General features: G+C 70.2%; 103 protein-coding genes, 2 tRNA genes and 1 riboswitch (1 of these 106 running past the window's edge). Of the genes, 56 read left to right on the forward strand and 49 right to left on the reverse strand.

The window, feature by feature from the left end; all coding sequences use genetic code 11:
- Positions 1–124: 124 nt before the first annotated feature.
- The 3 genes from H563_RS17070 (at position 125) to H563_RS0104560 (ending at position 3,360) form a co-directional block, all read left to right on the forward strand.
- On the forward strand, positions 125–1,477 hold the full coding sequence (locus H563_RS17070) for an ISL3 family transposase (RefSeq protein ID WP_027479097.1): 1,353 nt from the start codon (positions 125–127) through the stop codon (positions 1,475–1,477).
- A gap of 207 nt (positions 1,478–1,684) precedes the next feature.
- Positions 1,685–2,221, forward strand: coding sequence for a hypothetical protein (locus H563_RS0104555; protein WP_022881421.1), 537 nt, complete (start codon positions 1,685–1,687; stop codon positions 2,219–2,221).
- A 548-nt stretch (positions 2,222–2,769) separates the two neighbouring features.
- The gene (locus tag H563_RS0104560) at positions 2,770–3,360 is read left to right on the forward strand and encodes a hypothetical protein (RefSeq protein WP_022881422.1); all 591 of its coding nucleotides are present in this window, start codon (positions 2,770–2,772) and stop codon (positions 3,358–3,360) included.
- 166 nt (positions 3,361–3,526) lie between these two features.
- On the opposite strand, the gene H563_RS0104565 is transcribed toward H563_RS0104560, so the two are convergent.
- A complete protein-coding gene (locus H563_RS0104565; protein WP_081416139.1) occupies positions 3,527–4,480 on the reverse strand; it encodes a LysR family transcriptional regulator in 954 nt (317 codons plus the stop codon).
- A gap of 193 nt (positions 4,481–4,673) precedes the next feature.
- Between H563_RS0104565 and H563_RS0104570 the strand changes: the two genes are divergently transcribed.
- The 6 genes from H563_RS0104570 to H563_RS14980 are packed head-to-tail and all read left to right on the forward strand — an operon-like array spanning position 4,674 to position 10,173.
- Complete coding sequence (locus tag H563_RS0104570) at positions 4,674–5,495, forward strand: substrate-binding periplasmic protein (protein WP_245556818.1); 822 nt, start codon at positions 4,674–4,676, stop codon at positions 5,493–5,495.
- Between the two features lie 32 nt (positions 5,496–5,527).
- Positions 5,528–6,313, forward strand: coding sequence for an amino acid ABC transporter permease (locus tag H563_RS14965; RefSeq protein ID WP_081416166.1), 786 nt, complete (start codon positions 5,528–5,530; stop codon positions 6,311–6,313).
- A 4-nt stretch (positions 6,314–6,317) separates the two neighbouring features.
- Complete coding sequence (locus tag H563_RS0104580; RefSeq protein ID WP_051142642.1) at positions 6,318–7,091, forward strand: amino acid ABC transporter ATP-binding protein; 774 nt, start codon at positions 6,318–6,320, stop codon at positions 7,089–7,091.
- Positions 7,092–7,093: 2 nt separating this feature from the next.
- The gene (solA, locus tag H563_RS14970; RefSeq protein ID WP_022881425.1) at positions 7,094–8,275 is read left to right on the forward strand and encodes an N-methyl-L-tryptophan oxidase; all 1,182 of its coding nucleotides are present in this window, start codon (positions 7,094–7,096) and stop codon (positions 8,273–8,275) included.
- 18 nt (positions 8,276–8,293) lie between these two features.
- Positions 8,294–9,484 (forward strand): N-methyl-L-tryptophan oxidase, encoded by a 1,191-nt coding sequence (gene solA / locus H563_RS14975; protein WP_022881426.1) that lies wholly within the window; start codon positions 8,294–8,296, stop codon positions 9,482–9,484.
- Positions 9,481–10,173, forward strand: coding sequence for an SDR family oxidoreductase (locus H563_RS14980; RefSeq protein WP_022881427.1), 693 nt, complete (start codon positions 9,481–9,483; stop codon positions 10,171–10,173). Before solA (H563_RS14975) ends, H563_RS14980 begins: the two co-directional genes overlap by 4 nt.
- Positions 10,174–10,238: 65 nt before the next feature.
- On the opposite strand, the gene H563_RS0104600 is transcribed toward H563_RS14980, so the two are convergent.
- From H563_RS0104600 to H563_RS14990, 3 genes are all read right to left on the reverse strand, one after another.
- Positions 10,239–11,672 carry an HNH endonuclease signature motif containing protein gene (locus H563_RS0104600; RefSeq protein WP_162138921.1) on the reverse strand — a complete coding sequence of 478 codons (1,434 nt, stop codon included), beginning with the start codon at positions 11,670–11,672 and terminating at the stop codon, positions 10,239–10,241.
- 81 nt (positions 11,673–11,753) lie between these two features.
- Positions 11,754–12,518, reverse strand: a complete 765-nt coding sequence (locus H563_RS17235; RefSeq protein ID WP_022881429.1) for a GNAT family N-acetyltransferase — start codon at positions 12,516–12,518, stop codon at positions 11,754–11,756.
- The gene (locus tag H563_RS14990) at positions 12,511–13,200 is read right to left on the reverse strand and encodes a TetR/AcrR family transcriptional regulator (RefSeq protein ID WP_022881430.1); all 690 of its coding nucleotides are present in this window, start codon (positions 13,198–13,200) and stop codon (positions 12,511–12,513) included. The genes H563_RS17235 and H563_RS14990 overlap by 8 nt, the downstream gene beginning before the upstream one ends.
- 60 nt (positions 13,201–13,260) lie before the next feature.
- On the opposite strand from H563_RS14990, the gene H563_RS14995 reads away from it, so the two are divergent.
- Both H563_RS14995 and H563_RS0104620 read left to right on the forward strand, forming a co-directional pair.
- The gene (locus H563_RS14995) at positions 13,261–14,580 is read left to right on the forward strand and encodes a glycosyltransferase (protein WP_022881431.1); all 1,320 of its coding nucleotides are present in this window, start codon (positions 13,261–13,263) and stop codon (positions 14,578–14,580) included.
- Between the two features lie 254 nt (positions 14,581–14,834).
- On the forward strand, positions 14,835–15,887 hold the full coding sequence (locus H563_RS0104620; RefSeq protein ID WP_022881432.1) for an LLM class flavin-dependent oxidoreductase: 1,053 nt from the start codon (positions 14,835–14,837) through the stop codon (positions 15,885–15,887).
- Between the two features lie 242 nt (positions 15,888–16,129).
- On the opposite strand, the gene H563_RS0104625 is transcribed toward H563_RS0104620, so the two are convergent.
- Complete coding sequence (locus H563_RS0104625) at positions 16,130–16,597, reverse strand: MarR family winged helix-turn-helix transcriptional regulator (protein WP_022881433.1); 468 nt, start codon at positions 16,595–16,597, stop codon at positions 16,130–16,132.
- A gap of 100 nt (positions 16,598–16,697) precedes the next feature.
- Here H563_RS0104625 and H563_RS15000 point away from each other — a divergent pair, with 100 nt between their 5' ends.
- The gene (locus H563_RS15000) at positions 16,698–17,825 is read left to right on the forward strand and encodes an ABC-2 transporter permease (protein WP_022881434.1); all 1,128 of its coding nucleotides are present in this window, start codon (positions 16,698–16,700) and stop codon (positions 17,823–17,825) included.
- 106 nt (positions 17,826–17,931) lie between these two features.
- On the opposite strand, the gene H563_RS0104635 is transcribed toward H563_RS15000, so the two are convergent.
- The gene (locus H563_RS0104635) at positions 17,932–18,801 is read right to left on the reverse strand and encodes a helix-turn-helix domain-containing protein (RefSeq protein WP_022881435.1); all 870 of its coding nucleotides are present in this window, start codon (positions 18,799–18,801) and stop codon (positions 17,932–17,934) included.
- 89 nt (positions 18,802–18,890) lie between these two features.
- Here H563_RS0104635 and melA point away from each other — a divergent pair, with 89 nt between their 5' ends.
- The 4 genes from melA to H563_RS0104655 all read left to right on the forward strand — a co-directional run bounded on the left by melA (position 18,891) and on the right by H563_RS0104655 (position 23,620).
- Positions 18,891–20,342, forward strand: coding sequence for an alpha-glucosidase/alpha-galactosidase (melA, locus tag H563_RS15005; RefSeq protein ID WP_022881436.1), 1,452 nt, complete (start codon positions 18,891–18,893; stop codon positions 20,340–20,342).
- A 64-nt stretch (positions 20,343–20,406) separates the two neighbouring features.
- The gene (locus H563_RS0104645) at positions 20,407–21,756 is read left to right on the forward strand and encodes an ABC transporter substrate-binding protein (protein ID WP_081416141.1); all 1,350 of its coding nucleotides are present in this window, start codon (positions 20,407–20,409) and stop codon (positions 21,754–21,756) included.
- Positions 21,753–22,730 carry a carbohydrate ABC transporter permease gene (locus H563_RS15010; RefSeq protein WP_022881438.1) on the forward strand — a complete coding sequence of 326 codons (978 nt, stop codon included), beginning with the start codon at positions 21,753–21,755 and terminating at the stop codon, positions 22,728–22,730. The genes H563_RS0104645 and H563_RS15010 overlap by 4 nt, the downstream gene beginning before the upstream one ends.
- Positions 22,727–23,620, forward strand: coding sequence for a carbohydrate ABC transporter permease (locus tag H563_RS0104655; protein ID WP_081416142.1), 894 nt, complete (start codon positions 22,727–22,729; stop codon positions 23,618–23,620). The genes H563_RS15010 and H563_RS0104655 overlap by 4 nt, the downstream gene beginning before the upstream one ends.
- A gap of 113 nt (positions 23,621–23,733) precedes the next feature.
- Here the strand turns inward: H563_RS0104655 and H563_RS0104660 are convergent, their stop codons facing one another.
- Together H563_RS0104660 and H563_RS0104665 are read right to left on the reverse strand one after the other, a co-directional pair.
- Positions 23,734–24,147 (reverse strand): VOC family protein, encoded by a 414-nt coding sequence (locus H563_RS0104660; RefSeq protein WP_033209798.1) that lies wholly within the window; start codon positions 24,145–24,147, stop codon positions 23,734–23,736.
- A gap of 97 nt (positions 24,148–24,244) precedes the next feature.
- A complete protein-coding gene (locus tag H563_RS0104665) occupies positions 24,245–24,553 on the reverse strand; it encodes a hypothetical protein (protein WP_155865016.1) in 309 nt (102 codons plus the stop codon).
- A 55-nt stretch (positions 24,554–24,608) separates the two neighbouring features.
- On the opposite strand from H563_RS0104665, the gene H563_RS15015 reads away from it, so the two are divergent.
- Entirely contained in the window at positions 24,609–25,277 is a 669-nt protein-coding gene (locus H563_RS15015; protein ID WP_022881442.1) for an MSMEG_4193 family putative phosphomutase, read from the forward strand.
- Positions 25,274–26,044: an SCO1664 family protein gene (locus H563_RS0104675; protein WP_022881443.1), complete on the forward strand. Its 771-nt coding sequence runs from the start codon at positions 25,274–25,276 to the stop codon at positions 26,042–26,044. The genes H563_RS15015 and H563_RS0104675 overlap by 4 nt, the downstream gene beginning before the upstream one ends.
- 156 nt (positions 26,045–26,200) lie before the next feature.
- On the opposite strand, the gene H563_RS0104680 is transcribed toward H563_RS0104675, so the two are convergent.
- The 4 genes from H563_RS0104680 to H563_RS0104695 form a co-directional block, all read right to left on the reverse strand.
- Positions 26,201–26,274, reverse strand: a tRNA-Pro gene (locus tag H563_RS0104680).
- A gap of 74 nt (positions 26,275–26,348) precedes the next feature.
- Positions 26,349–28,817, reverse strand: a complete 2,469-nt coding sequence (locus tag H563_RS15020) for a transglycosylase domain-containing protein (RefSeq protein WP_022881444.1) — start codon at positions 28,815–28,817, stop codon at positions 26,349–26,351.
- 87 nt (positions 28,818–28,904) lie between these two features.
- Positions 28,905–29,951, reverse strand: coding sequence for a metallophosphoesterase (locus H563_RS0104690; RefSeq protein ID WP_022881445.1), 1,047 nt, complete (start codon positions 29,949–29,951; stop codon positions 28,905–28,907).
- Positions 29,938–32,658, reverse strand: coding sequence for a transglycosylase domain-containing protein (locus H563_RS0104695; RefSeq protein ID WP_027479102.1), 2,721 nt, complete (start codon positions 32,656–32,658; stop codon positions 29,938–29,940). The genes H563_RS0104690 and H563_RS0104695 overlap by 14 nt, the downstream gene beginning before the upstream one ends.
- Positions 32,659–32,764: 106 nt before the next feature.
- Between H563_RS0104695 and H563_RS18070 the strand changes: the two genes are divergently transcribed.
- On the forward strand, positions 32,765–32,905 hold the full coding sequence (locus H563_RS18070; RefSeq protein ID WP_162138920.1) for a hypothetical protein: 141 nt from the start codon (positions 32,765–32,767) through the stop codon (positions 32,903–32,905).
- Complete coding sequence (locus H563_RS0104705) at positions 32,905–33,384, forward strand: RidA family protein (RefSeq protein WP_022881448.1); 480 nt, start codon at positions 32,905–32,907, stop codon at positions 33,382–33,384. Before H563_RS18070 ends, H563_RS0104705 begins: the two co-directional genes overlap by 1 nt.
- An 86-nt stretch (positions 33,385–33,470) precedes the next feature.
- Here the strand turns inward: H563_RS0104705 and H563_RS18075 are convergent, their stop codons facing one another.
- The 3 genes from H563_RS18075 to acs form a co-directional block, all read right to left on the reverse strand.
- Positions 33,471–33,764 (reverse strand): DUF559 domain-containing protein, encoded by a 294-nt coding sequence (locus H563_RS18075; RefSeq protein WP_022881449.1) that lies wholly within the window; start codon positions 33,762–33,764, stop codon positions 33,471–33,473.
- 38 nt (positions 33,765–33,802) lie between these two features.
- A complete protein-coding gene (locus H563_RS18080; protein WP_022881450.1) occupies positions 33,803–34,192 on the reverse strand; it encodes a type IV toxin-antitoxin system AbiEi family antitoxin domain-containing protein in 390 nt (129 codons plus the stop codon).
- Between the two features lie 142 nt (positions 34,193–34,334).
- On the reverse strand, positions 34,335–36,305 hold the full coding sequence (gene acs, locus H563_RS0104715) for an acetate--CoA ligase (protein WP_022881451.1): 1,971 nt from the start codon (positions 36,303–36,305) through the stop codon (positions 34,335–34,337).
- A 502-nt stretch (positions 36,306–36,807) separates the two neighbouring features.
- Between acs and H563_RS15030 the strand changes: the two genes are divergently transcribed.
- The 5 genes from H563_RS15030 (at position 36,808) to H563_RS0104740 (ending at position 39,995) form a co-directional block, all read left to right on the forward strand.
- Positions 36,808–37,923, forward strand: a complete 1,116-nt coding sequence (locus tag H563_RS15030; RefSeq protein ID WP_022881452.1) for a TadA family conjugal transfer-associated ATPase — start codon at positions 36,808–36,810, stop codon at positions 37,921–37,923.
- Positions 37,920–39,017, forward strand: a complete 1,098-nt coding sequence (locus H563_RS0104725; RefSeq protein WP_022881453.1) for a type II secretion system F family protein — start codon at positions 37,920–37,922, stop codon at positions 39,015–39,017. The genes H563_RS15030 and H563_RS0104725 overlap by 4 nt, the downstream gene beginning before the upstream one ends.
- Before the next feature lie 90 nt (positions 39,018–39,107).
- On the forward strand, positions 39,108–39,302 hold the full coding sequence (locus tag H563_RS15035; protein WP_022881454.1) for a DUF4244 domain-containing protein: 195 nt from the start codon (positions 39,108–39,110) through the stop codon (positions 39,300–39,302).
- Between the two features lie 34 nt (positions 39,303–39,336).
- The gene (locus H563_RS15040) at positions 39,337–39,675 is read left to right on the forward strand and encodes a TadE family type IV pilus minor pilin (protein WP_155865018.1); all 339 of its coding nucleotides are present in this window, start codon (positions 39,337–39,339) and stop codon (positions 39,673–39,675) included.
- Positions 39,672–39,995 carry an Rv3654c family TadE-like protein gene (locus tag H563_RS0104740; RefSeq protein ID WP_022881456.1) on the forward strand — a complete coding sequence of 108 codons (324 nt, stop codon included), beginning with the start codon at positions 39,672–39,674 and terminating at the stop codon, positions 39,993–39,995. Before H563_RS15040 ends, H563_RS0104740 begins: the two co-directional genes overlap by 4 nt.
- Before the next feature lie 16 nt (positions 39,996–40,011).
- Here the strand turns inward: H563_RS0104740 and H563_RS17610 are convergent, their stop codons facing one another.
- Positions 40,012–40,254 carry a hypothetical protein gene (locus H563_RS17610; RefSeq protein WP_081416169.1) on the reverse strand — a complete coding sequence of 81 codons (243 nt, stop codon included), beginning with the start codon at positions 40,252–40,254 and terminating at the stop codon, positions 40,012–40,014.
- Positions 40,255–40,439: 185 nt separating this feature from the next.
- Between H563_RS17610 and topA the strand changes: the two genes are divergently transcribed.
- The 8 genes from topA to H563_RS15045 all read left to right on the forward strand — a co-directional run bounded on the left by topA (position 40,440) and on the right by H563_RS15045 (position 52,022).
- Entirely contained in the window at positions 40,440–43,154 is a 2,715-nt protein-coding gene (gene topA, locus H563_RS17075; protein WP_022881458.1) for a type I DNA topoisomerase, read from the forward strand.
- Entirely contained in the window at positions 43,151–43,801 is a 651-nt protein-coding gene (gene tmk, locus H563_RS0104755; RefSeq protein ID WP_022881459.1) for a dTMP kinase, read from the forward strand. The genes topA and tmk overlap by 4 nt, the downstream gene beginning before the upstream one ends.
- Positions 43,802–43,811: 10 nt before the next feature.
- The gene (locus H563_RS0104760; protein ID WP_022881460.1) at positions 43,812–44,981 is read left to right on the forward strand and encodes a DNA polymerase III subunit delta'; all 1,170 of its coding nucleotides are present in this window, start codon (positions 43,812–43,814) and stop codon (positions 44,979–44,981) included.
- Positions 44,978–46,603, forward strand: a complete 1,626-nt coding sequence (locus tag H563_RS0104765) for an alpha/beta hydrolase (RefSeq protein WP_022881461.1) — start codon at positions 44,978–44,980, stop codon at positions 46,601–46,603. The genes H563_RS0104760 and H563_RS0104765 overlap by 4 nt, the downstream gene beginning before the upstream one ends.
- Positions 46,604–46,682: 79 nt before the next feature.
- Positions 46,683–47,333, forward strand: coding sequence for a TetR family transcriptional regulator (locus H563_RS0104770; protein WP_022881462.1), 651 nt, complete (start codon positions 46,683–46,685; stop codon positions 47,331–47,333).
- A gap of 51 nt (positions 47,334–47,384) precedes the next feature.
- Positions 47,385–47,460 (forward strand) — tRNA-Thr (locus H563_RS0104775).
- A gap of 52 nt (positions 47,461–47,512) precedes the next feature.
- Positions 47,513–47,764 (forward strand): addiction module protein, encoded by a 252-nt coding sequence (locus H563_RS0104780; protein ID WP_081416145.1) that lies wholly within the window; start codon positions 47,513–47,515, stop codon positions 47,762–47,764.
- Between the two features lie 328 nt (positions 47,765–48,092).
- Positions 48,093–52,022 carry a family 16 glycoside hydrolase gene (locus H563_RS15045; protein ID WP_022881464.1) on the forward strand — a complete coding sequence of 1,310 codons (3,930 nt, stop codon included), beginning with the start codon at positions 48,093–48,095 and terminating at the stop codon, positions 52,020–52,022.
- A 119-nt stretch (positions 52,023–52,141) separates the two neighbouring features.
- On the opposite strand, the gene H563_RS15050 is transcribed toward H563_RS15045, so the two are convergent.
- Positions 52,142–53,878, reverse strand: a complete 1,737-nt coding sequence (locus tag H563_RS15050; RefSeq protein WP_022881465.1) for a DEAD/DEAH box helicase — start codon at positions 53,876–53,878, stop codon at positions 52,142–52,144.
- Entirely contained in the window at positions 53,875–55,752 is a 1,878-nt protein-coding gene (locus H563_RS0104800; protein WP_022881466.1) for a transketolase, read from the reverse strand. Before H563_RS0104800 ends, H563_RS15050 begins: the two co-directional genes overlap by 4 nt.
- Positions 55,753–55,815: 63 nt before the next feature.
- Here H563_RS0104800 and H563_RS17245 point away from each other — a divergent pair, with 63 nt between their 5' ends.
- The 7 genes from H563_RS17245 to H563_RS15075 all read left to right on the forward strand — a co-directional run bounded on the left by H563_RS17245 (position 55,816) and on the right by H563_RS15075 (position 65,346).
- Positions 55,816–57,294 (forward strand): serine/threonine-protein kinase, encoded by a 1,479-nt coding sequence (locus H563_RS17245; RefSeq protein WP_022881467.1) that lies wholly within the window; start codon positions 55,816–55,818, stop codon positions 57,292–57,294.
- A gap of 62 nt (positions 57,295–57,356) precedes the next feature.
- Positions 57,357–58,223: an alpha/beta fold hydrolase gene (locus tag H563_RS15060; RefSeq protein WP_022881468.1), complete on the forward strand. Its 867-nt coding sequence runs from the start codon at positions 57,357–57,359 to the stop codon at positions 58,221–58,223.
- A gap of 47 nt (positions 58,224–58,270) precedes the next feature.
- A complete protein-coding gene (locus H563_RS15065) occupies positions 58,271–60,097 on the forward strand; it encodes a cation:proton antiporter (RefSeq protein ID WP_022881469.1) in 1,827 nt (608 codons plus the stop codon).
- 7 nt (positions 60,098–60,104) lie between these two features.
- Positions 60,105–61,712, forward strand: a complete 1,608-nt coding sequence (locus H563_RS15070; RefSeq protein ID WP_022881470.1) for a D-alanyl-D-alanine carboxypeptidase/D-alanyl-D-alanine-endopeptidase — start codon at positions 60,105–60,107, stop codon at positions 61,710–61,712.
- An 18-nt stretch (positions 61,713–61,730) separates the two neighbouring features.
- The gene (locus H563_RS0104825; protein ID WP_022881471.1) at positions 61,731–62,318 is read left to right on the forward strand and encodes an isochorismatase family protein; all 588 of its coding nucleotides are present in this window, start codon (positions 61,731–61,733) and stop codon (positions 62,316–62,318) included.
- 3 nt (positions 62,319–62,321) lie between these two features.
- Entirely contained in the window at positions 62,322–63,809 is a 1,488-nt protein-coding gene (locus tag H563_RS0104830) for an NAD-dependent succinate-semialdehyde dehydrogenase (protein WP_022881472.1), read from the forward strand.
- Positions 63,810–63,822: 13 nt separating this feature from the next.
- Complete coding sequence (locus H563_RS15075; protein ID WP_022881473.1) at positions 63,823–65,346, forward strand: aldehyde dehydrogenase family protein; 1,524 nt, start codon at positions 63,823–63,825, stop codon at positions 65,344–65,346.
- Between the two features lie 37 nt (positions 65,347–65,383).
- On the opposite strand, the gene H563_RS0104840 is transcribed toward H563_RS15075, so the two are convergent.
- The 6 genes from H563_RS0104840 to H563_RS0104865 form a co-directional block, all read right to left on the reverse strand.
- Entirely contained in the window at positions 65,384–66,385 is a 1,002-nt protein-coding gene (locus tag H563_RS0104840) for a proline racemase family protein (RefSeq protein WP_022881474.1), read from the reverse strand.
- Between the two features lie 9 nt (positions 66,386–66,394).
- Complete coding sequence (locus tag H563_RS0104845; protein WP_022881475.1) at positions 66,395–67,339, reverse strand: dihydrodipicolinate synthase family protein; 945 nt, start codon at positions 67,337–67,339, stop codon at positions 66,395–66,397.
- Entirely contained in the window at positions 67,336–68,886 is a 1,551-nt protein-coding gene (locus H563_RS15080; RefSeq protein WP_022881476.1) for an FAD/NAD(P)-dependent oxidoreductase, read from the reverse strand. Before H563_RS15080 ends, H563_RS0104845 begins: the two co-directional genes overlap by 4 nt.
- Positions 68,883–69,206 (reverse strand): (2Fe-2S)-binding protein, encoded by a 324-nt coding sequence (locus tag H563_RS0104855; protein ID WP_022881477.1) that lies wholly within the window; start codon positions 69,204–69,206, stop codon positions 68,883–68,885. The genes H563_RS15080 and H563_RS0104855 overlap by 4 nt, the downstream gene beginning before the upstream one ends.
- Positions 69,203–70,372: an NAD(P)/FAD-dependent oxidoreductase gene (locus H563_RS15085; RefSeq protein ID WP_022881478.1), complete on the reverse strand. Its 1,170-nt coding sequence runs from the start codon at positions 70,370–70,372 to the stop codon at positions 69,203–69,205. Before H563_RS15085 ends, H563_RS0104855 begins: the two co-directional genes overlap by 4 nt.
- Before the next feature lie 71 nt (positions 70,373–70,443).
- Positions 70,444–71,133 carry a GntR family transcriptional regulator gene (locus H563_RS0104865; RefSeq protein WP_022881479.1) on the reverse strand — a complete coding sequence of 230 codons (690 nt, stop codon included), beginning with the start codon at positions 71,131–71,133 and terminating at the stop codon, positions 70,444–70,446.
- Positions 71,134–71,312: 179 nt separating this feature from the next.
- On the opposite strand from H563_RS0104865, the gene H563_RS0104870 reads away from it, so the two are divergent.
- From H563_RS0104870 to H563_RS0104895, 6 genes are all read left to right on the forward strand, one after another.
- Positions 71,313–73,244 carry a glycoside hydrolase family 127 protein gene (locus tag H563_RS0104870; protein WP_027479107.1) on the forward strand — a complete coding sequence of 644 codons (1,932 nt, stop codon included), beginning with the start codon at positions 71,313–71,315 and terminating at the stop codon, positions 73,242–73,244.
- A gap of 259 nt (positions 73,245–73,503) precedes the next feature.
- Positions 73,504–75,006: an ABC transporter substrate-binding protein gene (locus H563_RS0104875; RefSeq protein WP_022881481.1), complete on the forward strand. Its 1,503-nt coding sequence runs from the start codon at positions 73,504–73,506 to the stop codon at positions 75,004–75,006.
- Between the two features lie 11 nt (positions 75,007–75,017).
- On the forward strand, positions 75,018–75,971 hold the full coding sequence (locus H563_RS0104880) for an ABC transporter permease (RefSeq protein WP_022881482.1): 954 nt from the start codon (positions 75,018–75,020) through the stop codon (positions 75,969–75,971).
- The gene (locus H563_RS0104885; protein ID WP_022881483.1) at positions 75,971–76,963 is read left to right on the forward strand and encodes an ABC transporter permease; all 993 of its coding nucleotides are present in this window, start codon (positions 75,971–75,973) and stop codon (positions 76,961–76,963) included. Before H563_RS0104880 ends, H563_RS0104885 begins: the two co-directional genes overlap by 1 nt.
- The gene (locus H563_RS0104890) at positions 76,960–78,633 is read left to right on the forward strand and encodes an ABC transporter ATP-binding protein (protein ID WP_022881484.1); all 1,674 of its coding nucleotides are present in this window, start codon (positions 76,960–76,962) and stop codon (positions 78,631–78,633) included. Before H563_RS0104885 ends, H563_RS0104890 begins: the two co-directional genes overlap by 4 nt.
- Positions 78,634–78,667: 34 nt before the next feature.
- Entirely contained in the window at positions 78,668–80,095 is a 1,428-nt protein-coding gene (locus H563_RS0104895) for an aminopeptidase P family protein (protein WP_022881485.1), read from the forward strand.
- On the opposite strand, the gene H563_RS0104900 is transcribed toward H563_RS0104895, so the two are convergent.
- The 8 genes from H563_RS0104900 to H563_RS0104935 all read right to left on the reverse strand — a co-directional run bounded on the left by H563_RS0104900 (position 80,092) and on the right by H563_RS0104935 (position 89,346).
- The gene (locus H563_RS0104900) at positions 80,092–81,243 is read right to left on the reverse strand and encodes an FAD-dependent oxidoreductase (protein WP_022881486.1); all 1,152 of its coding nucleotides are present in this window, start codon (positions 81,241–81,243) and stop codon (positions 80,092–80,094) included. The genes H563_RS0104895 and H563_RS0104900 overlap by 4 nt on opposite strands.
- Positions 81,240–82,217 carry an NAD(P)-dependent oxidoreductase gene (locus tag H563_RS15090; protein WP_022881487.1) on the reverse strand — a complete coding sequence of 326 codons (978 nt, stop codon included), beginning with the start codon at positions 82,215–82,217 and terminating at the stop codon, positions 81,240–81,242. The genes H563_RS0104900 and H563_RS15090 overlap by 4 nt, the downstream gene beginning before the upstream one ends.
- A gap of 7 nt (positions 82,218–82,224) precedes the next feature.
- Positions 82,225–83,376 (reverse strand): NAD(P)/FAD-dependent oxidoreductase, encoded by a 1,152-nt coding sequence (locus H563_RS0104910; RefSeq protein WP_022881488.1) that lies wholly within the window; start codon positions 83,374–83,376, stop codon positions 82,225–82,227.
- Complete coding sequence (locus H563_RS0104915) at positions 83,373–83,969, reverse strand: isochorismatase family protein (protein ID WP_022881489.1); 597 nt, start codon at positions 83,967–83,969, stop codon at positions 83,373–83,375. Before H563_RS0104915 ends, H563_RS0104910 begins: the two co-directional genes overlap by 4 nt.
- Positions 83,970–84,040: 71 nt before the next feature.
- A complete protein-coding gene (locus tag H563_RS0104920; protein ID WP_022881490.1) occupies positions 84,041–85,642 on the reverse strand; it encodes an ABC transporter substrate-binding protein in 1,602 nt (533 codons plus the stop codon).
- A 58-nt stretch (positions 85,643–85,700) separates the two neighbouring features.
- On the reverse strand, positions 85,701–87,617 hold the full coding sequence (locus H563_RS18275) for a dipeptide ABC transporter ATP-binding protein (protein WP_245556826.1): 1,917 nt from the start codon (positions 87,615–87,617) through the stop codon (positions 85,701–85,703).
- Positions 87,512–88,381, reverse strand: a complete 870-nt coding sequence (locus H563_RS0104930; RefSeq protein ID WP_022881492.1) for an ABC transporter permease — start codon at positions 88,379–88,381, stop codon at positions 87,512–87,514. The genes H563_RS18275 and H563_RS0104930 overlap by 106 nt, the downstream gene beginning before the upstream one ends.
- Positions 88,378–89,346, reverse strand: a complete 969-nt coding sequence (locus H563_RS0104935) for an ABC transporter permease (RefSeq protein ID WP_033209700.1) — start codon at positions 89,344–89,346, stop codon at positions 88,378–88,380. Before H563_RS0104935 ends, H563_RS0104930 begins: the two co-directional genes overlap by 4 nt.
- A 260-nt stretch (positions 89,347–89,606) precedes the next feature.
- On the opposite strand from H563_RS0104935, the gene H563_RS0104940 reads away from it, so the two are divergent.
- The 7 genes from H563_RS0104940 (at position 89,607) to H563_RS0104970 (ending at position 95,701) form a co-directional block, all read left to right on the forward strand.
- Positions 89,607–90,689, forward strand: a complete 1,083-nt coding sequence (locus H563_RS0104940) for an alpha-hydroxy acid oxidase (RefSeq protein WP_022881494.1) — start codon at positions 89,607–89,609, stop codon at positions 90,687–90,689.
- Between the two features lie 25 nt (positions 90,690–90,714).
- Complete coding sequence (locus H563_RS17250) at positions 90,715–91,392, forward strand: helix-turn-helix domain-containing protein (protein WP_022881495.1); 678 nt, start codon at positions 90,715–90,717, stop codon at positions 91,390–91,392.
- Entirely contained in the window at positions 91,389–92,504 is a 1,116-nt protein-coding gene (locus H563_RS15105) for an NAD(P)/FAD-dependent oxidoreductase (RefSeq protein WP_022881496.1), read from the forward strand. Before H563_RS17250 ends, H563_RS15105 begins: the two co-directional genes overlap by 4 nt.
- A 10-nt stretch (positions 92,505–92,514) precedes the next feature.
- Complete coding sequence (locus H563_RS0104955; protein ID WP_022881497.1) at positions 92,515–92,997, forward strand: NUDIX hydrolase; 483 nt, start codon at positions 92,515–92,517, stop codon at positions 92,995–92,997.
- 99 nt (positions 92,998–93,096) lie between these two features.
- Positions 93,097–94,023, forward strand: coding sequence for an ABC transporter ATP-binding protein (locus H563_RS0104960; protein ID WP_022881498.1), 927 nt, complete (start codon positions 93,097–93,099; stop codon positions 94,021–94,023).
- Positions 94,020–94,877: an ABC transporter permease gene (locus tag H563_RS0104965; protein ID WP_022881499.1), complete on the forward strand. Its 858-nt coding sequence runs from the start codon at positions 94,020–94,022 to the stop codon at positions 94,875–94,877. The genes H563_RS0104960 and H563_RS0104965 overlap by 4 nt, the downstream gene beginning before the upstream one ends.
- The gene (locus H563_RS0104970; protein WP_022881500.1) at positions 94,874–95,701 is read left to right on the forward strand and encodes an ABC transporter permease; all 828 of its coding nucleotides are present in this window, start codon (positions 94,874–94,876) and stop codon (positions 95,699–95,701) included. Before H563_RS0104965 ends, H563_RS0104970 begins: the two co-directional genes overlap by 4 nt.
- A 98-nt stretch (positions 95,702–95,799) precedes the next feature.
- Here H563_RS0104970 and H563_RS0104975 read toward each other — a convergent pair whose 3' ends face one another.
- The 4 genes from H563_RS0104975 to H563_RS0104990 all read right to left on the reverse strand — a co-directional run bounded on the left by H563_RS0104975 (position 95,800) and on the right by H563_RS0104990 (position 100,629).
- Positions 95,800–96,003, reverse strand: coding sequence for a cold-shock protein (locus tag H563_RS0104975; RefSeq protein WP_022881501.1), 204 nt, complete (start codon positions 96,001–96,003; stop codon positions 95,800–95,802).
- An 87-nt stretch (positions 96,004–96,090) separates the two neighbouring features.
- Positions 96,091–97,218, reverse strand: a complete 1,128-nt coding sequence (locus H563_RS0104980; protein ID WP_022881502.1) for a fatty acid desaturase family protein — start codon at positions 97,216–97,218, stop codon at positions 96,091–96,093.
- A gap of 119 nt (positions 97,219–97,337) precedes the next feature.
- Positions 97,338–99,152 carry an ABC transporter ATP-binding protein gene (locus H563_RS0104985; protein ID WP_022881503.1) on the reverse strand — a complete coding sequence of 605 codons (1,815 nt, stop codon included), beginning with the start codon at positions 99,150–99,152 and terminating at the stop codon, positions 97,338–97,340.
- A gap of 70 nt (positions 99,153–99,222) precedes the next feature.
- A complete protein-coding gene (locus tag H563_RS0104990) occupies positions 99,223–100,629 on the reverse strand; it encodes an MFS transporter (protein WP_022881504.1) in 1,407 nt (468 codons plus the stop codon).
- A 214-nt stretch (positions 100,630–100,843) separates the two neighbouring features.
- On the opposite strand from H563_RS0104990, the gene H563_RS18085 reads away from it, so the two are divergent.
- Together H563_RS18085 and H563_RS0105000 are read left to right on the forward strand one after the other, a co-directional pair.
- The gene (locus H563_RS18085; protein WP_022881505.1) at positions 100,844–101,290 is read left to right on the forward strand and encodes a DUF2269 family protein; all 447 of its coding nucleotides are present in this window, start codon (positions 100,844–100,846) and stop codon (positions 101,288–101,290) included.
- Positions 101,291–101,298: 8 nt separating this feature from the next.
- Positions 101,299–102,300, forward strand: coding sequence for a carotenoid biosynthesis protein (locus H563_RS0105000; RefSeq protein ID WP_022881506.1), 1,002 nt, complete (start codon positions 101,299–101,301; stop codon positions 102,298–102,300).
- On the opposite strand, the gene H563_RS17255 is transcribed toward H563_RS0105000, so the two are convergent.
- The 5 genes from H563_RS17255 to ribD all read right to left on the reverse strand — a co-directional run bounded on the left by H563_RS17255 (position 102,290) and on the right by ribD (position 106,638).
- Positions 102,290–103,024 (reverse strand): SRPBCC domain-containing protein, encoded by a 735-nt coding sequence (locus H563_RS17255; RefSeq protein ID WP_022881507.1) that lies wholly within the window; start codon positions 103,022–103,024, stop codon positions 102,290–102,292. The genes H563_RS0105000 and H563_RS17255 overlap by 11 nt on opposite strands.
- A 65-nt stretch (positions 103,025–103,089) precedes the next feature.
- A complete protein-coding gene (gene ribH / locus H563_RS0105010) occupies positions 103,090–103,566 on the reverse strand; it encodes a 6,7-dimethyl-8-ribityllumazine synthase (RefSeq protein ID WP_022881508.1) in 477 nt (158 codons plus the stop codon).
- 131 nt (positions 103,567–103,697) lie between these two features.
- On the reverse strand, positions 103,698–104,954 hold the full coding sequence (locus tag H563_RS0105015; RefSeq protein WP_022881509.1) for a bifunctional 3,4-dihydroxy-2-butanone-4-phosphate synthase/GTP cyclohydrolase II: 1,257 nt from the start codon (positions 104,952–104,954) through the stop codon (positions 103,698–103,700).
- Positions 104,951–105,610, reverse strand: a complete 660-nt coding sequence (locus H563_RS0105020) for a riboflavin synthase (protein ID WP_022881510.1) — start codon at positions 105,608–105,610, stop codon at positions 104,951–104,953. Before H563_RS0105020 ends, H563_RS0105015 begins: the two co-directional genes overlap by 4 nt.
- Positions 105,611–105,624: 14 nt before the next feature.
- A complete protein-coding gene (gene ribD, locus H563_RS0105025; RefSeq protein WP_022881511.1) occupies positions 105,625–106,638 on the reverse strand; it encodes a bifunctional diaminohydroxyphosphoribosylaminopyrimidine deaminase/5-amino-6-(5-phosphoribosylamino)uracil reductase RibD in 1,014 nt (337 codons plus the stop codon).
- Positions 106,639–106,704: 66 nt separating this feature from the next.
- Positions 106,705–106,829, reverse strand: a riboswitch (FMN riboswitch).
- Between the two features lie 105 nt (positions 106,830–106,934).
- Between ribD and pnuC the strand changes: the two genes are divergently transcribed.
- On the forward strand, positions 106,935–107,621 hold the full coding sequence (gene pnuC / locus H563_RS0105030; protein WP_022881512.1) for a nicotinamide riboside transporter PnuC: 687 nt from the start codon (positions 106,935–106,937) through the stop codon (positions 107,619–107,621).
- On the opposite strand, the gene H563_RS0105035 is transcribed toward pnuC, so the two are convergent.
- The 8 genes from H563_RS0105035 to H563_RS0105070 all read right to left on the reverse strand — a co-directional run.
- Positions 107,593–108,345: an HAD family hydrolase gene (locus tag H563_RS0105035; RefSeq protein ID WP_022881513.1), complete on the reverse strand. Its 753-nt coding sequence runs from the start codon at positions 108,343–108,345 to the stop codon at positions 107,593–107,595. The genes pnuC and H563_RS0105035 overlap by 29 nt on opposite strands.
- Positions 108,342–108,926: a GNAT family N-acetyltransferase gene (locus H563_RS15115; protein WP_022881514.1), complete on the reverse strand. Its 585-nt coding sequence runs from the start codon at positions 108,924–108,926 to the stop codon at positions 108,342–108,344. Before H563_RS15115 ends, H563_RS0105035 begins: the two co-directional genes overlap by 4 nt.
- A 191-nt stretch (positions 108,927–109,117) precedes the next feature.
- Complete coding sequence (trpS, locus tag H563_RS0105045; protein ID WP_022881515.1) at positions 109,118–110,125, reverse strand: tryptophan--tRNA ligase; 1,008 nt, start codon at positions 110,123–110,125, stop codon at positions 109,118–109,120.
- Positions 110,126–110,139: 14 nt separating this feature from the next.
- On the reverse strand, positions 110,140–110,976 hold the full coding sequence (locus H563_RS0105050; protein ID WP_022881516.1) for an exodeoxyribonuclease III: 837 nt from the start codon (positions 110,974–110,976) through the stop codon (positions 110,140–110,142).
- A 79-nt stretch (positions 110,977–111,055) separates the two neighbouring features.
- The gene (locus H563_RS15120; RefSeq protein WP_022881517.1) at positions 111,056–112,237 is read right to left on the reverse strand and encodes a YihY/virulence factor BrkB family protein; all 1,182 of its coding nucleotides are present in this window, start codon (positions 112,235–112,237) and stop codon (positions 111,056–111,058) included.
- A 141-nt stretch (positions 112,238–112,378) separates the two neighbouring features.
- Positions 112,379–113,143: a succinate dehydrogenase iron-sulfur subunit gene (locus H563_RS0105060; protein ID WP_027479114.1), complete on the reverse strand. Its 765-nt coding sequence runs from the start codon at positions 113,141–113,143 to the stop codon at positions 112,379–112,381.
- A gap of 21 nt (positions 113,144–113,164) precedes the next feature.
- Positions 113,165–114,973, reverse strand: a complete 1,809-nt coding sequence (gene sdhA, locus H563_RS0105065; RefSeq protein WP_022881519.1) for a succinate dehydrogenase flavoprotein subunit — start codon at positions 114,971–114,973, stop codon at positions 113,165–113,167.
- A 50-nt stretch (positions 114,974–115,023) separates the two neighbouring features.
- Positions 115,024–115,343 carry the 3' portion of a succinate dehydrogenase hydrophobic membrane anchor subunit gene (locus tag H563_RS0105070; protein ID WP_027479115.1) on the reverse strand. It continues 112 nt past the right edge of the window, so the window shows 320 of its 432 coding nt (coding positions 113–432); the start codon falls outside the window, past its right edge; its stop codon occupies positions 115,024–115,026.

Consider the following 115,343-nt stretch of genomic DNA (forward strand, 5'->3'; position numbering starts at 1 on the left):
TGGCTCTTCGGACTTCGGGTGGGGGCTGGGGGTTGTGCCGGGCCGTGGCGTAGTGGTGTGAGGCGGGTCGAGGGCCCGAGGATCGGTAGCGACCAAGCAACCCTTCCCCGGGAGTCCTCGACCCGTGCCCGATGCTACGGGGTGCGCCGCCGCGTGCCCATCTTCTGTTGTCTACTGTGATCGTTGTGATGTGCTCGTCGGTCTCGGCGGGCTTCACGTCATCGCTGCGCAGCGCCGCGGCGATGGGGTGCTCGTCATCGATGTCGAGTCACCGCCGGGGTCGGTGGGGTGCCCGCGATGCGGGCAGGTCGCCGAGTCCAGGGGCCGTAAGACGCTCGTGTTGATCGACGCGCCGATGGGCGCAGGGCCGGTGCGGGTGCGATGGCGCAAGCGCCGGTGGCGTTGCGTCGATGATGCGTGCGCACAGAAGTCGTTCACCGAGCAGGACACTGCCGTTGCTGCTTCGCGGGCGCAGCTCACGGCCCGGGCCCTCTCGTGGGCGGTCGCTCAGATGCGGCGGGAGAACGCCTCGGTGCAAGGCATCGCCCGGCAGCTCGGGGTGTCCTGGAAAACGGTGTGGCGGCACGTCAAGCCGGTGCTGGAGCGCCGCGCAGCGGACGAGTCCCGCTTCACTGGTGTCACCACCCTTGGCGTCGATGAGCACCTCTGGCACCACGTCTCGACCAAGCCGGTCGAAGACGGCGGGCGGGGTCCGAAGGAACTGACCGGGATGGTCGATCTGACCCGTGACGCCAGCGGACGCGTCCGCGCCAGGCTGCTGGACCTCGTGCCCGGTCGTTCCGCGAAGGCCTACGCCGACTGGCTGCAGGAACGCGGCGAGCAGTTCCGCGACCAGGTGCAGATCGCGACGCTGGACCCGTTCGCCGGATACAAGAAGGCCCTCGATGATGAGCTCGACGACGCGGTCGCCGTGCTCGACGCTTTCCATGTCGTCAAGCTCGGCACCCAGGCCGTGGATGAGGTCCGTCGCCGCGTCCAGCAGGACACCCTCGGCCACCGTGGCCGCAGGGGCGACCCGCTCTACGGGATCCGCAACACCCTCCGCGCCGGACGCGAGAACCTCACCGACCGACAGACTCAGCGCCTCGCCGACGCGTTCGCCGGGCGGGAGGAGCACGTCGAGGTCGAGGTCGCCTACGAATGCGCCCAGAAGCTCCGCGACGCTTACCGCCGCGCTGACCTCGCCGAGGGCAAGAAGATCGCCGAGCAGGTGCTCGACTCGTTCCCGTCCTGCCCGATCCCCGAGATCGCCCGCCTCGGCAAGACCCTCACCCGCTGGCGGGACGCGTTCCTGGCCTACTGGACCACAGGTCGCTCATCCAACGGCGGCACCGAGGCCGTGAACGGACTCATCGAACTCGCCCGCCGCGTCGCCCGCGGCTTCCGCAACTACGACAACTACCGACTCAGAATGCTCCTCATCGCCGGCGGCCTCGACCCCACCACCCCCACCTGAAGTCCGAAGAGCCCGTTTACTCCCCAGTAGGTGGGACAGCCCAAGAATTTTGTTTACATACCGGAAATTCAGGGGTTAGGCTCAGCCTGTGAGCATGCCGTAAAGTCAGCGGCAAGCGAAGCGCGATGACCTTTCTGCCGGTCCCGTCGGGGTGGGGGAGAAGACTGTGATGGCGCATCAATCGACACAAAGGGGAACCCGAGACTCATGAAGAAGCTGACCAAGGCGCTTGTCGCCGCCTCCATCGTCGGTGCCGCCGTTCTCGGCGGACCGATCGCTGCCAACGCCGAGACCTACACGCCCGGTGCGGGTTCGGTCACCACCGTCGTCAACAACCTGACGGTCACGTTCAACATCGTCGCCGGCACCTTCGAGCCGGGTAGCGCTGTCACCGCTGACGTCACCGGCCCCGGCACCGTCACGGTTGGTGCGTTCACCGCCGACGCCGCCGACGTCTCGGTCGGCAACGCGGCTAATGACGGCTCGCTGAGCGCCACGCTGACCTTCTCCGAGGCCGGCACCTACACCGTCGTCTTCACGGATGCCGCGGATAACGCCTCCGACCCGATCACCGTCACGGTGGGCGCGGTCTCCGGCACCACCACGGCCGCCACCGGCAGCCTGGCCTCGACCGGTTCGTACATCTCGCTGGCCACCATCTGGGGCGCGGCGGGTGTCATCGCCCTCGGTGCCGGCTTCGTCACCGTCCGCACGGTCGTCCGTCGCCAGGGCGCGAAGGCCTAAGTCGGAAGCAGTTCCCTAGAAAGGGGCGGGATCCTCGGATCCCGCCCCTTTCTGCGTGTCGGGGTGCGGCAGTTTCGTTGGTTGAGTAGGCCGCAAAGCGGCCGTATCGAAACCCCGCTGGTTGAGTAGCCCGCCCCGCGGCCGTATCGAAACCCGCCCGACGCCAATCTCCCAAGACGCACGCTACGGAGGAGCTTTTCGCAGAAACCTCCTCCCTACGCTGCGTCTTGGGAGTTTCGCGGTGGAGCCCTTTTCGCTAGCGGCACACTTCGACGCGAAGGGCACCGCCGAACGGCGCATCCGATCTGCCCACAGGCGCGAAACGTGCCCCTGGAGAAAAGCCCCCGCCCGCCGCTGGTCGACTCAGCCGCGCAGCGGCGGAATGGAGACCTGCGGCCCCGGGTCTCCATTCACGCGGTGCGTGAGCCGACCCGCGCAACGCACCCCCAACCGGTGCCGCCCATTGGGGGCGCGCCACGTCTGGGGGCATCGCGCCGAGGCATCCGTCTCTAACGTGAGGAATACTCACGCAAGAGAGATGAGATGTCATGCGCACTCTGACGAAGGTGTCGGCCGCCGCGGCCGTCGCAACGATCATCGGTGTCGGGGCTCCGGCCGCCGCATACGCCGACCAGTACACCCCGCCGTTGCCCGACGGGTGGGCGGAAACGGTGTCGGCCTGCACGACGGTTAGCCACCACGCAGCGGCGGCGACCTTCGACCCCGGGGCCGCGCTTCAGCTGACGGTCACGGGCGAGGGTGCCGAGCCCGCGCTGGCGCAGTTCACGGCGGTCGCGATGCGGGCGGAGCAGTTCCAGGTCGTCGCGACGGATGCCGGGGCGGCCGACATCCGGCTGACCTTCCCGCAGGGCGCCGCCGGCACCTACCAGGTGTCGCTGGTCGAGCCCGGCACGCAGCGCAGCTCATCGGGAGTCGTCACCGTCTCCGGGGTGAGCAGTTGCGCAGCCGCCGACCCGCCGGTCAGCACGCTGCCGCTCAACGGCACCTCGATCTCGGCCGCCACCGTGTGGGGCGCCGGCGGAGCCATCATCGCCGGCGCGGTCGCGCTGATCGTCACCTCGGTGCTGCGCTCGCGCCGGGCACGCCGGGCCGCCGCCTCGCCCAAGCCGGTCGAGTAGGCCGCGCAGAAACGGAAAAAGTGGCGACACGCCGGGCGTTGCGGCGCTCGTCCCGGCGCGTCGTGCAAAAGCTCCGTTTCTGCGCGCAGCCGAGGGAGGTAGATGACGGGGGAGGGCCGGCGCGCCGCCTACTCGACCGACAGGAGAGAACCGGCGGGCGGCCCACTCAACCAGCGGAACGCGCGGACTTCGGGAAGCTGATCGCCCGGCGTCCGCGCTGCTTCTCGTCCTTCGCAAGCCGGTGCAGCTCGGCGCGGGTGATCTCGGCGAGCCGGTCGGCGGCATCCAGCTTCTCGCCCGTGCGGCGAAGCAGCGAGAGCGGAGTGCGCGCGTCCTCGTCGCGCACGGGCACATAGGTCACGCCCTCGAAGGCGTGCAGCGACGTCAGGAACGGCACGACCGCAACGACCAGCCCGCTCGCGATCGTGGAGAGCAGTACGACGTCGTCTTCGGCGTACATCCGGATGGTCGGCGAGAACCCCGCGCGCAGGCACGCGCCCGTGATCGAGTCGAACGCCGTGGGAGACGAGTCGCGGTGGAACATGGCGAACGCTTCGCTGCGCAGATCGCTCAGGTCGACCGACGTGCGAGACGCGAGCGGATGCGACGACGGCACGGCGGCCACGAGCGGTTCCATTCCGAGCAGTTCGAAGTCGATTCCGCTCGGGGCGTCGAGGTACCGCTCGAAGGCGACGTCGATGTGCCCGGCGGTGAGCTCGTACGAGACGTCCTGGCGGTCCAGCGCGCGCAGCGTCACCTTCGTCTGCGGGCGATCGGCCCTCAGCTGCGGAATGATGCGCGGCATCAGCCCGGCGAAGACCGACGAGATGCCCGACACGCGCAGCGGGATGAAGGCTGTGGGGTCGTCCGTCACGGCGGCCTCGACGGCGGATGCGTGCACGAGCAGCGCGCGAGCCTCGGCCGCGAGCACCCGCCCGTGCGGGGTCAGCTCCGGCGCTCGGCGAGGGCCGCGATCGAAGAGGGCGACGCCGAGCTCGCGCTCGAGGCGGGAGAGCGTCTGGCTCAGAGCTGACTGGCCCACTCCCAGTCGCGCGGCGGCGGCAGTGAAGCTCCGATCCTGCGCCACGGCGAGGAACGCGCGTAGGTCGCGTAAATCCACTGGTGCCTCCTGTCGAGCGCGGTGCCGGACCGCATGGTCTCATTCCGGTGAATCGTGCTTTGTCCCTGATTCGGGGGAGTAAAAAGCCTGTTTCAGCATTATTTCATCTGCTCTATCGATCCGATACATCACCTACCGTGAAGTTTCAACGCATCACCCGACCACTCCGTCCGCTGTCACAAGGGAGAACAACGTGCACCGCAACGCTGTCCGAGCGACCATGCTGGCCACTGCGGCCTCTGTCGCCCTCACCCTCACCGCCTGCTCGGGCGCCGCGTCGTCAAGCGACGCCACCGACGACCTCGGCACTCTCACCCCCGGGGTCCTGAAGATCGGCACGACCAGCAATCAGAAGCCCTACGCGTACACGGAGAACGGCAAGCTGGTCGGCTTCGAGGTCGACATGGCGCGCGCCGTCGCGAAGGAGGCCGGCCTGAAGCCGGAATTCGTGCAGGAGGACTTCTCGGCGCTGCTCCCGGCCGTCGCCAATCAGCAACTCGACGTCGAGTTCGCCTCGTCGTCGGTCACCGCCGAGCGGAAGAAGATGGTCAATTTCACCCACATCTACTTCATCGGCTACATCTCGGTCATCACCAACGAGTCGTCGATCACGGATGACCCGGCCAGCCTCAAGGGCAAGAAGCTCGGCCTGCTCCAGGGCAGCATCGAGGACGACTACGCGCAGAAGAACTTCCCCGGGGCCACGATCGTGCGCTTCCCCGACGAGCCGTCGATGGACCAGGCACTCAAGGCCCACAGCGTCGACGCGCTGTTCGACGACGCGCCGCCGGCGCAGGCCCTCGCGAAGGCCAACCCTTCGATGTCGATCCCGATCAACATCGAGGTCAGCGACATGCCGGTCGCCGCCGCCGTCAGCAAGAAGAACCCGAAGCTGCTCGCCGCGCTGAACAAGGCGATCGACAAGGTCATCTCCTCCGGCAAGTGGCTGAAGATCGACAAGAAGTACTACCCGGACCAGCCGGTGCCGAAGCAGTTCGAGCCGACTGACGGCTGAGCCGCGGCGACGGAACGCGGAGCGTGACCATCGTGGAAACCATCCAGAACCTCATCTCGACCTTCCTCAATCCGCAGTACCTTGTCGTGGCGCTGCCCGACATCCTCAAGTACGGGCTCTGGAACACCCTGTTCATCGCCATCATCGCGACGGCAATCGGCATCGTCATCGGCCTCGTGCTCGCCGCGCTCGGGGTGTCGAACAGCCGGGTGCTGAGGTGGTTGGCCGGCATCTACACCGACATCTTCCGCGGGCTGCCGGCCGCGCTGACGATCCTCGCCATCGGGGGAGGGTTCGCCCCGATCGTGAACCCGATCACCCACGGCAACCCGTACCCGCTCGGCATCATGGCGCTCGCCCTGATCGGAGGCGCGTATATCGGGGAGATCTTCCGGGCCGGCATCCTCGCCATCGACAAGGGGCAGCTGGAGGCGTGCCGCGCGCTCGGCATGAGCTACAACGCCGCCATGTGGAAGGTCGTGATCCCCCAGGGCATCCGCAGTGTGCTGCCCTCGCTCGTGAACCAGTTCATCGCGATCGTCAAGGACTCGAGCCTGGTCTACTTCCTCGGCTTCGCCACGGCACAGCGCGAACTGTTCCGCGTCGGCGAGGACGCATCCGTGACCTACGCGAACCTGTCGCCGCTGTTCACAGCCGGAGTCTTCTACCTGATCATCACCGTGCCGCTGACGCACCTCGTCAACGTGATCGACCGGCGGCTGCGGCACGGGCGTGCGGTCTCCGACGCCACCACGCTCGACGAGGACCTCGTCGCCGAGGTGCCTCTGCCGGCCCGCGCGGCCGTGGGAAGGGAGTGAAGCGATGACCGCACCGACCACGAACGGCGTCGCCCATCTGATCGACGGGACGACGGGGGCGAGCCTCGAGCTCAAGGGGATCTCCAAGACCTTCGGCAAGAACCAGGTGCTGCACGGCGTGGACCTCTCGGTGCGCACCGGTCACACGGTGTGCATCATCGGCCCCTCCGGGTCGGGGAAGTCGACACTGCTGCGCTGCGTGAATCGCCTGGAGGAGCCGACGAGCGGCACGATCCTGCTCGGCGGTGAAGACGTGACCCGGGCGAACCCCGACCTGCTGCGCAGGCGCGTCGGTATGGTGTTCCAGCACTTCAACCTGTTCCCGCACCGCACGGTGATCGACAACATCGTGTTGCCGCTGCGGGACGTGCGGAAGCTGCCGGTGGCGGAGGCGCGCGAGCTCGCGATGCGCAGCCTGGACGATGTCGGGCTCGCCCATAAACGGGATTTCCGTCCGTCCAGCTTGTCGGGCGGCCAGCAGCAGCGCGTGGCCATCGCCCGCGCGCTCGCGATGAAGCCCGAGATCATGCTGTTCGACGAGGCCACGAGCGCTCTCGATCCGGAGCTGGTGAAGGACGTGCTCGACCTGATGTCCGGGCTAGCGCAAGCCGGCATGACGATGCTCGTCGTCACGCACGAGATGGGCTTCGCTCGGCAGGCCGCCGACCACGTCGTCTTCATGGATCGCGGCCGGCTCGTCGAGCAGGGCAAGCCCGACGAGCTGTTCGACAACCCGACCTCGCCGCGCTTGGCCGGCTTCCTCTCGAAGGTCCTCTGAGCGTGGGCTTCGATGCAGAGGTCGGCGTCGTCGGCGTCGGAACCATGGGCTCGCAGGCCCTCTGGCAGTTGGCACAACGTGGAGTGTCCGCGATCGGCTTCGAGCAGTTCGCGCCCGGCCATGACCGGGCCGGCGCCGGGGGAGAGAGCCGGCTGTTCCGCACTGCGTACTTCGAGAGCAGCCGCTACGTGCCGCTGCTGCGCCTCTCGAAACTGCTCTGGCGCCGGCTCGAGGCGGCAACCGAGACGAGCCTGCTGCACGTGAACGGCGCGCTCATGATCGGCGAGGAGGGCGGCGACTTCCTCGCCCGCGTGCAGCGCTCGATCGACGAGCACGGCATCGACCACGAGGTGCTCGACGCGCAGGAGATGCAGCGGCGGTACCCGCAGCACCGCATAAGCGCCGGCCAGGCGGCGATCCTTGACCGGGAGTCGGGCTTCCTCCGGCCCGAGCTCGCGGTCGCCTCGGCCGCGCGGGCCGGGGAGAGCCTCGGCGCGCGCATCCGTCGCCGTTCACGCGTCGACGAGATCCGCTTCGAAGACGACGCCGTCACCGTGCTCGCCGACGGAGAGCTCTTCCGGTTCCGCCGCCTCATCGTCGCGGCCGGCGCCTGGACGTCGCAACTGCTGCTCGGCCTCGCGCCGCTGACGGAGGTCGTGCGCATCGCGATGACCTGGTGGCAGGCGAAGCAGCCCGCCGCGTACACCGAGGATGTATTCCCCGTCTTCGCGCGCGTCACCGACGGATACGACATCTCGGGGTGGCCGTCGCTCGATGCCGCGACCGTGAAGGTCGGGCTGAACAACGGATGGGACCGTGTCGGCGATCCCGACGCGCTCGACCGCACCGTTCCCGACGCGCTGTTCGAGGAAATCCGGAACGCCGTGGGCGAGCTGATGCCCGGGCTCATCCCCGAGCCGGTGCGCATCGGCGTCTACATGGACGGCTACACGGCCGACCATGACCCCTACGTCGGCCCGCTGCAGTGGGACCCGCGGGTCACCGTGCTCGGCGGGTTCAGCGGGCACGGCTTCAAGATGGCGCCCGCCATAGGCCTCGCGGCGGCGGATTACGCGACCGAGAACGGCACCGAGTTGCCGATCGGATTCCTGCACCCGAACCGCTTCGTCACGAATGTCACCGCAGCCGACCGCATGCGCTTCCGGCGCACGGCCGCTGCTTGAAAGAAGGAGAGAGAACACGTGGAAACCATCACGACAGATGTCGCAGTCGTCGGCCTCGGCGCATTCGGATCGGCCGCGTTCTGGCGGCTGGCGGCCCGGGGCGTCGACGTCGTCGGCATCGAGCGTTTCGGGCTGGGGCATCCGCTCGGGTCCTCGCACGGGGTGACCCGGCTCTTCCGCGTCGCGTGCCAGGAGCACCCCGGCCTGTCGGCCGTCGCGCGCAAATCCCTCGAGCTGTGGACGGCGCTGGGCGCCGCGAACGACGAGGTGTACGTGAACCAGGTGGGCTGCGTCTCCTCCGGGGCGCCGACGTCGCGGCCTGTCGCCGGCGCGGCCCTCGCCGCGAAGACGGCGGGCCTGCCGGTGACCCACCTGGACCACGAGCAGTTCACCGCCGCCTACCCGATGTATGCCGAACCCGGCATCGATGAGAACACGGTCGCCGTCTTCGACCCGGAAGCAGGGATCTGCTACCCCGAGCGTGCAGTGCGTGCTCAGGGCGAGGCGGGCATCGCGGCAGGAGGGCGCGCCCTGCTCGACACCCGAGTCACGTCGATCGAGTTCACGGATGCCGGCGTGCGGGTGCTCACCCCCACCGTGATCATCGAAGCGAAGCAAGTGATCGTGTCGACCGGGGCCTGGAACAAGAAGCTGCTTCCCGAACTTCCGCTGGGGCCGCGGCGCACGCCGCTGTTCTGGTGGAAGCCGAAGGACGACGCCACGAGCTCGTTCGACCTCTCGAGCTTCCCCGCGTTCATCCACGAGCTGCCCGACGGCCGCCATCTCTGGGGTCACGGCTCGAGCGAAGACCACCTGATCAAGATCGGCATGGAGGACAGCGAGGCTCCCTTCACCGCCATCGACGCCGACACGGTCGACCGGTACGTCCATCCGCACGAGGACATCGACCAGCTCTCCTCGTGGATCGCCGACACTTTCCCCGAGATCGACCCCACTCCCGTGAAGGTGATCCCGTGCATGGTGACCAACTCGCCCGACGGCCAGTTCCTGGTCGGCCGACCTGGAGACGACCCGCGGCTGATCATCGCCGGCGGTGACCACGGCCACGGCTTCAAGCACGCCGCCGGTGTCGGCGAACTGCTGGCGCAGCTGGCGACCGGCGAGGAGTTGTACGCCGACATCGAGTTCATGAACCCCAACCGGTTCGAGGAAGTCGCGGCGGCGCGGCGGGTTGCGACGGCGGTGTGAGCGGCGGCGTCGCACTCGTAACCGGAGCGTCGCGCGGCATCGGCAAGGCCATCGCGCTCGAGCTGTCGTCGACGCACACGATCATTGCCGGCGCCCGCACGGCCGAGGCACTCGCGCCGCTGCGCTCGCAGCTTCCGGATCTAGTTCCGTTCGTGTGCGACCTTGGGTCGGAGGCGCAGACCGCGGCGGCCGTGGCCGAGCTGGGCCTCACCGAGCTGGACGTGCTGGTCAACTCCGCCGGCGTCGCGGACGAGAGGCCGTTCGACACGTTCACGCGCGAGGACTGGCGGAAGCAGTTCGAGGTCAACGTGTTCGCCGTGGCGGACCTGACGGCCCGCCTGCTGCCGGCCCTGCGCGCGGCGCGCGGAACGATCGTGATGCTGAATTCCGGTTCGGGGCTGTTCTCCTACGCAGGCGGCTCCGTCTACACGGGCACGAAGTTCGCCCTGCGCACGATGGCCGATTGCCTGCGGGAAGAAGAGCGCACGAACGGGGTTCGCGTCACCTCCGTCCATCCGGGCTATGTCGATACCGACATGGGGCGGGGCGTCATCGAGCGCAAAGGGCCCGGGCAGACGTTCGTGCAGCCGCGGACCATTGCGAGCGCGGTGCGACTCGCCGTCGATGCGCCACCCGAAGCGCAGGTGGAGATGCTGTCCATCCGGCCGTCGAGAGGAACAGTTCTATAAGGGTGGGGCGAAATGTGGGCACGCCGGAAGCACAGTATTCGAGCGGCATACCTATCGCGGCACTCCTAGAACGGCGCGTCGTCGTCAACGGCGTCGTCGTCTGCGGCGCGGGCGGAGTGCGGGGGCGACGGGGCGATCGGGATCTCGGGCTCGGTGCGGTAGTGACGACCGGTCGGTGAGATCCACTCGAGGATTCCACCGGCGTACTGCATGAGGCCCCACCCTGCCTCATGCTTGACATGGTGATGGTTCGCGCACAGGCAGGCCAAGTTGCCGAGCCGGGTGGGGCCGCCGCGGGCGTAGGCGATGGTGTGGTCGACCTCGCACTGCTCGGCCGGAACATTGCACCCGGGCGCGCGGCAGTGGCGGTCGCGCAGTTGCACGATGCGTTTCAGCTCGGCGGGCACCCGGTAGGTCTTGCGGTCGAAGTCGACGATCGCGCCGGTGATCGGATCGGTGAGGATTCGACGCAGGCTCGGAGCCCGGGCGACCAACTCGCGCGCCTTGACCGGGTCGATCATGCCGATGCCGGAAATGCTCGCCGGCGCGTCACCGCCCGCGAGCGTTGCGGCGGGAATGAGCACGCTCACAGAGATCGGCGCGCGGGCGGCGATCGTGGCACAGGTCGCGCTGCCCCCAGCCGCGATGACAGGGGCGGCGCCCTCGTCGGCGTTCTCAGCAGTGCCCGCGCCCGCCCCACCTGTCACTGCGCCGATGGTCACTGTGCCGTGGGCGAGCACTTCGACGAGCACGTCGGCTTCCAGCTGCCGCAGCGTCCGAGTGTCGCCGTGCGCTTGCGCCTCGTGAGCGGCATTGCGCATGCCGGTAGCGATCACCGCGGCATCCGTCGCATCAAGATACGCCGTCAACCACGCCATGCCGTCGCGGGCGCCCTCGACCCGCACGTGGCGCGCGGCCACCGCGCGCTCGTGACGGTCGGGGAGGGGCTGTGACTGCACCGTGTCGGCGATCAGCCGAAGCCGATGCTGAAACTGCCCGACGGACAGTTTTCGCGCCCACGGCATCGCCTCGCGCTGCACCGCCTCGCGCGCCGCATCATCGAGATCGGACGTCTCGCGCACGATTGCCTGCGCATGACCCAGCGAGATCTCGCCCGACTGCAGTGCCGCCAGCGCGACCTCGCAGTGCTCGATGAGCTCCCACGCGCCGCCGAGCTGGGCCGCCGCCGTGCGCGGACTGACGCGGGTCGCGGCTGCTACCTCCATCGCAGCAGCACGCCACCGCAACTCGCGGCAGCGCTGCTCGCTCACGTCGGCGCCGGTCGCCAGGGCATCCTCAGCATCGATACGCGCCTTCTCGAGGGCGTCGTCGCCCACGTGCCAAAGCTCGATCTGGCGCTGTGCCTGCAGCTGCGCGATCTGCGCATCGAGCGCCTGCACTCGTCGCAGCCGATCGGCGCAGAGGTCTTTCAGAACGAAATCGAGCTCGATCATGTCTGACGCGTCGACGGCGGAATCAAACACATGTTCTGAACTCATAGAGTCAAGGGTAGAGGGCGCCCCTGACATTGGCCGCTCCCGGCGGCGTGGTTGTGAAAAAGTATTCGATACTCGTCCCACTCACGCCCCGACCCAACACTCCCACAGCGCGACGTCGACGAAGCCGAGTCGCTCGTACACGCCGTGCCCGGCACCGCTGGACTGCAGCCAGGCCCACGACGCGCCGGAGTTGCGGGCATCCGCCACGATCGCGGCGGTCAGCGCAGCGCCGTACCCGCGTCGCCGCGCGTCGGGAACCGTCGCGACGTTGAAGACGCCCACGCTGACGCCGCGGCGCAGGCCGAGCCCCGTCACCACCGGTTCGCCGGCCACCGAGCCGACGTAGTAACCGAGGTCGCGGTCGCCGGCAAGCGGCGGCGAGACGAGAGGCGCGAAGACGCTCTCGGGCGCACCGAAGCCGGCGGCCGCGACCCGCGCGTGCAGGTCCGCCTCCTCGGCCCGCAGCCGGCGCACCTCGAGCTCGGGCACCTCCGGAGCGTTCGGGGTCGCGTCGAGACGCATCAGCGGAAGATCCGCATCGCGGGTCAAACCGCGCGCCCGCGCGAGCTCGGCGAGGGCGCCGGCCCCGACGGGGAACTGCACGCAGTGCGGCAGTCCCGCCGCGGCGACGCGCTCGAGCATTCCCATGACCAGGCCGGCGTCCCCACGCCCGGTGCCCTCACCGGCGGCACGACACCACACCCCGTTGAGCGTCGGAGCCGGCAGCCCGGTCACGGCCGCCAGCATGCCCGGCCCCGGCTCCGCCCACCCGCCGGGCAGACGCTCGGCGAGCCACGCCCACGCATCGCAGAGCGCAGTCTCCGTGGCGGTGGGCAGGTCATTCACGATCTCTCCTTCGCTTGACGGATGCCCCGTGCCCGTCGAGCACCAGCCGCTGAATGCCCGCGCGCACCCAGTCGCGGTAGGCGCGCTGCGACCAGCCGAACTGGCCGACCAGGTGCTCATAAGTCTCGTGTGCGACCAGCAGTGAGAGCGTGGCCGCCGTCTCGTCGAGAGCGGATGCCTCGACGACACCGCGCTCGACCAACCAGCCTGCAGCCAGACGGATGTCGTCGCGCCGCCGCTCCAGCATCCCGTGGAACATCTGCGCGATCTCGGGGTCGGCGTCGGCAGCCGAACGCACCGCACGCCAGATCGCCGACGACCGGGCGATGCCTTCGGTCACGGTGTGCACGTAGTCGTCCATCACCCGGCCCACGTCGGCCTGCGCGAAGATGCGCTGGAACGCCTCGCGCTCGCCTAGCGAGTGCTCGCCCTCCTCCCCGGCGAAGGTCACCTCGAACGCGGCGGCCAGCAGCGCCCGTTTGGGGCCGGCCAGGTTCACAGACTCGACCGACACCCCGGCGCGCTCGGCGATCCCGCGCATCGTGGTGCGCTGGTAGCCGAGCTCGGTGAACAGTTGCGCGGCGGCGCCGACGATCGCCGCGCGGGTGCGGCGCGCCTGCTCGGCCCGGCGCGGGAACGAGCGCGCCCGGCCCCCGGGTGCGGGGCTTGTCGTCGTCGGCATAGTGAATACACTAGCGCTGTAATCAATGGAGCGGCGGCGCCGCCTGAGAGGGGAAAACCCGTGTCATCCGTTCTGCTGTGCGCCACCCCGAACTACGGCCATGTGACGCCGATGCTCGCCATCGGCCGCAACCTCGTCGACCACGGCCACGACGTCGCCGTGGTCACCGGCTCGCGCTTCGGCGACGCCGTGCGTGCCGGCGGCATGACCCACGTGCCGCTGACCGGCCCCGCCGACTACGACGACCGCGACCAGGCGTCCTTCCTGCCCGACCGCGAGAAGTACCGCGGCATCGCGCAGGCGCAGTACGACATCCAGACGATGTTCATCCGCACCATCCCGAGCCAGTACGCGACCGTGCAGCAGGCGATCGCCGAGCGCAGCTCCGACGTGGTGATGGGCGACATCGCCTTCCTCGGCGTCGCCCCACTGCTCACCGCCGGCCCGAGCGGGCGGCCGCCCGTGATCGGCATCGGCGTGCTGCCGCTCAGTTACAGCACTCCCGAGGTCGCGCCGTACGGCATGGGGCTGCAGCCGGGGCGGTCGGCGGCGACGCGGCTGCGCAATCGGATGCTTCAACTGCTGCTCAGCAAGGTCGTCTTCCGCCGCACCCAGCAACTCGCGCAGCAGATGATGGCCGAGGTCGGTGCTGCGCCTCTGACCGGCTGGGTGATGGACTTCACCGGATCCTTCGACCGCTTCCTGCAGCTGACCGTGCCCGAGTTCGAGTATCCGCGGGCGCTGCCGCCGTCGGTCGAGTTCGTCGGGCCGGTGCTGCCCGCGTCGGCGGGCGGCGGCGCGGCGCTGCCCCCGTGGTGGGGCGACCTCGCCGCGGCGGGCTCGGTCGTGCACGTCAGCCAGGGCACCATGGACAACCGCGACCTCACCCGCCTGATCATTCCGACGATTCGCGCGGCGGCCGACAAGCGCGACCTACTGCTCGTGGTCAGCACCGGCCGGGCCGACGGCGAAGCCGAGCTCGTCGCCGCCCTCGGAGAGCTGCCCGCCAACGTTCGCGTCGCCGCCTACTTGCCTTACGACCGGCTGCTGCCGCAGGTCGACGTGATGATCACCAACGGCGGCTACGGGGGAGTGCAGCAGGCCCTGGCCCACGGCATCCCGCTCATCGCCGCCGGAGACACCGAAGACAAGCCCGAGGTCTGCGCCCGCATCGCCTACAGCGGAGCCGGCGTCGACCTCAAGACCGGCACCCCGACGGTCGAGGCCGTGTCGGCAGCGATCGACCGGGTGCGGGCCGGCGCCGGGTACCGCGCCGCGGCCCGCCGCATTGCCGAGTCGATGGCCCGCTACGACGCGCTCGCCGCGATCGAGCGCCACGTGGTGGCCGCCAACCCGGTGGTCGACTCACGCGAAGCGTGAATGGAGACCAAAGGTCCGCGGGTCTCCATTCACCCGCTTGCGCGGATGAGTCGACCAGCGGGCGATGGCTGCCGAAACGACGCAAACGGATGCTTCGCCCCAGCCATAACCGCATCTACTGTCGTCTCAGCGAAACCCCTTCCGCCGAAATCGCACTCGTTGCGGGTATGTGCGGCGTGAAGCATCCGTTGGTGCTGTTTCGGTGAGACGCCGGGGGCGGAATCACCGCACCCGCCCCCGCGTTGGCACGAGAGATGACCGCGCTCGCCGATGTTCCCCTGAACGTGCTCGACCTCGCGTGGCGGGGCTATGGCCAGACGAATGCGGATGCGGTCGCCGCATCCGTCGCCATAGCCCGCCGTGCCGAAGAGCTCGGCTATCACCGCTACTGGTTCGCCGAGCACCACGGCATGCCGGGCATCGCGTCGAGCTCGCCGGCGGTGCTGATCGGAGCCGTCGCCGCGGTGACCGAGCGCATGCGCGTCGGCTCGGGCGGGGTGATGCTGCCCAACCACGCTCCGCTCGTCGTCGCCGAGCAGTTCGGCACGCTCAAGGCGCTCTACGGCGACCGCATCGACCTCGGCCTCGGCCGCGCGCCCGGCACCGACGGCGCCACTGCGCTCGCGCTGCGCCGCACCAAGGAGGGCCTCGACGCCTCCACCTTCCCGCAGGAGCTGCTCGACCTCATCGGCTTCTTCCACGGGGGCATGTCGCCCGAGAATCCGATGTCGAAGCTGCTCGCCGTGCCCGGTCTCGGCGACGCCCCCGAGATCTGGCTGCTCGGATCGTCGGGCTTCTCGGCCCAGGTCGCCGGCGCGCTCGGGCTGCCCTTCGCGTTCGCGCACCACTTCTCGAGCGACCACACCGAGCAGGCGCTCGGGCTGTATCGCGAGGCGTTCCGCCCCTCCGAATTCCTCGAGGCGCCGCACGCGATGATCGCGGTGACCTTGATCACGGATGAGTCGCCCGACGTCGTGCGTCGCGAGATGCTGCCCGGCGCGATTTCCTTCATCCGGATGCGTCAGGGCCACAAGCCCGAGCCCGTGTCGGTCGATGAGGCGCTGGCCTACGAGTTCAGCCCGCTCGAGCTGGAGTTCATCGCGCACCGCAACGCCCGCCAGGCCATCGGGACGCCTGCGGAGGTGAAGCGTCAGCTGCTGGCGCTGCTCGACTCCACCGGAGTCGACGAGTTGATGCTGCAGCCGGCCGGCGCCACCGCCGCCGGCCGCGTGCACTCGCTGGAGCTCGCGAAATCGCTCGCCTCTCCCTCGGCCTCTTCCGCCTCTTCCGCCTCCTCCGCTGGTTGAGTAGGCCGCGACGCGGCCGTATCGAAACCCCGTCCCCACCTCGCCGGCTGAGGAGCCCGCGGAGCGGGCGTCTCGAAGCCCGCCGCCCGGGTCTCCCCGCTGGTCGACTCGCCGCCGGAGGCGGCGAATGGAGACCTGCGGCCCTCGGTCTCCATTCACGCTGCGCGTGAGTCGACCGGCGGGGCCGCTGCGCGTGAGTCGACCGGCGGGGCCGCTGCGCGTGAGTCGACCGGCGGGGGCCGCTACCGCACCTCGGGCTCGTTCTTGTTGTAGCGGGCGAGCAGTTCTGCGAACTCGGCGACCTCCGCGTCGCTCCAGTCCGCGAGCCGGTCGAACATCGCGGTGCGCTGCGCTTCCTGCGCCGCGTTCAGCTGAGCCTTGCCGTGCTCGGTGAGCCGCAGCTCCCGGCCGCGCTGCCGCACATCCTCGGTGTGCGGGGCGTACTCGACGAGCCCGAGCTCGAACAGCCCGGCCACCTGCCGCGACACCGTCGACCGGTTGAGGTGGAAGCTTGCGGCGATGTCGGTCGCGCGGCAGCCGGGGGTCGAGCCGATGAACTGCAACAGCGAGTGCTCGACGAACGTCAGGGGAGCCGCGAGGCGCCGGGCCCGCGCCGTGCTGCGACGCGTGATGACGCTGATCTCTTCGAAGATCTGCCCGAGCAGCTCTGACCGGGCGGCCTTCGGTTTCGGGTTCTTGGTGCTGGCCACACCGTGAACCTAGTGCACCGCTGACCGGGGCGCACCATGCAATAGTGCCCGCTGCGCAATCAGTTGTGAAATGCAACTGAAGTGTAGACTGGCGCCCCTGATGACCAGTTCTGAGATCGCGCTGACGGCGCAGCATCCGTCGACCACGTCGCCCGGCACCGAGCCCGAACCGACTCGCCACGCCCAACCCGCCACGCACTCGGCGCCGCGCCGCCCGATCTGGCCGCACCACTCGATGTGGAAGCACCTCGGGCTGCACATCCTGGTGCCGGTGCTGCTCGGCATCGGCATGACGCTGGCGTACCTCGGAGCGTTCCACGAGCCGACCCCGCACCACCTGCCGGTGGCGATCGTGGGGCAGGGGGCGCAGGCGCAGGTGTTCGCCGAGAAGCTGAACGACCAGGCGCCCGACCAGCTCGACGTGCGCACCGTGGCCACCGCCGCCGAGGCGCGCAAGCTGGTGCACGACCGCACCCTCGCCGGCGCCTTCGAGACGACGTCGACCCAGGCGAACCTCTACATCGCGACCGCCGCCTCGGCCACGACGGCCGAGGTCGTGCAGAAGGCGTTCCAGCCGATCGCGTTCCAGTTGAAGCTGCCGTACAACGTGGTCGACGTGGCACCGGTCGGCAAGCACGACGCCACCGGCCAGGGCATCTTCTTCCTGCTGGTCGGTCTGTCGGTCGGCGGCTACGCGGTCGCCGCCGCGGTCGCCGCCGTGACGGGCAAGCACGGGCTGCTCGCGCGTGTGCTCGTGCCGGTGCTGGCCTCGGCCGTGGTCTCCGCGATCATCGTCGGCATCGCCGCATACGTGTACCACGTGTTCGACCGCAACGTGGTGCAGGTGTGGCTGATCTCGTGGCTCTACGACGCCCTCGTGATGTGGATCGGCGTGGCCCTCATGCCGATCCTGCGCAGCTGGACGGTGCTGGCCATGACCGTGCTCTTCGTGCAGCTGAACTTCACCTCGTCGGGCGGCATCTTCCAGAAGGCGCTCGAGCCCGGCTTCTTCGCCGCGCTCAATGACTTCTGGGCCGGCGCGGGCTGGCTGAACTCGGTGACGGCTCTGGTCTACTTCCCCGGCCAGGCATGGGGCACGGATGCCGCGGTGCTCGGCATCTGGGCCGGAGTCGCCTGCGTCGCCGTGCTCGTCTCGCACCTCGTGGTGCGGCACCACGAGCGCGTCGCCGCCGCGAAGGCCGTCGCCCCGCACATGGCCGCGGCGTAGCGGTCGCGCGGCACAGCCGAAGCGGCGCCTTGGGAACGATGCTTCCGTTCCGACTACTAAGGGTTCCGGAGGAAAACCGGCGGACGTCGAGCCGGCCCGAATCGCATCACCCGAAGGTGTGCCGGTACGCGCTGGGGGACAGCCCGGTGTCGCGCGTGAAGTGCGCATAGAAGTTGCTCTGCGAGCCGAAGCCCGCGGCGTGGGCGATCTCGGCCGTATTCATCGACGTTGTCAGCAGCAGTCGCTGCGCTTCCGCGATCCGGCAGCGCGTCAGGTATTTGCCGAGCGTGGTGCCGACGGTTTCGCGAAAGAGAGTCATGGCGTAATTCGGATTGAGGTGCGTTGCCCGCGCGATGTCGGCGGGTGAGATGTTGGAGCGAAAGTTCGCCACGGTGAACCGCGCCATTTGGACGACGTGCTGCATGCCGTCGTTGTGCAATCGGGAGTCCTCGCCGTCCAGAGTGCGCCTCGCGTCGTGCATCAGGTGGTAATGGAGCAGTCGCCTCACCAGCGCGTGGATCTCAAGTAGCGCGAACTGCTCGGTGTCACTGCCGTCGAGATCGGTCAGCCACGACGTGAACATCGACTCGACGTCCCTCCCGGCGGCCTCGGCGGGAAGCACGATCGGGCGGTCGGTCAGCAAGTCGCTCAAATTCGAGTCGGGCAGGCCCCAGCCGAAGACGGTCGCCAAGGGGATGTGGACCCAGCAGTTGTCGCTATCGGCGGGGATCTCGTCGTCAACCAGCCGGTGCGGCGTCGCTCCCCAGAACACCGCGATCTGGCCTTGTTTCACCTGCAGCGGGCTGCCGCCGAAGAGATAGTCGAGCGAGCCGCTCACCACATAGTTCAATTCGAGGTCGTCGTGGCGGTGAGGCTTCTGCATCAGCGGAGCCTGTCCGCGTCGCACCCAGATCGCCGGGTCCTCGACCACGACGTCGGAAACCAGACCTGTTGTTCGCAGCCGCCTTTGGTGCACGGACTCACGATAACCACACCTGAGGATCCTGGAAGATCTCGTTTCGGAGACGGAAGTGCCGACGGCCGTGCCGCTCCTAGCCTGCCGATATGTCTTCCACTTCGACCAAGCCAAAGATCACCATCATCGGCGCTGGTGGCTTCGTGTTCCCCTTCCGGCTCATCGGCGACCTGCTGAGCTTCCCTGCTCTGCGCTCAGGGCAGCTGTGCCTCATGGACATCAACGCGGACCGCCTCGAGCGCACGGCCACGGCGGCTCGCGAGCTCGCCTCGCACCACGGATTCGAGACCGGCATCATCGAGACGACCGACCGACGTGAGGCGCTTCGCGACGCCGACGTCGTGATCATCACCTTCCAGGTCGGTGGCATCGAGTCGTACCGCCACGACGTCGAGATCCCGCGGCGATACGGCGTCGACCAGACCGTCGGCGACACGGTCGGCCCGGGAGGAGTGTTCCGGTTCCTCCGCTCGGTCACAGCTTATGAGGCCATCGCGGCCGACGCGCTCGAATTGTGCCCCGATGCGCAGTTCATCAACTACGCCAACCCCATGGCGATGGCCACGGCCTTCCTCAACGCCAAAGGCCTCAACACGGTCGGGTTGTGCCACAGCGTGCAGGGCACGACTCGCATGCTCGCCCGCACTCTGGGAGTGCCTTACGAAGAGGTGAACTTCATCTCCGCCGGCATCAACCACCAAGCCTGGATCCTCAAGTTCGAGCGCAACGGCGAAGACCTCTACCCACGACTGCGCGAGACGATGCGCGCGCGTCATCTGCGCGGGCGCGCAGCACAGGGACTGGTCTCCGACCAGGGTGACCACAGCGAGGCTGCTAAGGAAGAGAGCAACTACGAGGGCGGCAACGAGCAGGTCCGCACCTCGATCATGGAGGCATTCGGCTACTTCGAAACCGAGTCGAGCCATCACGCCTCGGAGTACCTGCCGTACTTCCGCAAGAACCCCGACCTCGTCGCGGAGTTCATCCCGGAACGGTGGGACTACTACGAGATCTGCGCTTCTCACGACGAGCAGGGCGACATCGACGAGCAGCTGCAGAAGCTCAAGAAGGAGCTCGCCCCCTCGGTCGAATACGGGGCGACCATCGTGAACTCGCTGGTGACCGGCCAGCCGAGCGTGATCTACGGCAACGTGCCCAATGCCACCTCTCTCATCACCAACCTCCCCTCAGACGCGTGCGTGGAGGTCCCGTGCCTCGTCGACCGCAACGGGGTGCAGCCGACCGAGATCGGCGATCTTCCCCTGCAACTCGCTGCGCTGAACCGCACAAATGTCAACGTGCAGACGCTGGCTGTGCGCGCGGCACTGACCGGCGACCGCGAGAGCGTCTACCACGCTGTGGCGCTGGACCCGCTCACTGCTGCCCTGCTCACCCTCGATGAGATCCACTCGATGACGGATGAGTTGATCGAAGCGCACTCGGCACTTCTGCCCGAGGCGTTGCGGCATTCCTCGAGCCGCCACGACGTAACGGATGCCTCCCCGGCGCCCTCTCAACAGGAGACGGTTCCCGCTCTCTGAATGAAGCGCGGCCGACGCCGTGCGACGTCGATCGCGTCCACCACCTACGAACAAAGGAGTTTGTATGTCTTCCCCCTTTTCGTCCAGCGGCGATAACGCCCTCACTCGGCGCCAGGTCTTCCGCTACGCCGCGGCAGCCGCAGGAACCGTGGCGCTCGGCTCGACTCTCGCAGCGTGCTCCACGGGCGCCGCATCGTCGCAGGCGACCGTCGGCCCCAACACGAAGGCCGACCTCGTACTGACCACGTGGAATATCGCGGCCGACATCGTGACCTACAAGAAGTTCGCCGCCGACTACAAGAAGAAGTATCCCGGCGTCAACATCAAGGTGCAGGTCACGCCGAACGGTGACTTCAATCAGTACCTCAGTACGCAGCTGGCCGGCGGCAACGCTCCCGACATCATCCGCAACACCTGGCAGCAGATCGGACGCTGGGCGGCGAACGGCGGCTTCATCGCGCTCGACGACTACCTTCCCAAGGATTACGGGAAGGACTTCGGTTCGACGTTCTGGAGCGCTGCCCAGCTGGACGGCAAGGTGCACGGCGTCCCGCAGCACACCGACACCTTCGGCACGTACTACCGCACGGATGTGATGGACCAGATCGGGGCGAAGCCCCCGGCCAGCCTCGATGACGCGTGGACCTGGGACGAGCTCGTCTCGCTCGCCCGCGAGGTGAAGAAGGCGACGGGCAAGTCCGCCGTCGCATATGGCTTCGAGGGAGTGAACACCGCCTACCGCTGGCTTCCGATCCTGTACATGCACGGCGGCAAGCTGATGGAAGACGACGGCAAGACGCCGGCGATCAACACGACCGAGGGCGTCGAGGCCATTGCATGGTTCCAGAAGCTGTACTCGGACGGGTTGATTCCGAAGTCCAACACGATCAAGGGCTCGACTACGGCGGCGGTGGAGAACACCTTCACCAGCGGCGAGGTCGGCCTCATGATGTGGGGCGACTGGATCATGGGCGACATCGGCAAGGCGCTTCCGCAGGACAAGTGGAACATCACCTACATGCCGAAGGATCAGTCCGCTGCATCCGATCTCGGCGGCAACCTGCTCTCCGTGTCGAAGGACTCGAAGTACCCGGCGGTCGCGGCCGACTTCATCCAATTCGTGTGCAATCAGCAGAACATGCAGTACTTCTGTGAGAACGACCTGTTCCTGCCGGTTCGCACCCAGCTGATGAACACGCAACTGAACTTCAAGTCGAACAAGGAACAGATGGCCGTGTTCAGCAAGCAGGCGTCGACGGTTCCCGCTGCCATGGCGAAGGTGGAGACGCTGCCCGACTTCGCCGCGATCAACCAGGTTCTCGCTGACCAACTCGACCTCTGCTTCATCGGGCAGCAGACGCCGAAGGCCACCGCGAAGAACATCGCCGACGGAATCAAGAATGCGTCCTCATGACCAACGTGATCTCCCACAGCGTCACCAAGGGCGCGACGGGTCGGGGCGACGGAGGAGAGGCGGCTCCGTTGCCTCAGCGGAACAGCCAGGCGGGGCGGCGCAAGTCGCGGCGCGAAGCCCGCGTGGCGCCCTGGGCCTTCATCAGCCCGAGCCTGGTGCTCTTCGCAGTGTTCGCGTTCGCGCCCATCATCGCGGCCGTGGTGCTGAGCTTCCAGAACGTGCAGGTCTTCGGAGGCGGTACCTGGGTCGGGCTGCAGAACTACCAGCAGATGCTGACTGCTCCGCTGTTCTGGACAAGCGTGTGGAACACCATAGTGTTCACCGTCGGCACTGTGCCCACGAGTACAGCTCTCGGGCTGCTGCTCGCAGTGATGCTGAACCGCAAGCTGCCCGGTCGCGGCATCATCCGCAGCCTCTACTTCCTGCCGATGGTCGTCTCGGGCGTCGCGGTCTCGCTCGTGATGGTGTGGATGTTCAACAGCGATGACGGCATCGTCGACGCGTTCTTGCAGACCATCGGGTTGCCACGGATCGACTGGCTCAGTTCGCCGCATTGGGCGATGGTGACCATCATCCTCGCCGTGGTGTGGGGGCGAATCGGCTTCTGCATGGTGACGTACCTGGCAGCCCTGCAGGGCATCAATCCGTCACTTCTCGAGGCGGCCCAGATCGACGGTGCCGGCAACTGGCGTCGGTTCGCGTCAATCACGTGGCCGCTGCTGAACCCGACGACCTACCTGCTCATCGTGTTGAACATCGTGTTCTCACTTCAGGCCTTCGACGTGATCTACGTGATGACCGGCGGCGGTCCTGGCTTCTCGACAACAGTGCTGATCCAGTACATTTTCCGGTCGGCTTTCACAGACGGGAAGATGGGCTACGCCTCGGCCGTCGGTATCTTCCTCGTGGTCGCGCTGCTCGTTCTCACGTGGCTGCGTAGCCGCCTCTCTCGGAAGTCGGAGGACTTCGCATGACGACGATTACTGCAGCCAACGGTGCGGCGGCTTCGACGGCTCCCGCATCCCCCGCGCCTCGGCCGAAGCGGGAGCGAAACAGCGTCGGCCGGTGGGTGGTCTGGGCGCTGCTCGTTGCCGGCGCGCTGCTGATGTTCTTCCCGGTCTACTGGGTCTTCGTCACGGCCATCAGCCCGGGGGGTCTCGCGCAGAGCGGCGGCTTCGCCCTCTGGCCGTCACGGGTCGACCTCGGCGTCTTCGCTCGCGTTTTCAAGAGCCAGCCGATAGGGCTGTGGATGCTGAACTCGACGATCACCTCGGTGGCGAGTGTCGTGATCTCGGTGGTCATCAGCCTGCTGGCCGGATACGCGTTCGCGAAGTACAGGTTCCGCGGCCGAGACGCGATCTTCGCACTCATGCTTCTCACGATCATGGTGCCGATCCAGGTGATCGTCGTGCCCGAGTTCGTGATCGTGTCGAAGCTCGGACTCGTGAACTCGTATTGGTCGGTGATCCTGCCGAGCGCAGCGCAGGGGATCTGCATCTTCATCGCCCGCCAGTTCCTCGTGGCGCTACCCGATGAGCTGATCGAGGCCGCACGGGTGGACGGGGCGGGCGAGTTCAAGATCTTCCGTAGCGTCGTGCTGCCGATGAGCGGCCCGCTGATCGCGGTACTCACGATTCTCACCTTCGTGTGGCGCTGGAACGACTTCATCTGGCCGCTGATCGCCCTGCAGACACCGGACAAGTTCACGATGTCGGTCGGTCTCAACTCACTCAACGGCGCGTATGCGCACCCCTGGGATCAAATCATGGCGGTGACGCTGCTCTCGATGATTCCGGTGATCGTCGTGTTCCTGGTGTTCCAACGTCAGTTCGTGCAGGGGATCGCTGAGACGGGGCTGAAGTAGCGCGGAAAGCTGGATGCGCGGGCGCGGGCCATGGGCCCACGCGCCGCTTCGGCAGCGACGGCGGTGCTGCGCCGAATCTCTTGCCGACGGAGAGCGGCCAGGACACAGACTCGCTAATCCTCGCCCTCGGCCGGCTGCTCGTACCCGAGCAGCCACTTCACGCCGAAGGCGTCGATGACCTGGCCGTCGCTGGCTCCCCAGGGGCGCTCCTGCAGCGGGTCGATGACCGTGCCGCCCTCAGCCAGGCCGTCGAACCAGGCGTGCAACTGCGCCGGCGTGCCGTCACCGAGCAGCGCGAACATCAGCCCCGTGCTGCTGAACGTCGCCTCGTCGGCGCCCGCGTCGGCCGCGTAGAGCGAGACCGGCCCGGTCAGCACGCCGTGGGCGATGTCGTCAGGGGGGCCGTCATTGCGGCTGAATTCGGCGAACGTGTTCAACTGCAATTGGCCGCCGAACACGCGCTGGTACAGGGTGAGCGCCTCACGTGCCGTGCCGGGGAACAGGAAGTAGGGCCGAGGAGTCGCCATGCCCACAAGGTAGCGGCCCGCCGCGTCGGCGACCACCTCCCGGTAACGATCGAAGCGAGTTTCGCGCCGCCACCGCCCGCTCCCGCGTCACCGCCACCTAGGTCCGGTCGAGGTCGCTGCGCGTGCGGCGGTATTGCCGATACGCGTGCAGGTACCGGCGGAGGATCCACACGCGGAGACCGACCAACAGTGCACCGAGCACGACGCCGAACCATGCCCCGAGATAACCCTGCACGACTCCCACGACGCTCACCCCGATGAGGAAGAGCCAGTTGGCGAGCTGCACGAAGCCGAACACGATGAGCTTGCGGCCCGGCGGCCGCAGGAACACGCGCTCTTGCTCCTTCTTCGGCGCCGTGCCGTCGTCGCTCACCACGGGGGAGTACCCGGCCCTCGGCCGTGTCACGTCGGCCGACGCATCCGATCACCCGCTCGTGCACGCGCCTGCCTAGGCTGGCGGCATGGCCACGGTGATCCTCGTGCGGCACGGGCGCAGCGTCGCGAACGCGCGAGGAGTGCTCGCCGGGCGCGCCGCCGGCGTCGGACTCGACGACACCGGGCGGGAGCAGGCCACCCGCACCGCCGAGCGCCTGGCCGCCGTGCCGCTGGCCGCGGTCGTCTCGAGCCCGCTGCTGCGCTGCCGGCAGACCGCGCGGCTGATCCTCGACCACCAGCAGACAACCCCTGCCCCCGCAGCGCCCATCGACCGCGGACTCATCGAGTGCGACTACGGCGAGTGGCAGGGCCGCGCTCTCGCCGACCTCGCCCGCGAGAGGCTCTGGTCGGTGGTGCAGTCCCGCCCGTCGGCCGCGACCTTCCCCGGCGGAGAATCCATGGCGGGCATGCAGGCCCGCGCCCTCACCGCCATCGCCCGGCACGACCGCCGCATCGAGGACGACCACGGGCCAGGCGCCGTGTGGGCCGCCGTCACGCACGCCGACATCATCAAGGCGGTGCTGGCCGAGGCGTCCGGACTGCCGCTCGACCGGTTCCAGCAGATCACCGTCGCCCCGGCATCCGTCTCGATCGTGCGCTACGACGCCGACGGCGCGACCGTGCTCGCCCGCAACGCGAGCGACGCGACCGCGCTGACGGATGCCGCCCCCGCACGCCCCGGGACCGCGTCATGACCATCGCCGCCGAGCTCGGCGACGGGCAGATCGAGCTCGTCTCGCGCATCCCCTCCGCGTCGAACGCCGCGTTCTTCGGCCGCGTCGGCGACACCGCCGTGATCTACAAGCCGTCGGCGGGGGAGAAGCCGCTGTGGGACTTCCCCGACGGCGATCTCGCCCAGCGCGAGCTCGCCGCGTACCTCGTCTCCGAGGCGCTCGGCTGGAACATCGTGCCGCCCACCTGCGTGCGCGACGGGCCGTTCGGGCCCGGCATGGTGCAGCTGTGGCGAGAGCCCGGCCGCGGCCGACGCGCGGTCGAGCTGGTGCCGCGTCGCGAGCGGATGACGGCGGGGCGGCGGCGCGTCTTCGACGCCGTCGGCGACCCCGAGCTGCCCGTAGCCATCGCCCACGAGGACTCGGCCGAGCTGCGCCGCATCGCCGTCTTCGACGTGGTCGTCAACAACGCCGACCGCAAGGGCGGGCACATCCTCGAGATGCCCGACGGGCACCGGCACGGGGTCGACCACGGGCTGACCTTCCACGAGGACGACAAGCTGCGCACCGTGCTGTGGGGGTGGGCGGGGGATGCCCTGCGGCCGGACGAGCTCGCGGGCGTCGCGCGGCTGCGCGCCGCCCTCACCGGTGCCCTGGGCGCCGAGCTCGCGGGGCTGCTCAGCTCCGCAGAGGTGGAGGTGCTCGACTGGCGGTGCGAGCTGCTGCTCGACGAGGCGCGGTTCCCCGAGCCGCGGATCGGCTGGCACGCGGTGCCCTGGCCCCTCCTCTGACGCGCGCCTCGAAGCCCGTTCCCTGAGGAGCGCGGAGCGCGTCTCGAAGGGCGGGCTTCGAGACGCCGGCTGCGCCGGCTCCTCAGCCATCGGGAACGGGGAGGCGGCGCCGCGGAACGACGAAGCCCCCTCCTTGCGGAGGGGGCTTCACGAATGTCGGGGTAGCGGGATTCGAACCCACGGCCTCTTCGTCCCGAACGAAGCGCGCTACCAAGCTGCGCTATACCCCGGTCGGCCCCGAAGGGCCTCGGCCAGTCTACCCGATCGTGTGAGCGGCGCAGACCATGCGGCCCGGCCCCGGAGGTCAGCCGGTGCCCGGTGTCGGTTCCGTCTGATCACCGCCGCCGAGCAGGCCGCCGGCATCGCCTCCGCTGTCGCCGCTGCCCGCGCCGGTGTCCGTTCCCGTGCTCGGGCTCGGCTGGCTCGTCTGCGAGGCCTGCTGACTCGGCTGGGACGTCTGCGAGGGCTGCGAGGTCGCCGACGCCGACGGCGAGGGCGTCGCCGTCGTGCTGGGCTGCGGCGCGGTCGTGGCCGGCGGCTGGTAGTTCGAGCCGTACAGCAGCTCGCTCGAAGGCGCGGGCCAGTCCCCGCCGCCGTAGACGGCGTTGAGCGCCGCGATGATGGGCTTCGCGACCACGAGCTTGGCGTCGCCGCCGTAGACGTACGCCCCCGTGGTCGCATTCGTGAAGCTCTGTTTTCGGATGTTCACCCACTCGGACTGCGGACCCGTGTTGCCGACCCACGTCGCCTGCGCGACCTTCGTGGTCGAGGTGATGAGCCAGTTCTGCTGCGCCTCGTCACTCGTACCGGTCTTGCCGAACAGCGGGATGCCGTCGCCCGGGTTGGCGAGCGCGCCGGTGCCCGGGGAGACCATGACGGTCTTCAGGGCGTAGATCACGGCGTCGGCGATGTCCTTGGGGATGGCCTGCGTGCACGTCGTCTTCGGCACGGTGATCGACTTGCCCGTATCCATCCGGGTGATCTTGTCGATCGCGATCGGCGTGCAGGTCATGCCGCCGTTGGCGAACCCGGCGTAGGCCTCGGCCATCTGCAGCGGCGAGACCGAGTTCACGCCGATCGCGCTGGTCGGCGCGGTCGACCACTTGTTCGCCGGGTTCGCGCTGTCCACCCCCATCGACTTCGCGAGCTCGTGCACCTCGCACAGGTTCAGCTGCTCGGCCATGGCCATGTAGGCCGTGTTCACCGACAGCTGCGTCGCCGACAGCACCGAGCGGTAGCCGGCCTCCCACGACTCGTCGTTCTGCACCTGGAACAGCGCGTTGCCGCCGTAGGGAGCATCCGACCCGCAGGTCGATTTGAAGTCCTGGTAGTTGAACCAGGTGCTCGACCCGTTCACGGTCTCGTAGAGGGTGTGCCCCTTCTCCAGCCAATCGGCGAGCACGAACGGCTTGAACGACGAGCCCGTCGGGAACCCGCCCGAACTGCCGTACTCGTATGGGGTGGTGTAGTTCACCGCCGTCGCCCCCGGATCGGAGGTCGCCCCCGCGGTGTACGTCTTGTTCTCGGCCATCGTCACGACGCGGCCGGTGCCGACCTCCATCGACACGTTGGCGGCGCCGAGATCGTAGGTCGTCGAGTGCGGGATCACCGCGTCCAGCGAGCTCTGCGCGGTGGACTGCAGGTCGAGGTTCAGCGTCGTGTAGACGTTCAGCCCGCCCTGGCGGAACAGGCGGCGCCGGTCGTCGGCCGTCTTGCCGAAGGCCTTGTCCGACAGCATGATGTCCTGCACGTAGTCGCAGAAGAACCCGGCGTCGTACTGCTGCGCCGTGGAGCAGCCCGACGGCACGTCCTTCAGCTTCGGCGTGATCGGCTGCTTGACCGTCTCCTCGTACTGCTTCTTCGTGATCTTGTCGTTCACGAGCATCCGCTCGAGCACGTAGTCGCGGCGGTCCTTGGTGGCCTTGTAGCCGTTGTCGGGGTTGCTGCCCGGGTTCTCCTTCGCGGTCTGGTCGATGCGCAGGTTGGCCGGGTTGTTCAGGATCGCGACCAGCGTCGCCGCCTGGTTCAGGTCGAGCTTCGCGGCGCTGGTGCTGTAGTAGTGCTGGGCGGCGGCCTCGACGCCGTAGGTCGAGCCGCCGAAGCCGACCAGGTTGAGGTAGCCGAGCAGGATCTCGTTCTTCGAGTAGCTCTTGCTCAGCCCCATCGCGTAGCGGATCTCCTGGATCTTGCGATCCACGCTGACCCCGGCCGCGTCCTGGTAGCAGTCGTTGAGCTTCTTCTCCTGCTGCTTCTGCTGCTTCTTCGTCGCGTTCGCGTCGACCGAGTACTCGCTCTCGCAGCGCTGCACGAGCACGTTCTTCACGTACTGCTGGGTGATCGACGAACCGCCCTGCACGCTGCCGCCGAGGGCGGTGCTGGTCGCGCCGCGCAGCGTGCCGATGATGTCGACGCCGCCCTCCTTGTAGAAGCGCGGATCCTCCGTCGCCACCGCGGCGTCCTTGACGGTCTGCGCGACCTGGTTCCACTTCACGTCGACGCGGTTCTGGTAGTAGAACTGCGCGATCTTCACCCACTGGCCGCCCTTGGTGGCGTAGAACGCCGTGTACTGGTCGGGCGGGTCGATCTTCAGATAGTCGGGCAGGGAGTTGAAGGCATCGGAGCCCTTGTTGACGATGGTCGAACTCGCGAACGCGGCGGGCGACAGCAGTGCCCCGACGAGCACGCCGGCGAGGACGCTCAGCCCCAGAAAGGACGCGATCGCGCCGACCTTGCTACCTGAGCGGGACCCCCGGAACGACGCGAAGACAGACACGGAGGAGAGGGTACCCAGGCAGGGTGGGAGCTTTCTCAGTGGGCGCCGTGATCGACCCATTGTTACGCGCCCGATATGCGCGAGCTGTTAGGCGACGGATGCCTCGGCCGTCGGCACCAGCGTCAGCAGCGACGCCTCGGGCGGGCAGGCGAAGCGCACCGGCGCGTAGATCGATGTGCCGAGTCCCGCGCTCACATTGAGGTAGGAGGAGCGCCGGGCGTGCTGCCACATGCTCAGCCCCTTCACCTGCTGGCGGGGGATGTCGCAGTTGGTCACGAGCGCGCCGAAGCCCGGCACGCAGATCTGGCCCCCGTGCGTGTGGCCGGCGAGGATCAGCTGCGCGCCGTGGTTGACGAAGTCGTTCAGCACCCGCTGGTACGGCGCGTGCGCGACGCCGATGCGCACCACGGAGTTCTGGGGCGATCGAGGAGCGCCGCGGCGCCCCTTCCCCGCCGGCTGAGGAGCGCCTTGGCGCGTCTCGAAGCCCCACTCCTCGTCGAAGCTCTCCTCGAGCTCGTCGATCGCGCCGGCCACGAGGTCGAGCCGGTCGTAGCCGCGGTGCGGGTCGTCGACGCCGAAGAACTCGAACCGGGTGCCCTTGACCGTGATCGCGGCCGCCGTGTTGTTGAGGCCGGTCAGCCCCAGGTCGTCGAAGTAACGCCGGAGCGCGTCGATGTCGAGCCGGGTCGCCTCGCCGTGCAGGCGGGAGGGGCCGGTGAAGTACTTCATCGGATTGCGCGGCTTCGGCGCGAAGTAGTCGTTCGAGCCCCACACGTACACCCCCGGCGTGCCGCGGAACGGCTCGAGCCCGGCCGCCACCCCGATCAGGCCGTCCCGGTGCCCGAGGTTGTCGCCGGTGTCGACGATCAGGTCGGGCTGCAGGCGGGCCAGCGCCGCGATCCAGGCCTGCTTGTCGCGCTGCCACGGCGCCATGTGCAGGTCGCTCAGGTGCAGCATCCGGATCGGCTCGGCGCCGGCCGGCAGCACCGGCACGATGTGCTCGCGCAGGGTGAAGAGGTTGCGCTCGACGAGGGCGCCCCAGGCGAGCGCACCGGCGGCCAGGGCGGCGCCGGTCGTGACGAGGGAGCCCGCGCCGCGCCATCCGTTGGACCGGGATGGGCTAATGGTGGCCATGACCGCCGCCGCCGGGGGCCGGAGACGAGCCGCCGCTGTCGCCGTCGCCGCTGCTCTTGGCCGCCGCCTTGACGGTGATGGTGACCTCGGCGCCCTCCTTCGCTTCCGAGTCGGCGCCGGGGCTCTGCGCGGAGACCGTGCCGGACGTGCTGCCGCTGACCTTCACGTGGAAGCCCGCCGCGAGCAGTGTCTTCGTGGCGTCGGCCACCGACTTGCCCACCACGTTCGGCACCTTCACCAGGTTGCCCTTCGAGGTGTAGACCTGCACGACCGAGCCCTTGCTGGCCTTGCTGCCCGCGCCCGGGTTGGTGCCGGCGACCTTGCCCTTCTCGACGGAGGAGTCCTTTTCGCCGCCGTCCTGGTAGGTGAAGCCGAGGCCGGAGAGGATGGACTTCGCCTCACTGACCGTCTTGCCGCTCAGGTCGGGCACCGGGATCTGCTCGCCGTTGGTCAGCTTGTCGTCCGGTGCGGGGAACTCGCTGCCGCCGTAGACGCGGTTCAGCTCCTGCAGGATCGGTTTCACGACGCTGAACTTGACGTTGCGCCCCTGGTTCGGCCCTGGCCAGGTCAGGCTCTGGAAGCCGACGTTGCCCGACACGTTGCCGACCCAGACCGCGTTGGCGACCTTGGTGGTCGAGGAGACCAGCCAGTTCTCCTCGGAGTTGTCGGAGGTGCCGGTCTTGCCCATGATCGGCACGCCGTCGCCCGGGTTCGCGGCCTGGGCGGTGCCGCCGGCCTGGAACGGGGTCTTCAGCGCGTAGGCCACCGTCGCGGCGATCTTCGGGTCGATCGCCTGCGTGCACGTCGACTTCGGCACCGCGAGCGACTTGTTGTTCGCGTCGACGATCTTGTCGATGTAGATCGGCGAGCAGGTCTTGCCCTTGTTGGCGATGCCGGCGTAGGCGACCGCCATGTCGACCGGCGCGATGTAGTTGGTGCCGAGGATCGACGCCGGCTGGTAGTTGAGCTGGCTCGGAACCGGCTTGCCGTTGTCGTCCTTCACGATGACGAGCTGCCCCGCCGAGTTGTACTCGCGCTCGTACGGGTACGCGGGCTTCACGCCGAGCGACTTCGCGACATCACGGATGCCGCACATGTCGAGCTGCTCGCCCATGACGGCGTACGCGGTGTTGACCGACTCCTTGGTCGCGGTGAGCACGGTCATCCGCCCGCCCTCGCCGGCCGTGTCGTTGCCCAGAGTCCAGGTTCCGGCGAAGGGGCCCGATTGACAGGAGGCGTGATAGTTCGACTGCGGAATGGTGACGGTGCCCGTGGGTGCGTTGACGTAGTCGTTGAGCGCGTGGCCCTCTTTCAGCCATTCGATCAGCGAGAAGGTCTTGTACGACGACCCCGTTTGGAAGCCCGCGGACCCGCCGTGCTGGTAATCGAAGGGGTAGGCGACGGTCGTCGAATCCGATTGCAGCGTATTCGTCGTGTTGTACGGCCGGTTCTGCACCGCCATCACCACGCGGCCGGTGCCCACCTCGACCGACACGTCGGCGGCGCCGAGGTCCATGCCGGCGCGGGTCGCGGGGATGTAGGCGCTGAGATTGGCCTGGGCGCTGGACTGCAGGTCGAGGTTCAACGCGGTGTAGATCTTCAGGCCGCCGTGGTTCAGCAGCTCGTCGCGATCATCCTGCGTCTTGCCGAACACGGTGTTGCTCTGCAGCTCGTTGATCACCGCCTGGCAGTAGAACGCGGCGTCGTACTTCGCGGCCTGCGCGCAGCCGGAGGGCTGCGGGGTGATCTTCGGCTTGATCGGGGTCTTGACGGCCGCCTCGTACTGCGCCTTGGAGATCTTCTTGTTCTTCAGCATCGAGGAGAGCACGTAGTCGCGCCGCTGCTTGGCCAGCTTGTATCCCGACTTCGGGCCGTTGTCGGGGGACTCCTTGTCGGTCAGGTCGATGCGCAGCTTGTTCGGGTTGTTGACGATGCCGACGAGCGTGGCGGCCTGCGCCAGCGTGAGCTTGGCCGCCGTCGTGTCGAAGTAGTAGCGGGCGGCGGACTCGATGCCGTAGATCTGGCCGCCGAAGCCGGCGATATTGAGGTATCCGAGCAGGATCTCGCGCTTGGTGTACTTCTTCTCCAGGCCGATGGCGAGCTTCATCTCCTGCACCTTGCGGGCGGGAGTCTGCTGCGTGTACTCGTCGTAGCAGTCCTGGTACTTCTTGTCCATCTCGGCCTGCGCCTTCTTCTGCGCATCGCCGGTGCCGTCGACCAGCACGTTGTACTTCTCACAGGTCTGCAGGCGCACGTTCTTGACGTACTGCTGCGTGATCGACGAGCCGCCCTGCACGTCGCCGCTGCCGCCGAGGTAGGTCACCGCGATGGCGCGGGCGGTGCCCTCGAGGTCGATGCCGCCGTGCTCGTAGAAGCGCGGGTCCTCGGCGCTCACCGCGGCGTCCTTGACGATCTGGTTGACCTGGTCCCACTTGTCGATGATGCGGTTCTGCGAGTAGAAGGTCGCGATCGCCTGCGGCTTGCCGTTCTTGGTCGCGTACATCGTCGAACGCGTCGCCAAGGGGTCGATCTTGATGTACTCGGGCAGACCCTCGAACACACCGATGCTGTTGTTCGCCGCCATGCCGGTGACCGCCACCGCCGGGGTCACCGCCGCGGCGACCAGCAGGCCTGCGACCACGCTCATCGCGATGAAGCCGATGAGGCCGCCGATCACACCTGTGGCAGTGACATTTCGGGCAGACATAGGATTCAAGATACAGACGGGAACCTGGCAACCGGCTCGGGCGCTCCCGCATTCGCGCGGATTCGTACGCATCGATCGAGGAGAGAATTTGGCTCGCTGGGAGTACGTGACTACCCCGCTTCTGCTGCACCGTGAGACGGCGATCCTGAACAACTGGGGCTCCGAGGGATGGGAGCTGGTTCAGGTCGCGCAGGGCCCGGAGGGCGGCCTGATCGCGTTCTTCAAGCGCCCGGTGGACGAGTCCTGATGGGCGCCCCCGTCTCCGCCGAATCGCGCCTCGCCGAGCTCGGCATCACGCTGCCCGAGGTGCCCGCGCCCGCCGGGGCGTACGTGCCCGCGGTGATCACCGGCTCCCTCGTCTACACCGCCGGCCAGCTGCCGTTCGTCTCGGGCTCGCTGCCCGCGGTCGGCCGGGTCGGCGAGGGGCCGGGGCTCGTGGCATCCGATGACGCGAAGGAGTACGCACGCATCGCCGCCGTCAACGCGCTCGCCGCCGCCCGCTCGGTGCTGGGCTCGCTCGACCGGGTCACCCGGGTGGTCAAGGTCGTCGGCTTCGTGGCATCGGATGCCTCGTTCACCGGTCAACCCGGCGTCATCAACGGCGCCTCCGAGCTGCTCGGGGACGTCTTCGGCGCCGCAGGCGCCCACGCCCGCTCGGCCGTCGGGGTGGCGGCGCTGCCGCTCGGCTCGCCCGTCGAGGTGGAGCTGGTGCTCGAATTCGAGTAGGCGCGGGCGGGGCCCCTCGCTCGACCGGGCGATGCGAGAATCCCAAGACGCAGGCTAGGGAGGAGCTTTTCGGCAGAAGTTCCTCCCTATCGTGCGTCTTGGGAGATTCGGTGCGAGCCGTGGCCGAGGTGGAAGGCGATCTCCGCCCGCACCCTGGCCCAGTCGTGCATCACCTCGGCGTAGCCGTAGCGCAGGACGGTGTATCCCATCCGCCTCAGCCGGCGGTCCTGCCGGCGGTCGCGAGCCAGCTGCCCCGAGTCCTCCAGGTGCTGCTTGCCGTCGAGCTGGATGATCAGCCTGTCGCCGATCAGCAGGTCGACAGGGTGTCCGTCGATGACGACCTGCTCGCGGCACGGCACTCCCTCGAGGATGAGCCTCACGCGCGTGACCGATTCGAGTCCGGAATCCGCGAGGACACTCAGAGCATGTTGAGGCCTGACTCGAGGTAGATCAGGTCGCCGAGGGGATCGAGCGGTGCGCTGTCCCAGTGGGCACGCGGCCGCGGCTCGACACCGTCGTCGACGAAATGGCTGTGGTTGGCGCGGAACGCCACATGCAGCCTGCCGTCGTCGACGACCCAGATGCCGCGCAACCGCGCTGCCGAGACGCACGCGAGCCTGCCGCCGAGCGCGACCGCACGCACGAGGGCCGGGTCGGCCCACGGCCGAGCGACCACGCTGCGACTGACGGGGATCAGCTGGCCGTCCGCGATCCAGCGGCGCAGCTTGTGATCCGTGACGCCTTCGGCACGAAGCATCCGTCTCGTCACGATGCCCAGGTTGTCTCTCAGCAGGGTGCGAACCGTCATGCCGTCGAGGGTGCGGCTTGTCGCCGGACGGTGAGCCCGCCGGGCGGCGGCCTGTGGAGCGAAATGCCCAACACGCAGCGCAGGGAGGAACTTTCTGTGGAAAGTTCCTCCCTGGCGTGCGTTTTGGGAAATCCGCGGCGCGCTAGTGCACCGCGGTCGCGATCACCTGCATCACCGTGGTGTCGGCGAGGGTCGTCGTGTCGCCGATCTCGCGGCCCTCGGCGACGTCGCGCAGCAGCCGGCGCATGATCTTGCCCGAGCGGGTCTTCGGCAGCTCGTTGACCACGTAGACCTGCCGGGGCCGGGCGATGGGGCCGATCTGGGCGGCGACGTGGTTGCGCAGCTCACTGGCGACGTCCTCGGCCGCGGCGGCCGACTTCTGCGAGTCCTTGATGATCACGAAGGCGACCACGGCCTGGCCGGTCGTCTCGTCGGAGGCGCCGACGACCGCCGCCTCCGCGGTGAGCGGATGCGCCACCAGCGCCGACTCGATCTCGGCGGTCGAGAGGCGGTGGCCCGATACGTTCATGACGTCGTCGACGCGGCCGAGCAGCCAGATCTCGCCGTCCTTGTCCTTCCGGGCGCCGTCTCCGGCGAAGTAGTAGCCGCGCTCCTTGAACCGATCCCAGTAGGTCTCCTTGAACCGCTCCGGGTCGCCCCAGATGCCGCGGGCCATGGACGGCCAGGGTTCCGTGACGACCAGCAGGCCGCCCTCGTCGGGGCCCACCGGCTCGCCGGCATCCGTCACCACGTCGATGGAGATGCCCGGCAGCGGCACCTGCGCGCTGCCCGGCTTGAGCGTCGTCACGCCCGGCAGCGCGGAGATCATGATGGCGCCGGTCTCGGTCTGCCACCAGGTGTCGACGATCGGGGTGCGGCCGCCGCCGATGATGTCGCGGTACCAGATCCACGCCTCGGGGTTGATCGGCTCGCCGACCGAGCCGAGCAGGCGCAGCGACGACAGGTCGCGCGCGAGCGGGATCTGCCGGCCCTGCTTCATGAACCCGCGGATCGCCGTGGGCGCCGCATAGAAGAGGGACACCTGGTACTTCTCGACGATGTCCCACCAGCGGCCCGGCTCGGGGTGGTCGGGGGTGCCCTCGTAGATCACCTCGGTCGCGCCGTTCGCGAGCGGGCCGTAGACGACGTACGTGTGCCCGGTGATCCAGCCCACGTCGGCGGTGGACCAGTAGACGTCGGTCTCGGGCTTCAGGTCGAAGACGTTCTTGTGGGTGAAGGCGGCCTGGGTGAGGTATCCGCCGCTCGTGTGCAGGATGCCCTTCGGCTTCCCCGTCGTGCCCGAGGTGTACAGGATGAACAACGGATGCTCCGCACCGAACGGCTTCGCCTCGTGCTCGTCGCTCACCTGCGCGATCTCTTCGTGCCACCACAGGTCGCGGCCGTCGACCCAGTCGATGTCGTTGTCGCCGCGCTTGACCACCAGCACGTGCTCCACCGAGTCGGCCGGGCCGTCGCCGTGGTCGAGGGCGAGCGCCTCGTCGACGGCGGGCTTGAGCGGGCTGACCTTGCCCTTGCGCCAGCCGCCGTCGGCGGTGATGACGAGCTTCGCGTTGGCGTCGTCGATGCGGGCGCGCAGGCTCTCGGCGCTGAAGCCGCCGAACACGACCGAGTGCACGGCGCCGATGCGCGCGACCGCCAGCATCGAGATGATCGCCTCGGGGATCATCGGCAGGTAGATCGCCACCCGGTCGCCCTCGCCGACGCCGAGGGCGGTGAGCAGGTTGGCGGCCTTCTTCACCTCGCTGGTCAGCTCGGCGTAGGTGATGGCGCGGCTGTCGCCCGGCTCGCCCTCCCAGTACAGCGCGACGCGGTCGCCGTTGCCGGCCAGCACGTGCCGGTCGAGGCAGTTGTAGGCGACGTTCAGCTCGCCGTCGGCGAACCACTTGGCGAACGGCGGGTTCGACCAGTCGAGCGTCGTGGTGAACGGGGTGCTCCAGTGCAGCAGCTCGCGTGCCTGCTCGGCCCAGAAGCCCAGCCGGTCGGCTCGCGCGCGCTCGTACAGGTCCGCCTTCGCGACGGCGTTGGCGGCGAACTCCTCACTGGGCGGGAAGCGCCGGGTTTCGTGCAACAGGTTGTCGATCGTATCGGCCATCGAGAGTCGCTCCTTTGCGAGTTGCCTTCAGGTGCCTGCGGTGTGTGGACTGCGTGCTGGGCCGCGCCCGGCGGCCCTGCGAGGCACGGCGCGCTCGTCATTATTTAATGGCGAACCCGCCGACGGAGTCCACCGTATCGCCGGTGCGGTGAACGGGTTCAGAAATGGACGTTGCGTTGCGTTGCGGATGCCGTACACTGAACACGGCCGGATTTCGTATCCAGCCTGCGGCGCGTGAAGTTCCCCCCAACTGGCGCGTCGCTGTGGCGGCACCTGTTCCCCCCAATAGGTGCCGCCCCCTTCTTTTAACGGGTCGGTGTCTCGCCAGCTGAGGAGCCGGCCCCGCCGGCGTCTCGAAGCCCCCGCCGGTCGACTCACGCGCAGCGTGAATGGAGACCCTAGGCTCCCACTTCCCCCGCACACCCCCGCGCCGCGCCCGGTTCTCCACGATTCCGCGCTCACGCCCGCAGGGGCGACGGATGCCGCGGCTACCGTGCCTCGCGTGACCGATCGACCCGCCGCCGCATCCACCCCGCCGGAGCCCTTCGTGCCCCGGCGCGGCGGCGCCGACATGCGGTCGCGCGGCGGCCCGGTCAGCGCCCGGCGCATCAGCCAGGCGCGGGCGGATGCCGGGAGAGAAGCCGGGCCGCCGATCCCTTTCCCGGGCGCCTCGGGGGAGGCATCCGTGCCCGCCCCGGACTGGTCGGAGTTCGGCGCGCTCGCCCCCTATCTCGCGCTGCCTGCGGTGACCGACGTGCTCGTCGCTTCGGACGGCGCGCTGTGGCTCGACGAGGGCGCCGGCCTGCGGCGCGACCCGCTCTGGCGGCTTGCGGAGGACGAGGTGCGCGCCCTCGCGGTGCGGCTCGTGGCGCTCGGCGGGCGCCACGTCGACGAGGCCTCGCCCATCGCGAGCGTGCGGGTGCGCGACGGCGTGCGCGTGCACGTCGTGCTGCCGCCGATCTCGACCGGCGGAACCGTGATCTCGATCCGGGTGCCGCGCGCCGCGCGCCTCACGCTCGACGAGCTGGCCGCCGCCGGCATGATGCCGCCCGCCGTCGCCGAGCGGCTGCGCGAGGCGGTCGCCGCCCGGCAGAACCTGCTCATCGCCGGCGCCACCGGGTCCGGCAAGACGACCCTGCTGTCGGCGCTGCTGTCGCTCGCCGCACCCGACGAGCGCATCGTGGTCGTGGAGGACGTCGCGGAGCTGCGCCCGGCGCATCCGCATGTGGTGTCGCTCGAGGCCCGGCAGCCGAATCTCGAGGGCGCCGGCGGAATCGGGCTCGCGCGCCTCGTGCGCGAGGCGCTGCGCATGCGCCCCGACCGGCTGGTGGTGGGGGAGTGCCGCGGAGCGGAGGTGCGCGAGCTGTTCGGCGCGCTCAACACCGGCCACGACGGCGGCGCTGGCACGCTGCACGCCAATTCGCTGGCCGACGTGCCGGCGCGCATCGAGGCGCTCGGCGCCCTCGCCGGACTCGACGACACGGCGGTCGCGCGGCAGGCCGCCAGCGCCGTCGACCTCGTCGTGCAGCTCGACCGCCGCGGCGGCCGCCGGCGCGTCGCCGCGCTCGGCCGGCTGAAGGTCGGGCCGGGCGGGCGGCTCGAGGCGGTCGCGGCATGAGCCGGGCGACGGATGCTCCGGCGCCGGCGCCGCGCGCTGCGCCCGCCCGCTCGACCGCCGACGCGCTGGAAGAGGTGGCCGCGATCGCGCAGCGCCTCGGGGTGCTGCTGGCCGCCGGAGTGACGCCCGAGCGGGCGTGGGCATACGTGGCCGAGACGGCGGATGACGCCGAGGCCGCGGCGCGCGACCGCTCCGCGGGCGGGCCTCCAGTCGGCGGCGGGCGGGGGATGCCGCGGGCGGGCCCGTCGGCGCTCAACCCCGGCGTGGTGGTTGCGCAGGCGGCGGCCGCCGCGGGGCGCGCCGACGACGTCTCCGAGGCGATTGCCGCGGTGTGTGGCGGCGCCCCGCGCGCCGGCGCCGCCCGGCACCGGTCGATCGCGTGGGGGCTGTTCGCGGCCGCCTGGGCGGTGGCGGTCCGCTCGGGCGCCCCGTTGGCTGCGTGCCTGCAGCGGTTCGCCGCCGAGCTGTCGCATGCGGCGGCGTTGCACCGGGAGCTGGGCGTCGCGTTCGCCGGCCCCCGGTCGACGGCCCGGCTGGTCGGGGCGTTGCCGCTGGTCGCGCTGCTGTTCGGACTCGGCATGGGGTTCGACACCCCGCGGGTGCTGTTCGCCACGCCGGTGGGGTGGGCGTGCCTCGGTGCGGGCCTCGCGCTGATGCTCGCCTCGCAGCGGTGGAGCCGCCGCCTGCTGGCCCGCGCCGAGCCACGGGAGCTCGTGCCCGGTCTCGAACTCGAGCTGATGGCGGTGGCGATGGCGTCGGGCGCCTCAGTGGAGCGGGCGCGCGGGCTCGTGGCATCCGTCGTCGACGCGTACGCGGCGTTCCTGCCCGTGCCGGCCCGCGAGGCCGACGCCCGCGCGCTCGACCGGGTGCTCGCGCTCGCCGCCCGCGCCGGAGTGCCGACCGTCGGGCTGCTGCGCGCCGAGGCCCAGCGGCGACGCGCCGACGCCGACGCCATGGGGCGGACGGCCGCGGCCGCGGTCGCGGTGCGGCTCATGCTGCCGCTCGCGGTGTGCGTGCTGCCGGCGTTCATGTTGCTCGGCGTCGTGCCCGTGCTGGTGGCCCTGTTCTCCTCCACAGGGGTGACCTTCGGCTGACTTTCCACATTCCGCGGGGTCCGCGCGCTGCGACGTCGGCACTCTGCCCCATGATCGATCCGCCCGCGCCAAGAGAAGACAGGAGAACCCATGAACCCGTTCCGCACCCTGACCGCCCGTGCGCGGGCGCTCGCCGACGAGGCCGGCTCGGCCACCGCCGAGTACGTCGTCGCCACGATGGCCGCCGTCGGCTTCGCCGGGCTGCTGGTCGTCATCCTGAAAGGCGACGAGGTGCGCAGCATGCTCACCGACCTGGTGCACCGTGCGCTCACGGTCGGCAGCTGACCGGATCGCCTCGCGCGGCGGCGAACGCGGCACCGTGACCGCCGAGTTCGCCGTCGTGCTGCCGGGAGTGCTGATGGTGCTCGCGCTCTGCCTCGGCGCCGTGCAGGTGGTGGCGCAGCAGGTTGCGCTGGCCTCCGCGGCCTCGAGCGGGGCACGGATGCTGGCGCGCGGCGACGACCCGGGCACGATGCGCTCCCGGGTGGCCGCCGCCGCCTCCGGCGCCTCGATCGCCCAGAGCACCGACGGGGCGTTCGTCTGCGTCGCCCTCACCCAGCAGGCGCACTTCGGCCCGGTCGGCCTCGGCCGGCTCGAACTGCACGCCCGCGGCTGCGCGCTCGGGCCGGCCGACCCGGATGCGGAGGACGGATCATGAGCGGGTCGGTGCTCGCGGTCGGCGTGCTGGGCGCGACGGTGCTGCTCGCGGGCGCCGCACTGCCGGCGGTCGGGGCGGTGGCGGCGCAGCAGAACGTGCAGAACGCCGCCGACGCGGCCGCTCTCGCCGCGGCCGACACGATCTCGGGGCGCTCGGCGGGGTATCCGTGCGACAACGCGCGCCGCGCCGCGACGCTCGACGGTGCCGAACTCGCTTCGTGCGAGACCAGCGGACCGGTGGCGCTCGTCTCGGCCCGGGCCCGCTACCTCTCCTTCGAGGTCTCGGCGCGCGCCCGCGCCGGCCCTCCCGGCACGCCGTGATTCCGCCGCCGCGAGGCTAGGAGAAGTCTGCGCCGAAGTAGCGGTAGTCGACGACGCTCGGGGCGCCGTCGCTCTCGTCGAACTCGCTGATCGCCCCGCTGCGGGAGTAGACGAAGCGCTTGCCCCGGTCGTTCGCCGGGATGCTGATGCGCGGCTGCGGGTCGCCGGATTCGAGGAACGCGGCCCTCATGGTCTTGCCTTCCAGCGGGCCGTCCGTGAGTTTCGCGGTGTACGTCCTGCGCGCTGTTGTGGTACTCATGACGCTCATTGTCCTCATCCGGGCCGCCGCGGCAAGGGGGGCATATTTCGCAGCGGCCGCCCCGTTCACACTGTGTATGGTGTGCCTGCAAGGCCACGCATCCGCACCGGGAGTGCGTCATCCGCAGCGCCGCAATCACATTCAACAGTCACGACGCGTCGAACGCGTCGACCAAAAGGAGTCAGGTGCCAGGCAACAAGAAGCTGGTCATCGTCGAGTCGCCCACGAAGGTGAAGTCGATCGCCCAGTACCTCGGCGACGGGTATGAGGTGATGGCCTCGGTCGGCCACATCCGCGACCTCATCGAGCCGAAAGACCTGCCTGCGGACAAGAAGAAGGGGCCCCTCGGCAAGTTCGGCGTCGACGTCGAGAACGGCTTCAAGCCCTGGTACGTCGTCTCCGACGGCAAGACCAAGGTGGTCACCGAACTCAAGCGCGCGCTGAAGGATGCCGACGAGCTCATCCTCGCCACCGATGAAGACCGCGAGGGCGAGGCCATCGCGTGGCACCTGCGCGAGGTGCTCAACCCGAAGGTGCCGGTCAAGCGCATGGTCTTCCACGAGATCACCCGCGAGGCGATCGAGGCCGCCCGCGACGCCACCCGCGACATCAACATGGAGCTCGTCGACGCGCAGGAGACCCGCCGCGTGCTCGACCGCCTCTACGGCTACGAGGTCAGCCCCGTGCTGTGGCGCAAGGTCGCCCCGGGCCTCTCGGCCGGCCGCGTGCAGTCGCCGGCCACCCGGCTCGTCGTCGACCGCGAGCGGGAGCGCCTGGCCTTCGTGCCCGCCAGCTACTGGGATCTGAGCGCCCGGTTCACGCCCGGCGAGGACACCGCCCCGTTCGGCGCCAGGCTCGTCAGGCTCAACGGCGAGCGGGTGGCGCAGGGGCGCGACTTCGACGACAAGGGGAAGCTGAAGAGCGCGGCATCCGTGCTCACCGACGAGAGCGCACACGCGCTCGCCGACGCGCTCAACGCCGACTCGACGACCGCCGCGGTCAGCAAGGTCGAGTCGAAGCCGTACTCGCGCCGCCCCGCCGCGCCGTTCACCACCTCGACGCTGCAGCAGGAGGCCGCGCGCAAGCTGCGGTTCAGCGCGCGGCAGACGATGAGCGTGGCGCAGTCGCTGTACGAGAACGGCTACATCACCTATATGCGCACGGATTCGCCGTCCCTGTCGCAGCAGGCGACAAAGGCGGCCCGCGCCCAGGCCGCGGCGCTGTACGGCGCCGACACGGTGCCGGAGAAGCCGCGCGTGTACACCGGCAAGTCGAAGAACGCGCAGGAGGCGCACGAGGCGATCCGCCCGGCCGGCGAGGTGTTCCGCAGCCCCGACGAGGTGCGGAAGAGCCTGTCGGCCAACGACTTCAAGCTCTACGACCTGATCTGGAAGCGCACCGTCGCCAGCCAGATGGCCGATGCCAAGGGCCAGACCGCGTCGGTCACCATCGAGGCGAAGGTCGTCGGCGGCGAGCTCGACGGCACCGTCGCCGAGTTCTCCGCGTCGGGCACGGTGATCACCTTCCGCGGCTTCCTGCACGCGTACGAGGAGGGGCGCGACGAGGAGCGTGACGCCGACCGCAGCGACACCGAGGCCAAGCTGCCGCCGCTGACGGAGGGCCAGAGGCTCGAGAACGCGGGCGTCGAGGCCGAAGGTCACCAGACCACCCCGCCGCCGCGCTACACCGAGGCGAGCCTCGTCAAGGCGCTGGAGGAGATGGGCGTCGGCCGCCCGTCGACCTACGCGCAGATCATCTCGACGATCATCGACCGCGGCTACGTGACCCTGCGCGGGCAGGCGCTCGTGCCGAACTGGATCGCGTTCTCGGTCGTGCGGCTGCTGGAGGACCACTTCGGCGACCTCGTCGAGTACGACTTCACCGCCGAGCTCGAGGACGACCTCGACCGCATCGCCGAGGGCGACGAGGAGGGCCGCGACTGGCTGAAGGGCTTCTACTTCGGCACTGAGAACCACCGGGGGCTGCGCGGCGTCGTCGACAACCTCGGCGAGATCGATGCGCGCGAGGTGAACTCGATCCGCATCGCCGACGACATCACCCTGCGCATCGGCCGCTACGGCCCGTACCTCGAGGTCGCCGACCCGGCGAACCCCGACGCCGCGCCGCGCCGGGTGAACATCCCCGACGACCTCGCCCCCGACGAGCTGACGCCCGAGAAGGCCCGCGAGCTCGCCGACGCCCCCGAGGTGGGCGACCGGGTGCTCGGCACGCTCGAGAACGGCACGCAGATCGTCGTGAAGGACGGCCGGTACGGGCCCTACGTGACCGAGGTGCTGCCGGAAGCGGCATCCGATGAGACCGTCGCCGACCCCGAGGCCAAGCCGAAGCGCAAGACCAAGAAGGCCGACGCGCCCAAGCCGCGCACCGCGTCGCTGTTCAAGTCGATGAGCGTCGACACGATCGACTTCGAGACCGCGCTGAAGCTGCTCGAGCTGCCGCGCACCGTGGGGGAGGACCCGGAGACGGGAGAGCCCATCGTGGCGGCCAACGGGCGCTACGGGCCCTACCTGAAGAAGGGCACCGAGACCCGCAGCCTGGAGAGCGAGGACCAGATCTTCGACATCGACCTGCCGCGCGCGCTCGAGCTGCTCGCCCAGCCGAAGTACGGCGCACGCCGCGCCTCCAGCGCGCTCAAGGAGTTCGACCCCGACCCGGTCAGCGGCAAGCCGATCCGGGTGCGCGAGGGCCGCTTCGGGCCGTACGTCACCGACGGCGAGACCAACGCGACGATCCCGCGCGGCGAGGACGTCGAGGCGATCGACTTCGACCGGGCCGTGCAGCTGCTGGCCGAGAAGCGGGCCAAGGGCCCGGCCAAGAAGCCGACCCGCCGCTCGTCGACCGCGAAGAGCACCTCCCGCCGGACGACGGCGAAGAAGTGACCGCGGGCCTCTATCTCACGGTCGAGGGGCTCGACGGCTCCGGCAAGACGACGCAGATCGACCGGCTGGCGGCCTGGTTGACGGATGCCGGGCGCACGGTCACGGCGACCCGGGAGCCCGGCGGCACCGAGGTCGGGCAGCTGATCCGCGACATCGTGCTGCACCACCGCGGCGACATCGCCCCGCGCGCCGAGGCGCTGCTGTTCGCCGCCGACCGCGCCCACCACATCGCCACGAAGGTGCGGCCGGCGCTCGAGCGCGGCGACGTCGTCGTGCAGGACCGCTACATCGACTCGTCGGTGGCGTTCCAGGGCGCGGGCCGCGTGCTCGACCCGGCCGAGGTGCGCCGGCTGTCGGAGTGGGCGACCGGTGGGCTGTACCCGCGGCTGACGATCCTGCTCGACCTCGATCCAGCCGCGGCGCGCGAGCGCCTGGTCAGCGCGCAGAAGGCGTACGACCGCATCGAGGCGGAGGCTCTGGAGTTCTCCGAGCGCATCCGTGCCGCCTATCTCGCGATGGCGCAGGCCGACTCCGAGCGCTGGGCCGTGCTCGATGCGACCGAGCCCGCGGACCGCATCGCCGCGCGCATCCGCGAGCGCGTCGAGCCCCTGTTGACGGGCGGCGAGAGCGTCGGACCGCTTCGGTAGCCTGAGTCAGATGAGTGTGTGGGCCGAGCTGACGGGGCAGCGCGACGCGATCGCCGTGCTGCGCGCGGCGGCGGCCGCGGACCGGCCCGGCCAGCGCGCCGCCGGTTCCGGCAACGCCATGACGCACGCCTGGCTGCTCACCGGCCCGCCGGGCTCGGGCCGCTCCAACCTCGCGTTCGCGTTCGCGAGCGCGTTGCTGAGCACCGCGGGGCCCGACGGCGACCCCGTGACGGATGCGCAGGTGAAGGCCCGCACGCACCCCGACCTCACCGTGCTGTCGACCGAGAAGGTGATCATCTCGATCGACGAGGTGCGCGAGCTCGTGCGCAGCGCCCAGTACTCGCCGTCGGTCGGCCGCTACCGCGTCATGATCATCGAAGACGCCGACCGCATGACCGAGCGCACCAGCAACCTGCTGCTCAAATCGCTCGAGGAGCCGCCCGAGCGCACCGTGTGGGTGCTGTGCGCCCCGAGCGACACCGACCTGCTGCCCACCATCCGGTCCCGCGTGCGCACGGTGCGGCTCACCGTGCCCACCGTGGCCGACGTCGCCCAGCTGCTCACCACCCGCGACGGCGTCGACCCGGCCCTCGCCGAGCAGGCCGCCCGGCACGCGCAGTCGCACATCGGCATGGCCCGCCGGCTCGCGACCAACGCCGACGCCCGCGCCCGCCGCGACGAGACGCTCGACCTGGTGCTCGGCGTGAACACCGTCTCGGCCGCGGTGCTCGCCGCCGCGCGGCTGCTGCAGATCGCGAGCGAGGACGGCAAGGCGATCACCGAGGAGCGCGACGCGCAGGAGCGGGAAGAGGCGCTGCGCTCGCTCGGCGTCGAGCCCGGCGGCACCGTGCCCCCCGCGCTGCGCGGCCAGCTGCGCGCCCTCGAGGAGGACCAGAAGCGGCGCGCCACCCGCAGCCTGCGCGACGGGCTCGACCGCATCCTCGTCGACCTGCTCTCGCTGTACCGCGACGTGCTGATGGTGCAGCTCAGCAGCGACGCCGCCCTCGTCAACGCCGAGCGCGCCGACGAGCTCCGGCGGCACGCCGCCGCCACCACGCCCGCCGCTTCGCTGGCCGCCATGGATTCGATCGCCGAGGCCCGCACCCGCATCGACGCGAACGTGAACCCCACCCTCGCGCTCGAGGCGATGCTCGTCACCGCGATCGGCGTGGGCTCGTGAGCCGCGCCACGGGCACCCGGCACGGCCGTGGCCCGCAACGTGCCCGGCGGCTCCTGCGCGCCGGCGCGGTGGCCGTCGCGGCGGCGCTGCTGCTGGCGGGGTGCTCCCTCGGCCAGCAGAAGCTGCCGACGCAGACGTCGACGCCGCTGCCCGCGGCATCCGCCCCCACGACCTCGACCACGCCGGGCGCCAGCGCGAGCGCGCAGGCGGCGGCCGACGCGGCGGCGACCCGCAAGCTGTACAGCCAGGCGCTGGTCTGGACCGACTGCTCGGGCGGCTTCCAGTGCGCGAAGGCGAAGGCGCCGCTGGACTGGGAGAAGCCGTCGGGCGCCCAGATCACCCTCGCGCTGATCCGCAAGCCGGCGACCGGGAAGCGCCTCGGCTCGCTGTTCGTCAACCCCGGCGGACCGGGGGAGTCGGCGGTCGACTTCGTGCGCAGCAACGTCGGCGACATGGACAAGACGATCCAGGAGCACTACGACGTCGTCGGATTCGACCCGCGCGGGGTCGGCGCCTCGACCGCCGTCAGCTGCTACGACGACACCGAGTTCACCAAGTACCTCTACGACATCCTGCCCGGTCAGCGGGGCAGCACCGAGTGGCTGGCCGCGGCCCGCGCCTCGACCGCCGCATTCGGCAAGGCGTGCCTCAAGAACACGGGGGCGCTGCTCGGCCACATCGACACCTGGAGCACCGCCCACGACCTCGACATGCTGCGCTCGGACGTCGGCGACGCGAAGGTCAACTACTTCGGCTTCAGCTACGGCACGGTGATCGGCTCGGTGTACGCCGACCTGTTCCCGGGCAACGTCGGCCGCATGGCGCTCGACGGTGTCACCGACCCGGCCAAGAGCTACGACGAACTCGTCGAAGAGCAGACCAAGGGGTTCGAGTCGAACCTGCGCTCCTACCTCGAGTGGTGCCTCGGCGGCAGCGACAAGACCTGCCCGTTCTCCGGCTCGGTCGACAGCGCGTTGTCGCGCATCGGGCAGCTGCTGCAGCAGGTCGACCAGAACCCGATCCGCAACAGCGACGGGCGGATGCTCGGCTCGACGACCCTCGTGACCGCGATCATCACCCCGCTGTACTCGCAGTCGGCGTGGCCGAATCTCGACGTGCTGTTCCGCGACGTCGCGAACGGAAGCGCGAAGGTCGCCTTCCTGCTCGCCGACTCGTACAACGACCGCAGCAGCGACGGGAAGTTCTCGAGCAACCTGATCGAGGCGTTCAGCGCCATCGACTGCGTCGACTACACCTTCGACGACGACCTCGCCCACATGCGGGCCGAGGCGGCGAAGCTCGAGCAGATCGCGCCGACCATCGGGAAGTACCAGAGCTACGGCGGCATCGCCTGCGACGGGTGGCCGGTGAGAGCCACGCATCCGCTCGGACCGGTGTCGGCGCCCGGGGCCGCCCCGATCCTCGTGGTGGGCACCACGAACGACCCGGCGACGCCCTACCAGGAGGCCGTCGACGTGTCAAAGGAGCTCGAGAGCGCGCACCTCGTGACCTACCACGGCAATGGGCACACCGCCTACGGCCAGTCAAACTCGTGCGTGACGGGCACCGTCGACGACTACTTCGTGAACGGAACCGTTCCGGCCGAGGATCCGAACTGCTGAGGCATCCGTCTCTCGTCGTTTCTCGTCAAAATGTTGGCCGGTGGTGCAAATTTGCAGGCACTGCAACGATAATAGGAACGTGACCGATCTCAAGGAGCCCGGGCTGCGGGAGCGCAAGCGCGCAGCCACCCGACGGGCCATCGAACGGGAGGCGCTGCGCCTCGCCCTCGACTCCGGACTCGAGAACGTGACGGTCGACGAGATCGCCGAAGCGGCCGACGTCTCGCCCCGCACCTTCTTCAACTACTTCCCTACCAAAGAGGCCGCCGTCATCGGCAGCGACCCGATCGGGCCCGACGAGGCCGAGATCGAGGCGTTCGTGCACGGCGGCCCGGACCAGCCGGTGCTCGACGGCGTGCGGCTGCTGCTCGCGAGCGTCGTCGCCTCGAAGGGCGCCGACGAGGCGCGCGAGATCCGCGAACTGCAGAGCGAGCGGATGAAGCTGATGCTGAAGTACCCGCACCTCTTCCGCCAGCGCATGGAGAACATGGAGGAGCTGACGCAGAAGGTGATCGGCATGGTCGAGCGGCGGCTCGTGACCGATGTCCCCGAGCTCGCGGAGGACCGGTCGGAGCTGCACTCGCAGGCGCGGCTCGTCGTGTTCGTGGCGTTCGCAGGCATGCGGCACGCGTGGGCCAGCTGGGCGGAGAACGACGGCAAGGGGGAGCTGGCGGATTGCCTCAAGCACTCCTTCGACCAGCTGCACGCCCTCGCCCGGGTGAACGTCTGACCCCTTTTCCATCCTGTAAGCTAGGGGCTCGTGTGCGGCCCCGGCCGCCACGCCGCCTTAGCTCAGTCGGCAGAGCGATTCACTCGTAATGAATAGGTCGTGGGTTCGATTCCCACAGGCGGCTCCACTGAAGTCCTTGTCTCACTCGGGCCGGTCAAAGTCCGCCGTACACTCGGTCCATGGCACCGGAAGTCGCAGAGCTTATGAAGAGCGCTCGCGCACTGTCGCGCGAGCAGCGCGCAGACTTGGCATATCAAGTCCTGCTCACACTTGATGAGAGCGACGAGCCGGTGGATCAAGCAGACATCGACGCTGCCTGGAACGCTGAAGCGGCCGAGCGCCTCGGCGAGCACATGCGTGGCAATCGTGACGCGATCAGCGTCGAGGAGTCGCACGCGCAGATCCGAGCAAGTTACTCGCGACCGCGGTGACTCTCGACCGGCGAGAGCTCTCGGATGCGCGGGACGAGTTGCTCGCGCAGTTCACCTACTACGACCCGGCGGAGAAGTGAGCCCGGGGCGCACGTTCTCGCCCGAAAAGTGAGCCGTAGGGCTGAGGCACCGCACTCCGCGACGGATGCCTCAGCCCTACTGCTTCGCGGCCGTGACGCGCCTCGTTCCCGTGGCCGTGATGCGTTGTGATCGATTGTGGTTGAGCTCGTGCGAGTTCTTGTTGCGCCCTTGGGCCCGGCGTAGTTTCAACGGCACGCGGTCCGGCTCAGCCCGTGATCACCGACGATCACCGCGCTCGGCGAGCCGGATGACGCGTGCGTACCAGGAGATCGACATGGCACCATCCGTCTTTCCTCATCGGCGTTCCGGCATCCGTTCACTGCGGTCTCGGGCCGGCATCGTCTGCCTCGCGCTCGTCGCCGCCGTGCTGCCGGGAATCGTCGCAACCGCCGCGCCCAGCCCGGCCGCAGCAGCACCCGAAGACCCGGTGAGCATCACCGTCAACGGGTCCGACGTGGCCGCGGCCGCGCAGAACCGCAACGGTCTCACCTTCAAGGGCTTCGGGGTCCTGAGCGCCAACTCCACCAGCTCCCTGCTGATGGACTACAAGGCCGAGCATCCCGACAAGTACTGGCAGCTCATCGAGACGCTCTTCGGCGGCGACCACCCGATCATGGACACGGTCAAGATCGAGATGGGCAACGACCGCAACACCTCCACCGGGCCGAACCCCGCGACGATGCGCACCCGCGACGAATACCCCAACGTGGAGCGCGAGCCGGGGTTCCAGCTCGCCGCGGACGCGCAGAAGGTCGCGAAGCACGACATCCAGGTCAGCATCCTGCGCTGGGATACCCCGGCCTGGGTGAAGACGGACGCCGACGAGTACATCTGGTTCAAGAACACCGTCCTCGCCGCGTACCGCGAGTACGGGATCATGGTCGGCTCGATCAACCCCGACACGAACGAGACCGGCAGCCCGAACGTCGCCCTCTACAAGGAGTTCTCCTCGTGGCTGCGCAACGACACCAAGGGGTACGAGGGCGCCACGGCCGACGACCCCAACAATGGCTTCAAATCCGCCACGGAGGAGAAGCTCTTCCACAGCATCAAGACAGTCGCCGCCGACACGGTCGGCACGCCGCCGACCAGCTTCGGCGACCAGATGACCGACCCGGACGACTCGTCCCTGCGGGACGCCGTCGACGTCGTCGGATTCCACTACAGCAGCGCCGACGACGCGCACGGAAACCTGAAGAAGATCGCCGACGTGCTCGACAAGGAGGTCTGGAACTCCGAGGGCCAGGCCACCTTCTCGAGCACCGCCGACCGCCCGAACAACACCAACAGCGACGGCCAGGGCGGCACCGGCACCTCGATGGGCGGCACCAACGGCCCCCTGGAGATGGCCAACTGGATCACCACCGGCTTCGCCAACTCGCGCCGCAGCCTGTACATCTTCCAGCCGGCGATCGGATCGTTCTACGACGGGTTCCAGTACTCGTCGAAGGAACTGGTCAGCGCTCGCGACCCGTGGTCGGGCTGGATCTACTACGACGGCGGCCTGGCGGTCCTCGAGCAGTTCACCCAGTTCGCGACCCTCGGCTGGGAGAACCCCACCGGTGACGCCGATGCCAACGGCATCTGGCGGGCGATCCCGCAGGCCTCCGGCAGCGCGCTCGGCACGGGGAATCCGCCTTCAGGAGCCAGCGCGGGCGGCGCGTCCTACACGACCCTCGCCGCCCCTGACGGGTCCGACTTCTCGACCGTCATGATCAACGACAGCAAGTACACGAAGACCTACAAGATCTCCGCGCCGGGCATGAACCTGGGCTCGGACAAGACGATGGAGGTGTGGGAGACCCGTGCGGCCGACGCCGGCGAGGCCTACGACGCCAACTACGTGAAGCCGATCGACGAGATCCAGCCCGACGGCGAGGGCGTCTACACCGTCACGGTGAAGCCGTACTCCGCCGTGACCGCGACGACCCTCGACCACGCCGTGCGGAACGACGACGGCGTGCTGGAAGCCCGGCACGGATACGGCAACACGCTGCCCACCTCGACGGAGTACACCTCCAACCAGGGCGACCGCGACGTGCTCGACACCGACTCGACCGGCCGGACCAACGGGGTGACCGGCGACGACACCCTGTACGCCGACGACTTCGACTACGCCAACGAGCCCGACGTCAAGACGTACGACCCGCGCACCGGCAAGCTCGTCGACTCCGGCGAGTCCTACCTGGATAGCCGCGGCGCGGAAGCGAAACCCGCGGGAACACCCGACGTGCAACCCGAGGACAACGGCGCCACGCCGCGCTACACGGATGATACGAACGGCGCGTTCGAGTCCGTGGCCACCACCGACCCCGGTCACGGCCGCGTGCTGCGCCAGCAGATCGGCACCGGCATGGTGGGCAGCGCCTGGAACAGCGGGGACCCGATGACCACGATCGGCGACAACCGCTGGGCCAACTACCGGGTCTCCGTCGACGTCAAGTTTGACGACGAGAGCGGCAGCTACGCGAGCGTCGGCGCCCGCGAGCAGGGCGGCGACGGCAACGGGCAGGACGTCTCCGCTGCCGAGCTCCAGGTCGACCCGACCGGCGCCTGGACCCTGCAGCGCTACGGCACCGTCGTCGCGCAGGGCGACGCGAGCAGCGAGCCGGCGACCAAGTTCGCCGCAGGAGCGGGCGCGTGGAACAACCTCGCCGTGCAGGTCGCGGGGAACGTGTACACCGCCTACATCAACGGCGCGCAGGTCGCCTCGTACACCGACCCGGACCCGCAGGCCACCGGCCGCATCCAGCTCGGCTCCGGCTTCACCTTCACCGAGTTCGACAACCTGAAGGTGACCACCGTGCCCGGCTACACCCCGTACTACACGCAGATCATCGACGGGATGCACCAGACCAGCTGGGCCGACACCTCGAAGCCGGTGTTGCAGTTCAACGACCAGTGGAACCACCTGAACGGCCAGGGGATGTACGAGTGGCAGCGCACCGCGTCCTTCTCCACCGGCCAGGGAGCGACGATGTCGTACACCTTCCGGGGCACCGGGCTCGACATCATCGGCAGCAACACCGGTGCCACGACACTCAACGTCATCGTCGACGGGGTCGAGGTCGAAGCGGATGCGGCGACCCAGAGCGCCGGCAGCGAGCGGACCACCTTCGAGCTTCGCGGACTGCGCGACGGCAAGCATACGGTCACCTTCGAGACGGCGAACTCCGCCCAGATCGACATCGACGCCGTCGGCGTCGTGACCGCCAACGCCGACTCCGCCGCCGCCGACACGACGGCTCTGAAGGCCGCCGTCGACAAGACCGCCGGGCTCGAGCAGAGCGACTACAACGCGGAGAGCTGGGCGCCGTTCGCCAGCATCCGCTCGGACGCGGAGTGGGCGTTGAAGCATCCGTCGCCGTACGGGCTCGACACCGAAGGCGCGAACGCCCTCGCCGCACGGTTGGAGGCCGCCGCCGGCCGGCTGGTCTCGCCGGACGACAGCGCCGACGTGCGGGACATGGGGGCGGTCGCCGTGCCGTCGGGCGGAGCGCTGCCGACCAGCCTGACCTTCGACGGAACCTCCGTGCCGGTCACCTGGGCGGACACCGCCGCCGGCGCCGTCGCCGCCACACCCGAGCTGGGAACGGTCACGGTCACCGGCAAGACGAGCGTCAAGCTGTCCTCCGGCGTGTACCAGCGGTTCAGCGCGACCGTCCTCGTGACGCCGGACGACCTGAGCTACTTCATCGACTCCGGCTCCTCGAGCTCGGGTGCGGGATCGCTGTACGCCGGCGTGAAGCAGGCGTTCCCCGACCTGCTGAACGACGCGACCGACCAGAAGTGGGACGGGACGACGGCCGGCTCGACCTGGGGGTACTCGACGGCGGCCTCGACCTTGGTGACAGGCGATCCGCTGGACTGGGGCTCGTCCTACATCGGCGCCGACTACAACAAGCCGGTCACCTACCACCTGACGCTGCCGGCCGGCACCTTCAAGATCGTGACCGTGCAGGCGCCCCGCTCGGGCAGCACGACCCAGATCTACAGCACGGTGACTGCGGGCGGCACGGCGACCAAGCAGACGGCGACCTCGACCGGCGCCGCCACACAGATCGCGCAGACGGTGACGCTCGATGCGCCGCAGGTCGTGGACGTCGAGTTCGGGACCAACGGGACCAGCGGATACAACGCGCGGCTCGCGCTGGTGTACGTGCAGCAGGTGCAGTAGGCGGTGAAGTGAGCGACGGGCTCACCGTTTCGCCGAAAAGGTGCGCCGTAGGGCCGAGGTGCCGCGAGCGCGACGGATGCCTCGGCCCTACGGCTCCGTGGCCGTGATGCGCCTCGGCCCTACGCCTCGCGGCGGCGGGGCTTGCGGCCGCGGTCGGGCTTGAGCTCGATCAGCCGGCCGCCGATGCGGGTGCTCTCGAGTTTGCGCAGCGTGTCGCCGCCGAGCTCCGCCGGCAGCTCCACGATTGAGAAGTCGGGGAAGATCTTGATCGCGCCGAAGTCGTCGCGGCTGAGGCCGCCCTCGTTGGCGAGCGCGCCGACGATCTGACGCGGCTCGACCCGCTGCCGCTTGCCGACCTCGATGCGGTAGGGCGCGAGGGCGGTGCCGGAGCGGCGGCCGCGATCCCGGCGACCGGCGCCCAGGGCATCCGTGCGCTCGCGGCGGCCCTCGGTGCCGCGGCGCTCCCCGCGCTCGGCGGGCGGCGCCAGCACGTCGTCGGGGGAGAGCAGCAGCGGCTCGTCGCCCTGCGCCACCACAGCGAGGGCGGCAGCCACGTCGGCCTCGGGCACGTCGTGGTGCTCGACGTAGTGGGCGATGATGTCGCGGAACTTCGAGATGCGCTCGCCGTCCTCCAGCGCCGCGGTGATGGCGTCGTCGAAGCGGGTGAGGCGAGTGGCGTTGATGTCCTCGACCGTGGGCAGCTGCATCTGCGTGATGGGCTGGCGGGTCGCCTTCTCGATGGCGCCGAGCATCCGTCGCTCACGGGGCGTCACGAAGCTGATCGCCGCGCCGCTGCGCCCGGCCCGGCCGGTGCGGCCGATGCGGTGCACGTACGACTCCGTGTCGATGGGCAGGTCGTAGTTGACCACGTGGCTGATCCGGTCGACGTCGAGGCCGCGGGCCGCGACATCCGTCGCCACCAGGATGTCGAGCTTGGCCGACTTGAGCTGCTCGACGGTGCGCTCGCGCTGCGCCTGCGGCACGTCGCCGCTGATCGCCGCCGCCGTGTAGCCGCGGGCGCGCAGCTTCTCAGCGAGCGTCTCGGTCTCGTTCTTGGTGCGGACGAAGACGATCATGCCGTCGAAGTTCTCGACCTCGAGGATGCGGGTGAGCGCATCGACCTTCTGCGGGTAGGAGACCATCAGGTAGCGCTGCGTCGTGTTCGCCGAGGTCGTGGTCTTGGTCTTGACCGCGACCTCCTGCGGGTCGCGCAGGTAGTTCTTGGAGATGCGGCGGATCTGCGCCGGCATCGTCGCCGAGAACAGCGCCACCTGCTTCTCGGCCGGGGTCTCGGCGAGGATCGTCTCGACGTCTTCGGCGAAGCCCATCTTGAGCATCTCGTCGGCCTCGTCGAGCACCAGGTACTTGAGCTGCGAGAGGTCGAGGGTGCCCTTCTCCAGGTGGTCCATGATGCGACCCGGGGTGCCGACGACGACGTGCACGCCGCGCCGCAGCGCCGACAGCTGCACCCCGTAGCCCTGGCCGCCGTACACGGGCAGCACGTGCACGCCGCGCACGTGCGCCGCGTAGCTCTCGAACGCCTCGCACACCTGCAGCGCGAGCTCGCGGGTGGGGGAGAGCACGAGCGCCTGAGGGGTCTTCTGCGACACGTCGAGCCGCGAGACGATCGGCAGCGCGAAGGCGGCCGTCTTACCGGTGCCGGTCTGGGCGAGGCCGACGACGTCGCGGCCCTCGAGCAGCAGCGGGATGGTCGCCGCCTGGATCGCCGACGGGGTCTCGTAGCCGACGTCCTTCAGGCCCTTGAGCACGGCGTCGCTCAGGCCGAGCTCGGAGAACGTCGTCGTCGCTTCGCGGTCTTCGCCGGTCGTCTCGGGCGCCTGGTGCTGGGAGGTCATGCTCCCACGGTAGCGCCGAGCAGCTCCCGCACCGCCGCCGTGATCGCCGCCGCGTCGATGCCGGCCCAGCCGAGCAGCTCGTCGGTGGTGCCCGAGCCGGGCATGCCGGAGACGGCGAGGCGGCGCAGGCGCAGGGGCTGGTCGAGATCGGATGCCGCGAGCGCATCCGCGACCGCGGACCCGAGCCCACCCTCGGGGTGGTGGTCCTCCACGGTCACGACGCGGCCGCCGGTCGCCTCGGCGGCGGCGACCACCCCGGCCTCGTCGAGGGGCTTGACCGAGTAGGCGTCGATCACGCGCACCGCGACCCCGTCCTCGGCCAGCCGGTCGGCGGCGGCGAGGGCCTGGTGCAGGGTGACGCCCGCGGCCACGACCGTGACCCGGTCGGCGTCGCTCGAGCGCAGCGTCTTGGAGCCGCCGAGCGGGAACCGCTCGGACGCGGGGTAGAGCACCGGGTAGCCGCCGCGCGTGGTGCGCAGGTAGCTGATGCCGGGGGTGCGCGACATCTCCTCGACGAGGGCGGCGGCGCTCGTCGCATCCGATGGATACAGCACGGTCGAGCCGTGCACCGCGCGCATCATGGCGAGGTCTTCGAGCGCCATCTGCGACGGCCCGTCGGGGCCGATCTCGACGCCGGCGTGCGAGCCCGCGAGGCGCAGGTCGGCGCCGGAGATCGCGCCCATGCGGATGAAGTCGTAGGCGCGGGTGAGGAACGCGGCGAAGGTCGAGGCGAACACGGTGTAGCCGCGCACGGCGATGCCGGTGGCGGCGGCCACCATCTGCTGCTCGGCGATGAACATCTCGAAGAAGCGCTCGGGCAGCTCCTTGGCGAACTCGTCGGAGTGCGTCGAGTTGCTCACCTCGGCGTCGAGGGCGACCACGAGCGGGTCGCGCCGGCCGAGGGCGAGCAGCGCGTCGCCGTACGCCTTGCGGGTGGGCACCTTGTCGCCGACCTCGTACGTCGGGCCGTCTCCGCCGCTCGCCGCCGCGCGCTGCGGCGAGCCCCCGGGCGGCTTGGGCCCCTCGACGGTCACGTCGCGCTCGCCGCCGAGCTCGGCGATCGCCTCGCTCGCGAGATCCTCGGGCAGAGGCTTGCCGTGCCAGTCGGGGCTGTCCTCGACCTTCGAGAAGCCCTTGCCCTTGACGGTCTTCGCGATGATCACGAGCGGCCGCTCGGGGTCGGCGCCGGCCTGCCCCAGCGCCTCGTCGATCGCGGCGAGGTCGTGGCCGTCGATGACCGCGGTGCGGGCGCCGAACGCCTCGGCGCGGCGGCGGTAGGCCTCGACATCCCAGCCGAGGTCGGTCTCGCCGCGCTGGCCGAGCCGGTTCACGTCGAAGATCGCGGTGAGGTTGCCGAGCTTGTAGTAGGCGGCCTTGTCGAGCGCCTCCCAGATCGACCCCTCGGCCAACTCGCTGTCGCCGCACAGCGCCCAGACGCGGTACGGCAGCTTGTCGAGGTAGCGCCCGGCGAGAGCAACGCCGACGGCGTCGGGCAGGCCCTGCCCGAGCGATCCGGTCGCGACGTCGACCCACGGCAGCGCCGGCGTCGGGTGCCCCTGCAGCCGCGCGCCGAAGCGCCGGTAGGTGCTGATCAGCTCGTCGTCGTCGATGGCCCCGGCCGCCTTGAACACGGCGTACAGCAGCGGCGAGGCGTGGCCTTTCGAGAAGATGAGGTGATCGGATGCCTCGGCGCCCGGGTCCTGCCAGTCGTATCGCAGGTGCCGGCTGATCAGCACGGCGAGCACATCTGCGGCTGACATGCTGGAGGTGGGATGCCCCGAGCCGGCCGCCGTGCTCGAGCGGATCGAGTCGACGCGCAACTGCGCGGCCAGCTCCGAGATGTCGGACAGTGCGGATTCGGGTGTGATCTTCACGTGGCGACAGGTACCCGCACCCGCACCCGGGTACCGGACCCCGAGGCGAAGAGGAGTCAGCGGATGCCTGGAATCGACGAGCCCCCGCGTCAGAGGGCCGGCGGCGACACGGAACTCGCCGGACGCTACCTGCTGCGGGAGGCGCTCGGGCGCGGCGGCATGGCCACCGTGTACCGCGCGTGGGACACGAAGCTCGAGCGCGACGTCGCCGTGAAGGTCTTCGCCGCCGACGACGCCGTCGGAACCGACCAGGACCGCATCGAACGCCGCGAGCGGGAGGTGCGGCTGCTCGCGCAGGCGAGCCACCCGCACCTGGTCACCCTGTTCGACGCCGAGTGGGCCGACGGCAGCGCGGGCACCGGCTTCCTCGTCATGGAGCTGATCCGCGGCGATTCGCTGCGCCGCCGGCTCGACGGCCGCGGGCCCGACGTGGCGCTCGCCGCCCAGCTCGCCGTGGAGCTGGGGGAGGCGCTCGCCTACCTGCACGACGAGGGCATCGTGCACCGCGACCTCAAGCCCGAGAACATCCTCCTCACCGGCCGCGGCGACGGCAGCGTGACCGCGAAGCTCGTCGACTTCGGCATCGCCCAGCTCGTCGGCGACGAGCGGATCACCGCCGACGGGCAGATCATCGGCACCGCGGCGTACCTCGCCCCCGAGCAGGTCGCCGGGCAACAGGCGACCCCCGCCGCCGACGTCTACTCGCTCGGGCTCGTGCTCATCGAATGCCTCACCGGCCGGCGCGTCTTCCCCGGAGCGGCGGTCGAGTCGGCCGTCGCCCGCCTCAGCAGCGACCCCGTGCCGCCGGCGGGGCTGCCCGCCGAGTGGCGGGAGCTGCTCGCGGCGATGACGGCGCGCGACCCGCAGCGGCGGCCCGCCGCCGCGGAGGTGGCGCAGGTCGCGGCGGCGCTGCCCGTCGCCGGGGTGCGGCTCGGCGCCGAGGTCGAGACCGCGGCGCTGACCAAACCGCTCGCGACCGCGACGGAGCCGATGGCCGGCGCGGGGGCCGCGCTCGCGGCGGCCGAAGCTGCGGAGGCCGAGCCTGCGCAGACCGCGCGCATGGCGACGGACCTTGCGGCGGAGGAGACCGCCGCCACGATGCCGCTGCCGGGCCTCGCCGGGGAGGCGCGGGGGCGGGCATCCGATCGCTCGGCGGCGCACGCTGAGGCGAGGCGGCGGGCCGGCGCGCGCCCGCGTCGCCGCATGGTCATCGCGCTCGCGGCCGCCGCCGTGGTGGCCGCCGCGGCCGGCGGGCTCGCGGCGGTGGAGGGGCACAGCGAGACGACGTCGCCGACCGACGGGCCGAGCGCGCCCGCGCCCACCGACGCCGCGAACCCCGACCCGACCCGGTCGGTCGCCCCCGCCGCCGACACGCGGCCGTCCGTCGCGCCCACCCCCTCGGCCCCGGCGAGCGCCGCCCCGGCGCCGGCGCCGGCGCAGACCGCCGAGCCGCACGGTGCGCAGAAGGACTCGGGGTCCTCGGGCGGGGCCGACCCGAGCCCCGGCCAGAAGAAGGGCCAGCAGAAGGGCCACGGCAAGTAGACGTCCGGGCGGGCCGCCCCCGCGGGCGTGATGCCGCGGGGTTCGCGGGTACCCGTCCCTCCATGAGCTCACGCCACCTCCGCCTGCCCTCCGGCCGCGCCCTCGGCATCTCCGTGCTCGGCGATCCGGCCGCGCAGCGCACCGTGCTGCTGTGCCACCCCGCCCCAGGCGCATCCGGATTCGACCCCGACCCGCGCGCCACCCAGGCGGCGGCCGCGCGCATCGTCTCCTACGACCGGCCCGGCTACGGCTCCAGCGACCCGCTGCCGGCGCTGCCGATCCGCCGCGACAGCACGCTCGAGGAGCTTGCGGCCGTCGAGGAGTTGGTGGAGCGCGGCGGCGGCCGCGTCGACGGGATCGTCGGCTGGGGCCTCGGCGGTCTCGCGGCGCTCGAGCTCGCGGCCGCCCGGCCCCGGCGCATCCGTCGCGTCGTGCTCGTGCAGACCCCGAGGCCCCGCAACCGCGACTACGGGGTGCGCGCCCGCCGCGCCCGCGAGTGGTCGCTGCAGCACCGTGACCCGCAGCTCGCCCACGAGGCGATCGTCGCCGGCACGGGCATCAGCGACCTCTCCGTGCTGGGCGCGCGCGACGACGATCCGGCGCTGCGTGTGCCCGGCCTGCGCGAACGGCTCGAACGGATGCTGGACGAGTCGGTGCGCCAGGGCGACGCCGGCATCGCCGGCGACCGCCGCATGCTGCGGCTGCGCGACTGGTCGCGGGTGGCCCGCTCGGTGCGCGCCCGGGTGCTGCTCGTCTACGGCGCGCACGACGAGCGGATGGGGCGGCGCGACGCGCGCTGGTTCGCCCGCCGCCTGCAGCGCCCCCGGGTCGAGCTCGTGCGCGGCGCCGGTCCGCTCGCGATCGCGAGCGAGTGGGGGCGGATCCTGGACTTCGTCGCCGGGCCCGCCGGCCGGGGCCGGGCCGGGTGAGGCGGCGCGGGCGCGTGCGACCGCCCTCGCCTTCATAGGCTTCTCACATGGAACTCGGCGTCTACGTCGTGCTCGGCGTGGCCGTGATCGTCGCGGTCGCGGCGTTCGCGCGCAAGCTCGGCATCGCCGCCCCGATCATCCTGGTCGTCGTCGGCGTCGGCCTGTCGTACCTGCCCGGAATGCCCGACCTGCAGGTCTCGCCGCAGCTGATCCTCGAAGGGGTGCTGCCGCCGGTGCTGTACGCGGCGGCGCTGAACGTGCCGCTGACCGACATCCGCCGCAACCTGGCGCCGATCACGAGCCTGTCGGTGGTGCTCGTCGCGGTCACGGCGTTCGGCTCGGGCCTGCTGCTGTTCGAGCTGCTGCCCGACCTGAACCTCGCGGCGGGGATCGCGCTCGGTGCGATCATCGCCCCGCCCGACGCGGTCGCCGCCACCTCGATCGGCCGCCGGCTCGGCCTGCCGCCCCGGCTGCTCACCCTGCTCGAGGGCGAGGGCCTCGTCAACGACGCGACCGCCCTGGTGCTGCTGCGCTCGGCGACCGCCGCCGCGGCCGGCGCCCTCGCCTCGCCCTGGGCCGGCGTGCTCGACTTCCTCTACGCCGTCGTCGTCGCGCTGGTGATCGGCGTCGCCGCCGGCATCGCCACGGTCTGGGTGCGCGCGAAGCTGACCGAGGCGACCCTCGACACGGCCCTCTCGCTCGTCGTGCCGTTCGTCGCGTTCATGCCCGCCGAGGCGCTGCACGCCTCCGGGGTGCTCGCGGTCGTGGTCGCCGGCCTGTACACCGGCAGCTACGGCCCGCGGCACCTCACCCCGCAGGCGCGCATCAGCGAGCGCATCAACTGGAGCACCGTCCAGTTCCTGCTCGAGAACGCCGTGTTCCTCGTCATCGGGCTCGAGATCCGCCCGCTCATCGCCGACGTCGACGGGCAGCCGCTCGGCGTGTGGGAGTCGGTCGGCATCGGCCTGCTCGCGGTGCTGGCGCTGATGGTCATCCGCTTCGTGTGGATCGGCCCGCTCGTCTACGGCCTGCGCCGCCGCGCCGAGCACGATGAGAGACGGATGCTGCGCCAGTGGCTCTTCATCTCCTATTACCGCACCCACCCGGTCGAGAGCCGGCGGCAGGCGCGGCGCAAGGCGTACCTGGAGCGGCGCTACCCGCGCCGCCGCGCCGACCTCGACGAGGTGCGCGACAACCGGATCGACTGGAGGGGCGGGGTGGCGCTCGGCTGGTCGGGCATGCGCGGGGTGGTGACGCTCGCCGCCGCGCAGTCGCTGCCGCGCGCGGACTACATCTCCTACCGTCCGCAGCTGATCCTGATCGCGTTCACCGTCGCCGTGGTGAGCCTGGTGCTGCAGGGCGGCACGCTGCCGTGGCTGATCCGGGCGCTCAGGCTCACGAGCGGCGACACCGAGACGGAGCGGCGGCAGCTGGCCGAACTGCTCGACACGATCAGCGACGCCGGGCTGAACGCGCTCGACGACCCCGCCCGGGTGCCCGCCGAGGTCGAGGGCGCCGACCCCGAGGTGTTCGAACGGGTGCGCCGCGCCTCCAACCTGCGGGCCGAGGCGGCGTGGGAGCGCGCCGAGACGCGCGACGCCCCGCTCATCGAGCAGCCGCACCGGCTGTTCAACCGGCTGCGGCTGCTCGTCGTGCAGGCCGAGCGCGAGAAGCTCATCGAAGAGCAGCGGCTGGGCAGCTACCCGACGCGCGTGCTCGCTCAGGCGCAGGCGCTGCTCGACCTCGAGGAGACCCGCCTCGACCCGCTGCGTGCGGCGCAATCGCGGCCGCCGGCGCCGCTGGCGAGCGCATCCGACCCGTCCGCTCCGGCCCGCTCCCGCGCCACCCGGCCTCCCAGGCGGCCCCGGTTATAGTTCCAGGGTGCACGACCCGAATGACCCCCGCGACGGCGCCGAGCTGCCGCCCACCGAGCCGTTCACGACCGTTCCCGACGCCGTGGAGGCGGGCCCGGCGCCCGCCCGGGCGGCCGCCGCGCCGGCATCCCTCGCCTCCCGCGCGTGGGGCGGGGTGCTCACCTCGATCCGCACCCACCCGAGCACCTGGCTCGTCGCCGCGGTGGCCTGCGCGTTCGTCGTCATCGGTGCAGGAGCCTTCGCGGCCGGCGCCTCAGCCGCGCCCGAGCAGCCCGCCGCGCTGACGGCGCCCGCCCCCTCCTCCCACTCGGCCTCGGCCACGCCGAGCGCCTCGGCGACGCCGACCCCGTCGGCCACCCCGACCCCGACCGTGACCCCGCGGCCCACCGCGAACCCGGCCGCGCCGGCCGAGGCGCTCAAGACCTGCTCCGTCGCCGCCGAGGCCGCCGACGGCCGCCTCGGCACGCTCGAAGCCCAGGTGATGGACGCCAAGACCGGCGAGGTGCTGTTCGACCGCAACGGCACCACTCCGGCGCCGACCGCGAGCATCATGAAGACGATCACGGCCGCCGGCGCGCTCGCCGCGCTCGGCAGCGAGACCAAGATCGCCACCACCGTGGTCAAGGGCGCCAAGCCCGGCCAGGTCGTGCTCGTCGGCGGCGGCGACCCGACGCTCAGCCGCGGCAACGGCTCCTGGTTCCAGGGCGCCCCCACCCTCACCGACCTCGCCGCCCAGGTGAAGGCGGCGTGGAACGCCGACCCGGCCAACGCCGGCCAGCCGATCACCGAGGTCGTCACGGATGCCTCGCTCTTCGGCGGCCCCATGTGGCAGTCCAGCTGGGACGAGCAGGAGGAGCGCGTCAACCAGGGCTCCACCGCGTACATCGCCGCCCTCATGGTCGACGGCGACAAGCAGGACCCGACGAAGCTGGAGTCGCCCCGCGGCACCGACCCCGTCGGCACCGCCGGGCAGGCGTTCGCGCAGGCCCTCGGCGGCAACGTGACGGTCTCGAGCGGCACCGCCCCCAGCGGCGCGAAGCAGCTCGGCGTCGTCTACTCGCAGCCCGTCTCGACCCTGCTGAACGAGGCGCTGGAGAACTCCGACAACACCGTCATGGAGATGCTCGCCCGCCTCACCGCCATCAAGGAGGGCGCCGGCAACACCTTCACCGCGATCGACGCCGGCGAGAAGGCCGCGCTGAAGACGCTCGGCGTCGACACCACCGGCCTCACCATCGTCGACGGCTCGGGGCTGTCCGCCGACAACCGGGTGCCCCCGTCGTTCTTCACCAAGTTCATGATCAAGGTGCTGAACCGCGAGTCCGGTCTCGGGCTGATCTACGACTCGCTGCCGGTCGCCGGGCAGACCGGCACGCTCGCCGCGCAGTACGGGCGGTTCCAGGGCGACTCGGCCGTCGCCGCCGGGCACGTGCACGCCAAGACCGGGTGGATCGTCGGCGGCTACACCCTCGCCGGCATCATCGACGCCAAGGACGGCACCGAGCTCACCTTCGCCATCTACGCCCTCGGCAACGTCGGCGACAGCGCGAAGTCCGCGATCGACTCCCTCGCGGCCGCGATCTACACCTGCGGCGGCAACCTCTCGAACAGCTAGCGAAATAGACTCGGGCATATGGCCCGGGCGCTGCTGATCGTCGACGTTCAGAACGACTTCACCGAGGGCGGATCCCTCGGCGTGGACGGGGGAGCGGCCGTCGCCGCCGGGATCACGAAGCTGCTCGAGAGCAAGCCGGGCGCCTACGACCTGGTGATCGCGAGCCGCGACTGGCACGACCCCGACAGCGACAACGGCGGCCACATCGCCGCCGACCCCGACTACGTGAACACCTGGCCGGTGCACTGCGTGAGCGGAACCGAGGGGGCCGAGTACCACCCGGCCCTCGCATCCGATCGCATCGACGTGCACATCAAGAAGGGGCAGGGCAAGCCCGCCTACTCGGCGTTCGAGGGTGCGGACGACTTCGGCAAGACGATCGGCGAGGTGCTGCAGGCGCACGGGGTCGACGAGCTCGACGTCGCCGGCATCGCGACCGACTACTGCGTGCGGGCCAGCGCGCTGGACGCGCTGCACGACGGCGAGCGGGTGCGCGTGCTCACCGACCTGGTGGCGGGCGTGGCGGATGCCACGAGCCGCGCCGCCCTCGACGAACTGAAGGCTGCCGGCGCCGTGCTCGCCACGAGCGCCGACGTGGAGGAGTGAGAGATGACGATCGAGACCGCGACCAGCGCCCGTGAGGCGGAGCTGCTGGCGAAGGTGCCCACCGGGCTGTTCATCGGCGGCCAGTGGGTCGACGCGTCGGGCGGCGGCACCTTCGAGGTGCTGGACCCGGCGACCGGACGAGTGATCCACACCGTCGCCGACGCGACGCCGGAGGACGGCATCCGTGCCCTCGACGCGGCGGCCGCCGCGCAGACCGAGTGGGGCCGCACGGCACCGCGCGTGCGCAGCGAGATCCTGCGGAAGGCGTGGGAGCTGCTGCAGGAGCGCCGCGACGAGTTCGCGCTGCTGATGACGCTGGAGATGGGAAAGCCGCTTGCCGAAGCCGACGGCGAGGTGGGCTACGGCGGCGAGTTCCTGCGCTGGTTCGCCGAGGAGGCGGTGCGCATCTCCGGCCGCTACGGCATCAACCCCGAGGGCACCGGCCGCATGATCGTCTCGCACCACCCGGTCGGGCCGTGCTACCTGATCACGCCGTGGAACTTCCCGCTCGCGATGGCGACCCGCAAGATCGCGCCCGCGCTCGCCGCCGGCTGCACGGTCGTGGTGAAGCCGGCCGAGCTGACGCCGCTGACCACCCTGTACTTCGCGCAGCTGCTCGCCGACGCGGGCGTGCCGGCCGGCGTGGTGAACATCGTGCCGACCACCTCGGCGTCGGCGCTGTCGAAGCCGATCATCGCCGACGGGCGGCTGCGCAAGCTGTCGTTCACCGGCTCCACGGAGGTCGGCCGCGTGCTCATCGCGCAGGCGGCGCAGAACGTGCTGCGCACCTCGATGGAGCTCGGCGGCAACGCGCCCTTCGTCGTGTTCGACGACGCCGACCTCGACCAGGCGGTCGACGGGGCGATGGCGGCCAAGTTCCGCAACATCGGCGAGGCGTGCACCGCCGCCAACCGATTCATCGTGCAGCGCGGCGTCGCCGACGAGTTCGCCCGCCGCGTCACCGAGCGGGTGCAGGGCCTCAAGGTCGGGCGCGGCACCGACGACGGCGTCACGATCGGGCCGCTGATCGACGACCGGGCGGTCGCCAAGGCGCACGAGCTGGTGACGGATGCCGTGAACCGCGGCGCCTCGCTGCGCACCGGCGGCTCCCCGCTCGACGGCCCCGGAACGTTCTACCAGCCGACCGTCGTCTCCGACGTCGCCCCCGGCAGCGACATCCTGCGCACCGAGATCTTCGGGCCGCTGTTGTCGATCGTGCCGTTCGACGACGAGGACGACGCGGTGCGGCTGGCCAACGACACCGAGTACGGGCTGGTGTCGTACGTGTACACGCGCGACCTCGCCCGCGGGCAGCGGATGATCGAGCGGCTCGAGACAGGGATGATGGGCCTGAACGCCGGCGTGATCTCCAACGCGGCGGCGCCGTTCGGCGGGGTGAAGCAGTCGGGGCTCGGCCGCGAGGGCGGCTTCGAGGGTATCCACGAGTACCTAACCGTGAAGTACACGATGACCCCGAACCCGTTCGGGTGAGCGGGGCGGGGGTATGGCGTTGGAAGGTGTGCTGACCGGCCTGAGCGCGGGGGCGGTGATCCCGTTCGGCGGCGACCGCTTCACCACGGTGCCGCCCGAGCTCGCCGAGGCGTTCCGGCCCGGCGATCAGCTGCACGTCGTGCAGACGACCGGGGCGCTGCTGCACGTGCCGGCCGCGGTGCGCGAGGCGGTGACCGCGCAGGTCGACGCCGCGGCGGAGGCATTCGCGCAGCTGCGCACGATCGGCGACGAGCCGGTGCGGGCGTTCTACACCGCGTTCGCCGACGCCCTTGCCGTCGACGCCGTGTGGGCGAGGATCGCCGAGGCGAACGCGGCCGATGTGCAGCGCGCCGGGGAGCAGGGGCGCTCCACCACCCGGCTTCGGGTCTCCGAGCGGATGCGCGCCGACATGGTCGCCGGACTGCGCGGCTGGGCCCACCACCTCGACGAGCGCGCGGCGGCCGGCGAAACCCCGCCGCTCACCCGCGTCGAGCACGAGGACTGGTCGGTCGAGATCGTGGCGGCGCCGCTGGGCGTGATCGGATTCGTGTTCGAGGGCCGGCCGAACGTGTTCGCCGACGCGGCGGGCGTGCTGGCGACCGGCAACTCCGCCGTGCTGCGGATCGGCGGCGACGCGCTCGGCACCGCCCAGGCGATCCGGGAGCACGCGCTCGAGCCGGCGCTGCGCTCCTCGGGGCTGCCTGGCGGCGCGCTCTCCCTCATCCCGGTGCGGGAGCGGTCCGCCGGCTGGGCGCTGTTCAGCGACTCGCGGCTCGCGCTCGCCGTGGTGCGCGGCTCGGGCGCGGCCGTCACCGAGCTCGGCAGCGTCGCCCGGCAGAGCGGCATCCCGGTCAGCGCGCACGGAACCGGCGGCGCCTGGCTCGTCGCCGACCGGGCCGCCGACACCGAGCGTTTCGCCGGCGCTGTGCGCCATTCGCTGGACCGCAAGGTGTGCAACACCCTGAACGTGGCCGTCGTGGTGCGCGAGCGGGCGGCCGAGCTCGTTCCCGTGCTGCTGAGCGCCGCCGACGAGGCGGCCGCCGCCCGCGGCGGCACGGCGCGCCTGCACGTCGTGGACTCCGCCGCGTCGTTCCTGCCCGAGGGCGAGTTCGCCCGCGAGATCGACGTGCGCCGTGCCGAGGGCGTGCGGCGCGAGCCGCGCGCGACCCCGATCGCCGTCGAGCAGCTCGGCACCGAGTGGGAGTGGGAGGACACCCCGGAGCTGAGCATCGCGGTCGTGGAGGATCTCGATGAGGCGATCCGTCTGTTCAATGCGCACAGCCCGCAGTTCGTCGCCGCGCTGATCTCGGCGGACGGGGACGCGCACGCGCGGTTCCGCGCCGGGGTCAACGCGCCGTTCGTCGGCGACGGGTTCACCCGCTGGGTCGACGGGCAGTACGCGCTGAACCAGCCCGAGCTCGGCCTGTCCAACTGGCAGTACGGGCGGCTGCTCGGCCGCGGCGGCGTGCTCACCGGCGCCGACCTGACGACGCGGCGCACCTTCGCGCACCACGAGCGCAGCGACCAGCACCGGTGAGGGTGGCCGCGGCGCCGACGCGCGCCGGGGCGTCGCCTCAGAAGACGAACCCGTGCGGGAACGGGTCGCTCGGGTCGAGCACGTACTGGTTGAGCCCCGTCACCCACGCCCGCCCCGTGATCGTCGGCACCACGGCGGCCTTCTCGCCCACGGTCGTGGTCGCGATCAGTCGGCCGGTGAACCGCGAGCCGATGAACGACTCGTTGACGAAGTCGGTCTGGAGCGGCAGCTCGCCGCGCGCCCACAGTTCGGCCATCCGCGCGGAGGTGCCGGTGCCGCAGGGGGAGCGGTCGAACCAGCCCGGGTGGATCGCCATGGCGTGCCGCGAGTAGCGCGCGTCGGAGCCCGGCGCGAGGAACTCGACGTGATGGCAGTGGTCGACCCCGTCGATGGTGGGGTGGTGCGGGGCATCCGTGTCGTTGATCGCGGCCATGATCTTGAGGCCCGCGTCGAGGATGTCGCGCTGCCTGGCCCGGTCGAACGGCAGGCCGACCGCGTCGAGCTCGACCATGGCGTAGAAGTTGCCGCCGAAGGCGAGCGAGTACGGCACCTCGCCGAGGCCCGGCACGTCGACGACGGCGTCGAGCCGCTCGGCGAAGGCCGGCACGTTCTCGATCGTGACCGCGTCGGCGTGGCCGTCGCTCACCGCGACGCGCGCGATGACGAGACCGGCGGGCGTGTCGAGACGGATGCTCGTGACCGGCTCGACCACCTCGACCATGCCGGCCTCCACGAGGGCCGTCGCCACGCCGATCGTGCCGTGGCCGCACATCGGCAGGAAGCCGGAGACCTCGATGTAGAGCACGCCCCAGTCGGCGTCGGGGCGGGTCGGCGGCTGCAGGATGGCGCCGCTCATCGCGGCGTGACCGCGCGGCTCGTCCATCAGGAAGTGGCGCAGGCCGTCGAGGTGCTCGATCGCGTACAGGCGCCGCTCATTGGCGGTGTCTCCGGGGATCACCCCGACGCCGCCGGTGACGACGCGGGTCGGCATGCCCTCGGTGTGGGTGTCGATCGCGGGGATCAGCCGGGAGGAGCGCATGTCTGGACGTTACGCGACCCCGACGGATGCCGCGGGGTGGGCGGCACGGTACGCCTCGAGGGCCCGGACGGCGTGCTCGGTCTCCGCCGTGATCTGCGCCGCGTGCTCCGGGGTGAGCGCGTAGCGCGGCGGCCGGCACGGGCCGCCGTAGCGGCCGATCAAGTCCATCGACAGCTTGATGGCCTGCACGAACTCGGTGCGCGAGTCCCACCGGAAGACCGGGACGAGGTGGCGGTAGAGCTCCAGCGCCTGGGTGACCTCGCCGGCCCGCACGAGGTCGTACAGCTCGACCGACTCGGCGGGGAACGCGTTGGGGAAGCCCGCGAACCAGCCGACGGCGCCGTCCACGAGCAGTTCGAAGAGCAGGTCGTCGGCGCCCGCGATCACCTGGATGTCGCACAGTTCCTTGATCTCGAGCACGCGGCGCACGTCCCCGGAGAACTCTTTGATGGCGACGATGTTCGGGATCTGTGCGAGCTCGGCGACGATCTCGGGGGTGAGGTCGACCTTGGTGTCGATCGGGTTGTTGTAGATCATCACCGGCAGCCCGACCGCGGCGACCTCTTCGAAGTGGCGCACCAGCTGGGCGGGGGTCGAGCGGTACATGGTCGGCGGCAGGCAGAGCACCGCGTCCGCGCCGTCCTCGCCGGCGAGCTCGGCCCAGCCGCGGGCGAGGTGCGCGCCGGGCGCGTGCACGCCGGCGATGACGATGCCGCGGCCCTGATTGGCGGCGACCGCGGTCTGCACGACGCGGCGGCGCTCGTCGTCGGTGAGCGACGAGTACTCGCCGAGCGAGCCGTTCGGGCCGACGCCGCGGCATCCGTTGGCGAGCAGCCAGTCGCAGTGCTCGGCGTAGCGGTCGTAGTCGACGGCGAGGCCGGCCGGCGCGGCGGGGTCGTCCTTGTAGGGCAGCGCGGTGGCGACGACGACGCCGCCGAGATCGAGGGTGGTCATGGCTCGTGCCTTTCTTCGGGGTGGGGGAGCCGCGCGAGCTCCGAGAAGCGGATCGGGGCGGCGATGGGGCGCCGGTCGATGACGACGCCGTCGAGGGGGGCGCCGTTGCGCGCGGCGGCGATCGACTCGACGGTGCGGCCGCAGATGCGGCCCTGGCACGGGCCGAGCCCAGCGCGGGTGGCGAGTTTCAGGGCACGGATGCTGCGGCTGCCGGTCGCCTCGAGCACATCGGTCAGCCGCCCGTAGCTGAGCTCCTCGCAGCGGCACACCGTCGTCTCGCGGGTCAGCCAGTCCGTCCAGCCGGGGCGGATGCCGTGGGCGGCGTCGAGCGCCCTCGCGAAGCCGCGGTAGCGGGCGATGCGGCGGCGGGCGGCGGCCACGCGCCGGTCGCCGGGGTCGCCTCCGGCCGCCAGCCATCCGGCGAGGCCGCCCTCGCGCAGCGCGGCGTCGGCTCCGGCGATGCCGGTCACCTCGCCGGCCGCGAAGACGCGGGGCACGCTGGTGCGCTGGTCGTCGTCGACCGCGACGAAGCGCGACCAGGGGCGAGGCGCGGCGGGCTCCGCCGGATTGAGCCTGTCGAGACCCGCCGGATTGAGCCCGTCGAAATGCGCCGGGTCGAGCCCGTCGAGACCCGCCGGATTGAGCTTGTCGAAATCATCCGCCAGGGCGCAGCCGGCGGCGATCGCCAACTCGAGCCGCGGCGTGAAGCCGTGTGAGACGGCCACGGCGTCGCAGGCGATCACGCGCTCGGTGCCCGGGATGGGCCGCCAGTCGGCGTCGAGTGCGGCCACGGTCACCGCCTCGACGCGGTCGATGCCGTGCGCCGCGATCACCCCGGCGCCGGCCCGGTAGGGCACGCGCCCGCGCAGCTGACCGACCACATATCCGGCCAGCTCGCCGAGCTTGTGCGGCATCGCCGCGACCGATGCCGCCCCCGACGCCCATCCCGCGGCGAGCGTTCCGGCCGGGCTCGCTTCGAACACGCCCGCGACCTCGGCGCCGGCCGAGAGCAGCGATGCCGCGACGGGCAGCAGGAACGGCCCCGCCCCGGCCACGACGACGCGCTCGCCGACGGCCACCCGCTCGGACTTCGCCAGCGCCTGCGCCGCGCCGCCGGTGAACACGCCGGGCAGATCCCAGCCGGGGAAGGGGAGGGTGAGGTCGTGGGCGCCCGTCGCGAGGACGAGCGCGTCGGGGGAGAGCGTGCGCACGTCACGGTCGGAGCCGTCGGCGTCGCCCACGGCGTACTGCAGGGTCGGCGCCCGGTCGCCAAAGGCGCATGGCTCGACCGCCCACACCTGGGCGCCGGCGATGACCGTCGCCCGCGGATGCCGGGCGACGGCGCGCGAGAGCATCGTGAAGTCGCGCCAGCCCTGGTGCAGCCGCGCCTCGCGGGCCGCCGGCCGCGAGGGCGGCAGGTGCCGCCAGTACTGTCCGCCCGTCGCGGCGGCGGCATCGAGCAGGGTGACCTCGGCTCCGGCGCGGAGGGCGGCGCTCGCCGCGGCGAGGCCGGCCGGGCCTGCGCCGACCACGGCGACCCGGGTCACGCGGCACCTCCCGGCAGCGTCTCGTCCTGGAAGGCCACCACGTCCCCGTCGCGGGCGATGCGCTGGCAGGCGCGCACGTCGCGGGCGCCGTTGACCTCGACGAGGCAGTCGAAGCAGACGCCGATGCCGCAGAACACCCCGCGCGGCCTGCGCGCGGCCGCGGTCGTGCGCCAGGCCAGGCGGCCCGCGGCGAGCATGACGCCCGCCACGGATTGACCCGCCACCCCCGAGACAGGAATACCGTCGACGATGATCGTCACGGCCTCAGGGGCGGCGGGAGCGATCGGGTCCCGCTCCGGCGGAAGCATCCGTGCACTCATGCGGCCGCCAGCGTGCCGCGCGACGGCGCGAACGCGCCCGGCTCGAGCTGCGGCGCACGGCCGGTGACGAGGTCGCGTAGCAGTTCGGCGGTGCCGAGCGCGAGCCCGATGCCGGCGCCCTCGTGCCCGGTGGCATGCCACAGGCCGGCGACGGCCGGATCGGGCCCGATCACGGGCAGATGGTCGGGCAGGAACGGCCGGAAGCCGCCGTAGACCCGCATCACCGAGGCGCCGGCGAGGAACGGGAACACGCGCGTCGCCTTCTCCGCGATCTCGCGGACGGCCGTGAGGTCGAGGGCGTCGTCGAAGCCGCGCTGCTGGCGGGAGGAGCCGACGAGCACGGTGCCGCCGGCGGTCGACTCGATCACGCTCGAGGTCTGCAGGGACGCGGCATCCGATTCGACGGCGGCCACGTAGTCGGCGTCGTAGACCTTGTGGAAGATGCGGTGCGGCATGCGGGTCGTGACCAGCACGACGCCGCGGCGCGGGCGCACGGGCAGGCTCGCGCCGAGGCACGCCGCGACCTCTCCTGACCACGGGCCGGCGGCGAGAATCACGTGGTCGGCGGTGAAGTCGCCGCGTGTCGTGCGCACGCCGGTCAGGCGATCGGATGCGGCAGGCAGCGCTGCGATCACGCGCGCACCGAACACGGTGCGCGCACCGCGGGCGCGCGCCGAGGCCAGCAGCGCCTCGGTGGCGTTCACGGGCTGCACCTGGGCGTCCTCGGGGTAGAAGACAGCGGCCGTAACCGCGGGGTTGAGGTCCGGCTCGAGGTCGAGCGCCTCGGCGGCGGTGAGCGGGCGCGCGTCGATGCCGGCCGCGCGCTGCTGGGCGGCGAAGTCGAGCAGCGGCGCCGCCCCGTCATCGGTGGTGGCGACCACGAGACCCCCCTTGCGCTCGTATTCGAGCGGCGGGATGCCGGGCGGCAGTTCGTCGTCGAGCTCGCGCTGCAGCCCGTCCCAGAGTTCGAGGGAGCGCATCGCGAGGCTCAGTTCGGGGCCGCGCAGCTTGTCGGAGACGAGCAGGTTGCCCTCGCCCTGGCCGCTCGTGCCGGCGGCCGCCCCGGAGGCGTCGAGCACGGTGACCGTGAGGCCGGCTCCCGCGAGCGCGCGGGCGCAGGCGGCGCCGACGGCGCCCGCGCCGATCACGATCGCGTCGCTGTGCATCACGTCCTCACCCGACGCCGTAGCTCGACGCCGCTGACTAGTAATATGTCACACACCGCATTTCATCGGTGTTACGAGTCTTCGCGCTGTCCCGACCACCACCCGACGACGTGCCCGATGTGCCGCTCCATCAGGGTCCGCACGCCGTCCGCATCGTGTGCTTCGAGCAGATCGAGGATGCGGTGGTGCTCCTCCGCCGAGATGTTGAGCTCCTCGGTATGCAGCAGAGTGCGCAGGCCGACTAGGCGCGTGCGCTCGCGCAGGTCGGAGACGAGCTCCACAAGCAGCGGATTGCCGAGCATGGCCAGCAGCGTGAGGTGGAATTCATGGTCGGCAGCGAGATAGGCATTGAGGTCTTCGTCGCGGGCACCGCGGACGATGCGGTCGGCCAAGCGCCTGGCCTGCTTCGCGTCGCGCTTGCCGAAGTCCGGCGCCAGCCGGTACATCGCTTCGGGCTCCAACAGGCGGCGCACCTCGACGATCTGACGTAGCGCATCCTCATCGACGTCGGTGACGCGGAACCCCTTGTTGCGGAGGGCGACGACGAAGCCGCGCTTCTCCAGGTCCAGGATCGCTTCGCGCACCGGGGTCGCGGACACCTGGAACTGCGCAGCCAGGGTCGGCACCGAGATGACCGCCCCCGGCGGAATCTCGCCCGAGACGATCGAGGCCGAGATCGCGCGTTGCACCTGGGCCCGCAGGCTGGACGGCTTGGTGATCGCGCCGCCGGCGGTGTGCGCGGCGGTGGGCGGATTTGCCACCTTCGGCCCCCCTTCTGGAGCGCGAAGGAGGCCTGCGCGCTCGTCGAGTCTACGAACGTACTTTAGGGGCCCGGCGGCCGCGAGGGTGAGCTGGCGTGGCTGACCGCGGCACGCACTCCGACACGGGTTAAACATCGACGTAACACCACGTTGCCGCGATACGTGACATATTACCGGTCATGACATCGGTAGCAGGCAGCCGCGGTCCCGCCGTCGCGCCCCGCGCGCTCGCGGTGCGGCCGCTGGCCGGCGACGATGTCTCACTGGGCGACGGCGAACTCGGTCGCTGGCAGCGCCGCAACGCGACGGCGACTGCCAGCCACGTCGTAGGCCAGCTGCGCGCCGCCGGCAACCTCGACAACCTGCGGACGATCGCGGATGGCACGGGCGCCGCCTACCGCGGGCGCTACCCGTTCCTCGACACCGATGTCTACAAGACGCTGGAAGGGCTGGCATACATTCTCGCCGGCAGCGACGCCGCGCCGGAGCTTCGCTCCTTCTTCGAGGAGGCGGTCGAGCTCATCGTGCGGGCCCAAGCGGCCGACGGATATCTCAATTCGGCCTTTCAGAACCCCGGCTACGGCCGGGCGCCCTGGAGCGACCTGACGTGGGGCCACGAGCTGTACAACCTCGGCCACCTCATCCAGGCCGCGATCGCGGCGCGCCGGCAACTCGGCGACGACCGGCTTCTCGATGTGGCCGTTCGCTTCGCCGACCTCGCGTGGGCGAGGTTCGGGCCGACCGGGCAGTCCGCGATCTGCGGACACCCCGAGGTCGAGATGGCCCTGGTGGAGCTCGGGCGCGAGACCGGCGACCCGCGCTACCTCGAACTCGCCCGGCTGTTCGTGGACCGGCGGGGCCACCGCAGCATCCCGGCGTCGATCTTCGAGCACGACTACTTCCAAGACGAGCTACCCCTGACCCGGATGCCGAGCGTGCACGGTCACGCGGTGCGGATGGGCTACCTGGCGGCCGGGGCAGCGTACGTCGCGCTCGAGAGCGGAGACGACCTGCTGTTCGCCGCTTTGACGCGCCTGTGGGACGACATGTCGGCCACCAAGCTGCACATCTCAGGAGGGCTCGGCAGCCGCCACGCCGACGAGTCGATCGGCGACCGCTACGAGCTGCCGGCCGACCGTGCCTACAGCGAGACCTGCGCCGCGATCGCCGTCATGCAATGGAGCTGGCGCATGCTGCTGGGCACCGGCGACACCCGCTACGCCGATCTCTACGAGCGCGTCCTGTACAACGCCTACGCCGTGGGGCTGTCCGAGGAGGGGACCGCGTTCTTCTACGACAATCCGCTGCAGCGACGCGCCGACCACCGCGTGCCTCGTGACGGCAGACCTCTGCGCGAGCCGTGGTTCGTCTGCCCCTGCTGCCCGCCCAACGTCCTGCGCTGGACGGCCCAGCTGCACGAGCACCTCGCGGTCACCCAGGGCGACACGCTGCGCCTGGTCGGATACACAAGCGGGCGCATCTCGACCGGCGGAGTGCGGCTTGACATCGACACCGCCTACCCGTGGGGCAGTCGCGTCGCGATCCGGGTGCTCGGCGTCGACACGGATGCCTCGATCCGGCGCCTCGCGCTGCGCGTGCCGTCATGGGCCGACGGCATGACGTTGACGGTCGACGGCAGCACCCGACGGGCGGAGGCCGGCGGCTGGGCCGAGGTTCCAGGCCCTGTCCGCGAGGGCCACGTCATCGTCGCGGAGTTCGACATGCCCGTGCGCGGCCATGTCGCCCACCCGCACGTGGACGCTGTGCGCGGAGGCCTGGCCGTGCAGCGCGGGCCGCTGCTGTACTGCGTCGAGGGCGCCGACATCGACGCATCCGCCAGCGACGCCGACCTGGACGACGTGCTGATCGCCCCGGACTCGCTCGCCTCAGCCGAACTCTCCGCACTTGAGCCGAGCGGCGGTCTCGCCACGGCTCACGTCGCGATCACCGTCCCCGTGCTCATCGTGCCCGAGCCGACCGCGGAACTGTATCCGCGCTGGCCGACGCCCGCCGCGCCGCCCGGCACCCCCGCGCGAGCGGTGCTGCGCCCCTACCACCTGTGGGGCAATCGCCGTCCCGACGGCATGCGCGTCTGGCTGCGCACCGGCTGACGCGCCCCCGCCTCTCCTCCACGCCCCGCCCCTCATAGAACGGAAGTGAACCGCCACGAAGCTCCGCCGCAGAGCCGGCATCGCCGGCATCGCGCTCGCCGTCTCCGTCGCCCTCGCCCTCAGCGCGTGCAGCGGCGGGACGAGCTCGACCAGCAGCGCCTCGGGTGCCGCCGCGACGCCCAAGAAGGGTGGAACGCTGAACGTCATCCAGACGACGGCGTATTCGCACCTCGACCCGGTACAGGGCTATGACGCCGGCGTGATCAACTTCTATCAGCTGATCTACCGCACGCTCACGACGTTCTCGTCGAAGAAGGGCGAAGGGTCGAAGGTGGTGCCGGACCTCGCGACCGACATGGGCCAGTCCAATGCGGATGCGACGGTGTGGACCTTCCATCTGAAGAAGAACATCTACTTCAGCACGGGTGCGCCGATCACCAGCAAGGACGTCAAGTTCGGTGTGGAACGTGCCTTCGACCCCAAACTGGCAGTCGGCGCACCTTACGCGCGCTTGTATCTGGACGCGCCGAAGGACTATGAGGGGCCGTACAAGTCGGGCGACCTGTCGTCGATCGAGACCCCCGACGACTCGACCATCGTCTTCCACCTCAACCAGTCGGTGCCCGAATTCGCCAGTGCGCTCACCGAGCCGGTGTTCACGCCGTTCCCCGACGACCCGGACACGGTCACCGAGACGAGCGTCGACCAGAAACCCGTGTCATCCGGCCCGTACGAGGTGAAGAGCTACACGCAGGGATCCTCGATCGCCCTCGTGCGCAACCCGTACTGGAAGGCGAGCACCGACAGCGTGCGCAAGGCGTACCCGGACAAGATCGACTTCACCTTCGGGGTCGATGCGGCCACAGTCGACCAGCGGCTGATCAGCGATCAGGGCAAGGACGTCGACACCATCTCCGGCAACAGCGTGCTGCCCTCCTCGCTCGCCAAGCTGCAGACCCCCCAGCTGAAGTCCCGCGTGGTGGAGGGTGAGTCCGGATGTACGACGTACCTCGTGATGAACACGACGAAACCCGGGCTTAACAACGTCAAGGTGCGGCAGGCGATCAGCTACGCCATCAACAAACAGCAGGTCGTCGACGCGGCCGGCGGAAACCAGTTGGCGACGATCACCAACACGATGCTGCCGTCGAACACGCCGGGATATCAGAGCTTCGACCTGTATCCGAGCAAGGACAGCAAGGGGGATCCGGCCAAGGCGAAGGAACTGCTGAAGGCTGCCGGGGTGTCGAACCTCTCGCTGATCCTGGACACGCGGGAGACCGACACCATGATCAGCCAGTCGGAGGCGATCCAGCAGGCACTGGCGAAGGTCGGCATCACGGTCAAGATCAACCAGATCGACGCGGCGTCGTTCTACCAGACCATCGGCACCACGAGCGAACAGCACGACATGACCGTGACCGGCTGGTGCCCCGACTGGGCGTCCGGATCCACCTTCCTGCCGCCGCTGTTCCAGGGCAGCCAGATCTTCAGCCAGGGCAACTCCAACGTGGCGCAGCTGAACGACCCGGCGGTGAACGCCCAGATCGAGAAGATCGAGAAGATGACTGACCTGACCGAGGCCAACAAGGCGTGGTCGGCCCTCGACAAGCAGATCAACGAACTGGCGCCGACGGTTCCGCTCTACTACGCGAAGGCGGTGAGCCTCGTCGGGTCGAACGTGGGCGGGGCCTACTCCGACCCGCAACGCGCCGGCGGAGTGAACTTCGCCACCGTCGGTCTGCTCGATCCGTCGAAGTAGGCACGAGCGACGTGACGGTTCCCAACGCGGAGGCCTCCTTCGGCCTCACCGAGGTGGAGGCGGGCCCGGCCGCCTCCACCCCGGGTCGCGGACGTGTCGTTCGTGCCCTGCTGGCCAAACCCCAGGTCGTGGCGGCCGCGGGCTTCCTCGTGCTGCTCGTGCTGCTCGCAGTGCTCGCACCGGTGCTGACGGCGATCGAGGGCAGCGGGCCGAACGCGTTCCACAGCGGCGCAGTCGACTCTGACCTCGGCGGAATGCCGATCGGCGCCTTCGGAGGGGTGAGCGGCGCCCACTGGTTCGGGGTCGAACCGCAGACGGGGCGGGACATCTTCGCCCGCATCGTCTACGGCGCACAGGTCTCGCTGACGATCTCGCTCGCGACGACCGCGGTGACCACCGTGGTGGGTGTCGTGCTCGGCACCGTCGCGGGCTACTTCGGCGGCGTCGTCGACACCGTCATCTCCCGGCTCATGGACATCCTGATGGCGTTCCCTGCGCTGATCTTCATGATCGCGATCCTGTCGGCGCTGCCCGACGGCAACCGCACACTGCTTCTGATCTGCGTGTTGTCCGTCTTCGGCTGGCCGTACATCGCCAGGGTCATCCGGGGTCAGACGATGAGCCTGCGCCAGCGCGAGTTCGTCGAGGCGGCGCGCGTCTCCGGGGCCCGACTGCGCCACCAGTTGTTCGCGGAGGTCCTGCCCAATCTCCGCGGGACGATCATCGTGCTCGCCACCATGGCCGCCCCGGGCTACATCGGCACCGAGGCAGCGCTGTCCTTCCTCGGCGTGGGCGTGGTTCCACCGACACCCTCGTGGGGGCAGATGATCGCGGCATCCGTCAACTGGTTCACAGTCGACCCGACCTACTTCTTGATCCCGGGCGCCTTCCTGTTCCTCACGGTCATGTCATTCATCGTGATCGGCGACCATGCCCAGAAGGTGCTCGACGGGAGGGAAGCCTGATGGCCGGGTTCCTGCTGCGCCGCGGGCTCTTCGCCATCGGTGTCCTCGTGCTGATCAGCATCATCACCTACGGCATCTTCTTCTGGCTGTCGCCCGACCCGGCCGTGACCATCTGCGGCAAGGCCTGCACGCCCGAGACGATCGCCACCATCCGGCACGAGCTGGGGCTCGACCAGCCGTTCTGGCTGCAATACGTGCAGTTCGTGGTGCACTTCTTCGCAGGCACCGAGTACGGCACGGGGCCGACCGCGACGCCGTGCACGTTCCCGTGCCTCGGGTTCAGCTTCCAGACCCATCAGGCGGTCTGGTCGATGATTTCTTCGCGGCTGGCGGTGTCGGCGACGGTCGCCATCGGCGCCGCCGTGCTGTGGCTGCTCGCCGGCATCGTAGGGGGAGTGATCGGCGGCATCAAGCAGGGCACCTGGTGGGACCGGGCCGGGCTAACGGTGGCGCTCGGCAGCATCAGCCTGCCGAACTACTTCGTCGCGCTGATCCTGCAGTACCTGCTGGTCGTGCAGTTGCGCTGGCTCCCGTTCCCCAGCGCTGTGAAGTTCTCCGACAGCCCGACCCAGTGGTTCGCGAACTACCTGATGCCCTGGATCGTGCTCGCCTTCGGCTACGCGGCCATGTACCTGCGCCTCGTGCGCGCGAGCGTGATCGAGACGCTGAGCGAGAACTTCCTGCGCACCGCCCGCGCCAAGGGGCTGCCTTCGTCGCTCGTCATTCGCCGCCACGCGCTGCGGCCGGCCCTGACGCCGGTCGTGACGATGTTCGGCATGGACTTCGCGGCGCTGCTGGGAGGGGCCGTCATCGTCGAGACCGTGTTCGGGCTGAACGGGGTGGGCAAGCTGACGTCCGACTCCATCACGAAGAACGACCAGCCGGTCATCATGGGCGTGACGCTGCTGGTCGCATTCTTCGTGGTGGTCGCCAATCTCGTCGTCGACATCTTGTACACGGTGCTCGACCCGCGCGTGAGGATCCCCCGGTGAGCCCCCTGCTGAGCGTGTCCGATCTCACCGTCGCGTTCCGCGTCGGCGGCGAACGAACCGAGGTGGTGCGCGGCCTCGACTTCACGCTCGAACGCGGGCGCACGCTCGGGCTCGTCGGAGAGTCGGGTTCGGGCAAGTCGATGACGTCGTTGGCGATCATGGGCCTGCTGCCGCCCGGCGCCGAGATCAGCGGCGGCATCACCTTCGACGGCATCGAGCTGATCGGATGCAGCGAGCATCGGCTCCAGAAGCTGCGCGGCGAGCGGATGGCGATGATCTTCCAGGACCCGCTCTCCTCGCTGAACCCGTACTACACGGTGGGCTTGCAGATCGAGGAGACCTATCGCGCGCACCGCGGCGGCTCTCGGCGTGCTGCGCGCCGGGTCGCCATCGACGCGATGAAGCGCGTGCACATCCGTGACGCCGAGAGCCGGGTCGACCAGTACCCGCATCAGTTCTCCGGCGGCATGCGGCAGAGGATCATGATCGCGATGGCGCTGTGCCTCGAACCCGATCTGATCATCGCCGATGAGCCGACCACGGCGCTCGACGTGACAGTGCAGGCTCGCATCCTCGATCTGCTCGGCGAAGTGCAGCGCGCGACCGATGCGGCGATGCTGTTCATCTCGCACGACCTCGCCGTGGTCAGCCAGGTCGCCGACGACGTCGTGGTCCTCCGGCACGGCGACACCATGGAGGCCGGCCCGACCGAGCAGATCTTCTGCACCCCGGCCTCCTCGTACACGCAGGAGCTGCTCGATGCCATCCCCCGGATCAGCGACCCGCTCGAGGCACGTGACCGGCCCGCCGGGCCCGACAAGCAGCCCGCCGACGCCCCCGAACACGTCCCACTTCTCGACGTGCGCGGACTCAGCAAGGTGTACGGCTCGCGGACCCATCCGTTCACGGCCGTCGATGACGTCAGCTTCGAGATCGGCGAGCGGGAGACACTGGCCGTCGTGGGCGAGTCGGGGTCGGGCAAGTCCACGACCGCGCGGATGGTGGCGAAGCTGATCGAACCGACGACGGGGACCATCTCGTTCGCCGGCCACGACGTCACGCACGCCGACGCCGAAACCCTGGCTGCGTTCCGGAAGGATGTGCAGGTCGTCTTCCAGGATCCGTTCTCGAGTCTCAATCCTCGGCACACCGTCGGGCGCATCATCACCGCGCCGGGACGCTATCAAGGCGTCGACGCCTCGGCCGGGCGGCGGTGGGCCCAAGAGCTGATGGAGAGGGTCGGGCTCGACCCCGATCACATAGACCGGTATCCGTGGCAGTTCTCCGGAGGCCAAGCGCAGCGCATCGGCATCGCCCGCGCGCTCGCCGTGCGACCTCGGCTTGTGATCTGCGACGAGGCCGTTTCCGCACTCGACGTCTCCGTGCAGGCGCGCATCCTCGAGCTCCTCGCCGACCTGCAGGACGACTTCGGTCTCAGCTATCTGTTCATCGCGCACGATCTGGCGGTCGTGCGCCGCCTCGCCGACCGCGTCGCGGTGATGAACCAGGGCCGCATCGTCGAGTGCGGGTCGCGCGACGAGGTCTTCGAGTCTCCGCGCGACGACTACACGAGAACCCTGCTGGCGGCCGTGCCCACGATCCCGGCGGAGTGGGATGCGCGGCGCTTGCTGCATACGGCGCCGGTGCCCGTCGCATCCGATCACGGATGACCCGACTGCTCGCCTCGACCGGAAAGAAGAAGAGATGACCGACCTCACCACCGACCCCTACCGCGGCGTCGACCCTGCCACTCGGCCGCCGAAGCTGAGCGAGGTGCCGGCATTCGCCTCGTACATGGCGACCGGATGGGGTGAACCCGATCGGACGCCGCCGGTCGTCTCGGGTGCCGCTGACGCTGCGGCGGCCCACCGCGCCCGCCTTTCCGCCGCGTTCCCCGGCCGCACGCTCGCGATCGCCGCCGGCCGCGCCCCGGTGCGGGCCAATGACACCCTGTACTCGTTCCGTCCGCACACGGAGTTCGTCTGGCTGAGTTACGCCGCCATCGAGGACGCCGTGCTGGTGCTCACCCCGGCCGGCGCCGGCCACGACGCGACCCTCTATATCCCCAAGCCGGCGTATCCGAGCGACACCGACTTCTTCGCATCCGCCGCCCATGGCGAGCTGTGGGTGGGCGCGGCTCCGTCACCGGCGGACTGGAGCGAAGCGCTCGGGCTCGACGTCCGAACGACGGACGAGCTCGGCGACGTCCTCGACGATCCGCAGACGCTCATCGCGGGCGGCTTCGAACCGCCCTACGCCGACCGCGCGGGGGGCGAGTTGTCGCACGTGATCTCGCAACTGCGGGCCATCAAGGACGAATGGGAGATCGGCCAACTGCGCCACGCCGTCGACCTGACCGTCGGCGGATTCGCGGCGGTCGCCGCCGAGTTGCCGGCTGCGCTCGCCGGTCGCGGCGAGCGTTGGCTGCAGGGCACCTTCGATCGGCACGCGCGCACCTTCGGCAACGACGTCGGATACGCCACCATCGTCGGCAGCGGGAAGCACGCGCCGACGCTGCACTGGGTGCGCTGCGACGGTCCCGTCTCCCCGGAAGAGACGCTCCTGCTCGACATGGGCGTGGAGGCCACCAGCTTCTACACGGCCGACGTCACCCGCACGATCCCCACCTCGGGAGAGTTCACGCCGATACAGCGCGAGGTGCACGACCTGGTCGAAAAGGCACATCGCGCAGGTCTCGCCGAGGTCGCCCCCGGCCGACCCTGGACAGCGTTCCATCACGCCGCCATGGCGGTGATCGCACAGGGCCTCTCCGACTGGGGACTGCTTCCGGTCTCGGTGGACGAGGCGCTCTCACCCGCGGGTCAGCACCACCGGCGTTGGCTCGTGTGCGGCATCGGCCACCATCTCGGGCTGGACGTGCACGACTGCTCGGCGCTGACGCCCGTCGAGTCGCAGAGCGCCGCGATGGCCCCGGGCATGGTCCTCACGGTCGAGCCCGGGCTGTACTTCCACGCCCACGATCAACTCGTGCCGCCCGAGTTGCGCGGCATCGGCGTGCGCATCGAGCAGGACGTGCTGGTGACGCCGACGGGAGCGGAGGTTCTCGACGCCGCGCTTCCCATCGACGCGGCCGGGCTGGAGGCGTGGGTCGAGGCCCAGCGGCACCGCTAGAGCGGTGCCGGACCGGCGGCGAAACGGTCCGGGCGCCACGCGGTGATGTCGAGGTCGGTTCCGCCGTCCGCTGCGAGGTCGGCGAGAATCCGACCGATCACGGGAGCCATCTTGAACCCCCGGCCGGCGAATGCGGCCCCCGCGATCGCGCGGCCCGCGGGGTCGAGGGCGCCGACGAGGGGCTGGCCGTCCCTCGTGTACGAGTCCAGGTGCGTACCGGTGCGGATGACCGTGGGGACCAGGCCGGGCATCAGCCGCGCAACCAGTGCCTCGATGCGCTCGAGATCCTCGCGGGGAACGTGCAGTCGGTCGAGCTCGTCCGGGTCGTCGAACCGGGAGCGCGGACCGGCGAAACCGACCCGCACCGTGCCTGACCACAGACTCGGCAAACCGTATATGGTCTCCTCGCGTGTGTGGCGCGTGAACGTCGAGTAGCGGCCCACGGCGAACGCCGTGGCGTCCCTCGTCGGGAACCAGGTCAACAGCAGCCGGCCGAGGTCACCCCCGCCGGGCCCGGCGGGCAGCAACCGCCAGATCCAGGGGCCGACCGTGACGATCACGCGGCGCACGCGCCAGACCTGGTCGCCCGCGTGCAACGTGACCCCGTCCGAGTCCGGGTCGATCCGCGTGATCCGGCAGTCCTCGACGATGCGGGCGCCCCTGCCACGGGCGCTGTCCACGGCGGCGGCGATGGCCAGCTCGGGCCGGATGAAACCGGTGTGCTCGTTCCAGATCACGATGTCGTCGCCTTCGAGCACGTGCTGCGGATGCTTCCGCGCCATCTCGTCCCGGCTGAGCAGCACCGGCGCTTCTCCTGCCTCGGCGATGCGGTCGAGGAGCTCGCTCATTCCCGGTGCATCTTCGGGTCCTATCGTCAGGCCTCCGGTGATCGTGAGCAGCGAGAGGCCGCTTTCCGCCTCGAGTGCCCGGTATTCGCCTTCGGCGAGGGGCATGACGTCGCGAACCGCGTCCTCCAGCCAGTTCGAGCGGAACTGGCGGGCTTCTCCGACACCGGCGCCCAACTCGTGGCCCACGCGGAACTGCTCGAAACCGATGGCGCGCACTCCGCGTCGTGCCAGCTGCCACAGCGCCATGCTGCCCATGGTGCCGACCCCGACGACGGCCACTTCGGCATCCACCGCGCTCATGTCTCGAACTCCCCAGGGCTCGCGGCCGATCCGTGTGACGCGTCGATCGGATGCAGCGCGATTCGGTTACGCAGAGGCAGGCCCTGCCGCAGGCGGTCGGCCTGGTCGAGGATGAGCGCCGCAGCGCGGTCCCACATGCGATGCGTTCGGCCGGCGACGTGCGGAGTGATTGTCACGCCGGGCAGCCGCCAGAGCGGATGCCCGCCCGGCAGCGGCTCCGGGTCGGTGACGTCGAGCGTCGCCCGGATCAGGCCTGAGCGGACCGACTCGGTCAGCGCGGCCGTGTCGACCACGGGCCCGCGCGCCACGTTGACGATGAGCGTTCCCGGCCGGCAGGCGGCGAGGAACGCGGCGTCGACGAGGTGGCGGGTCGTGGCGTCGAGGGGGACGGCCAACACCACGATGTCGGCCAGGGCGGCGAGCTCCCGCAACGCGGAGGTCGGATGGACGTCGCCATCGGCATCGCGGCGGGCGGTACGGGCGACCCGAATAGTCTGCAGGCCGAGTGCGCGCAGCATCCGATCAAGCTCAGCGCCCACGCCGCCGGCCCCGACGATCATGACGGTCGCACCCTCTAGCCCGGGCGTGAAGCGCTGGTCCCAGGGCGGGGAGGGCTCGGTCTGTGCCCGGGCGAACTCGCCGAGCTCGCGCTGCGCGGACAGGATCAGTGCCAGAGCGTGTTCGGCCGTGGCCTTCTCATGCACGCCCTTGGCGTTGCAGAAGACCACATCACTGCGCAGCACCTCAGCGACACCGTCGTAGCCGAGGCTCAGCGACTGGACCGCGGTCACGGCCCTGTCGCCGACCACGCGAAGGGTCGACGCGGGGGCCATGTAGGGCATGACCGCGAGGCCGATGGGCCGGGCGGTCGGTGGGGCGCTCTGCATGTCCCAGATCAAATAGTCCGTGTCGGCCGGAGGTGAGCCGAGACGTTCGACCAGGGGACTGTCCGGCAGGGTGATCAGCAGGGTCATGGCGCGACTACATCTGCGCCGGCACGTGGCCGAGCGCGTGCTGGCTCGTCGTCGTGGGGGCAGGAAGCGGGCTGCGGAAGAAGCGATCCGGCGCGAAAGCGCCCCAGCGCGGGTCCTCCTCGCCGTCGAGGATCGCGGCGGCGGCGATGTCGCCCCAACGCGGCCCCCAGCCGACTCCGCCGTGCGAGACGGCGATGAATAGTCCGGGTGCGGAAGGGTGCCAGCCTACGACGGGGCCGCCGGGCGGCACCGGTCGCACGCCGACGGAGGCGCGCTCCGGCGCGCCGCCCGCCAGCTCTGGCAGCACCTCGGCCGCGGCCGCGAACACGGCGTTCGGGTCGGCGGCGTTGTAGCCGTGGCCCGTATAGGTGTCCTCCCCACGCCAGTGGATCGCGGCACCGCCGGAGGCGGTGGGGCGGATGTTCAACTCAGGGCCGTTGAGCACACTGCGCAGCGCGGTGGCGAGCGGGGAGCTGTAGACGATCAGCCCCGGCCGCAGATCAAGGGGCACGGGAGCGCCGGCGAGAGCGGCGACGTGGCTGGACCAGATTCCGGCTGCGGTGACGACGACGTCGGCCTCGTGCTCGCCGCTCGGGGTGGTCAGCCGCCACCCGCGGCCGGATTGGGTGAGCGAGGTCACCGGCGTGCCCGTGAGCACGCGCGCCCCGCCATCGGTCGCCCGGCGCAGCAGCGCGGTGATGAGCGCAGGGGCGTCGACCCAGCCTCCGCCGTCCTCGAGATAGACCGTCGACTCGGGCGGGATGCGCACACCGGGCTCGAACGCTGCGGCTTCGTCTGCGGTGAGACGGCGCACGGGCAACCCGAGGTCATGCATGGCCAGGTAGTCGCGCTCGAGCCGCGCCGCTGTCTGCCCGTTGGCCCACGTCAGGGTTCCCGTCCAGTGCATCCATCCGCCGCCGAGCTCGGCCTCGAGCTCGCGGAACCGCTCATGCGTGCGGCGACGGTAGGCGACCATGGCCGGAGTAGCGTTCGCAATCTGCGGGAAGGTGGAGAGCCAGGAGATCGACGACCCGCTGGTCCCGCCGCCCGGGCTGCCCGCGTCGAAGATGGTGACGCGGGCGCCACGCGCCGCAAGCCGATGGGCGATGTTCGCCCCCACCACACCTGCGCCGATGACGGCGACGTGCGGGGCGTTCATGCCGCCGCTCGGTTCGCCTCGAGAGCGGCGATGATCTGAGCGGTCGGGCGGATGCGGCCGAGATACGGCAGAGCCCCGGTGAGGGAGGCGCGGTGCAGTTCCGCCGTGCTCGCCGACATGGCGTCTTCGGCGAAAACGATGTCATATCCGAGGTCGTACGCCGCGCGTCCCGTGCCCTCGACGCCGAAGTTCGTCGAAATACCCGCGAGGATCACGGTGCGGATGCCGTGCCGGCGCAGCTGGTGGTCGAGGTCGGAGGCGTGGAAGGCGTTGAAGCTGCGCTTGGTGACGACCGGCTCGTTCGGGCGCCGTTCCAGGCGTGCGACGATACGGTCCCACCCCGCTTCGCGTTCCGGGATGTGCCGGGGCGCGTCGATCGCGGGGCGAACGGCGTCGGATTCGTCAGGCAAGAAGCTGGTGCGGACGAAGACGACGAAGCCGTGAGCCGCACGCAGCGACTCGGCCAGCTGCGCCACGCGGTCGACCACGTCGGAGGCCGGATGAGGTGCGGCGGCGTGGTTCGCCACGCTGTTCTGCATGTCGATCGACACCAGCGCGGTCGTGCGCGGGTCGAGTGAGAGTGGTTCGGGCATGGTTTCCGATCTATGTAGCCCGGGGCCGGCCGGACAGGAGGGCCGGCCGGCCCGGGAGCAGGTGGGGATGTCTACTTCTGGCTGATGTTGTCGACCCACATCCCGCTGTAGTAGAGCCCGTTGTAGTTCGAGTAGGTGAAGGGGCCGCGGATGGCCATGACGGTGTGCGGCCAGTACATGTTCACGTTCGGCACGTCGGCGGCGACCTTCTGCAAGACCTGCTGCATGAGGGTCGCTCGCTCGCTGTCGCTGCTGGACGCGAGCTCCTGGTTGATCAGCTTGTCGACCTCGGGGTTCTTGTAGTTCGACAGGTTGTACTGGTTCTCCACGGCGTGCGTCGACAGGTACTGGCTGACGATGAAGTCGCTCGGGTCCGGGTAGTCCGGGTTCCACTGCGCGATCTGGATCGTGAGGTCCTTGTGGGCGCTGATCAGCGTCACCCACTGGGCGTACGGGATCTCCTTGACCGTCAGCGTGATACCCAACTTCTTGAGGTTCTGCGCCAGCACCTGCAACGCCTGTCCGAGCTCGGGGCGGGAATCGGGGTAGCTGATGGAGGTGGAGAAACCGTCCGGCACGCTGGACTCGGCGAGCTCCTTCTTGGCCTCGGTCATATCGAACGAGTAGCTCGGGACCGAGGACAGGATCTTGTCGGTCTCGGAGTCGCTCGTCAGGTTCGTCCAGAAGCCAGGCGAAGTGATGGCGTTCGCCACGTCGGCGTGCTTGTCGAGCACGTTGTTCACGAACGACTTCGCATCCCACGCGTAGGCGAATGCCTTCCGCACGTGGATGTCGTCGAACGGCTTGGTGTCCAGGTCCATCATCAGCGAGACGACCGAAAGGCCGTCACCCTCGACCAGGTTCACCCCATCGAGCTTGGAGAACTGCGATATCTGGGACAGGGAGATGCCAAAGGAGCCGTCCACGTCACCGGAGCGCAACGCCAGCGCGAGGCTGCTGGGATCGGCGATGTAACTGAAGTCGACCTCCTTGATCGCCGGCTTCTTCCCCCAGAACTTCTGGTTGAGGGTCAGCTTGATCCCGCTGTCGGCCGAGTAGGTGTCCACCTTGTACGCCCCGGAGCCGATGATTTTGCTGCCGGGTGCGCCGTACTGGGATCCGGCTTTCTCGACCACGCTCTTCTCGACGATGGGCGCGAAGAGGGGGTCGTAGATCCAGGTAGCATCGGGCTGAGTGAGCGTGACCGTGACCTCGTGGTCGCCCGTGACGGCGACGCTCTTGAGCGTCTTGAAGTGCGAAATCGCCTGTGACGTGGAACCCTCGGCGACCATGCGGTTGAACGAATATGCGACATCGTCGGCAGTGACCGGATTGCCGTCCGAGAAGGTGGCGTCGGGGTCGAGCTCGTAGACGTAGTGCGTCGAGTCGGTCGCCTTCCAACTCTTGGCGATGCTCGGCTCGAGCTTCAGGTTCTTAAGCGTCACGAGGTTCTGATAGACGAGCGAATCCACGACCTCAGCGTTGGAGCTGAAGTCGCCGTAGGTGTCCAGGGCGCGCGGGGCGGAGGCGATCGCCCATTTCAGGGTGGTCTGCTGCGTCGAACTCGACGCGTTGGAGCCGGAGGAGCATCCGGCGAGTGCTATAGCGGCGGCGACGCCGACGGCGACCACGGCGAGACCGCGGCGGCGACCGGGTGAGTAGGTGGAACTCATGGCATCTGCTTTCTGTGGAGGGTTGGTGTGCGGGAGGAGCATTGAAAGTGGTGCGGATTCAGGCGGTGCTATCGAGACGGGCAGGTATGGACGAGAGCAGCTTCTTCGTGTAATCGGCTCGAGGCGCTTCCAGGACGAGCTCCGTCGGGCCGTTCTCCACGACGGCGCCGTGCCGCAGCACGTAGACGCGGTCGGTGACCTGCCGAACGACGGCGAGGTCGTGCGTGATGAAGAGGTAGGCGACGCCGAGTTCGGCTTGCAGACGCGTGAGCAGATTCAGGATCTGTGCCTGAACCGACACGTCGAGTGCGGAGACGATCTCGTCGCACACGATCAGTCGCGGCCGCCTCGCAAGCGCCCGGGCCAGTGCGACGCGTTGTCGCTCGCCGCCTGAAAGGGCGGAAGGCATCCGTTTCGCATATCCGGCCGGCAGGCCGACCAGTTCGAGCAGTTCCGCGATGCGCTTTGACGACGAGCCCGGTTCGCCGCTGAGCCGCACCGCCTCGTGCAACATCGCCCCGATGGAGCGGGCTGGACTGAGCGTGGAGTACGGGTCCTGGAACGCCATCTGCACGGTACCGCGCAGCCGTACCGCGGCGGAGTGTGGCAGCGCCCCGTAGTCGCTCGCGTCCTGTCCGTCGATGACGATGCTGCCGGTCGTCGGCGTCTCCAGACCGACGATGCATCGACCCAGCGTCGTCTTACCCGAGCCGGACTCCCCGACGATGCCCACGCTCTCGCCCGGCTGAACGTGCAGGGTGACCTGGCGTAGGGCGTCCACGTGGCGCCCGGCCCGGCTGAACCGCTTGCCGAGCTCTGACACGGCCAGCAGCGTCTCGCCGCCGCGCTCATCCGTCGCGGTCGCAGCGGTGCCGGGCGCAAGCGCGGGCACGCTCAGCTGCTCCCGGATCTCGTCGACGCGCACGCAGGCGCTCTCACGACCCTCACCGACAGGGGCGAGTGCCACCGGCGTAAGGCATTGCTCCGCGGCGAAGGCGCACCGCTCAGCGAAGGGGCAGCGGTCCAGCACATCCGCGGCACGGGGCACGGAGCCGGGCATCGAGCTCAAGCTGACGACGCGACGATCGGCGGGCGGGTCTGAATCGAGCAGGCCGCGGGTATACGGATGCAGTGGCAGTCGGGCCAGCTGCCGAGTCGGCGCCTGCTCGATCAGCCGCCCCGCGTAGAGCACGAAGATGCGGTCGCACATGCTGAACGCGACGCCGAGGTCGTGGGTGATGAGCATCATCGCCATGCCCCGCTCGCGCTGCAGTCCGCGCAGAAGATTCAGGATCTCGGCCTGCGTAGTGACGTCGAGCGCGGTCGTCGGCTCGTCGGCCATGAGCACCTGCGGGTTGGAGGACAGTGTGGCGGCGATGCCGACCCGCTGCCGCATCCCGCCGGACAGCTCGAACGGATACCGGTCGGCGACGGTGGGGTCGGCGATGCCCACCTCGGCCAGCCGACGCAGCTCCTCGGCGCGCGCCTCCCGCGACCGCAAGCGACGGCCTCGCTCGTCGCGCAGCGTCTCGCTGATATGCCGCCCGGCGCGCATCAGGGGATTGAGCATGGTGAACGGGTCTTGGAAGACCATCGCGAAGTCATCGTGCAGTCGGCGCCCCGGCCGGCCGGGCAGGAGTTCGCGGCCCTGATAGCGCACGCTTCCGGACGCGCGAACACCGTTAGGCAGGATGCCCATCAGGGCGCGGGCGGTCATGGACTTGCCCGAGCCGGACTCGCCGACGATGCCGATCACCTCTCCGGGCCGGAGGTCCAGATCGACGCCGGAGACGATCGGGCCCGCGGGGCCGGTGATGGTCAGGCCGGTTACTTCCAGCACCGGGGCCGTAGTGGAGAGCGCCGCTTCGGTCATCGGCTGTTCCTTCCGGTGAGGCGCTCGTGCAGCCAGTCGCCGACGATGTTCATACTGGCCGCCGTCAGAGCGATCGCGACGCCGGGGGCGATCGCCGTCCAGGGGTTGGTCGCGATGAGCTCGCGCCCTTCGGCGAGCATGCGTCCCCAATCGGCGGCGCCGGGTGCGACGCCGAGCCCGAGGAAGGACAGCGATGCGAGGGAGACGAGGCTGGTGGCGAAGTTGAGGAACGTCTGCGCGACCGTGAGCGGCATGAGGGTGGGCCAGATGTGGCCCAGCAGGATGCGTCGACCGGGCACGCCGAGCACGCGCAGCGCCTCCACATAGGGCAGCCGGCGCTGTGCGATGGTCGCTCCGCGAATGATGCGGGTGTCTCCCGGCGCCGTCAGGATCACGAGCACGAGTACGGCCTCCCAGTAGCTGCCGTTGAGCACGCCCACGATGACGATCGCGATGAGCAACTGGGGAACGGCGTACATGAGGTCGACCCAGCGCATCACGATGGTTTCGACCAGGCCGCCGCGGTACCCAGCGAGCAGGCCGAGCAGTGTACCGATCACCATGGCGCCGAGCGCGATGACGAGCGGCCCGGCGAGGGCGGAGCCGGCCCCGACGATGATGCGCGAGAAGACGTCGCGGCCGAGGTCGTCGGTGCCCAGCAGGTGGGCGGCGGAGGGCAGCTCCAGCGTCTGCATGAGGTCTTGCTTGCCGGCGGGGTAGGGGGCCAGCTGGTTTCCGGCGAGGGCGCAGAGCACGACGAGCGCGACGATGACGAACGAGGCCGCGACGACGAACCCGGGGCGCGCACGACGCGCGCGGCGTGGGGAGAGCAGCCCGGTGTCGGGAGCGGTGATGGTGCCGGTCACGCTGTTGCCGCCTTTCCTCGGGTGCGCGGATCGACGGCGAGATACGCGATGTCGACGAGGGTGTTGATGACGATGACGAAGACCGCGATGAGAACGGTGGCGCCCTGGACTACGGGGATGTCCTTGTTCTGGATGGAAGAGATCAGCAGTGTGCCGACGCCCTGCAGGCTGAAGGTCTCTTCGATGAGGACGGAGCCGGTGAGGGTCGAGGCGATCACGATCCCGGCGGCCGTGAGGATTGGCACGAGGCTGTTGCGCAAGCCGTAGACGAAGAGGATCCGCCACCAGCCGACGCCACGGCTGCGCGCGAAGCCGATCGCGTCCTGCTCGAGCGCGGCGATGAGTGCAGCGCGGGTCATCTTGGTCATCAGCGCGGTGCCGGCGATGCCGAGCGCGACGGCGGGCAGGGTGAGATGCCAGAGCCGGTCGGTGAACGTCGGGTCGCCCTGTCCGATGACGGGGAACCAGCCGAGCATTATCGCGAAAGCCCACAGCAGGATCAGCCCCGTTGCGAAAGTCGGCGCGCTGACGCCGAGCACGGTGAGTCCGACGGTCCCGCGGTCGATTCCCGTGCCTTTCTTGACGGCGGCCACGATGCCGAGCGTGAGACCGGCGACGACTGCGATGAGGAAGCCGAACACGCCGAGGAACAGGGTCACCGACAGCCGCGAGACGATGGCTTGGATGACGGGGACGTTGAGCATGATCGAGCGCCCGAAATCTAGGTGCACGGCGTCCTTCAGCCACAGCAGGTACTGCACGATGAACGGCTGGTCGAGGTGGTACTCGTGACGCATCGCGGCGACGACTTCCGGCGACTTGTCAGCGGTGCCGAGCAGGGCGTCGATGATGCTGCCGGGTGCGAGGTACTCGAGTGTGAACACGAGGAACGAGATCACCAGCACGAGGACGACCAACTCCAGCAGGCGCCGGAATAGGAACACGCCGACAGCGTGAGACCTCACGAGCAGCCTCCGTACACGATCGATTTACTGGACACAACGGGACGTTAGCCATGATCTTGAATACTGGACAGCGGTCGGGTGAATTCGTCTCGTGATCGAGATCGGCCCGAAATTTGCCGGAAATATGGCGAGATTCCAGGGTGCGAAGTCGAAGCGAAGCGTCGGCGTGTCCAGTATTTACAAACGTCACGGACTCTCGTACGCTCAGTCTCCGTTCGGGGCGTCCAGAATCTGAACAGCCTCGCTAAGGGAAGGACATCATGGCGGTCACGCGTCATCTGCCGACGGTGCGATCTGTGATCGCCGAGGCCAAGGCGAACCTCAGTCCGCGGTTGTTGGATTATGTGGAGGGCGGCTCGAGCGGGGAGTCCTCGCTTGCGGCCAACCGCGCAGCGTTCGGGCTGTGGTCCTTTGATCCCGACATGCTCACCGGACTCTCGCGTCCCCGACTGGGCATCGAACTGCTCGGCATGACTCTGCGCATGCCTGTCTTCGCGTCGCCGTTCGGATACGACAAGGCGCTGCATCCGGCCGGTTACGCCGCCGTCGCCCGCGCCATCGGAGAGGCGGGCATCACTGGCATCGTGTCGGAGAGCTCCTCCGACAGCCTCGTCGAGCTCGCCCCCGAGTTCGCCGGCCAGCAGGGCGGCGTGCAAGTGGCGCTCGTCGCGGAAGACGAGCACGTGCTCGGCTTCGAAGAGCGGGCGGCCGCCGCCGGGTACCGATTTCTCTGCTTCACGGATGCCCCGACCCGTGCTTGGCGCGAGCGGATGCGCGAGAACGGCCTGGACCTGAATCGCTACTACGGCCAGGGCAACTACGGACCGGGCGGTGCAAGCCGGCACGCTTTGGACGAGTTGATGAACTTCACCCAGCCGCGCTGGGACTGGAAGCGCCTCGAGACGCTCGCGGCAAAGATGACCCTGCCGTGGGTGCTCAAGGGCGTCGTCTCCGCCCGCGACGCACGCCGCGCGGTCGATGCCGGCGCTGCCGGCATCTACATGTCTGCGTACGGCGGCCGCAATCTCGACGGAATGATCGCCCCCCTGCGCCGGCTGGAGGAGGTCCGCGCGGAGGTGGGCCCCGACGTGCCGATCCTGATCGACAGCGGATTCCGGCACGGCACCGACATCGCCAAAGCGCTGGCGCTCGGCGCCACCGCGGTGGGCGTCGGCAGGCTGATGGCCTTCGGGCTCGCGGCCGGCTCTCACGAAGACCCGTCGCTGGGTGCCCGTACAATCCTCCAGCACCTGCATGATGAACTCGAGAGCGTCATGGGCAGCCTCGGCTGCGAAACGGTCGAACAGATCGACCGGCACCATGTGGTGCCGGCACAGCCGTGAGCAGCGGCCCGGCGAGGAGGACACGATGACGAACAGCGACGCCCCGGCGATCGCCCCGGGCCCCGCGCGCGAATCCGGCTTCTCTCCCTCGCTGCAAGAAGTCGGCGAGCGGGTGCGGCAGCGCCGCCGGGAACGCGGCCTTTCGCTCCGCGAGCTGGCGGGCCATGCGGGACTGTCCTCGAGCTTCCTCTCGCTCGTGGAACGCGGCGAGTGCTCGCTCTCGCTCACCTCGCTGTTCGCGATCTCGGCCGCACTCAGCATCACTCCGGCCGACTTGCTCGACTCCTCTCACACCGCTGAGCCGGCGCCTCAGGAATTCGCCCTGTGGCGCGCGGCAGCGGCGGCGGCACGACCGACCATGTCGGTCGGCGAACGGGAGTACTACCGGCTCCCGACGGCGTTCGACGGGCAGGAGCTCGACGCCCTCTACGTCCGCATCCACCCGACCTCCACCATCGCCCCGCTCGCCACGCACGAGGGCGAAGAATTCGCCTATGTCGTGCGCGGCTCGATGTGGTTGCGGCTCCGGGACCACGAGCTCGTGCTTGGCGAGGGCGACGGCGTTCACTTCTCGTCGGGAACCCCGCACACCATCGCGAACCTGACCTCGGAGCCCGTCGACGCGATCTGGGTCTCGACCCATTCCGCCCCGCACGAGCACGGGCTCGACGTGTCGCCGACGACAAGGACCGTGAAGCCGTGACCTCCGCACCGAGCGCGCCGTCTGCGCTTGTCATCGGTTCCGGCATCGCCGGCGCAGCAACCGCCTTCGCACTCGCGCGCCGGGGCAGCGCCGTCACCGTCGTCGATGCCGGCCACACCGGTCAGGCCACCGCGGCGAGCGCCGGCATCATTCAGCCGTGGTCGGCCTCGGGCGAGGGCCCTTTCTTCGAGCTCTACCAGGCTGGTGCCGCGTTCTACCCCGCGCTGCTGCGCACGCTTTCGGAAGCAGGCGTCTCCCGCACCGACTTCCGCCGCAGCGGCGCGCTTCTGGTGAACGAGGATGAAAACGTTCTCGACGACGCTGCGGCCCGCGTCATCCGACGCGCCGAGGCCGCCCCGCAGCTCGTCGGATCGGTCGAGCGCATCGACAATGCCGCCGCGCGGCGCCTCTTCCCGCCGCTCTCATCCGGGCTTAAAGCTGTGTACATCGCCGGCGGCGCTAGGGTCGACGGGCGCACGCTCCGCGATGCGCTGCTGCACGCCGCCGTCAGCCGCGGGGCGCAGGTCGTCGGCGGCTCGGTCGCCCTCAGCGACGACCGCGGCCGGGTTAGCGCCGCGGTCGACGGGAAGGCGGCGAACGCCGACGTCGTGGTGGTCGCCGCCGGGGCGTGGAGCGCGGCCCTCCTGGCGCCGCTCGGCGTACGGGTCCCCGTCTCGCCGCAGCGCGGGCAGATCACTCATCTGCGCCTCGCCGCCGAGACCGGGGATTGGCCCACAGTGCATCCGCTCTCGCATCATTACATCGTCGCGTTCGACGGCGGGCGCATCGCGGTGGGTGCCACGCGAGAGACGGGCACGGGGTTCGACCCGCGCGTGACGGCCGCCGGTCAGGCGCACGTGCTCAACGACGCCCTGGCGATCGCGCCGGGCCTGGCTGACGCCACGCTCATCGAGACGCGCGTCGGGCTGCGGCCGCTGCCGGACGGCTCGCTGCCGTCAGTCGGTGCCGTGCGCGGCATGGACGGCCTGTTCCTGGCGACCGGATACGGGGCGGCGGGGCTCACGATGGGGCCGCTGCTCGGCGACGCCCTCGCCCGTGCGATCCACGGTGAGGATGCACCGGAGCTCGAGCACACCGGATTGGGCGGATAGCGTAGACACCGTGCCCACCCCCGACTTCATCCTCAAGCTGCGCGAGAAGGTCGGGCACGACGAGCTCTGGCTCACCGGCGTCACCGCCGTCGTGCTGCGCGGCGAGGGGGAGGCGCGCGAGGTGCTGCTCGTCAAGCGCTCCGACAACGGCGAGTGGACCGCCGTGACCGGCATCATCGACCCCGGCGAGCAGCCGGCGGTCGCCGCCGAGCGCGAGGTGCTCGAAGAGGCGGACGTCGTCGCCGTCGCCGAGCGACTCGCCCGCGTCAACGCCGAGGACCGCGTCATCGTCTACCCCAACGGCGACCGCTCCCGCTATATCGACATCCTGTTCCGCTGCCGCTACGTCTCGGGCGAGCCGTACCCGGCCGACGGCGAGAACTCCGAGGCGGCGTGGTTCCGGCTCGACGCCCTGCCCGAGATGCGCGAGGACCACGCCGAACGCATCCGCATCGCCGCCTCGGACGAGGTCGCGGCCCGCTTCGTGCGCTGACGACCGGCCGCCGACAAGGCGACGCCGAGGGCGACGGATGCGGCCGGCTCATGCCGCGCCGCATGCCGATGTCATAGGCATCCGCTAGGTTCTGGTCTCGTGCCAACGCCTGTCATCACCGCCACCGACCTGGTCAAGCGCTTCGGCGATTTCGACGCGGTCAAGGGCATCTCGTTCGAGGTCGCGCCGGGCGAGTCCTTCGGGCTGCTCGGGCCCAACGGGGCGGGCAAGTCGACGACGATGCGCATGGTGGGCGCGGTCTCGCCGCGCACGGGCGGCGAGCTGAGCATCCTCGGGCTCGACCCCAACCGGTACGGGCCCGAGATCCGCTCGCAACTCGGCGTGGTGCCGCAGAGCGACAACCTCGACGTCGAGCTGCCCGTGCTGCAGAACCTCATCGTCTACGGCCGCTACTTCGGCCTGCCGCGTGCGCTGGTGAAGCAGCGCGCGGGCGAGCTGCTCGAGTTCGCGCAGCTGACCGACAAGGCGAAGACGAAGATCGACGACCTGTCCGGCGGCATGAAGCGGCGGCTCACGATCGCGCGGGCGCTGATCAACGACCCGCGCATCCTGCTGCTCGACGAGCCGACCACCGGCCTCGACCCGCAGGCGCGGCACATCCTCTGGGATCGCCTGTTCCGCCTCAAAGAGCAGGGCACGACGCTCGTGCTGACCACCCACTACATGGACGAGGCGGAGCAGCTGTGCGACCGCCTCGTCGTCGTCGACAAGGGCCAGATCATGGCCGAGGGGTCGCCTGCCTCGCTCATCCGCCGGTACTCGAGCCGCGAGGTGGTCGAGCTGCGCTTCGGCTCCGCCCGCAACGCGTCGGCGGCCGAGCAGCTCGCCGGCGTCGGCGAGCGCATCGAGGTGCTGCCCGACCGGGTGCTGATCTACGCCGACGACGGCGAGCGGGCGCTCGAGGCGGTGCGCGGCCGCGGCCTCGAGGCGATCACCTCGCTCGTGCGGCGCTCCTCGCTCGAAGACGTCTTCCTGCGGCTCACCGGGCGGAGCCTGATCGAATGACGACGGCGACGACGAACGATTTCGACGGGCCCAGCACGGATGCCTCGGCCGCAGCCCTCCGCGCGGCCCTGCGGCCGCGCCGCTTCGGCGCCCTCTACGTGCTCGAGCACCGGCTGCGGGCCGCCCGCCAGGCGTGGACCTCGTTCGTGTTCCCCGCCCTCGGCACGCCGGTGCTCTACCTGTTCGCCATGGGGCTCGGGCTCGGCTCGCTGATCCGGCAGGGTTCCGGCAGCGTCGACGGGGTGTCCTACCTCGTGTTCGTCGCGCCGGCGCTGCTGACCGCGGCCGCGTTCCAGACCGCGTCGGAGGAGTTCATCTTCCCGATCCGGGTCGGCTTCAAGTGGAATCCGATCTTCTTCGGCATGAACGCGGCGCCGCTGTCGCCCGGGCAGATCATCGACGGCAACGTGCTGGCCACGAGCGTGCGCGTCGTGCTGAACGGGCTGGTCTACTTCGCGCTGATGGCCCTCTTCGGCGCGGTGCCGTCGGGCTGGGGCGTGCTGTCGGTGCTGGCCGCGCTGCTCACCGCGCTGTCGTTCGGCGGCCCGCTGTGCGCGTATATCGCCTCGCTCGACAAGGAGGCCAGCCAGGAGACGCTCGTGCTGCGCTTCGTCGTGATGCCGCTCACGCTGTTCTCCGGCACCTACTTCCCGCTCGCGCTGATGCCGGTCTACCTGCAGTGGATCGGCTGGATCTCGCCGCTGTGGCACGGAACGCAGCTGGCCCGCGACCTCACCTACGGCGCCGGGGAACCCGGATGGCTCGTCGCCGTGCACCTGGCGTATCTCGTCGCGACCTTCGTCGTCGGCTGGCAGCTGGCCCGCCGCATCGCAGGGAAGAGGTTGAACAAGTGAGCGCAGTCGAAGCATCCGTTCGCGCCGAAGGCCGCTCGTCGCGCTGGCTCGGCTCGGTGTTCGCCGGCAACCCGGGCGCGGTGATGTCGCGCAGCTGGTTGGCGACGCGCTCGACCAACTGGCTCGTGGTCGCCTCGGGGTTCCTCGAGCCGGTGCTCTATCTGCTGTCGCTCGGCGTCGGCCTCGGCACGCTGATCGGCACCGTCGACACCGGCGGCCGGCAGGTCAGCTACGCGGCGTTCATCGCGCCGGCGCTGCTGGCCACCTCGGCGATGAACGGCGCGGTCATGGATTCGACGTTCAACGTGTTCTTCAAGCTCAACTTCGGCAAGCTCTACGAGGGCATGCTGGCCACCCCGCTTGGGCCCCTCGACGTGGCGCTCGGCGAGATCCTGATGGCGCTGCTGCGGGGGGCGCTCTACGGGCTCGCGTTCATGGGCGTGATGGCGGCGGTCGGGCTCACCCTGTCGTGGACAGCGCTGCTCGCGCTGCCGGCGCTGCTCATCATCGCCTTCGGCTTCGCGAGCCTCGGCATGGGCGTGGTCAGCTTCATGAAGACCTTCACGCAGCTCGACTGGATCTTCTTCGTGCTGCTGCCGATGTTCCTGCTGTCCTCGACGTTCTTCCCGATCACGGTGTACCCGCCGGCGGTGCGGATCGTCATCGAGTGCCTGCCGCTGTGGCACGGCATCGAGCTCGTGCGCGGCCTGACCACGGGGGTGATCACGCCGGCGCTGCTGTGGCACGTGGTCTACTTCGCCGGCATGGTCGCCGTCGGCCTGGTGCTCGCCACCACTCGGCTCAAGGCGCTGTTCCTCAAGTAGGGCGAAACAGGGCTCCAGCGGCAGCAGGCCGTTAACGACCGATCGCGCCGGGCCCGCGGTTGCGGGACCCGACGCGATCGTGAGGCTGAAGTCAGTCTTTACAGGGGGCGGATGTTCGCCGCCTGCAGACCCTTCGGGCCGCGCTCGGTGTCGAATTCGACCTTCTGGTTCTCGGACAGCTCGCGGTAGCCGCTGCCAGAGATTGCCGTGAAGTGGGCGAAGACATCGGCGGAGCCGTCGTCAGGGGCGATGAAGCCGAAGCCCTTTTCGGAGTTGAACCATTTGACGGTGCCGGTGGCCATATCGTCGTCTTTCTATTTTTCTACTGTCACGAACCGCGGATGCGGTCCGATTCGTCCGCCGCATCTGTGCTGCGAACGCCTTGCGCATTATGCGCGTCGGTATTGGGTGACCACAGGGCACACGAACGGGTCGCGAGCCTGCAGTCCGACCCGATTGAGGTAGGCGATCACGATCGCGTACGACTCGGGCAGGGTCGCCTCAGTATAGGGGACTCCCGTGGCCAGGCAATGCCTGCGCACGATGAGACGCGCGCGGGAGAGGTGCGGGCGCGGCATGCTGGGGAACAGGTGGTGCTCGACCTGGTAGTTCAGGCCGCCGAACATGGCGGTCGCCCACCAGCCGCCGCGGATGTTGCGCGAGGTGCGCACCTGCTTGCTGAAGAAGTCGAGGCGGGCGTCGGCCGGCACGATCGGCATGCCCTTGTGGTTGGGCGCGAAGGAGGCGCCCATGTACACGCCGAACACCGCGAGCTGCACGCCGAGGAACGCGGCGGCCATGCCGGGCGGCAGCAGCCAGAGCAGCGCGGCGAAGTACAGCACGAAGCGGGCGGCGATGAGCACGATCTCCGTCTTGCGGTGCTTGACCTCGTCGCGGCCGAACAGCAGTTTGAACGACGTGACGTGCAGGTTCACGCCCTCGAAGGTGAGCAGCGGGAAGAACAGGTAGCCCTGCCGGCGGGTGATCCAGGCCAGCACGCCGGTGGCGCGGGCCGCGTCCTCCTCGAGGAAGGAGATCGTGTCGACGGCGATGTCGGGATCCTTGCCGACCTGGTTCGGGTTGGCGTGGTGGCGGTTGTGCTTGTTCAGCCACCACGCGTAGCTCATGCCGATGACGAAGGTGCCGAGGAAGCGGCCCAGGCGGTCGTTGGCGGGGCCGGTAGCGAGGATCTGCCGGTGCGCGGCCTCGTGCGCGAGGAACGCGAACTGGGTGAGGATGAGCCCGAGCACGGCGGCCAGCAGCAGCTGGAACCAGCTCTCGCCGAGCAGCACCATGCCGGTGATCACGGCGGCCGAGGCGACGAGCAGGGCCGCGACGACGAGGCCGTAGAAGCCGGGGCGGCGGGCGAGCAGGCCCTCCGCCTTCACCTGGCGCGACACCTCGGTGTACGAGACGGCCGGGGCGTCGGTCGGATCGCCGGCGGCGGTGGCGCGGATCGCGCCGAGCCGGCCTTCCAGAAGTCCGGCAGAAGTGATGGTCGAGATGAGGTCATCCATCCGATCAGCGGCCCGGGGGCCGTATTCGCGCCAAAGGCAGGTCGCCGATCGCTACTGCCAGCCTAGGTGCGCCGGAACCCGTGAAACCGGCAATGGGCTGGCAATGCCCCCGCGTGTCGCTAGACCAGCAGCTGGTGCTTGGCGAGCTCGCGGTACAAGGGCACCGTTTCGACGAGCTCCGAGTGCGTGCCCACGCCCACCACCCGGCCGTGGTCGAGCACGACGATCTGGTCGGAGTCGACGACCGTGGACAGCCGGTGGGCGATCACGATGAGGGTGCGGTGCTCGGCGACCGCGTCGATCGCCTCGCGCATCAGCTGCTCGTTGCGCCCGTCGAGCGACGAGGTGGACTCGTCGAGCAGCAGCACCGGGGGAGCCGGGAGCAGCGCGCGGGCGATCGCGAGCCGCTGCCGCTCGCCGCCGGAGAGCATGACGCCCTCCTCGCCGACGGGGGCGTCCAGCCCGAGCGGGGAGCGCGAGAGCACCTCGCCGAGGTTCACGGCTTCGAGCACGCTGCGGCACGCGTCATCCGTCGCCTCGGGCGCCGCGAGGCGCAGGTTGTCGCGCAGCGAGCCGGCCAGCGCGGGCGCGTCCTGCTCGACGTAGCCGAGCTGGGCGCGCAGCTCGTCGCGCGGCAGGGCGGCGATGTCGACCCCGCCGAAGCGGATCACTCCCGAGCTCGGGTCGTAGAACCGCTCGATCAGGGCGAGCACGGTCGACTTGCCGGCGCCCGACGGGCCGACGAGGGCGGTGCGCCGCCCGCGCGGCACCTGGAACGAGACATCCGTCAGCACCGGCGTCGATTCGCTCTCGCCGGGAAGCGGCGGGTAGGCGAACGACACGTGCTCGAAGGCGAGCGCCGGCGCCGCCTGAGACGCGTCGTGCACGGATGCCTGCGGCCGGTCCTCCTCGGACTCGGCGGGCAGCGCGATGATCTCCTCGATGCGGCCGAGCGCCCCGAGCGCCGAGTTCACCGAGGTGATCGCGCCGAACGCGTTGCCGAGCGGCATCACGAGCATGAACAGGAAGATGATGAACGTCACGAGCGAGGCGATCGAGATGTCGCCCGCGGCGACACGGTAGCCGCCGATGCCGAGCACGACGAGGAACGACACCTGCAGGGCGATGCCGGCGACCGGGACGACCAGGGCCGAGATGCGGGCGACCTGGATGCCCATGCTCCACGCGCCGCGGGCGTCGTCGTCGACCGCTTCGATCTCGCGCTCGGTGGCGCCCGCGGCGCGAATCGTGCGCACCGAGGAGATCGCCCGCTCGACGGCGGAGGTCAGGTCGCCGACCTTCTTCTGCGCCTTGCCGGAGGCGGCGCGGATGCGGCCGGCGAGCAGCGTGACCACCACGACCGACAGCCCGATGACGAGCACCGTGAGGCCGAGCAGCACCGGGTCGACGACGGCCATGCCGATCAGCGCGCCGACGAAGGTGACCGTGCCGCCGATGGCGTCGATGAGGCCCTGCGTGAGCACGGCGCGCAGCGCGGTGGTGTCGCTGCCGACGCGGCTGACCAGGTCGCCGGTGCGGCGCTGATCGAACTCGCGGATCGGCAGGTGCAGCATCCGTGCGACCAGCCGGCGGCGGCTCGCGAGCACGACGCCCTCGCCGGTGCGCTGCAGCAGGTAGTGCTGGTAGCCCGAGATCAGCCCGGCGATCACCACGAGCGAGACCAGCGCGGCGACCAGCCGGCCGAGCGGCGTGCCGTGCTCGACGCGCTGGATGACCTGGCCTACCAGCAGCGGCTGCGCGAGCGACGCCGCCGCGCCGAGCACGGACAGGGCGATGACCCAGACGAGCACGCGGCGGTGCTCGGTGAGGTAGGGCAGCAGCTGCCGGAAGCTCGCGCGCGGCCCCTCGTCGGCGGTGCGGCGGCCGAAGCCTCGGCGTGCGGGTCGGGCGGGGGCTGCGGCGGCGTCACTCATGGCGCGAGTGATTCTAGGTTCGCCTCCTGTGGCCCGGCTGCGGCGGCCGGTGCGCCCCCGCCCGACCCGGCTACGCCAGCTCGTTGTGGAAGTCGACGTCCTTCGTCTCGCGGCCGATCAGCAGCGCGATGAGCGTCAGCACGCCCATCACCGACAGGTACACGCCGACGATCCACGGGTCGCCGTCGGTGGCGCTCCACAGCGCCACGGCGATGATCGGGGCGAGCGCCGCGCCGAGGATCGAGGAGATGTTGTAGGCGACCCCCGAGCCGGTGTACCGCACGTTGGTCGGGAACAGCTCGGGCAGCAGCGCGCCCATCGGCCCGAAGGTGATGCCCATCAGCGTGAACCCGATCACGAGGAACGCCTGCACGAGCGCGCCCTCGAAGGTCGCGTCGGGGTGGGGCAGCAGGAACAGGTCGAAGGTGCCGCCGAAGACGATGATGGCGACCGTCACCCCGACCATGAGCTTCTTGCGGCCGATGGTGTCGGCGATCGGTCCCGAGATGAGGGTGAAGACGCCGAAGAAGATCACCCCGAGGATCTGCATCAGCACGAAGTGCGTGTACGGGATGCCGAGCCCCGGCACGTAGGCCGACGCGGAGAAGGGGGTGCCGGCCTTCTCGGCGGCTGCGGCCGCGGCATCCGTCGGAAGCTTCGTGCCGTAGGTGAGCGTGAACGTGGTCATCAGGTAGAAGACGACGTAGGTGGCCAGCATGTAGAAGGTGCCGAGCACGACGCCCTTCCAGTTGCGGCGCAGCACGGCGGCGAGCGGCAGCTTGGCGATCACGTCGGCCTTGACGGCGTTGCGGAACGTCTCGGATTCGACGAGCCGCAGCCGCACCCACAGGCCGATGATCACCATCACCGCCGAGAACAGGAACGGCACCCGCCAGCCCCAGGCGAGGAACGAGCCGGGCCAGACCGTGTTGATGACGAGGAACACGCCGTTGGCGATGATGAACCCGATCGGCGCGCCGAGCTGGGGGAAGGTGCCCCACCAGCCGCGCCGGCCCGCGGGGGCGTTCTCGGTCGCGATCAGCGCCGCGCCGGACCATTCGCCGCCGAGCGCGAAGCCCTGCGCGAGGCGCAGCACGATCAGCATCAGCGTCGCCACCCAGCCGACGGTCGCGTAGCTCGGCAGCAGGCCGATCAGGAAGGTGGCGATGCCCATCGTCAGCAGCGACGCGACGAGCGTGCCCTTGCGGCCGATGCGGTCGCCGAAGTGGCCGAAGAACATGGCGCCGATCGGGCGGGCCACCATGGCCGCGCCGAAGGTCGCGAACGAGGCGAGCAGCGCCGTCGTCGGGTCGCCGGTGGGGAAGAACAGGGTCGGGAACGCGAGCACGGCGGCGGTCGCGTACGCGTAGAAGTCGTAGAACTCGACCGAGGTGCCGATCAGGCTGGCCAGGATGACCCGGCCCCGCGGATTCGCCGCGGCGATATTGGATTCCTCGAGGGTTGCAGAGACAGACATGGGGGCTTTCGTCGTGAGACAGTGCGATGCGCCGCGTTTTCCTCAAGCCGTGGATCGGGTCGTGCGATCGGCGAGACGCGTCGGGAGAGAACCGCTTGTGGCGGTGAGGTCTCCAAGCTTACGTGAGGCGCGGGCCGGGTTGCGCACCCGAACGACGGATGCGTCCCGCCGAGCCGCCGCCGCAGGCATCCGTCGCGCGGGTATCGTCATCGTCATGGCCCACGTCTTCATCGCCCTCCACGTGATCCTCGCCGTGTTCATCGTCGGCCCGATGGCGCTGCTGCCGCACACGGGCCTGCGCGCCCTGCGCGTGCGCAACGCGGCGCAGGTGCGCTCGCTGACGACGTCGGTGTCGATCTTCAGCTGGCTGTCGCTGCTGGTGTTCCTGCTCGGCTTCGCGGCCGAGGGCGCCGCCCACATCTCGTTCGGTCACCTGTGGGTGTGGCTGTCGGTGCTGCTCTACCTCGCCGCGTTCGTGCTGAGCGTGTTCGTCGTCGTGCCGAACCTGCGCCGCGGCGCCGAGGAGATCGAGCAGGGCGAGGCGACGATCGCCGGCGACAAGCCCGTGCGGCCCGCGGCGTACTCCGCGGTCGCGGCGACGGCGGGCGTGACGACGATCCTGCTCGTGGTGGTCGTGATCCTGATGGCGTTCCGGCCCTAGGAGACCGCATGGGTGCGTTCACCTTCGTCCCGGTCTGGATCCTGCAGGATGCGCTCATGCTGGCGCTGGCCGTGTGGGTGTTCGCCTACATCGCCCGCCATGAGCGGCATCCGGTCTCGATCTCGATCGAGGTGGGCGCCTTCGCGCTGCTGTATGCGGGGTCGTACGAGAACCTCGCGACGGTGGTCGGCTGGTACCAGTACGGCCGGTCGCTGCTGATGTACTTCAACGTTCCGCTCGCGGTGCTGCTGATGGAGGCGATGGTCTACTACGCGGCCCTGAAGCTCGTCGACCGCATGGCGGTGCCCGCCTGGCTCAAGCCGCTCGGGGCCGGCTGCCTCGCCGTGATCCAGGACTTCGCGCTCGATCCGGTCGAGACGCACGAGATCTACCGCACCCAGGAGGGCGTGGTGGGGCACTGGACCTTCCACACCCCGTCGACGCCGGTGTCGATCTTCGGCGAGCCGGTGATGAACTTCACCTCCTGGATGTTCCTCGTCGGCGCCGGCGCTGCGTGGATGATGCTCGGGCGGTGGTGGCACCGGCGCAGCGGGTACAACCGCGTGGTCGGCGTCGTCTACCCGATCCTCGCGGTCTTCGCCGCGCTCGCGACGCTCGGCTCCCCGCTGTCGCGGCTGGTGCTGTTCGCCCGGGTCGGCTACGACGACGCCGCGTGGACCACGTGGCCGCCCGCGACGAACGGCCAGTGGGTCACCCTCGCGGCCGCGATCGTGCTGCCGCTCGTGCTCTTCGCCGTGTTCTGGCGGGGCCGCTTCATGACGCCGCTCGACGCCCGCACGGATCGCCCCCTCATCGCCGTGCTCGCCGGCATGCCGCTGGTCGAACTGGTGCTCGCGATCGCGGGCGGCCACTGGGACTTCCTGTGGCTGGTCGCGGCGAGCGCCGCCGCGATGCTGCTGCTGGTCGGCGGCGTCTACCGGGCGGCGCGGAGCGCGGCGGGCTCGTCGGGCCGCGCCGGCACCGCGGCTCCCGCCGTCGTCAGCCCGTGAGGGCGACGTTCCAGGGCCGGGCGCGCACCTCGAGCAGGCCGGCCACGACGGAGCCGTCGTCGAGTTCGGCGCGGCGGATGACCGCGGCAGCGGCCGCCGCGTCGCCGACGCGCACGATCGTCATCCCCGCTCCCGCCTCGTCGGGCAGCGAACCAGCGGCGACGAGCAGGCCGTCCTGACGCAGCGCGGTCAGGAACGCGAGGTGCTTGCGGAAGTCGGGCGAGGAGAACACGCCGCCCGGCGGCCTGGCCGGCCCGGCCCGGTGCTCCAGGACCAGCCAGAGGTCTGCGCCGCCGGGCGCCGCCCTCGTCGCGGCGAGGCGGTCGAGCACCGTCGCCCAGCCGGTCGCGTAGTGGGCGCGGGTGGCCTCCGGGTCGGGGTAGGAGTCCCACCCGTCGTGCACCAGGGTCACCAGGGTGGCCTCCTCGGCGGCGCGGACGAAGGTGACGGCGATCTGCGATGCGGTCTCCGGGCCCCGGCCCGGGTGCCAGGTGAAGGCGAGCCGGTCGTCCTCGTCGCTCGTGATCGTGCCCCACACCGCGGTGCGTCCGTCGGGCGCGGTCTCGACGATGTCGCGGTCGCGCACCTCGACCGTCGAATCCGGGCCGAACACGCTGAAACCGTCGAGCGGCCACCACGTGTCGAGCCCGTGCAGCCACAGCTCGCGGGCCGCCGCGGGGCTGCACGCCACGATCGTCTGGCGCCGCAGCGGTCGTGCCGTCATCGCGCCGTCTCCCCTCCGGTGGCGAGTCTCGTGCGAGTCTCGAGACGAGGCTCGTGGCGAGCAGCCTAGCGGCCCACGGCCCGGATCGTGAGGGCCGTCGCGAGGGCGGCGTGGGCGGCCTCGGCACCCTTGTCCTCCTTGGAGCCCGGAAGCCCTGCCCGGTCGAGCCCCTGCTGCTCGTCGTCGAGCGTGAGCACGCCGAATCCGACCGGCTTGCCGGTGTCGAGGGCGACGCGGGTGAGCCCGTCGGTGGCCGCCGCCGAGACGTACTCGAAGTGCGGGGTGCCGCCGCGGATGATCACCCCGAGCGCGACGACCGCGTCGGCGGGGCCCTGCAGCATCGTCTTCGCGACGACGGGCAGCTCGAACGAGCCGGGCACGCGCACCAGCGAGTACGTGGCGCCGGATGCCTCGAGCACCCGCACCGCGCCGGCGATCAGCCCGTCGGTGATCTGCTCGTGCCAGCCGCCTGCGACGATGACGACGCGCAGGCCGCTCGCGTCGATCGGCTCGAGTCGGGTGGGGGCGCCGGATCCGGCCATGGTTTCCTTTCGCTGATGGGTCTCGATACGCCGCGTGCGCGGCTACTCGACCGACGGTGACGATACGCCGTGCGGCGGCCGTCTCGCTTTTTCGTGGGCTGAGGAGGCCGCGCAGCGGCCGTCTCGAAGCCCTATTGGTGATGAACCCCGAGCGACGAGATCTCGTGCCCCATGCGGTCGCGCTTGGTCTCGAGGTACCCGGCGTTCAGCGCGCCGACGCCGACGACGAGCGGCACCCGCTCGTCGACCGTCACGCCGTGCGCCTCGAGCTGGGTCACCTTGTCGGGGTTGTTGGTCAGCAGCCGCACCGAGTCGATGCCGAGGTCTTTGATGATGTCGCTCGCGGCCGTGTAGTCGCGCGCGTCGACCGGCAGCCCGAGCGCGAGGTTCGCGTCGAGGGTGTCGAGCCCATCCTCCTGCAGCCGGTAGGCGCGCAGCTTGTTGATCAGGCCGATGCCGCGGCCCTCGTGCCCGCGCAGGTAGACGACCACGCCGCCGTCGGCCTGGATCGTCTTCAGCGCCGCGTCGAGCTGCGGCCCGCACTCGCACTTGAGCGAGCTGAACGCCTCACCGGTCAGGCACTCCGAGTGCACCCGCACCAGCGCCCCATGGCGCGGCGGCTGCCCGGCGATGATCGCCACGTGGTCGGCGCCGGTCATGCGGTCGCGGTAGGCGCGCACCCGGAACGGGCCGTGCGTGGTCGGCACGGTGGTCTCGACCTCGAAGGTCACGCTGCTCGTCTCCGGGATCGGCGTGGCGCTCTCGAGGCGCGCATCCGCGTGGAACTCGTTCAGGTACCCGATCAGCCCGGCGATGGTGACGACCGGCAGCCCGGCCTCCTCGCCGAGGGCGATCAGCCCGGGCAGGCGCATCATCTCGCCGTCGTCCTCCGTCACCTCCGCGATGGCGGCCACCGGTGTGAGGCCGGCGAGCTTCATCAGGTCGACCGCGGCCTCGGTGTGCCCGGCGCGCTCGCGCACCCCGCCGCCCGCCGCCCGCAGCGGCAGGATGTGCCCGGGCCGGTTCAGCGACGCCGGCGTCGAGTCGAGGTCGGCGAGCACGCGCAGCGTGTGCGCGCGGTCGCTCGCGCTGATGCCGGTCGAGGCGCGGTCGGCCGCGTCGACGCTCACGGTGTAGTTGGTGCCGAGCGGGTCGCGGTTGTCGACCACCATGACGGGCAGCTCGAGCCGGTCGGCGATCTCGTCGGTCATCGGGGCGCACACGAAGCCGCTGGTGTGACGGATGGTCCAGCCGAGCCACTGCGGAGTGGCGAACTGCGCCGCCAGGATCACGTCGCCCTCGTTCTCCCGGCTCTCGTCGTCGGCGACGATGACGGGCCGGCCGTCGCGCAGCGCGGCGACGGCCTCGGGGATGGTCGCGATGCTCATGCACCGGCCCCCTCTCTGACACTGCTCGGATAGGAGTCGACGTCGCCCGCGGCGCCGAATTCCAGCATCCGCTGCACCTGCCTCGCCACGATGTCCGTCTCGATGTTGACACGATCCCCCGACACCCGCGCGCCGAGTGTCGTGGCGGCGAGCGTCTCGGGGATCAGCGAGACCTCGAACCAGTAGCCGTCGAGCCGGTCGCCGCCCACGGCGCTGACCGTGAGCGAGGTGCCGTCGACGGCGATGGAGCCCTTGCGCGCCACCAGCGGCGCGAGCTCGGGAGTGAGCGAGAGCCGCAGCACGCGCCAGGCGCTGCCGTCCTGCGTGGAGAGCACGACGGCGGTGCCGTCGACGTGGCCCTGCACGAGGTGCCCGCCCAGCCGGTCGCCGAGCCGGGCGGCGCGCTCGAGGTTCACGTGGGCGCCGACGGCAACGCGGTCGAGCGTCGACATCACGAGCGTCTCGCGCATGACGTCGGCGGTGAACTCGTCGCCGGACAGGTCGACCACGGTCAGGCACACGCCGTTGACCGCGATCGAGTCGCCGTGCCCGGCGCCCTGCACCGCGAGCGGCCCGCGCACCGTGATGCGGGCGGCGTCGCCGTGCTGCTCGACGCGGGTGACCTCGCCGATCTCCTCGATGATTCCGGTGAACACAGGGGTACTCCTCACTACCGCGGCCGCGCGGTGATCAGCAGGTCGTCGTCGAGCCTCTCGACGTCGATGAGGGAGAGGCGGCGCTGCTCGTCGATCGAGGCGACGCCGAGGTCGGCGAGGGCGGTGCGCGGGCCGCCCAGGAGGGTGGGGGCGAGGTAGACCGAGAACTCGTCGACGAGCCCCGCGGTGACGAAGGCGCTCGCGAGGGTCGGTCCGGCCTCGACGTAGAGGGTGCGGATGCCGCGCTGCTGCAGCTGCTCGAGCGCCGCCGGCAGGTCGCGGGTGCGCAGCACGATCACGGGTTTCGGATGCCGACGCACGGCGGCGTCGTCGGGCACCGCCCGCTCACCGAGCACGACGGGGACGGGCTGCTCGGGCAGCAGCTCGCCGGCGGGGCCGCGCGCGGTGAGGCTCGGGTCGTCGGCCAGCACGGTGCCGGTCCCCACGAGCACCGCGTCGCTCGCGCGGCGCTGCTCGTGCACCCGGCGCCGGGCCGTCTCGCCGGTGATCCACCGGCTCGAGCCATCCGCTGCGGCCGTGCGGCCGTCGAGGCTCGCCGCCCACTTCAGCGTCACGTACGGGCGCGCGTGCCGGGCGGCGAACAGCCAGTCGTCGAGGAAGACCTCGACCTCGTCGGCGAGCACTCCGGAGACGACGTCGATGCCGGCCCGGCGCAGCCGCTCGGCGCCGCCGCCCGAGCGGCGGCCGGGGTCGGCGACGGCGTAGACGACGCGCCCGACGCCGGCGTCGATGAGCGCCTGTGCGCAGGGGCCGGTGCGGCCGGTGTGGTTGCACGGTTCGAGGGTGACCACGACGGTCGAGCCCGCCGCCTGCTGCGGATCGAGCTCCTCGAGCGCGGCGACCTCGGCGTGCGGGGTGCCCGCGCCGCGGTGCCAGCCCTCGGCGAGCACCTCGCCGGCGGGGGAGAGGACGACCGCTCCGACGCGCGGGTTCACGCCCCGGGCGGGCCCGCGCGCGGCGAGCTCGAGGGCGTGCCGCATGGCCGCCGCGAACCGCTGCTGGGTCATGGTCGTCCTTCCTGGTTGGAACCCCGGGGGACGACGCGAACGTCGCAAACGCGCCCAGACGGGCACGCCGTGCGCCTCCCATCCGGACTTTCACCGTCGGTGCCGGAATTCCACCGGCTCAACCCCGCCTGTCGGAGGGGGTCGCGGACTGTCACCGCCGGTTCGGACTCTCACCGACCCCGGAGCACGTTTTGCTGTGTCGAAGTGTAGCCAACGTGTCACGAGCGCGCTTATTCCGCGTAACACCCGCGCGCGTGCGCTGGAATATGCGGTACGGGTGCCGGTTATCATCGACCGTGACCGTGCTGCGCTGGCTCTTCGATGCCCAACTCCACATCGGCGATCAGACCGTGCTGTGGCGCGAGGTGATCGGCAACCTGTTCGGCCTGATCAGCGCCCTCGGCGGCATGCGCCGCAAGGTGTGGGCGTGGCCGGTCGGCATCGTCGGCAATGCGCTGCTGTTCACCGTGTTCCTCGGCGCCGTCTTCGACACCCCGAACCCGGTGAACCTGCTCGGCCAGGCCGGCCGCCAGGTGATGTTCATCGTCGTCTCGATCTACGGCTGGGTGCGCTGGGCGCGCCGTGATGAGGACTTCGACGGCGGGGCGGTCGAGCCGCGCTGGGCCTCCTGGCCGACCCGCATCTGGCTCGCCGTCGGCATGGTCGGCGGCACCCTGGTGCTCACCCCGATCTTCCGGGCCCTGGGCTCGTACGAGCCGGTCTGGTCCGACGCGTGGGTCTTCGTCGGCTCGCTGCTGGCCACCTACGGCATGGCCAAGGGCTGGGTCGAGTTCTGGCTGATCTGGGTCGCCGTCGACGTCGTCGGCGTGCCCCTGCTGTTCAGCGCCCACTACTACGCGTCGGCCGCCATGTACGTCTTCTACGGCGCCTTCACCCTGACCGGATTCTTCGTCTGGTGGCGCGAGCGGGCCCGGGCGAACCGCGCCGAGGCGGTCACCGCGGACGCGGCGAACCCGGCGTGAGCAGCGCGGGCAGCTCGCTGAGCGACACGATGCGACGGATGCCCCGCTCCGCCGCCTCTCCCGCGTAGGCGCCCCATCCCACCTCGCCGCGGTCGATCCACACCGCGCGCAGCCCCGCGTCGGCGGCGCCGAGCGCGTCCACGCGCAGCTTGTCCCCGACGTACACGGCGTCGGCCGGCGGCACCCCGAAGCGCTCGACGGCGTGCGCGAAGATCGCCGGGTCCGGTTTGGCGGCGCCGACGTCGCCGGAGGCGATCACCTCCGCCATCCGATCGGCCGCACCGATCAGCCGGACCTTGCGCAGCTGCAGCGCCAGCTCGCCGTTCGTGATGATCCCGAAGCGCACGCCGGGCAGCGCCTCCTCGAGCGCGTCCAGCGCGGGCAGCGCGTCGTCGTAGGCCGACCACGCCTCCCGGTAGTCGCGGTGGTAGCCCGCGAACCAGTCGAGCAGGGCGTCGTCGTCGAGCCCGGTCACCCCGAACCGTGCCGTGAACTCGCGCGCCCGGGCGATGCGCTGCCCGTCGTAGTCGAGCTCGCCGGCCAGGTAGCGCTCGTAGTGCCGGTCCTCCGCCAGCTGCCAGGCGGCGACCGTCTCGGCGGGGTCGTCGACGGTGTACGGCTCGCCGAGTGAGCGCAGGTGCGCGAGGATGCCCCGCGCGAACGCCGTGGGGTGATCGAAGAGCGTGCCGTCGAGGTCGAAGAGCACCACGGCGGGCGCGCTCATACGTGGACCTGGTCGGGCCACGGCAGTGCCGGCTCGCCGACGGAGCCGGCGCGGCGCTCGCCGTGCCAGTGCGGCGGATGCGAGCCGTCGCGCATGGCGACCTGGGACGGGCCGGTGCCGGTGTAGCGGAAGCCGGCCGCGCGGGCGGTGCGCGCCGAGGCGACGTTGCCGACGGCGCACTCCCAGTAGACGAGGCCGCCGGGCTCGCTCGCCTGGAACCAGTCGACGACGGCGCGCACCGCCTCGGCCATGTAGCCGCGGCCGCGGTGCGGGGCGCCGAGCCAATAGCCCACGTCGCGGCTCTCGGGCTCGAGCGCCCGGCGGCGGTGCAGGCCGACCACGCCGAGCAGCGGGCCGCCGGGCCGCTCGCGCAGCGCCCAGACGAGCTCGGACCCGAAGCGCCAGCCCGAGGGCACGAACTGCGTGACGAAGTCTTCGGCGTGCTCGCGCCGGTACGGCCACGGCGTGGTCAGGTACTTCTCGAACAGCGGATCGGTGCAGTAGGCGGCGATGTCGTCGACGTCGTCCGGCTCGGGAACGGAGAGCACGAGGCGCGCGGTGCGCAGGGTGACGGGTTCCACCCCGCCACGCTAGCGCGCGATCGCCAGCAGGAGCGGCGGCGGCACCGCCCGGGTGCGCTTCGGGAACTCGCCCCGCGGTGCGCACCGCCTGCTGCCGGTCGTGCACGCCGAGCTTGTCGTAGACACGCTCGAGATGCTTGCGCACCGTGCAGCGGCACCTCGTCGGGCGCAGGGGGCTGCGCCATCCGATCTCAGCGGCGCGGCAGCAGCCCGACCGCGTCGTAGACGGCCTTCAGCGTGCCCGCCGCGACCTCGGCCGCGTGCTCGGCGCCCACGGCGAGCAGCCGGTCGAGCTCGGCGGGGTCGTCGAGCAGTTCGAGGGTGCGCGTGCGCACCGGCTCGAGCTCCGCCACGACCGCGTCGGCGACGGCGCGCTTGAAGTCGCCGTAGCCGCGGCCGGCGAACTCCGCCTCGGCCGCGGCGACCGTCTGGCCCGTGATCGCGGTGTAGATCTCGAGCAGGTTGGAGACGCCGGGCTTCTCGCCCCGGTCGAAGCGCACCTCGCTGCCGGTGTCGGTGACGGCGCGCATGATCTTCTTGCGGGTGACCGACGGCTCGTCGAGCAGCCAGATCAGGCCCGCGTCGCTGGCGGCCGACTTGGACATCTTCGAGGTCGGCTCCTGCAGGTCGTAGATGCGGGCGCCCTCCTCGGGCGTCTGCAGCTTCGGCACCGTGAACACCTCGCCGAAGCGCGAGTTGAACCGCTCGGCGAGGTTGCGGGTGAGCTCGACGTGCTGCGTCTGGTCGTCGCCGACCGGCACCACGTCGGCCTGGTAGAGCAGGATGTCGGCGGCCATCAGCACCGGGTAGTCGAACAGGCCCACCGTCTGGTTCTCGGTGCCGAAGCGCTGCGACTTGTCCTTGAACTGGGTCATGCGGCTCGCCTCGCCGAAGCCCGTGATCGTGTTCAGGATCCAGGTCAGCTCGGTGTGCGCCGGCACGTGCGACTGCACGTACAGCGTCGACTTGCCCGGCTCGATGCCGCAGGCGAGGTACTGCGCGGCGAGGCCCCTCGTCGCAGCCGGCAGGCTCTTCGGGTCGTGCGCCGCGTTGGTGAGCGCGTGCAGGTCGACGATGCAGAAGAACGCGTCGTAGTCGTTCTGCATCGCCCGCCACTGCACCAGGGCGCCGAGGTAGTTGCCGAGGTGCAGGGAATCGGACGAGGGCTGGATGCCCGAGAACAGGCGGGGCTTGCTCATGCGGTGGGGGTTCCTCAGATCTGGTAGTCGACGACGACGGGGGCGTGGTCGGACCACCGGGCGTCGTAGCTGGGGTAGCGGTCGACGTGGTACCGCGTCGCCTTCGCGGCGAGCTCGGGGGTGGCGACCTGGTAGTCGATGCGCCAGCCGGTGTCGTTGTCGAAGGCCTGGCCGCGGTTCGACCACCAGGTGTAGGGGCCGTCGACCTCGCCGGCGAACTTGCGGCCCAGGTCGATCCAGCCCAGGCCCGCCTTCCCGGTGTTGTAGCCGTCTTCGTCTTCGGCGCCGAAGATCTTGTCGAAGTACTTGCGCTCCTCGGGCAGGAAGCCGGCGCGCTTCACGTTGCCCTTCCAGTTCTTGATGTCGAGGGTGCGGTGGCCGACGTTGAGGTCGCCCATGAACACGGACAGCGGGTTGTGCTCCCTGAGCTCGGGCAGCCGCTTCAGCAGCGCGTCGAGGAACTTGTACTTCTCGGTCTGCTTCGGCGTGCCGGCCTCGCCCGAGTGCACGTAGGTGCTGACCACGGTCACGACCGTGCCGTCGACGTCGTAGTCGGCCTCGAGCCAGCGGCCCGCCGAATCGAAGTCTTCGTCGCCGAAGGTGACCCGGTGGATCTCCGCCTTGCGGCGGCTGGCGAGGGCGACCCCGGCGCGGCCCTTGGCGGTGGCCTCGTCGTGCAGGATGTCCCACTCCTCGCCGAGCAGCGCCGAGAGGTCGTCGGTGGAGGCGCGCACCTCCTGGATCGCGAGGATGTCGGCGCCGCTCTTCTTCACCCAGTCGCCCATGCCCTTGCGGTACGCGGCACGGATTCCGTTGACGTTGATCGTCGCGATGCGCAGGGGCGAAGCCATGCGCTCCAGCTTAGTCGGCGCCCCCGACGCCCCGGCCTTCCGGCGAGACGCCCCCGACGTTCCGGCGGGCGGTGCGAAATCACCCTTCACTCGTCGCGCGAAGGGCGATTTCGCCCCTTTCGCACTGCGGCCCGCCGTCGGGGTCGCTCGCCCGCACGAGCTGCAGCTCGTGCATGCGCTCGAGGAGCACGCGGCGTGCGCGGCGGCGGCTGAGCCATCCGTTCGCTGCGGTGTACGCGGCGGTCGCGGCGCGCGCCGCCTCGGTCGCCTGCTCGAGCCGGGCGCGGAACTCGGCGCGGGCGCGCTCGAGCTGCGCCTCCTCCGCGGTCAGCTTGCGCGGCGAGATGCCGCGGTCCTCCATCGCGACGGCGATCCACGTTGCGCCGATCAGGATGACCTGGCAGACGAAGTTGAACCAGATCAGCAGGCCGACGAATGCCGCGAACGAGGCCAGCAGCGGGTTGCGGCTGGCGCCTCCGATCACGAGCCCCGACAGGATGCTCAGCACGGTCAGCGCGAGACCGCCGAGGCCGGCGCCGACCATCAGGTGGCGCCGCGGGATGTACACGCGCGACAGCAGCCGGTACATCCCCGCCAGCGTCGCGGAGTTGACCAGGAACACCACCACGAGGCTGACGGCCTGCACCGAGACCTCCTCGGCCGGCGAGTGCGGGCCGAGGCCGAACCAGACGAAGACCACCTGCAGCAGCTGCGTCGCCGTGACCGACAGGGTGGCGGCGACGATCAGCCCCACGCCGAACGCGAGCGCCTGGGCCGCGTCGACGAGCTTCTGGACGAAGAAGTTGCGCGGGTCCTTGCCCAGTCCGAACATCGAGCGGATGGCCGTGCGCGTGCTCCCGAGCCAGCCGACGGCCGTCCACACCAACCCGACGAGCGCGACGGACGCGGTCACGGTCAGCGTGACGCTCGCCTGGTTCAGGTCGGAGACCTGGATCACGCCGTGCGTGCCGACCAGGCCCGGCACGGCCTCTTCGAGGATGTCGAGCAGCGCCTCGTAGATCGCGGGATTCGCGCGCACCCAGATGCCCGCCACCGCGAAGGCGACCCAGATCGCGGCGAAGATCGCGAAGACCGCCTGATACGACATGCCGGCGGCCAGCAGCGGGCCGTCGCGGTCGGCGAAGCGCTGCAGCACCCGCACCGGCCGCCAGCCCTGCACGCGCTCGACGAGCGGCTGCGCCCGCTCGGCCAGCGTCTGCACCCGCTGCACGGCCTCGGCGGCGGCGGTCTTGCGCTCCATGCCGTCTATTCTTCCGGTCGGGCGCCGCCCGACCGCATTCGCCTCACCCCGGCCCTCCGGTCGGGCGCCGCCCGACCGCACTCGCCTCACCCCGGCCCTCCGGTCGGGCGCCGCCGACAGCGCACCCGGAGCCGGACCCGGCTACCGCACGCGGCCGGTGATCACCGCCTGCTTCACTTCGGCGATCGCCTGGGTGATCTGGATGCCGCGCGGGCACGCCTCAGTGCAGTTGAAGGTCGTGCGGCAGCGCCACACGCCCTCCTTGTCGTTGAGGATGTCGAGGCGCACCTGGGCCTCGTCGTCGCGCGAGTCGAAGATGAACCGGTGCGCGTTGACGATCGCCGCAGGGCCGAAGTACTGGCCGTCGGTCCAGAACACCGGGCACGACGAGGTGCACGCGGCGCACAGGATGCACTTGGTGGTGTCGTCGAAGCGCTCGCGGTCGGTGGGGGACTGCAGGCGCTCCCGGCCGGGCTCGGGCTCGTGATGCGCCTGCAGGAACGGCTGCACCTCGCGGTAGGACTCGAAGAACGGGTCCATGTTGACGATCAGGTCCTTCTCGAGCGGCAGGCCCTTGATCGCCTCGACGTAGATCGGCTTCGTCACGTCGAGGTCCTTGATCAGCGTCTTGCAGGCCAGCCGGTTGCGGCCGTTGATGCGCATCGCATCCGAGCCGCACACGCCGTGCGCGCACGAGCGGCGGAAGGTGAGCGAACCGTCCTGCTCCCACTTGATCTTGTGCAGCGCGTCGAGGATGCGGTCGGTGGGGAACAGTTCGACGTCGAAGTCCTGCCAGTGCGGCTCCTGATCCACCTCGGGGTCGTAGCGCCGGATGATCAGCGTCACCGTGAAGGACTGGAGGGGAGCCGGGGTCACGGGCTCAGTCTCTTGAGTTGCGGTCGACATGGTGAATAACCCTCCTGGTCCCTAGTACTTCCGCTCCATGGGCTGGTAGTTCGTGATCCGCACGGGCTTCCAGTCGAGCTTGATGTGGTCGGACGGGTCGGCCGAGTGCGGGTCTCCCGTCAGATACGCCATCGTGTGCTTGAGGTAATTCTCGTCGTCGCGCTTCGGGAAGTCTTCGCGCATGTGGCCGCCGCGGCTCTCCTTGCGGTTGCGGGCGGCGTAGACGACGACCTCGGCGATGTCGAGCAGGAAGCCCAGCTCGACCGCCTCGAGCAGGTCGGTGTTGAACCGCTTGCCCTTGTCCTGCACGCCGACGTTCGCGTAGCGCTGGCGCAGAGCGTGGATGTCGGCGGAGACCTGGGTGAGCGTCTCCTCGGTGCGGAACACCTGGGCGTTGGTGTCCATCGTCTCCTGCAGCGCGCGACGGATGTCGGCGACCCGCTCGGTTCCGGTCGAGGCGCGCAGCGATTCGACCATGTTGCGCACGTCGGCGGCCGGGTCCTCCGGCAGCGGCGGCAGCTCGGCCGACTTGACGAACTCGATCGCGTTGTTTCCGGCGCGCTTGCCGAACACGTTGATGTCGAGCAGCGAATTGGTGCCGAGGCGGTTCGACCCGTGCACGGACACGCAGGCGCATTCGCCGGCGGCATACAGACCCGGGACCACCGTGTCGTTGTCGAGCAGCACCTCGGCGTTGTTGTTGGTCGGGATGCCGCCCATGGCGTAGTGGGCGGTCGGCATCACCGGCACCGGCTCGGTGACGGGGTCGATGCCGAGGTAGGTGCGGGCGAACTCGGTGATGTCGGGCAGCTTGGTCTCGAGCACCTCGGCGCCGAGGTGCGTGCAGTCCAGCAGCACGTAGTCCTTGTTGGGGCCGGCGCCCCGGCCCTCGCGCACCTCCTGCACCATGCAGCGCGCGACGATGTCGCGCGGCGCGAGGTCCTTGATGGTGGGGGCGTAGCGCTCCATGAACCGCTCACCCGAGGCGTTGCGCAGGATGGCGCCCTCGCCGCGGGCGCCTTCGGTGAGCAGGATGCCGAGGCCGGCGAGGCCGGTCGGGTGGAACTGGAAGAACTCGATGTCCTCCAGCGGCAGGCGCTTGCGCCAGATGATGCCGACCCCGTCGCCGGTGAGGGTGTGCGCGTTGGAGGTGGTCTTGTAGATCTTGCCGAATCCGCCGGTGGCGAAGATGACGGCCTTCGAGTGGAAGACGTGCAGCTCGCCGGTGGCCAACTCGAGTGCGACGACGCCCGCCGGCCGGCGCTGACCGCCGACCTCGGTCATGATCAGGTCGAGCGCGTAGTACTCGTTGAAGAAGTTGATGCCGAGCTTGACGCAGTTCTGGAACAGCGTCTGCAGGATCATGTGGCCGGTGCGGTCGGCCGCGTAGCAGGCCCGGCGCACGGGCGCCTTGCCGTGGTCGCGGGTGTGGCCGCCGAAGCGGCGCTGGTCGATCTTGCCCTCGGGCGTCCGGTTGAACGGCAGGCCCATGTTCTCGAGGTCGATGACCGCGTCGATCGCCTCGCGGGCGAGGATCTCGGCCGAGTCCTGGTCGACGAGGTAGTCGCCGCCCTTGACCGTGTCGAAGGTGTGCCACTCCCAGTTGTCCTCTTCCACGTTGGCGAGCGCGGCGGCCATGCCGCCCTGCGCGGCGCCCGTGTGCGAACGGGTGGGGTAGAGCTTCGAGATGACGGCGGTCTTCGCCCCGGGGCCGGCCTCGATGGCGGCCCGCATGCCGGCGCCGCCGGCGCCGACGATGACGATGTCGAATTCGTGGTAGTGGACTCCGTCGACGACGGTGGACTCGGAGGCGACGGTCTGATCTGTCACGTGCGGATTCTCTGTTCGGCTCTCTATCGATTACTGACGGATGCGTGCGGCTACTGGCAGAAGCTGAGCGACGGGTCGCTCGGGCACGGGTCGAAGGCGGTCACCGTGTAGGTGCCGAGCACGATCAGGATCGCGACGGCGAGGAAGATCGCCCACTTCAGCGCGCGGTTCACGGTAGGGCGGTAGGCGTAGTCGTTGACCAGGGTGCGCATGCCGTTGCCGCCGTGGATCAGGGCGAGCCAGAGCATCAGGCCGTCCCACACCCGCCAGAACGGCGAGGCCCACTTGCCGGCGACGAAGGCGAAGTCGACCGCCTTGATGCCGTCGCCTGCCACGAGGTTCACGAACAGGTGGCCGAAGATCAGGATCA

Source organism: Gryllotalpicola ginsengisoli DSM 22003 (assembly GCF_000419445.1).
Taxonomy (GTDB): Bacteria; Actinomycetota; Actinomycetes; order Actinomycetales; family Microbacteriaceae; genus Gryllotalpicola; species Gryllotalpicola ginsengisoli.

Coding starts and splice junctions, on each gene's coding strand:
- H563_RS0104655 (WP_081416142.1), top strand. CDS start 22,727: ATGACGACGATTACTGCAGCCAACGGTGCGGCGGCTTCGACGGCTCCC.
- H563_RS0104645 (WP_081416141.1), top strand. CDS start 20,407: ATGTCTTCCCCCTTTTCGTCCAGCGGCGATAACGCCCTCACTCGGCGC.
- H563_RS0104855 (WP_022881477.1), bottom strand. CDS start 69,206: ATGAGTGCACGGATGCTTCCGCCGGAGCGGGACCCGATCGCTCCCGCC.
- H563_RS0104555 (WP_022881421.1), top strand. CDS start 1,685: ATGAAGAAGCTGACCAAGGCGCTTGTCGCCGCCTCCATCGTCGGTGCC.
- H563_RS0104690 (WP_022881445.1), bottom strand. CDS start 29,951: ATGGCCACCATTAGCCCATCCCGGTCCAACGGATGGCGCGGCGCGGGC.
- H563_RS0104830 (WP_022881472.1), top strand. CDS start 62,322: ATGACGATCGAGACCGCGACCAGCGCCCGTGAGGCGGAGCTGCTGGCG.
- acs (WP_022881451.1), bottom strand. CDS start 36,305: ATGGCCGATACGATCGACAACCTGTTGCACGAAACCCGGCGCTTCCCG.
- H563_RS0104825 (WP_022881471.1), top strand. CDS start 61,731: ATGGCCCGGGCGCTGCTGATCGTCGACGTTCAGAACGACTTCACCGAG.
- H563_RS0104760 (WP_022881460.1), top strand. CDS start 43,812: ATGAGTGTGTGGGCCGAGCTGACGGGGCAGCGCGACGCGATCGCCGTG.
- H563_RS0104560 (WP_022881422.1), top strand. CDS start 2,770: ATGCGCACTCTGACGAAGGTGTCGGCCGCCGCGGCCGTCGCAACGATC.
- melA (WP_022881436.1), top strand. CDS start 18,891: ATGTCTTCCACTTCGACCAAGCCAAAGATCACCATCATCGGCGCTGGT.
- H563_RS15050 (WP_022881465.1), bottom strand. CDS start 53,878: ATGACCTCCCAGCACCAGGCGCCCGAGACGACCGGCGAAGACCGCGAA.
- H563_RS0104725 (WP_022881453.1), top strand. CDS start 37,920: ATGAGCCGGGCGACGGATGCTCCGGCGCCGGCGCCGCGCGCTGCGCCC.
- H563_RS0104705 (WP_022881448.1), top strand. CDS start 32,905: ATGGGCGCCCCCGTCTCCGCCGAATCGCGCCTCGCCGAGCTCGGCATC.
- H563_RS0104920 (WP_022881490.1), bottom strand. CDS start 85,642: ATGAGTTCCACCTACTCACCCGGTCGCCGCCGCGGTCTCGCCGTGGTC.
- H563_RS15120 (WP_022881517.1), bottom strand. CDS start 112,237: ATGGAGCGCAAGACCGCCGCCGCCGAGGCCGTGCAGCGGGTGCAGACG.
- H563_RS0104845 (WP_022881475.1), bottom strand. CDS start 67,339: ATGACCACCCTCGATCTCGGCGGCGTCGTCGTCGCCACCGCGCTGCCC.
- H563_RS0104980 (WP_022881502.1), bottom strand. CDS start 97,218: ATGGATGACCTCATCTCGACCATCACTTCTGCCGGACTTCTGGAAGGC.
- H563_RS15015 (WP_022881442.1), top strand. CDS start 24,609: ATGGCCACGGTGATCCTCGTGCGGCACGGGCGCAGCGTCGCGAACGCG.
- ribD (WP_022881511.1), bottom strand. CDS start 106,638: ATGACCCAGCAGCGGTTCGCGGCGGCCATGCGGCACGCCCTCGAGCTC.
- H563_RS18080 (WP_022881450.1), bottom strand. CDS start 34,192: ATGACGGTTCGCACCCTGCTGAGAGACAACCTGGGCATCGTGACGAGA.
- H563_RS0105060 (WP_027479114.1), bottom strand. CDS start 113,143: ATGTCGACCGCAACTCAAGAGACTGAGCCCGTGACCCCGGCTCCCCTC.
- H563_RS0105050 (WP_022881516.1), bottom strand. CDS start 110,976: ATGGCTTCGCCCCTGCGCATCGCGACGATCAACGTCAACGGAATCCGT.
- H563_RS0104910 (WP_022881488.1), bottom strand. CDS start 83,376: ATGAACGCCCCGCACGTCGCCGTCATCGGCGCAGGTGTGGTGGGGGCG.
- H563_RS0104940 (WP_022881494.1), top strand. CDS start 89,607: ATGGCGGTCACGCGTCATCTGCCGACGGTGCGATCTGTGATCGCCGAG.
- H563_RS0104985 (WP_022881503.1), bottom strand. CDS start 99,152: ATGAGTGACGCCGCCGCAGCCCCCGCCCGACCCGCACGCCGAGGCTTC.
- H563_RS0105015 (WP_022881509.1), bottom strand. CDS start 104,954: ATGAGCATCGCGACCATCCCCGAGGCCGTCGCCGCGCTGCGCGACGGC.
- H563_RS0105035 (WP_022881513.1), bottom strand. CDS start 108,345: ATGAGCGCGCCCGCCGTGGTGCTCTTCGACCTCGACGGCACGCTCTTC.
- H563_RS15010 (WP_022881438.1), top strand. CDS start 21,753: ATGACCAACGTGATCTCCCACAGCGTCACCAAGGGCGCGACGGGTCGG.
- H563_RS15045 (WP_022881464.1), top strand. CDS start 48,093: ATGACGCGTGCGTACCAGGAGATCGACATGGCACCATCCGTCTTTCCT.
- H563_RS14990 (WP_022881430.1), bottom strand. CDS start 13,200: ATGCCGACGACGACAAGCCCCGCACCCGGGGGCCGGGCGCGCTCGTTC.
- H563_RS0104870 (WP_027479107.1), top strand. CDS start 71,313: ATGACATCGGTAGCAGGCAGCCGCGGTCCCGCCGTCGCGCCCCGCGCG.
- H563_RS0104740 (WP_022881456.1), top strand. CDS start 39,672: ATGAGCGGGTCGGTGCTCGCGGTCGGCGTGCTGGGCGCGACGGTGCTG.
- H563_RS15000 (WP_022881434.1), top strand. CDS start 16,698: ATGACCAGTTCTGAGATCGCGCTGACGGCGCAGCATCCGTCGACCACG.
- H563_RS0104840 (WP_022881474.1), bottom strand. CDS start 66,385: ATGCGCTCCTCCCGGCTGATCCCCGCGATCGACACCCACACCGAGGGC.
- H563_RS15085 (WP_022881478.1), bottom strand. CDS start 70,372: ATGCACAGCGACGCGATCGTGATCGGCGCGGGCGCCGTCGGCGCCGCC.
- H563_RS17610 (WP_081416169.1), bottom strand. CDS start 40,254: ATGAGTACCACAACAGCGCGCAGGACGTACACCGCGAAACTCACGGAC.
- H563_RS0104990 (WP_022881504.1), bottom strand. CDS start 100,629: ATGTCTGTCTCTGCAACCCTCGAGGAATCCAATATCGCCGCGGCGAAT.
- H563_RS0104915 (WP_022881489.1), bottom strand. CDS start 83,969: ATGCCCGAACCACTCTCACTCGACCCGCGCACGACCGCGCTGGTGTCG.
- H563_RS0104695 (WP_027479102.1), bottom strand. CDS start 32,658: ATGTCTGCCCGAAATGTCACTGCCACAGGTGTGATCGGCGGCCTCATC.
- H563_RS0104780 (WP_081416145.1), top strand. CDS start 47,513: ATGGCACCGGAAGTCGCAGAGCTTATGAAGAGCGCTCGCGCACTGTCG.
- H563_RS0104675 (WP_022881443.1), top strand. CDS start 25,274: ATGACCATCGCCGCCGAGCTCGGCGACGGGCAGATCGAGCTCGTCTCG.
- H563_RS15065 (WP_022881469.1), top strand. CDS start 58,271: ATGGAACTCGGCGTCTACGTCGTGCTCGGCGTGGCCGTGATCGTCGCG.
- trpS (WP_022881515.1), bottom strand. CDS start 110,125: ATGAGCAAGCCCCGCCTGTTCTCGGGCATCCAGCCCTCGTCCGATTCC.
- H563_RS15090 (WP_022881487.1), bottom strand. CDS start 82,217: ATGACCCTGCTGATCACCCTGCCGGACAGTCCCCTGGTCGAACGTCTC.
- H563_RS0104600 (WP_162138921.1), bottom strand. CDS start 11,672: ATGAGTTCAGAACATGTGTTTGATTCCGCCGTCGACGCGTCAGACATG.
- H563_RS17245 (WP_022881467.1), top strand. CDS start 55,816: ATGCCTGGAATCGACGAGCCCCCGCGTCAGAGGGCCGGCGGCGACACG.
- H563_RS15060 (WP_022881468.1), top strand. CDS start 57,357: ATGAGCTCACGCCACCTCCGCCTGCCCTCCGGCCGCGCCCTCGGCATC.
- H563_RS0104885 (WP_022881483.1), top strand. CDS start 75,971: ATGGCCGGGTTCCTGCTGCGCCGCGGGCTCTTCGCCATCGGTGTCCTC.
- H563_RS18085 (WP_022881505.1), top strand. CDS start 100,844: ATGGCCCACGTCTTCATCGCCCTCCACGTGATCCTCGCCGTGTTCATC.
- H563_RS0104975 (WP_022881501.1), bottom strand. CDS start 96,003: ATGGCCACCGGCACCGTCAAATGGTTCAACTCCGAAAAGGGCTTCGGC.
- H563_RS0104620 (WP_022881432.1), top strand. CDS start 14,835: ATGACCGCGCTCGCCGATGTTCCCCTGAACGTGCTCGACCTCGCGTGG.
- H563_RS15075 (WP_022881473.1), top strand. CDS start 63,823: ATGGCGTTGGAAGGTGTGCTGACCGGCCTGAGCGCGGGGGCGGTGATC.
- H563_RS17250 (WP_022881495.1), top strand. CDS start 90,715: ATGACGAACAGCGACGCCCCGGCGATCGCCCCGGGCCCCGCGCGCGAA.
- H563_RS0104965 (WP_022881499.1), top strand. CDS start 94,020: ATGACGACGGCGACGACGAACGATTTCGACGGGCCCAGCACGGATGCC.
- H563_RS0104900 (WP_022881486.1), bottom strand. CDS start 81,243: ATGAGCGCGGTGGATGCCGAAGTGGCCGTCGTCGGGGTCGGCACCATG.
- H563_RS0104660 (WP_033209798.1), bottom strand. CDS start 24,147: ATGGCGACTCCTCGGCCCTACTTCCTGTTCCCCGGCACGGCACGTGAG.
- H563_RS15035 (WP_022881454.1), top strand. CDS start 39,108: ATGAACCCGTTCCGCACCCTGACCGCCCGTGCGCGGGCGCTCGCCGAC.
- ribH (WP_022881508.1), bottom strand. CDS start 103,566: ATGGCCGGATCCGGCGCCCCCACCCGACTCGAGCCGATCGACGCGAGC.
- H563_RS0104580 (WP_051142642.1), top strand. CDS start 6,318: ATGACCGCACCGACCACGAACGGCGTCGCCCATCTGATCGACGGGACG.
- H563_RS17255 (WP_022881507.1), bottom strand. CDS start 103,024: ATGACGGCACGACCGCTGCGGCGCCAGACGATCGTGGCGTGCAGCCCC.
- H563_RS0105000 (WP_022881506.1), top strand. CDS start 101,299: ATGGGTGCGTTCACCTTCGTCCCGGTCTGGATCCTGCAGGATGCGCTC.
- H563_RS0104895 (WP_022881485.1), top strand. CDS start 78,668: ATGACCGACCTCACCACCGACCCCTACCGCGGCGTCGACCCTGCCACT.